At 66.6% G+C, this 115,343-nt stretch carries 97 protein-coding genes (2 of these 97 only partly in view); 42 read left to right on the top strand and 55 right to left on the bottom strand.

Annotated features, from left to right (window positions below; all coding sequences use genetic code 11):
- Positions 1-655 carry the final stretch of a pyridoxamine 5'-phosphate oxidase family protein gene (locus tag EV645_RS19100; RefSeq protein WP_130445236.1) on the top strand. Its footprint begins 1,265 nt before the window's first position, so only the last 655 of its 1,920 coding nucleotides appear in the window; its start codon lies off the left edge, out of view; it ends in the stop codon at positions 653-655.
- A 54-nt stretch (positions 656-709) separates the two neighbouring features.
- Here EV645_RS19100 and EV645_RS19095 read toward each other — a convergent pair whose 3' ends face one another.
- Both EV645_RS19095 and EV645_RS19090 read right to left on the bottom strand, forming a co-directional pair.
- Positions 710-1,915: an MFS transporter gene (locus EV645_RS19095; protein ID WP_130445235.1), complete on the bottom strand. Its 1,206-nt coding sequence runs from the start codon at positions 1,913-1,915 to the stop codon at positions 710-712.
- Between the two features lie 499 nt (positions 1,916-2,414).
- A complete protein-coding gene (locus EV645_RS19090) occupies positions 2,415-3,350 on the bottom strand; it encodes an NADH-quinone oxidoreductase subunit D-related protein (RefSeq protein ID WP_242000509.1) in 936 nt (311 codons plus the stop codon).
- 133 nt (positions 3,351-3,483) lie between these two features.
- On the opposite strand from EV645_RS19090, the gene EV645_RS19085 reads away from it, so the two are divergent.
- Both EV645_RS19085 and EV645_RS42265 read left to right on the top strand, forming a co-directional pair.
- On the top strand, positions 3,484-4,440 hold the full coding sequence (locus EV645_RS19085) for a hypothetical protein (RefSeq protein WP_130445233.1): 957 nt from the start codon (positions 3,484-3,486) through the stop codon (positions 4,438-4,440).
- A gap of 260 nt (positions 4,441-4,700) precedes the next feature.
- Complete coding sequence (locus EV645_RS42265; protein WP_198681701.1) at positions 4,701-4,859, top strand: hypothetical protein; 159 nt, start codon at positions 4,701-4,703, stop codon at positions 4,857-4,859.
- 84 nt (positions 4,860-4,943) lie between these two features.
- Here the strand turns inward: EV645_RS42265 and EV645_RS19080 are convergent, their stop codons facing one another.
- From EV645_RS19080 to EV645_RS19065, 4 genes are read right to left on the bottom strand one after another with little or no spacing between them, the layout of a single operon-like run.
- Complete coding sequence (locus tag EV645_RS19080; protein WP_242000508.1) at positions 4,944-5,861, bottom strand: YihY/virulence factor BrkB family protein; 918 nt, start codon at positions 5,859-5,861, stop codon at positions 4,944-4,946.
- 32 nt (positions 5,862-5,893) lie between these two features.
- On the bottom strand, positions 5,894-6,526 hold the full coding sequence (locus EV645_RS19075; RefSeq protein WP_130445231.1) for a DUF3618 domain-containing protein: 633 nt from the start codon (positions 6,524-6,526) through the stop codon (positions 5,894-5,896).
- Positions 6,502-6,927, bottom strand: coding sequence for a phage holin family protein (locus EV645_RS19070; RefSeq protein WP_130445230.1), 426 nt, complete (start codon positions 6,925-6,927; stop codon positions 6,502-6,504). The genes EV645_RS19075 and EV645_RS19070 overlap by 25 nt, the downstream gene beginning before the upstream one ends.
- 1 nt (position 6,928) lies before the next feature.
- Entirely contained in the window at positions 6,929-7,591 is a 663-nt protein-coding gene (locus tag EV645_RS19065) for a hypothetical protein (RefSeq protein ID WP_130445229.1), read from the bottom strand.
- Between the two features lie 319 nt (positions 7,592-7,910).
- On the opposite strand from EV645_RS19065, the gene EV645_RS19060 reads away from it, so the two are divergent.
- Complete coding sequence (locus EV645_RS19060; protein ID WP_130445228.1) at positions 7,911-8,468, top strand: hemerythrin domain-containing protein; 558 nt, start codon at positions 7,911-7,913, stop codon at positions 8,466-8,468.
- A 216-nt stretch (positions 8,469-8,684) separates the two neighbouring features.
- Here the strand turns inward: EV645_RS19060 and EV645_RS19055 are convergent, their stop codons facing one another.
- The 6 genes from EV645_RS19055 to EV645_RS19030 all read right to left on the bottom strand — a co-directional run bounded on the left by EV645_RS19055 (position 8,685) and on the right by EV645_RS19030 (position 18,252).
- Positions 8,685-9,524: a carboxylate-amine ligase gene (locus EV645_RS19055; protein ID WP_422386632.1), complete on the bottom strand. Its 840-nt coding sequence runs from the start codon at positions 9,522-9,524 to the stop codon at positions 8,685-8,687.
- Between the two features lie 35 nt (positions 9,525-9,559).
- Entirely contained in the window at positions 9,560-10,675 is a 1,116-nt protein-coding gene (locus EV645_RS19050; protein ID WP_130445226.1) for a LacI family DNA-binding transcriptional regulator, read from the bottom strand.
- A 39-nt stretch (positions 10,676-10,714) separates the two neighbouring features.
- Positions 10,715-11,536 (bottom strand): carbohydrate ABC transporter permease, encoded by an 822-nt coding sequence (locus EV645_RS19045; protein WP_130445225.1) that lies wholly within the window; start codon positions 11,534-11,536, stop codon positions 10,715-10,717.
- Between the two features lie 4 nt (positions 11,537-11,540).
- Positions 11,541-12,467, bottom strand: a complete 927-nt coding sequence (locus tag EV645_RS19040) for a carbohydrate ABC transporter permease (protein WP_130445224.1) — start codon at positions 12,465-12,467, stop codon at positions 11,541-11,543.
- Positions 12,464-13,798, bottom strand: a complete 1,335-nt coding sequence (locus EV645_RS19035) for an ABC transporter substrate-binding protein (protein ID WP_130445223.1) — start codon at positions 13,796-13,798, stop codon at positions 12,464-12,466. The genes EV645_RS19040 and EV645_RS19035 overlap by 4 nt, the downstream gene beginning before the upstream one ends.
- A gap of 2,027 nt (positions 13,799-15,825) precedes the next feature.
- Positions 15,826-18,252, bottom strand: coding sequence for a golvesin C-terminal-like domain-containing protein (locus EV645_RS19030; protein ID WP_130445222.1), 2,427 nt, complete (start codon positions 18,250-18,252; stop codon positions 15,826-15,828).
- A 253-nt stretch (positions 18,253-18,505) separates the two neighbouring features.
- Between EV645_RS19030 and EV645_RS42260 the strand changes: the two genes are divergently transcribed.
- The 3 genes from EV645_RS42260 to EV645_RS19015 all read left to right on the top strand — a co-directional run bounded on the left by EV645_RS42260 (position 18,506) and on the right by EV645_RS19015 (position 22,078).
- Positions 18,506-18,967, top strand: coding sequence for a hypothetical protein (locus tag EV645_RS42260; protein ID WP_198681700.1), 462 nt, complete (start codon positions 18,506-18,508; stop codon positions 18,965-18,967).
- A complete protein-coding gene (locus EV645_RS19020; protein ID WP_242000506.1) occupies positions 18,964-21,093 on the top strand; it encodes a bifunctional polysaccharide deacetylase/glycosyltransferase family 2 protein in 2,130 nt (709 codons plus the stop codon). Before EV645_RS42260 ends, EV645_RS19020 begins: the two co-directional genes overlap by 4 nt.
- A gap of 208 nt (positions 21,094-21,301) precedes the next feature.
- A complete protein-coding gene (locus tag EV645_RS19015; protein ID WP_130445219.1) occupies positions 21,302-22,078 on the top strand; it encodes a hypothetical protein in 777 nt (258 codons plus the stop codon).
- Positions 22,079-22,264: 186 nt separating this feature from the next.
- Here the strand turns inward: EV645_RS19015 and EV645_RS19010 are convergent, their stop codons facing one another.
- The 7 genes from EV645_RS19010 to EV645_RS18980 all read right to left on the bottom strand — a co-directional run bounded on the left by EV645_RS19010 (position 22,265) and on the right by EV645_RS18980 (position 27,906).
- Positions 22,265-22,756, bottom strand: coding sequence for a DUF2231 domain-containing protein (locus EV645_RS19010; RefSeq protein ID WP_130445218.1), 492 nt, complete (start codon positions 22,754-22,756; stop codon positions 22,265-22,267).
- Positions 22,757-22,844: 88 nt separating this feature from the next.
- The gene (locus EV645_RS19005) at positions 22,845-23,288 is read right to left on the bottom strand and encodes an FMN-binding protein (protein WP_130445217.1); all 444 of its coding nucleotides are present in this window, start codon (positions 23,286-23,288) and stop codon (positions 22,845-22,847) included.
- Positions 23,285-23,791 carry an FMN-binding protein gene (locus EV645_RS42795; protein WP_130445216.1) on the bottom strand — a complete coding sequence of 169 codons (507 nt, stop codon included), beginning with the start codon at positions 23,789-23,791 and terminating at the stop codon, positions 23,285-23,287. Before EV645_RS42795 ends, EV645_RS19005 begins: the two co-directional genes overlap by 4 nt.
- A 35-nt stretch (positions 23,792-23,826) precedes the next feature.
- Entirely contained in the window at positions 23,827-25,248 is a 1,422-nt protein-coding gene (locus EV645_RS18995; protein WP_198681699.1) for a ferredoxin reductase family protein, read from the bottom strand.
- A 23-nt stretch (positions 25,249-25,271) separates the two neighbouring features.
- On the bottom strand, positions 25,272-26,504 hold the full coding sequence (locus tag EV645_RS18990; RefSeq protein ID WP_130445215.1) for a sensor histidine kinase: 1,233 nt from the start codon (positions 26,502-26,504) through the stop codon (positions 25,272-25,274).
- Positions 26,501-27,160, bottom strand: coding sequence for a response regulator transcription factor (locus EV645_RS18985; protein WP_130445214.1), 660 nt, complete (start codon positions 27,158-27,160; stop codon positions 26,501-26,503). The genes EV645_RS18990 and EV645_RS18985 overlap by 4 nt, the downstream gene beginning before the upstream one ends.
- Positions 27,157-27,906 (bottom strand): FAD:protein FMN transferase, encoded by a 750-nt coding sequence (locus EV645_RS18980; RefSeq protein ID WP_130445213.1) that lies wholly within the window; start codon positions 27,904-27,906, stop codon positions 27,157-27,159. Before EV645_RS18980 ends, EV645_RS18985 begins: the two co-directional genes overlap by 4 nt.
- Before the next feature lie 295 nt (positions 27,907-28,201).
- Between EV645_RS18980 and EV645_RS18975 the strand changes: the two genes are divergently transcribed.
- Entirely contained in the window at positions 28,202-29,107 is a 906-nt protein-coding gene (locus tag EV645_RS18975) for an aminoglycoside phosphotransferase family protein (RefSeq protein WP_157997104.1), read from the top strand.
- An 85-nt stretch (positions 29,108-29,192) separates the two neighbouring features.
- Here the strand turns inward: EV645_RS18975 and EV645_RS18970 are convergent, their stop codons facing one another.
- Complete coding sequence (locus EV645_RS18970) at positions 29,193-30,194, bottom strand: LacI family DNA-binding transcriptional regulator (protein ID WP_130445211.1); 1,002 nt, start codon at positions 30,192-30,194, stop codon at positions 29,193-29,195.
- A 190-nt stretch (positions 30,195-30,384) separates the two neighbouring features.
- Between EV645_RS18970 and EV645_RS18965 the strand changes: the two genes are divergently transcribed.
- The 8 genes from EV645_RS18965 (at position 30,385) to EV645_RS18930 (ending at position 39,915) form a co-directional block, all read left to right on the top strand.
- Complete coding sequence (locus tag EV645_RS18965) at positions 30,385-31,977, top strand: alpha-L-fucosidase (protein ID WP_157997103.1); 1,593 nt, start codon at positions 30,385-30,387, stop codon at positions 31,975-31,977.
- A gap of 56 nt (positions 31,978-32,033) precedes the next feature.
- A complete protein-coding gene (locus EV645_RS18960) occupies positions 32,034-33,476 on the top strand; it encodes an ABC transporter substrate-binding protein (protein ID WP_130445209.1) in 1,443 nt (480 codons plus the stop codon).
- A 13-nt stretch (positions 33,477-33,489) separates the two neighbouring features.
- Entirely contained in the window at positions 33,490-34,419 is a 930-nt protein-coding gene (locus tag EV645_RS18955) for a carbohydrate ABC transporter permease (protein ID WP_130445208.1), read from the top strand.
- Positions 34,420-34,444: 25 nt separating this feature from the next.
- Positions 34,445-35,344 (top strand): carbohydrate ABC transporter permease, encoded by a 900-nt coding sequence (locus tag EV645_RS18950; protein WP_130445207.1) that lies wholly within the window; start codon positions 34,445-34,447, stop codon positions 35,342-35,344.
- Positions 35,341-37,476 (top strand): hypothetical protein, encoded by a 2,136-nt coding sequence (locus EV645_RS18945; RefSeq protein WP_130445206.1) that lies wholly within the window; start codon positions 35,341-35,343, stop codon positions 37,474-37,476. Before EV645_RS18950 ends, EV645_RS18945 begins: the two co-directional genes overlap by 4 nt.
- Positions 37,473-38,522 (top strand): aldo/keto reductase, encoded by a 1,050-nt coding sequence (locus EV645_RS18940; protein WP_130445205.1) that lies wholly within the window; start codon positions 37,473-37,475, stop codon positions 38,520-38,522. Before EV645_RS18945 ends, EV645_RS18940 begins: the two co-directional genes overlap by 4 nt.
- Before the next feature lie 18 nt (positions 38,523-38,540).
- Positions 38,541-38,969: an RbsD/FucU family protein gene (locus EV645_RS18935; protein WP_130445204.1), complete on the top strand. Its 429-nt coding sequence runs from the start codon at positions 38,541-38,543 to the stop codon at positions 38,967-38,969.
- A gap of 175 nt (positions 38,970-39,144) precedes the next feature.
- Positions 39,145-39,915 (top strand): DeoR/GlpR family DNA-binding transcription regulator, encoded by a 771-nt coding sequence (locus tag EV645_RS18930; RefSeq protein ID WP_422386631.1) that lies wholly within the window; start codon positions 39,145-39,147, stop codon positions 39,913-39,915.
- 4 nt (positions 39,916-39,919) lie between these two features.
- On the opposite strand, the gene EV645_RS18925 is transcribed toward EV645_RS18930, so the two are convergent.
- From EV645_RS18925 to EV645_RS18900, 6 genes are all read right to left on the bottom strand, one after another.
- Positions 39,920-40,777 carry a carbohydrate ABC transporter permease gene (locus EV645_RS18925; RefSeq protein ID WP_130445203.1) on the bottom strand — a complete coding sequence of 286 codons (858 nt, stop codon included), beginning with the start codon at positions 40,775-40,777 and terminating at the stop codon, positions 39,920-39,922.
- The gene (locus EV645_RS18920) at positions 40,770-41,738 is read right to left on the bottom strand and encodes a carbohydrate ABC transporter permease (RefSeq protein WP_242000504.1); all 969 of its coding nucleotides are present in this window, start codon (positions 41,736-41,738) and stop codon (positions 40,770-40,772) included. Before EV645_RS18920 ends, EV645_RS18925 begins: the two co-directional genes overlap by 8 nt.
- Positions 41,735-43,009: an ABC transporter substrate-binding protein gene (locus tag EV645_RS18915; RefSeq protein ID WP_130445201.1), complete on the bottom strand. Its 1,275-nt coding sequence runs from the start codon at positions 43,007-43,009 to the stop codon at positions 41,735-41,737. Before EV645_RS18915 ends, EV645_RS18920 begins: the two co-directional genes overlap by 4 nt.
- The gene (locus EV645_RS18910) at positions 43,006-44,181 is read right to left on the bottom strand and encodes an NAD(P)/FAD-dependent oxidoreductase (protein ID WP_130445200.1); all 1,176 of its coding nucleotides are present in this window, start codon (positions 44,179-44,181) and stop codon (positions 43,006-43,008) included. The genes EV645_RS18915 and EV645_RS18910 overlap by 4 nt, the downstream gene beginning before the upstream one ends.
- Positions 44,168-45,175, bottom strand: coding sequence for an amidohydrolase family protein (locus tag EV645_RS18905; RefSeq protein WP_198681697.1), 1,008 nt, complete (start codon positions 45,173-45,175; stop codon positions 44,168-44,170). The genes EV645_RS18910 and EV645_RS18905 overlap by 14 nt, the downstream gene beginning before the upstream one ends.
- Positions 45,176-45,336: 161 nt before the next feature.
- On the bottom strand, positions 45,337-46,161 hold the full coding sequence (locus tag EV645_RS18900; protein WP_130445198.1) for a hydroxypyruvate isomerase family protein: 825 nt from the start codon (positions 46,159-46,161) through the stop codon (positions 45,337-45,339).
- Positions 46,162-46,297: 136 nt separating this feature from the next.
- Between EV645_RS18900 and EV645_RS18895 the strand changes: the two genes are divergently transcribed.
- The 6 genes from EV645_RS18895 (at position 46,298) to EV645_RS18870 (ending at position 52,723) form a co-directional block, all read left to right on the top strand.
- Entirely contained in the window at positions 46,298-47,641 is a 1,344-nt protein-coding gene (locus tag EV645_RS18895; protein WP_157997101.1) for an ABC transporter substrate-binding protein, read from the top strand.
- 27 nt (positions 47,642-47,668) lie between these two features.
- Entirely contained in the window at positions 47,669-48,991 is a 1,323-nt protein-coding gene (locus tag EV645_RS18890) for an alpha-amylase family protein (RefSeq protein ID WP_130445196.1), read from the top strand.
- 4 nt (positions 48,992-48,995) lie between these two features.
- Positions 48,996-49,913 (top strand): carbohydrate ABC transporter permease, encoded by a 918-nt coding sequence (locus EV645_RS18885; protein ID WP_130445195.1) that lies wholly within the window; start codon positions 48,996-48,998, stop codon positions 49,911-49,913.
- A gap of 6 nt (positions 49,914-49,919) precedes the next feature.
- On the top strand, positions 49,920-50,762 hold the full coding sequence (locus EV645_RS18880) for a carbohydrate ABC transporter permease (RefSeq protein WP_198681696.1): 843 nt from the start codon (positions 49,920-49,922) through the stop codon (positions 50,760-50,762).
- A 17-nt stretch (positions 50,763-50,779) separates the two neighbouring features.
- Positions 50,780-51,943 (top strand): enolase C-terminal domain-like protein, encoded by a 1,164-nt coding sequence (locus EV645_RS18875; protein WP_130445194.1) that lies wholly within the window; start codon positions 50,780-50,782, stop codon positions 51,941-51,943.
- A 99-nt stretch (positions 51,944-52,042) separates the two neighbouring features.
- On the top strand, positions 52,043-52,723 hold the full coding sequence (locus tag EV645_RS18870) for a GntR family transcriptional regulator (RefSeq protein WP_130445193.1): 681 nt from the start codon (positions 52,043-52,045) through the stop codon (positions 52,721-52,723).
- Between the two features lie 5 nt (positions 52,724-52,728).
- On the opposite strand, the gene EV645_RS18865 is transcribed toward EV645_RS18870, so the two are convergent.
- From EV645_RS18865 to EV645_RS18835, 7 genes are all read right to left on the bottom strand, one after another.
- Positions 52,729-53,703 (bottom strand): glycoside hydrolase family 43 protein, encoded by a 975-nt coding sequence (locus EV645_RS18865; RefSeq protein WP_157997100.1) that lies wholly within the window; start codon positions 53,701-53,703, stop codon positions 52,729-52,731.
- Positions 53,704-53,714: 11 nt separating this feature from the next.
- Complete coding sequence (gene larA, locus EV645_RS18860) at positions 53,715-54,992, bottom strand: nickel-dependent lactate racemase (protein ID WP_198681695.1); 1,278 nt, start codon at positions 54,990-54,992, stop codon at positions 53,715-53,717.
- 7 nt (positions 54,993-54,999) lie between these two features.
- A complete protein-coding gene (locus EV645_RS18855; protein WP_198681694.1) occupies positions 55,000-56,418 on the bottom strand; it encodes an alpha-L-fucosidase in 1,419 nt (472 codons plus the stop codon).
- A 66-nt stretch (positions 56,419-56,484) separates the two neighbouring features.
- Complete coding sequence (locus tag EV645_RS18850; protein ID WP_242000503.1) at positions 56,485-58,134, bottom strand: type 2 periplasmic-binding domain-containing protein; 1,650 nt, start codon at positions 58,132-58,134, stop codon at positions 56,485-56,487.
- Positions 58,135-58,222: 88 nt separating this feature from the next.
- Entirely contained in the window at positions 58,223-59,173 is a 951-nt protein-coding gene (locus EV645_RS18845) for a carbohydrate ABC transporter permease (RefSeq protein ID WP_130445189.1), read from the bottom strand.
- Positions 59,170-60,162: an ABC transporter permease gene (locus EV645_RS18840; RefSeq protein ID WP_130445188.1), complete on the bottom strand. Its 993-nt coding sequence runs from the start codon at positions 60,160-60,162 to the stop codon at positions 59,170-59,172. Before EV645_RS18840 ends, EV645_RS18845 begins: the two co-directional genes overlap by 4 nt.
- Positions 60,150-62,564, bottom strand: a complete 2,415-nt coding sequence (locus EV645_RS18835; RefSeq protein ID WP_130445187.1) for a glycoside hydrolase family 95 protein — start codon at positions 62,562-62,564, stop codon at positions 60,150-60,152. The genes EV645_RS18840 and EV645_RS18835 overlap by 13 nt, the downstream gene beginning before the upstream one ends.
- Before the next feature lie 140 nt (positions 62,565-62,704).
- Here EV645_RS18835 and EV645_RS18830 point away from each other — a divergent pair, with 140 nt between their 5' ends.
- The 3 genes from EV645_RS18830 to EV645_RS18820 are packed head-to-tail and all read left to right on the top strand — an operon-like array spanning position 62,705 to position 66,807.
- Positions 62,705-64,024 carry an L-fuconate dehydratase gene (locus EV645_RS18830; protein ID WP_130445186.1) on the top strand — a complete coding sequence of 440 codons (1,320 nt, stop codon included), beginning with the start codon at positions 62,705-62,707 and terminating at the stop codon, positions 64,022-64,024.
- Positions 64,021-64,770, top strand: coding sequence for a FadR/GntR family transcriptional regulator (locus EV645_RS18825; RefSeq protein ID WP_130445185.1), 750 nt, complete (start codon positions 64,021-64,023; stop codon positions 64,768-64,770). The genes EV645_RS18830 and EV645_RS18825 overlap by 4 nt, the downstream gene beginning before the upstream one ends.
- A 6-nt stretch (positions 64,771-64,776) precedes the next feature.
- Positions 64,777-66,807, top strand: a complete 2,031-nt coding sequence (locus tag EV645_RS18820) for a glycoside hydrolase family 36 protein (protein ID WP_130445184.1) — start codon at positions 64,777-64,779, stop codon at positions 66,805-66,807.
- Between the two features lie 5 nt (positions 66,808-66,812).
- Here EV645_RS18820 and EV645_RS18815 read toward each other — a convergent pair whose 3' ends face one another.
- Positions 66,813-67,820 carry a LacI family DNA-binding transcriptional regulator gene (locus EV645_RS18815; protein ID WP_130445183.1) on the bottom strand — a complete coding sequence of 336 codons (1,008 nt, stop codon included), beginning with the start codon at positions 67,818-67,820 and terminating at the stop codon, positions 66,813-66,815.
- Between the two features lie 301 nt (positions 67,821-68,121).
- On the opposite strand from EV645_RS18815, the gene EV645_RS18810 reads away from it, so the two are divergent.
- From EV645_RS18810 to EV645_RS18785, 6 genes are all read left to right on the top strand, one after another.
- Positions 68,122-69,432, top strand: a complete 1,311-nt coding sequence (locus tag EV645_RS18810) for an extracellular solute-binding protein (RefSeq protein WP_130445182.1) — start codon at positions 68,122-68,124, stop codon at positions 69,430-69,432.
- 4 nt (positions 69,433-69,436) lie between these two features.
- Positions 69,437-70,339 carry a carbohydrate ABC transporter permease gene (locus tag EV645_RS18805; protein WP_130445181.1) on the top strand — a complete coding sequence of 301 codons (903 nt, stop codon included), beginning with the start codon at positions 69,437-69,439 and terminating at the stop codon, positions 70,337-70,339.
- A complete protein-coding gene (locus EV645_RS18800) occupies positions 70,339-71,229 on the top strand; it encodes a carbohydrate ABC transporter permease (protein ID WP_130445180.1) in 891 nt (296 codons plus the stop codon). The genes EV645_RS18805 and EV645_RS18800 overlap by 1 nt, the downstream gene beginning before the upstream one ends.
- Complete coding sequence (locus EV645_RS18795; protein ID WP_242000502.1) at positions 71,226-72,674, top strand: glycoside hydrolase family 5 protein; 1,449 nt, start codon at positions 71,226-71,228, stop codon at positions 72,672-72,674. Before EV645_RS18800 ends, EV645_RS18795 begins: the two co-directional genes overlap by 4 nt.
- 7 nt (positions 72,675-72,681) lie before the next feature.
- Complete coding sequence (locus EV645_RS18790) at positions 72,682-74,793, top strand: alpha-L-arabinofuranosidase (RefSeq protein ID WP_130445179.1); 2,112 nt, start codon at positions 72,682-72,684, stop codon at positions 74,791-74,793.
- 83 nt (positions 74,794-74,876) lie between these two features.
- Positions 74,877-75,659, top strand: a complete 783-nt coding sequence (locus tag EV645_RS18785; protein ID WP_130445178.1) for a FadR/GntR family transcriptional regulator — start codon at positions 74,877-74,879, stop codon at positions 75,657-75,659.
- Here EV645_RS18785 and EV645_RS18780 read toward each other — a convergent pair.
- The 8 genes from EV645_RS18780 to EV645_RS18745 form a co-directional block, all read right to left on the bottom strand.
- Positions 75,644-76,480 carry an amidohydrolase family protein gene (locus tag EV645_RS18780; RefSeq protein WP_198681693.1) on the bottom strand — a complete coding sequence of 279 codons (837 nt, stop codon included), beginning with the start codon at positions 76,478-76,480 and terminating at the stop codon, positions 75,644-75,646. The two genes, EV645_RS18785 and EV645_RS18780, sit on opposite strands and share 16 nt — an antisense overlap.
- Positions 76,477-76,815, bottom strand: coding sequence for an L-rhamnose mutarotase (locus EV645_RS18775; RefSeq protein WP_130445176.1), 339 nt, complete (start codon positions 76,813-76,815; stop codon positions 76,477-76,479). Before EV645_RS18775 ends, EV645_RS18780 begins: the two co-directional genes overlap by 4 nt.
- Positions 76,812-77,993: a mandelate racemase/muconate lactonizing enzyme family protein gene (locus EV645_RS18770; protein WP_130445175.1), complete on the bottom strand. Its 1,182-nt coding sequence runs from the start codon at positions 77,991-77,993 to the stop codon at positions 76,812-76,814. The genes EV645_RS18775 and EV645_RS18770 overlap by 4 nt, the downstream gene beginning before the upstream one ends.
- A 22-nt stretch (positions 77,994-78,015) precedes the next feature.
- Positions 78,016-78,918 (bottom strand): carbohydrate ABC transporter permease, encoded by a 903-nt coding sequence (locus EV645_RS18765; protein ID WP_198681692.1) that lies wholly within the window; start codon positions 78,916-78,918, stop codon positions 78,016-78,018.
- Between the two features lie 2 nt (positions 78,919-78,920).
- Positions 78,921-79,862, bottom strand: coding sequence for a carbohydrate ABC transporter permease (locus EV645_RS18760; RefSeq protein ID WP_130445173.1), 942 nt, complete (start codon positions 79,860-79,862; stop codon positions 78,921-78,923).
- Between the two features lies 1 nt (position 79,863).
- Positions 79,864-81,240, bottom strand: coding sequence for an ABC transporter substrate-binding protein (locus EV645_RS18755; RefSeq protein ID WP_130445172.1), 1,377 nt, complete (start codon positions 81,238-81,240; stop codon positions 79,864-79,866).
- A 99-nt stretch (positions 81,241-81,339) separates the two neighbouring features.
- Positions 81,340-82,095 carry an SDR family oxidoreductase gene (locus EV645_RS18750; RefSeq protein ID WP_130445171.1) on the bottom strand — a complete coding sequence of 252 codons (756 nt, stop codon included), beginning with the start codon at positions 82,093-82,095 and terminating at the stop codon, positions 81,340-81,342.
- Complete coding sequence (locus EV645_RS18745) at positions 82,092-83,111, bottom strand: zinc-dependent alcohol dehydrogenase (protein WP_130445170.1); 1,020 nt, start codon at positions 83,109-83,111, stop codon at positions 82,092-82,094. The genes EV645_RS18750 and EV645_RS18745 overlap by 4 nt, the downstream gene beginning before the upstream one ends.
- A gap of 55 nt (positions 83,112-83,166) precedes the next feature.
- Here EV645_RS18745 and EV645_RS18740 point away from each other — a divergent pair, with 55 nt between their 5' ends.
- The 8 genes from EV645_RS18740 to EV645_RS18705 all read left to right on the top strand — a co-directional run bounded on the left by EV645_RS18740 (position 83,167) and on the right by EV645_RS18705 (position 95,133).
- Entirely contained in the window at positions 83,167-84,159 is a 993-nt protein-coding gene (locus tag EV645_RS18740; protein WP_130445169.1) for an aldo/keto reductase, read from the top strand.
- A 117-nt stretch (positions 84,160-84,276) separates the two neighbouring features.
- Positions 84,277-86,895 (top strand): right-handed parallel beta-helix repeat-containing protein, encoded by a 2,619-nt coding sequence (locus EV645_RS18735; RefSeq protein WP_198681691.1) that lies wholly within the window; start codon positions 84,277-84,279, stop codon positions 86,893-86,895.
- Positions 86,896-86,982: 87 nt separating this feature from the next.
- On the top strand, positions 86,983-89,691 hold the full coding sequence (locus tag EV645_RS42790) for a glycosyl hydrolase family 95 catalytic domain-containing protein (protein WP_130445168.1): 2,709 nt from the start codon (positions 86,983-86,985) through the stop codon (positions 89,689-89,691).
- Positions 89,692-89,792: 101 nt separating this feature from the next.
- On the top strand, positions 89,793-90,263 hold the full coding sequence (locus EV645_RS42785; protein WP_130445167.1) for a YdeI/OmpD-associated family protein: 471 nt from the start codon (positions 89,793-89,795) through the stop codon (positions 90,261-90,263).
- A 204-nt stretch (positions 90,264-90,467) separates the two neighbouring features.
- Entirely contained in the window at positions 90,468-91,913 is a 1,446-nt protein-coding gene (locus EV645_RS18720) for a PASTA domain-containing protein (RefSeq protein ID WP_198681689.1), read from the top strand.
- A complete protein-coding gene (locus tag EV645_RS18715; RefSeq protein ID WP_130445165.1) occupies positions 91,900-92,529 on the top strand; it encodes a hypothetical protein in 630 nt (209 codons plus the stop codon). The genes EV645_RS18720 and EV645_RS18715 overlap by 14 nt, the downstream gene beginning before the upstream one ends.
- Before the next feature lie 112 nt (positions 92,530-92,641).
- Positions 92,642-94,708 (top strand): GNAT family N-acetyltransferase, encoded by a 2,067-nt coding sequence (locus EV645_RS18710; RefSeq protein ID WP_130445164.1) that lies wholly within the window; start codon positions 92,642-92,644, stop codon positions 94,706-94,708.
- Complete coding sequence (locus EV645_RS18705; protein ID WP_130445163.1) at positions 94,705-95,133, top strand: ASCH domain-containing protein; 429 nt, start codon at positions 94,705-94,707, stop codon at positions 95,131-95,133. Before EV645_RS18710 ends, EV645_RS18705 begins: the two co-directional genes overlap by 4 nt.
- A 176-nt stretch (positions 95,134-95,309) precedes the next feature.
- On the opposite strand, the gene EV645_RS18700 is transcribed toward EV645_RS18705, so the two are convergent.
- From EV645_RS18700 to EV645_RS18665, 8 genes are all read right to left on the bottom strand, one after another.
- A complete protein-coding gene (locus tag EV645_RS18700; RefSeq protein WP_130445162.1) occupies positions 95,310-96,221 on the bottom strand; it encodes a hypothetical protein in 912 nt (303 codons plus the stop codon).
- Positions 96,222-96,609: 388 nt separating this feature from the next.
- Positions 96,610-97,230 carry a hypothetical protein gene (locus EV645_RS18695; RefSeq protein WP_130445161.1) on the bottom strand — a complete coding sequence of 207 codons (621 nt, stop codon included), beginning with the start codon at positions 97,228-97,230 and terminating at the stop codon, positions 96,610-96,612.
- A 427-nt stretch (positions 97,231-97,657) separates the two neighbouring features.
- Positions 97,658-99,349 carry a hypothetical protein gene (locus EV645_RS18690; protein ID WP_130445160.1) on the bottom strand — a complete coding sequence of 564 codons (1,692 nt, stop codon included), beginning with the start codon at positions 99,347-99,349 and terminating at the stop codon, positions 97,658-97,660.
- 579 nt (positions 99,350-99,928) lie between these two features.
- The gene (locus EV645_RS18685) at positions 99,929-101,023 is read right to left on the bottom strand and encodes a pyridoxal-phosphate dependent enzyme (RefSeq protein WP_130445159.1); all 1,095 of its coding nucleotides are present in this window, start codon (positions 101,021-101,023) and stop codon (positions 99,929-99,931) included.
- Between the two features lie 144 nt (positions 101,024-101,167).
- Entirely contained in the window at positions 101,168-101,917 is a 750-nt protein-coding gene (locus EV645_RS18680; RefSeq protein WP_130445158.1) for a polysaccharide deacetylase family protein, read from the bottom strand.
- Positions 101,918-102,161: 244 nt separating this feature from the next.
- Positions 102,162-103,826: an alpha-L-rhamnosidase-related protein gene (locus EV645_RS18670; RefSeq protein WP_198681688.1), complete on the bottom strand. Its 1,665-nt coding sequence runs from the start codon at positions 103,824-103,826 to the stop codon at positions 102,162-102,164.
- Positions 103,771-104,541 (bottom strand): hypothetical protein, encoded by a 771-nt coding sequence (locus tag EV645_RS42245; protein WP_198681687.1) that lies wholly within the window; start codon positions 104,539-104,541, stop codon positions 103,771-103,773. Before EV645_RS42245 ends, EV645_RS18670 begins: the two co-directional genes overlap by 56 nt.
- Positions 104,538-105,293: an alpha/beta fold hydrolase gene (locus tag EV645_RS18665; RefSeq protein ID WP_157997099.1), complete on the bottom strand. Its 756-nt coding sequence runs from the start codon at positions 105,291-105,293 to the stop codon at positions 104,538-104,540. Before EV645_RS18665 ends, EV645_RS42245 begins: the two co-directional genes overlap by 4 nt.
- 84 nt (positions 105,294-105,377) lie before the next feature.
- Here EV645_RS18665 and EV645_RS18660 point away from each other — a divergent pair, with 84 nt between their 5' ends.
- Both EV645_RS18660 and EV645_RS18655 read left to right on the top strand, forming a co-directional pair.
- Positions 105,378-106,436: a LacI family DNA-binding transcriptional regulator gene (locus EV645_RS18660; protein WP_130445155.1), complete on the top strand. Its 1,059-nt coding sequence runs from the start codon at positions 105,378-105,380 to the stop codon at positions 106,434-106,436.
- Positions 106,437-106,521: 85 nt separating this feature from the next.
- On the top strand, positions 106,522-107,544 hold the full coding sequence (locus EV645_RS18655) for a LacI family DNA-binding transcriptional regulator (RefSeq protein WP_198681686.1): 1,023 nt from the start codon (positions 106,522-106,524) through the stop codon (positions 107,542-107,544).
- Here the strand turns inward: EV645_RS18655 and EV645_RS18650 are convergent.
- The 5 genes from EV645_RS18650 to EV645_RS18630 all read right to left on the bottom strand — a co-directional run bounded on the left by EV645_RS18650 (position 107,541) and on the right by EV645_RS18630 (position 112,602).
- Complete coding sequence (locus EV645_RS18650) at positions 107,541-108,050, bottom strand: LacI family DNA-binding transcriptional regulator (RefSeq protein ID WP_130445153.1); 510 nt, start codon at positions 108,048-108,050, stop codon at positions 107,541-107,543. The genes EV645_RS18655 and EV645_RS18650 overlap by 4 nt on opposite strands.
- 6 nt (positions 108,051-108,056) lie before the next feature.
- Complete coding sequence (locus EV645_RS18645; RefSeq protein WP_130445152.1) at positions 108,057-109,625, bottom strand: DUF3502 domain-containing protein; 1,569 nt, start codon at positions 109,623-109,625, stop codon at positions 108,057-108,059.
- 39 nt (positions 109,626-109,664) lie between these two features.
- Positions 109,665-110,585, bottom strand: coding sequence for a carbohydrate ABC transporter permease (locus EV645_RS18640; RefSeq protein WP_130445151.1), 921 nt, complete (start codon positions 110,583-110,585; stop codon positions 109,665-109,667).
- A complete protein-coding gene (locus EV645_RS18635) occupies positions 110,582-111,520 on the bottom strand; it encodes an ABC transporter permease (RefSeq protein ID WP_130445150.1) in 939 nt (312 codons plus the stop codon). The genes EV645_RS18640 and EV645_RS18635 overlap by 4 nt, the downstream gene beginning before the upstream one ends.
- Before the next feature lie 95 nt (positions 111,521-111,615).
- Positions 111,616-112,602 (bottom strand): hydroxyacid dehydrogenase, encoded by a 987-nt coding sequence (locus EV645_RS18630; RefSeq protein WP_130445149.1) that lies wholly within the window; start codon positions 112,600-112,602, stop codon positions 111,616-111,618.
- Between the two features lie 184 nt (positions 112,603-112,786).
- Between EV645_RS18630 and EV645_RS18625 the strand changes: the two genes are divergently transcribed.
- Positions 112,787-115,343, top strand: partial view of a discoidin domain-containing protein gene (locus tag EV645_RS18625; RefSeq protein ID WP_130445148.1) — the 5' portion only. It continues 857 nt past the right edge of the window; the window shows 2,557 of its 3,414 coding nt (coding positions 1-2,557); its start codon is at positions 112,787-112,789; its stop codon lies beyond the right edge, outside the window.

The raw sequence follows: 115,343 nt of genomic DNA, 5'->3' as shown, positions 1-115,343 counted from the left end.
CGACTTCTCGGCTCATCTCGATCAGGGGTGGTCGCACATGCGCGATCACGACCCGGCGTCGCTCAACGACGACTACATCCGGTCGTTCACGATCTCGAGTGCGCCCGTACGGCGATCAGCAGATGCGGACGACTCGCTGGACGGCGTCGAGTTCGACATCACGGTACGACGGCACGGGCCGGTGACACGCTTGCTGACGCGGTGGGTTCCTGGAGCAGAGCTGAAGGTTCCCGTCCTCGGATTCGAAGGAGAAGAGGATCTCGGGGCACTGGGTGAGGACCTCGTCGTGGTGGCCGGCGGCGTCGGGATCACACCGTTGATGGCGCAAGCCGAATCCGGACAACGCTTCTCGGTCCTGTGGAGCCTGCGATCCGATGATCTGCCGCTCGCTGTCGACGTCGTCGAACGAATCGGCGGGACGGGGATCATTCTGTTCGTGACCGGCGAGATCGACGCGAGCGGGCACAACGATCTGCAGTCGCTGGCTCGACTCGGCGCTGACATTCACACGAGAAGAATCCGAAGAGAGGACGTCGTCGGCGCCGGAGCCGAGGGACACAGACGATTCCACGTGTGCACCGGACCGGGCCTGAGAAGGTCCGTCCTGCAATGGCTGGATGGCGAACACGTAAGTCTGGTCAACTTCGACTATTAGCCTTTGCCGTTCCTGCACCACGCCGGCGACGGGGTGCAGGAACATCGGAGACAACTAGAGCCGTCGATCCCCAGGTCCAGGGAACGCATGGCCTCGGGCGGAGATCACGACGACGACAGTGGAGACGACGAGCAGGGCGACGGCGATCAGGAGCGATTCGGATCCGAGCCCTGCGAGGAGCAGGCCGCCGATCAGGCCGCCGAGTCCGATTCCTCCGTTCCACATCGTCACCTGAGGAGGCTGGGCAGCGTCGGCGTGCTCTCGAGACGCCGCCATCAGCGCGCCCTGGAACAGCGTGGCCGCCCCGCCGAACGCCAGGCCCCACACACCGGCAGCGAGGTAATCCACGATCGGATTCATCGACCAGAGCGCCAGGGCGACGGCGGCCGCAGCGAAGAACCCCGTACTGAGGATCACGAGGCGGCGGTGGTGCCGGTCGACGAAGAGCCCGGTGAGCCAGATGCTCACGATCGACGTGATCCCGAAGTCGAGAAGGATCCACTGGACCTGGTCCCCGAGGCCGACGCCGGCCAGGACCGGAGCGATGTAGGTGTAGAGGATGGTGTGCGCGAGAACGTACACACCCGTCACCAGCAGGATGGTGCGGAGACCCTTGATGCGCAGGAGATGCGGGAGCGGGAGTCGCTCGCCCGCCTGCTGTCCGGAAACGTCCGGCAGCTTCCACAGTGTCCAGACGATGAGTACGCCGGTGAGAACGGTCATCAGGCCGAAGGTCACCTGCCAGCCAACGCGCTGGCCGAGGATCGCTCCCACCGGAACGCCCAGGGAGAGTGCGACGGGGGTTCCCGCGAAGGCGAATGCCATCGCGCGCCCCTTCAGGGCATCGGGTGTGATGCGCTGCGCGTATCCACCGAGAAGACTCCAGGTCACACCGGATGCAGCACCGGCGATAAAGCGGGCGATCATGGTGATTGCGTAGTCGAGCGAGACCGCCGTCACCAGGTTGGCCACGAGGAATCCCGCCAGCGCGAACACGAGCAGGCGTCGTCGCGGCCAACTGGTCGTGGCGATCGAGACCGGGATTGCCGTGAGCATCGTCGCGAGCGCGTAGATCGTGACCGTCTGCCCGGCAACGGATTCGGATACTCCCAGCGCGTGGCTCATCTGCGGCAATACACCGGCAGGTAACGCCTCAGTCAGGGTCGTGATGAATCCCGCGGTGAACAGAGCGATCAAAGCCGATATGGGGAGGCGTTCTCTCTGGGAGACACGCGGCAGAGCGTCCTGCAACTTCGTCATGCGATTCTTCCTCTTCTGGGCGCAGTGCAGCCAAAGCTGCGTACATAGCCTCGAGTTGACGCCCCATGACTATGGGGACTGGAAGATCGTCCGACGTTGACATCAATGTGAACGCAAGCTCGATGCGCGCACGGGCGATGAGGCCCTCGTCACTCATGTGTCGCCGGTGGTGGTTTCGGCGGTCGACCAGGGCCTTGGCCGCGATCGCGCCGGGCGCGCAGTCCGAGACCTCTTCGCTAGCGGCATCCTGCCGACGCCCTTCGACATCACCAGCCGGCCCAAGGCTGAACGTCGACACCGCGACTCGATCGACCCCCCCACGCAGCTGATCGAGGCCCAGTCACCGAAGGCGGGCAGGCTCTTGCGGTCGACTCCCCGGAGACGTCCCCGGCCCGAGGTGGGCGAGTTGTTGCGGTCGGCCTTGTACTGGCGTCCCAAGAACGTCGCGACCTTCAAACTGCTCGCCACCCTGAGGCCACCTCGACCGGAGCAGTCAGCGTCACCTACAAGCCGTTCGTCTCCTCGGTGCTCGCGATCGCGTACCTCGGCTCGCCTGAGTTGATGGGCTCCAGGAGCGCGAGACGGTGCTGTCGGGGCCGAACTCGACCCGGTGCGCGATCGTTCCGCGCCAGCCTTCGACAAGGCCGACGCCGGATGTGCGGCCCGCGGCGAGCCAGGTGGGCTTGCCGGTTTCCGCGCCGAGCGGAGGATCGGTTTCGAGGTACTGGATGAGTAAGGCAACGGAGTTCTGGATCTCGTCGACGCGTGTGAGGAGCCGGCCCAGGACATCGCCTGTGGTGCGAGCTGCGGAGAAAACGCCGATGCTCAATGAGGTAAAGGGGTGGTCGCGGCGGGCGTCGTGATCGATGCCGCTCGCGCGGGCGACGTACCCCAGGGTGCCGATGTCGCGTGCTTGGTCGAGGTTGAGCACGGCGGTGCCGGTCATGCGGTCGAGTACGACGCTGTTGCCGAGCGCGATGTCGACGATCTGCTGGATGTCAGCGGCGATCGCGGTCAGGACGGCAGGCTCGGGAAGTGCACGGACGCGAGTTGCCCCCGGCGTGATGGCGCCGCGGAGCAATCGATGGCCGGTCACGTGCTTGTTGAGGCGGAGCAGCTGCTCGCGGATCCGTTGAGCGTGGGCGTTGGCGATTCCGTATCCCACGTCGTTGCACAGGGCACCGATATCGGTCACGTGGTTGTACAGCCGTTCGAGCTCGAGCAGGATCGCGCGCAGTACCTGGGCCGAGGCCGGAACCGACCAGTCCCGGGCTTCCTCGACGGCGAGACAGAACGCGAGGGTGTGCCCGACCGTGGTGTCACCCGAAACGCGTTCGGCCAAGGCAAGCGGTGATGCGGTCCAGGTCGTTGCCCGGTTCAAAGAACCGCGCGGTTGTTGCCTTCGGACGGCGTTGATGAACTTGACTGTTCCCATTACTGTCAAAGACCTATATGGTGACGGACAGTAGGCGGTATAGTCCGCTGCTGGTGTGCGGGGGAACGGGCCGGGTTCGACTCCTGGCGGCACCGCAGTTCCGCCCCGTTCGGGGTGGAAGCAAGGGGAAATCATGTCCAACTCGAAGAACCGCCTCGTGGCGGCAGGATCCGCACTCACGCTGGTTGTCACCGCAGTCGGTATTTCGGTGCTCGGTGGTGGTGCGGCTGACGCCGGCGTCACCGGCGTCACCAGCCAGTCCGCGACGGCGATCACTTATCCGCTGGTCCGCAACTCGGTGGCTGAGAGCCAGGTGGTCAACTACAGCCTCGGCGAGAGCGACCTGCAGAAGGCGTTCGTCGCGAAGTTGCTCGCGGTCCCGGCGAATGGGGTCGACACATCGGCCAAGCTGAAGGATGGCGTGGTGGCGGAGGTCGACCTGGCACCAGCAGTCCAAAGCAAGCTGAACAAGGCAGGCCCGGCGTACCTGAAACACTGGGGCACTGTGCACCGCAACGTGATCGGCGCGGCCGAAGCCGAACTCGCCACGACGTCCACCCAGTCGCCGCTCGGTGACGGCGCCCTCGATCTGCACACTGCATCCGCGACCGACAAGGTGGCTTTCGGCAACGAGGTCGACTTCGCCGGCCAGAACGTGAAGGACCTCGGCACGGTCGGCTTTTCGGTCTACACGACCGGCGAGAATAATGCCTTGGGCAACAACATGCCGAGTATCGCCTTCGAGATCGATCCGAACGTGGCGGCGGTGCCGTCCGACTACGCCTCACTTGTGTACGTACCGGCCAATGGCACTGCCAACGAGTGGACGACCTTCAACGCCACCACCGACACGGCCAAGCACTGGGGTCTGACTGGTACCGGGTTCAACGGAACGACGTGCTCGATCAATGGCGCCCGCTGTACCTGGACCGAGATGCTCAACTACCTGAACGACGGCGGCGACGACGCCAAGTTGCTCACGGCGACTGTCAGCAAGGGCCGCGACTACGCGTTCTCCGGCGCGGTTGACGCACTGAAGTTCGGCGGCAAGACCTACGACTTCGAAGCCGCCGGGGTCACAGCCAACTAGCAGCCGTTCTTCAACGATCACGGGCACCAACCACGCCGGCGACGACGCGACCAGGGGGCCAAGGACGGCCTGGTCACTACGTAGAACGTCGCCGGACCGCAATAGTCCTGGGCAGGAGACAGATCTTCTGCGTCCGCGACTGCTCGGTGGACATGGTGCCGCAGACGGTGGACTCTGGCGTTGTAGCGTCCGCTCTGGAGGTCGCCGATGGCCGCAGGCAGCCAGGTCGGTTCGATTCCGTCGAACAACAGAGGTGGGTCATGCTCGTATTCCTGATTGTTCTCCTCGTCCTTTGGCTCGTGCTGACGATCGTCGGCTTCGCCATCAAGGGCCTGATTTGGCTGGCGATCATCGGGATCGTGCTGTTCCTGGGCACCAGCGCCATCGGGTACGTCCGCCGCAAGGCAGCCAAAAGCTGACCGTTGATCGACGGTGTAGTCGCCGCCCATCCCGTCGCCGATCGCCGTACTATCTCGGGCGTGCAGAGGCGGGGCGGAAGGAGACTACTTCGGGATGGAGTCCGCCTTGACGGCGTTTCGCTGGCCCAGAGGACGAGGCTCTCCCTTCGTAGTGTCCCGCGCAGTCTGCTGCTCGGCCTCCGCGTTGATCTCGGCTCCGAGCAGTACGGCGTACGCGGTCAGCCACAGCCACAACATCAAGACCACCACTGCCGCCAGGCTGCCGTACGTCTTGGCGTAGTTGCCGAACGTCTCGACATAGACCGAGAAACCGATCGACGCGACCAGCCACAGGATGGTGGCGACGACGGCGCCGATGGAGACCCAACGGATGCGTGGCGCGTCGCGGTCCGGCCCGCGCCGGTAGGTGACGGCAAGCGCTACCGAAATCAGTACGACGGCGAGCACCAGCCGCACCACCACCAGCAGGATCCGGACCGGTGGTGCGACATGGTCCCCGATCGCGGCGCCCGCCGTGAACAACGCGATCGCGAGCAGGACGAAGATGATCGCGCCCAGCGTCATACCCAACGCCAGCAGCTTGCGGCGGACGAACCCGCGCGTCTCCTCCTCGTCGTACGCGAGGTTGACCGCGGTCAGGAGATACCCCACGCCGCCCGACGCGCTCCACAGGGCGGCGATCACGGCGATCGCGACGCCGATCCCCAAGCCTTGCCGCGGTGCCGAGGTCAGAGCGTCGAGCTGCTGGAGCAGCAGATCGCGCCCTGACGCCGGCATTGCAGCTGTCAGATCCTTGACCTGGTTGCGGATCTGATCCGGATCCGCAACCAGCCCATAGGCCAGCACCGCAGCAACGACGGCAGGGAAGAGTGAGAGGAAGCCGAAGAAGGCGACGCCGGCCGCAAGCAGCGGAACCTGGTCGGCCTTCGCTTCGGCCCAGGCTCGCCGGACCACCTGCCACCAGCCTGCCGCCGGGATCTGCGTCGGCTTCTCGGCATCCACTCCCGGAACGTCCGATCGTCGCGCGCCGCTCATCAGCTCGAGGAACCCGCCTGCCGGACGTTGTCGGCCGAGTCCTTCGCGTTGTCCGCAACCTCGTGAGCCGCGGACCGTCCCTCGTCCGCCACCTCGGTTGCTGCCTCGGACGCGGACTGCTTGACGTTCTCGACAGCCTGTTGCGCCGGCTCCTGGAGGTTGTCCTTCATCTCCTGGGCAATCTGTGCGGCTTGTTCCTTCACCGGACCAGCGGCCTCCATCGCCTTGTCCTTGGTGTCCTGGGCGAGCTCGCGCTCCTGCGCCGACGCAGGCAGCGCCGCGGCAACCACCCACCCTGCCGCGAACGCGATCAGGCCAGCGGCCAGCGGCGTACCGCGTGTCCGTGCCCGGGCCATGTCCGGTGCTGAACCAACAGCGTCACCGACCTTGCTGCCCGCGTCCTGCACGGTCGACACAGCCGAACCGGCCGTATCGCTCACGGATCCGCCCATCGACCCAGCCGAGCCCATCACGTGCTCCTTCAACCGATGGACGCCGCCGCGGGCCCGGTCGACCCGCCGGCCGACGACGCGACCCGGGCTGACCTTCTCTGTCAATGCGTCGACGTCGCGGCCGACATCGCGCCGCGTCTGCTCGATGTTGCGCTTCAGCTCTTCCGGGTCTTCAGCCATTTCGCGTCCTCCTTGAGTGATTCGACCGTCTGGTCGGGTTTCGGGTTGACCTCTTGCAGCTCCTTGCGTCCCGACATCGCGAGTACGACGGCCACGATCGCCCAGATGGCCGCGACGATCAGCGCTGCCCAGATCAGATCCATGGCCTCATCGAGAGCCCACATCACCGTCAAGGAGACGAACAGGGCGACCATCCAGCCCGCGAACGCCGCGCCGCCGAGCATGCCGGCGCCCTTTCCGGCCTTCTTCGCTTCCGTCTGGAGCTCCGCCTTCGCCAGCGCGAGCTCCTGGCGCGTCAGTTGACCCAGATCGGTGGTCAGCTGGGAGACCAGCTGACCGACCGACTCGTCCATCGACAACCGCTGCGGACTGCTGCCGGGTGGTGAGCCGTCGACAGTCATCTCACCACTCCGTTCCCGGCTCGCGCGGGGGCGTGACCGGCGTACCCATGGGCGCCGCGGGCGGTGGGACCAGGTAGTCGTCGGCGCCCGTCTCGGGCAAACCGTTGCCGCTGGGCAGACCGGTATTGATCGGCGTCACGGTCTTGTCGGAGGCATCGGTGCCGCCGGATGCCAGCGCACGCGTGAGGCGTCCGGCGACGACCCCCGCTGCGGCCGCGATCAGCAGGAACGTGCCTGGCTTGCGTCGCGCATACCCGCGGACCTCGTCCAGCAGGTCGGCAGGTTCGTGCTGCTGCAGGAAATCCGCAGCTTGATCGGTGAACTCGGCGCCGTGCCGTGCGAGTTGAGCACCCAGACCCGATTGGCCGTGTTCGGCCATACCCCGCAGCTCGTCGCTCACCGAGCGAAGGCCGGTGGCGGCACGGTCCTTCTGCTGACTCGCCTGCCCGACGAGCTCTTGCCGAGTCTGACTCGCCAGACGCCGCGTCTCCGCACGGACATCCGACGTCACGTCCGACACCTTCTCCTTGACCGTGCCCGCGACCTCGCGAGCGGCGTCGGCCGACGTTTCCTTCAGCTGCCCAGCTTGGTCCCGGGCGGTCCCGGCCACGCCTTCGGCCGGTGGGCTCTCCGCACTCATCCGATGATTTGTCGTTGGCGACATGTGACGGCTCCTTCCAGGAGCATTGACTGACGTCACGAGGCACCGCGCATCATCCGCCGTACGACAACGAATGCAACGAAGATGGCGGTGCGCGGCCTGATCAGGCCGGCAGGCGTAGCATTTCTGCCTCGCAACAAGGACTTACCGAAATGGCACACTGTCGTACCACCATCGAGATCAGCCGACCGGTACCCGCAGGCAAACACGACAATCTCTTGCTCTGCAGGGGAATCGGCCCTCGCACCGCGATGCTCTGGTACGGCGATGCATGCGAGCCGGGTACTGGCAGGGCACCACACAGTGCGAGAGGACGATCGAGATGCCCGGCGATGTTGTTGATCTGATCATGCAGGACCACCGTGAGGTCGAGCGGCTGTTCGACGAACTCAAGGAGAATCCGGAGAAGCGCCCGAACCTGCTCCCGGTCCTGACCACCTTGCTGACCGCGCACAGTCGTGCCGAGGAAGCAGAGGTGTATCCGGTCGCCGCAGCCGAAGCCGGAGAGAAAGAAGAGGTCTCGCACAGCCAGCAGGAGCACATCGAGGCCGACCAGCTGCTCGCGAAGCTCGCCAAGACCGATCCGTCCTCGGGCGAGTTCGACAAGGCCCTGCAGAACTTGATCGACGCGGTGTCCCATCACGTCGAAGAGGAAGAGACCAAGGTCCTGCCCGGAATGCGATCCAACCTGTCGGACGAACGCCGTACCCAACTCGGCGAAGCCTTTATTGCCAGCCGCACACAACACCTCGGCGAACAACCAGGCGACATCACCCGCGACCAGCTCGCCCAGCAGGCGAGCAACGCCGGCATCAAGGGGGCGTCCGGCCTGAGCAAGGACGAGCTGCAGCAGAAGGTGCAGGACGAGGCGGACCTCTGACAGCAGCCCGAGAGGGTCGGTCATGTCTGCCGGTCCGCACGGGCAACGACTGATAGACCAACTGCCCGCGAACGGGCAGTACAAAGCGCTTCGCGCCGGACGGCACACGGCCAGGCCGAGTGCAGCCAAGCTCGAAAGCCGGGTCTCGTCCTGGCACCCGGGGTTGGGTCCGGCGCGAAGCCCCGGAACGAAGCCGGCTGAACACGGTCAGAAACTTCATCCGGTGAAGACCTCTGCAAGCCACGGGACGACGCGATACGGGCCGAGGGCGCGGAGTTCGTCGACCGGAGGATGTTCGACCATGGCTCGTACGTCGTCCAGACCGCCCCGAGCGTTGGGCTCGGCGAGGTCGACAAGGTCGTGAAGTCGACTCCGGGTGGGGCTGGCGTCGCCGGTCCGCAGATCGAGGAGCTCTCCCCCGACGCCGTCGCGGAGTGCGGACCATCGGTTCTCCGCGATCCTCCAGGCAGGCGCCGGCGGCTGAAGGTCGCCGCAGTGATGCAGGTCGGCGAGTCCGGCGCCAAGCGCGTGCACGAACCGCGCGATCGCGCTGGTCTGATCCACGGTTGCCTGTACGTCGAGGACTCGCAGCTCGAGCGTGCCGTAACGGACGTGCGGTCGCAGCTCCCACCACCACTCCGACGCGTCCGCCATGGCACCTCCCCGGACAGCCCAGGCGAGGTCGTCGGCGTACTGCTCCCAGGATGAGATGATCGGCGGCACTCCTTGGCGGGGCAGCTGCGAGGCGATCACCGGTCGCACTGAGCAGAGCCCGGTATCTCGCCCCGCGGCGAATGGCGCGGCCGCAGCGAGTGCAGCCAGCTCCGGCAGTTGCGTCTGCAAGCCCTGCACACACATGAAGCACGACCCACACGCGATCTGAAACGGCACCACGACCCGATCGCCCGCCTGCAGTCCGCCCACCTCGGCCCCGGTCTCCTGTACGACTCCGATCACCTCATGACCGAGCACGTCACCGGTGTCCAGGAACGGGCCCATCACCTCGTACAAATGCAGGTCCGACCCACAGATCCCATTCGACGTGACCTTCACGATCGCGTCCGTCGGCTCCTGGATCCGCGGATCCGGGCTCAGGAGGGCTTCGATGCTGCCGTGCGCGACCGCCGCCTGCGTTGCGGTTTTGCGGTGCTGCGGCGGATCACCAATTCGTGGGGCACGATCACCGTTGACTCAGGCGACTCACCGCCGAGTTGAGCGATCAGGTGCGCCACGGCTGTTCGGCCGTGTTCGTAGCCGTCGACCCGCACGGTCGTGAGTGCAGGACGGAAGTAGTCGGACCCCGGCGCGTCGTCGTACCCGACGACGCTGACGTCCTCGGGGACGCGCAGTCCGCGTTCGGTGAGGGCGTACATCAGGCCGAGTGCGGTCTCGTCGTTCGACGCGAAGACCGCCGTGACCGACGGGTCATTGGCCAGCTCCAGGCCGGCAAGGTAGCCCGAACGTGCCGTCCAGTCGCCGGTGATCGGCGGTACGACGGCACATCCGGCCCGGCGTAACGCCTGCTCCCACCCCAACGCACGGAAACGGCTCGCGCTCCAGTCGGCGGGCCCGGCCACGTGGTGCACCGTTGTGTGCCCGAGCCCGAGGAGATGCTCGACCACCTCCTCGCTGGACCTGACCATGTCGGCGTGCACCGCGGGACCGTCGTACCCGGGCACCGTGCTGGTCGTCACCATCGGCATGGTTCGATCGATCGCCATGATCGTCTCGGCACCGGAGACCCAGGGCGCCATGAAGATCACGCCGTCGCATCGGGCCATCGCCAGCCGGTCGATCCCCTCCTGCACCGCGGCCGGTTCGAAGGTCGCGAAACTGGCGATGCTCACGCTGTATCCGAGCTCGGTCGCCGCCTGCTCGACGCCGGAGATGATCGACATCGCACCGATGCTCGTCGGCCGGTTGGTCAGTTGGTGGGTCAGCAGACCGAGCACCCTGCCCCGGCCCGTCGACAGCGCCCGGGCGATCGGATCCGGCCGGTAGCCAAGCGTGTTGATCGCCCGCCTGACCCGGGCCGCCGTACGCGGGTTGACCTGATCGCCTCCGCGCGCGACGCGGGACGCGGTCTGCCGGGAGACACGCGCCAGCCGCGCGACATCGGTCAAGGTCGGACGCGGCGATGGCACAGCGGCGTGGCCGGCAGGCGTGGCGTCAGCCGGGTCCGCGTCAGCGGGCGAACGATCGCTCAACAGAGCACTCCTCGACTCGTATTGCTCGAAGGTTACTAGTCACTTGAGGGCTCCACTGCTCATCCCTTGGACGACCTGACGCTGAGCCAGGACGTAGAACACGATCACCGGCAACGCCGAGATGGCCGTGGCGGCCAGCAGGATGTTCTGGAGTGGGGTCTCGGAAGACACGAAGTTCATCAGGCCCCGCTGCACCGGCATCAGGTCGTCGTCGTCGAACAGGACGAGCGCCAGGAGGTACTCGTTCCACACGTTGAGGCCCTGGATCACCGCGACCGCGATCAGGCCCGGCCGCGCCAGCGGCAGAATCACCCGCGCGAACGCGCTGAACGGCGTACATCCGTCGATGGCAGCTGCTTCCTCGAGATCCTTGGGCAGGTTCGCGAAGAACCCACGCATGATCAACGTCGCCATCGGGATACCCGCGGTGATCAGCACCAGGACATAGCCGAGCCGGCTGTTGGTGAGGCCGAAGGAGAGCATCAGCTTGTACTGCGCGATGAACGAGGCCGGCGCCGGGATGATCAGCACCGCGAGGATCACGAACATCACACCGGATCGTCCGCGGAACTCGATCCGGGCCAACGCGTACCCGGCCATGCTCGACACCAGGAGAATCCCGACCACCGCGCAGACCGTGTACAGCAGACTGTTGGGCAGATAGACACCCAGCCGGCCGTCGACCCACGCCTGCACGTAGTTCGACCATTGCGGCTTCCGAGGGATCAGCTCGCTGCCCTTGTACAGCTTCTGAGTCGTCTGCAAGGACCCGGCGAGCAGCCAGAAGATCGGGAACAGCGCGGCCAGCGCGGCCAGAACCAGCGGTACGTACAGCACCGCCGCCCCACGTCGTCGATCCATCGGGTCACCGCTTCCTGCGCGACAGCCGGAGCTGAAGACCCGCCAAGAGCACGAGCGCGCCGCCGAAGATGACCGACATCGCCGCGGCCGCACCGAAGCGGTGGTTCGTGAATGCCTCTTCGTAGATGCGCAGCGTCGGCACAATCGTGTGGTACGCCGGTCCGCCGTTGGTCAGCACCTGGACCGTGCCGAAGATCTGCAGCGCCGCCAACAGCGTGAGCAGCGACACGATCGTGGTGACCGGCGCAAGCTCCGGCCAGGTGATGTAGCGGAACTTCGCCCAGGCCCGCGCACCGTCGAGGCTCGCCGCCTCGTAGAGCTCGGCAGGCATGTCCTGTAAACCGGCGAGGAACAGGATGAAACCGAATCCCCAGTGGAACCAGATGAAGACAGCTGCTACCGCCGGCAACGCTGTGGCCGGATCGTTCAGCCAGTTGTGCTGCAGCGCCGACAGGCCGACCACATCCAGGAGGCGGTTGAGGATGCCGACCTTCGGCGCCAGCAGCCACGAGAACATCATTCCGACGACTACCACCGAGAACACGCCGGGCAGGTAGAACGCCGTACGGAACAACGCCTTACCGCGGCGAATCCGGTGGACGGCCAGCGCCATGCACAGTGAGATCCCGTTGCCGACGAAGAACCCGGCCAGGCCGAAGACGACCACGATCTTCATGGACTCCCAGAAGATCGAGTCGTGCAGGACTCGCGCGTAGTTCGCGAGTCCGACGAACGGCGTACTCGGGCTGACGCCGTCCCACTCCTGGAAACTCAGCAGGATCGCCTGGCCGAAGGGGACGAAAGTGAACACGGCGAGCAGTGCCAGCGCCGGCAGCAGGAACGCATAGGCCATCGCATGCTTGCGCCAGGCGCCAGGCCGCCGTCGAGTCCGAGCGCCGGCCAGGCGCCTGCTGAGGGTCGTCGTGGTCACTTGCTCTTCTTCTGTGCGGTTTGGACCTCGGCCAGGATCTGGTCGACGGTCTTCTCCTTCAGCGCCAGGGCCTGTACGCCGCTACCGATCACTGCACGCGTGTCGGAACTGAAGGGCGTCCGGATGACCTGAATGTTGTTCAACTGCGCGGCGAGGCCACTGGACTGTGGAGCGAGGTCGTCCGACTTCAGCGCCGGGTTGGCAGGTACCAGACCGACCATGTCTGCGAACACCTTCGCCTGGTCGGGCTCGGTCAGCCACTTCACGAACGCGACCGCGGCGTCGACGTTCTTCCCCTTCGGGTTGATGCACGCACCCTTGCCGATGTTGCCGACCGCCCGCGGCTTCTGGGTCGCGTCCGGCGTCGCGGGGACGGCGGCCGAGGTGTAGTCGGTGAAGTCCGGCGCCGTCGCCCGCCCGACACCGACCGCGACCGACGCGTCGAAGATCGACGCGGCGTCCTGCACGTTGAAGAACGACTTCTCGACGTTCGGGTTGTCGTCGTTGCCACCCGGGATCGCCTTGTTGACGATCACACCGGCCTCGACCAGGTCGCCGATCGCCTGCAATGCCTTGCGCCAGCCGTCCGCGGTCCACGGCGCCGTCCCCGCGAAGGTCGCCGTGATCTCGGCATCGGTCAGCCAGTTCGCGGCGAACGTCTGCAGCAGGTACGGCGTCAGCGAGGCGGCCACCAGGAAGGCCCCGTTTCCGCTGTGCTTGGAGATCGCCGTGAGTTGGTCGACCCAGTCCTTGGTCGTCGCGAGGTCCTTGCCCGGATCGACTCCGGCGTCCTTGTACGCCGTCGTGTTGCGGAGCAGGCCCCACAGCTGAATCTCCCAGTGCGCGGAGTAGATACCGGGCTTGACACCGCTCGCGTTGCCCTCCGGGATCGTGGCCAACTCCAGGGCGGTCGAAGCGAAGTTCTTCTTCCAGTCGCCCTTCAGCTCCGACGACAGATCGAGGGCCCAGCCGGCCTTGTAGTACGGAATCATGTCGGCGACCAGCAGCGCCGAGTAGATGTCCGGCATGTCACCCGACTGCGACTTCGACTGCAGCTTCGTCGGGAAGTCGACCGGGCCGACGTTGTCGACCGTGACTCGTACACCGGTCTGCTCTTGGTAGCTCTTCACCAGCTTGGCCAGCGCGTCCTTCTGGCCGCGTGACTGGTTCATGAACGTCAACTCGGTCGACGCCGACCCGGTCTTGCTGCTGTCAGGACCACAGCCGGCCAGCAGCGACGTGGCCGAGACCGCGGCGGCGCTGTAGCCGAGGAACCGGCGCCTGGTCAGGGAGTGGGGACGGCCGAGCGTCCCCCGGGTCGATTGCGACATGACAAGAACCTCTCTTCGGGAATGACGCGATCCCGGCGATCGAGACCGCGGGCTGTCCCCCGTCGAGCCCGCGGCCCCTGGCCAAACGGACTGTTACCGGTAACAATTGATACCGGTAACAGCATGCCGTGTCAACGGGTTGACGCTGCTTCGCAGCGCTGGCTACCGTGCGGCGGAACCCCACGAAGGCAGCTGATGAGCATCGATCGACGCACCCTGATCACGCGCCACAATCCGGTCTTCACCCGACCGCATCCGGCCGACACCCTGACCGTTGGCAACGGCGACATCGCGATGACGGTCGACCTGTCCGGACTGCAGACCTTCCCGGAATTTCACGAACTCCGGCCGGACCCACGGCGAGTGGTCAGCGACGGTGCCGACGGCCTGCCGCCACAGGAACAGCGGCCATTCGCGAAGGACGACTACCAGATCCCGCTGCGAATCCAGTCCAGCTGGGGGTGGTACCGCACGCGCGGCCGCCGTACGTACCAACTGGACGAGACATTCACCTGGTACTCCACAGACCGCGGCAAGGCGCCGTACCCAGATCGCATGGGACTCCAGCGCGCCGGCGACGACATCCCACCAGAGCTCGAGGCCGGCGCCTGGCTGCACTTCAACCCGCGGCGGCTCCACCTCGGCCGGCTCGCACTCGTCGGCGTCTCCGATCCGTCCCAACTGCGCGATGCTCGGACGGAACTCGATCTCTGGACGGGCACCGTCCGGGCCGAGTACGAACTGCACGGCCGGCGGGTCGTCGTACACACGACAGCAGATCCCACCGCCGATCGCTTCGCCGTCCGCCTCGAATCCGAACTGCTGCGAGACGGCCTGGCCGTCGCGTGGCACTTCGATGACCAACCCGACGATCTCGCGTCCTTCGAGCACCCGCTCGAACAGTCCGCCCAGTGGCGACAGGTCGACGGTCAGTGGCAATGCGAGCGCCGCGTCGAGTCCACGACGTACGCCGTATCGGTCGCCAGCAGCGGCCAGGTGGCCCGGGCTGACGGCTCGCTCGTGTGCACCAGCTCAACGTCCGAGCTCGAGCTCGTCGTTGCCCTTGGCCCCAACTCCGCCGGCCCCTGCTCCGCTGATGAGGTCTTCGAACGTGCGAGTTCCTGGTGGGCAACGTTCTGGAACGACGGAGTGGCCGTCAGCTTCGAAGGCAGCACCGACGACCGGGCGCTGGAACTCGAGCGCAGGACAGTGCTCTCCCAATACCTCACCGCCGTCAACTGCGCCGGCTCGACGCCGCCCCAAGAGACCGGCCTCACCTACAACAGCTGGTCGGGCAAGTTCCACCTCGAGATGCATTGGTGGCATGCGGCGCACTTCCCGCTGTGGCGACGCGGCCATCTGCTGGAGCGCAGCCTCGGCTGGTACCACGACACCCTCGACGCCGCCAAGGCAACCGCCCGCCAGCAGGGCTACCGCGGGGCGCGTTGGCCCAAGCAGACCGACCCGTCGGGACGTGAGTCACCGAGCAACATCGGCGCCTTCATCGTCTGGCAGCAGCCCCACATCATCTACCTCCTCGAACTGCTGTACGCCGAAGGCCGACCGCACCGCTTTCTCACCGAGCACTATTCGCTGGTGGAGGCGACCGCCGACTTCATGGCCGACTTCGTTGCCGAACACAACGGCCTCTTCGAACTGCCACCACCGCTCGTTCCCGCACAGGAGAGCTACCTAGCCACCCGGGCCACCACCGCCAACCCAACCTTCGAACTGACCTACTGGAGCTGGGCCCTCGGAGTCGCGAACGAATGGCGCCGACGCCTGAAGCTCCCGGAGTCCGATCGCTGGGCCCGAGTCAGCTCTCGCATGCGCCCTCCCCTTGTCATGCCCGACACGACGTACGCCGCCGTTACGACACCGCCGTACCTGATCCGCGAGGACCACCCATCGATGCTGATGGCCTACGGCTGGATTCCGCGATCGCCCCAGATCCAGCCCACCGCAATGGCCGCCACCCTCGACGCAGTCTGGGACACCTGGGACCTGCAATCCACCTGGGGCTGGGACTACCCGGTGATGTCGATGACCGCAACCCGACTGTCGGACCTGCGCCGCGCGGTCGACGCCCTGCTCATCCCTTCACCCAAAAACACCTTCCTCCCCAACGGACACGCACCCCAGCGACCAGGGTTCCTATCCCTGTACCTCCCGGCCAACGGTGGCCTACTCGCAGCCGTCGCCCACCTCTCCGCGGCAGTACGCGTCGGCACGCCAATGCCCGACAACTGGCACCTGACCACCGACAACATGCCGTCCAACCTCACCACCTGAGCGCTGCACTTCGGACCGCAGATCTCCAGAGACGCGGCGATCACACCACCTCCACCGCTGGAATCGGTGGCGTTCAGATGGCCGTTAAGCTCGACCCGGCTGATGGGGTTGCCGCCGCCGAACACGTAGCGGTTCGCGTTCCACGGATCCGATCCCAGTCCGAGGCCGGATAAGGCGCCGTTGAACATGTCGCGGGTGAGGAACCGGTTCAGGCCGAGGTTGTACTCGCGGAAGCCCATGTCGTAGGTGCTGGTGGCGCCGTTGAAGCGGGCGGAGTTGAAGCGGTAGGGGTTGACGATGTCGGCGTCCTGGGCGGCGTCGTCCTTGATGGCGTCGTCGCCGGTGGTGCCTTTCTTGTCGGGTTGACCGTAGGCGGTGTAGCGGTACGTCGACGTCGTCGTACCCGTCGACGCATCGGTCAACGTTTCGACATCGCCGTGCGGGTTCGTGCCGTAGAACGACTTCTTCGACGTCGTGCCACTCACCGGCGAGTCCACCAGCGACAGATTCTCGCCGCCGGCGCCGTAGGCGTAGGACTTAGAGGTCTTCCAAGTGCCGCTGGTGTCCTTCTCCGCCTCGGCCGCGACCTGGTTGGCCAGACCATGAACGTGTACCGCGTGGAGACCGAGGCCGCGGTGCCGACTTTCTCGGACTGGGAACTGACGCGGTCGAACGGGTCGTAGCGCTGGTTCAGCGTCGTCCCGCCGGGGACCGCCTTGGTCAGGCGGTTGCGGTCGTAGGTCATCGTCGACACCGTCGCGCCGACGGTTTGTTGTGGTGTTGCGGGCCGCGTCGTACTCGTACGCCTCGCTGTCGCCCTTGTCCACACCGGTCTTGACCACCGCAGCCAGCTGCCGCGACGGCGTGTAGCTGTAGCTGGATGCCAGGTCCAGGTACGCGGACGAGTTCGCCTGCAGGACCTTCTCGACATCCAGCGAACGATCCCCGTCAGGGTTGTAGTCCAGCGAATGCGACGAAACGATCTGGCCGCCGCTGGTCTTCTTGGACAGGATCCGCTGCAGACCGTCCTCGTGATACGTGTACGTTGCCAGGTTGCCGTTCGGCTCCGTGACCGTCGACTGCAGACCACGTCCGTCGTAGGTGTAGCTCCAGGTATCCGTGCTCGTCGGTGTGGAGCCGGCCTTCACCGTATCGACCAGGTTGCGGACATCCCACGTGTAGCCGGTGTAACGAGTCACGCCGACCGTGTTCGCATCCGCTGCCCGTTGCGCGTTGGTCGAGAGCACGTTGGAGTCGAGGTCGTAGGTGTAGTCGGTCGTCGCCTTGCTCGTGGTGCCCTTGAGCTCCTCGACCTTCGTGGTACGGGCCAGGCCGTCGGCCGTGACCTTGAAGGTGTCGGTGGCGGCGTTGGGGTTGTTGTCCTTGACCTCGGTCTGCTGACCGTTGGCGTCGTAGTTGTAGGTGAACGAGCGGTTGTCGACCGGGTTGGTCGAGACCAGCTTGATCGCGTCCGCCGACACCACACCCGTTGCCGACGGCGCCAAGGTGATGGTCTTCGCGACGCCGTTCGGGAACGAGTAGTTGCCGAGGCTCACCCACGGACTCGCTGCGGTACAGGCCTTCTGATCGACGGTCTTGGTCGCCGATCCCGCGGAGTGGTTGATCGTGTACGTCGCAGCCGTGGTCGCATCGGTCCGAACCGGGCAGGAGGCGTAGACATCGAACGAGCCCGCCACATCGGGCAGCACACGCCAACTGAACGTGTCAGATGAGCCGGTCGCCGCGGCGTGCATGCGGTAGTCGGTACCCTGGGTGTTGGTGCCACCCGGGACAGTCGTCCACGTGCCCGCTGAGGAGGATTGCCAGGTGTCGGCGTTGTCGATGACGTCAACCGGCTGCTGTGCTGCTGTGTCGGAGCGGGAGGCCAGCGCACCATCGGGGTAGTAGCCCCACGCCTGCGTGCGTTTGGCGTCGTCGCCGGGCACCGTCAGCGTACGGTCGGTCTGCTGGCCCAGCTGGTTGTACCCGTAGGTCGCGGTGATCTGCCACGGGTCCGTCGAGGTCTTGATGTCACCCGAGCCGTAGTAGGTGAAGTTCGTCCACTGCGTACCAGAACTGCCGAACGTCGGTTCGGACTGCGCCGGCGGATCCGGCGCACCCCGAGCGACACCGGCGAAAGGCAGGAGATTTCTATCGTTCAAATACTCTCCGGCGCAAGCCCATTGCAGCTTGTTGCAAACTTAGGAAGCCCTTAGCAACAAAGGGAAAGGCGAAACTGAGAGCGAGCTCAGCGACAGTCTCACCTGACCGGCGAGTAGCGTGTACGATCCACGGATTGTGAAGCCGCCCTCTTCCCGGCCGCCCGTCTTTGTGGACGCGTCCGGGCGCCGCCGTCGCCTGATTCGCCGTACCGGCGTCGCATTAGCCGTTCCCGCGGTCGGCTATCTGATTCTGATGAGCAGCAGTCTGCTGGGCGGGCCGCGCCTGGACACGCCGCTGATCCCACTTCCCGAGGCGGTCACGAAGCCGCTGCAGCGGCCGACGGCGCCACCGGCCGAAGTCGCGGCCGAGACGGCGCAGCCGACCGGAGGCTCTTCGGCGACGCCCGGTGACGGATCGACCGGTGGACCGACCAACGGTTCCTCGACGGAGCCGACATCGACCACCGGCACGACGGCTCCCACCGGCGGGCCGACGTCCGCGCCGACCATGGTTCCGACGACCGGTGGGTCCACGACGATCGTCCCGCCGGTGACTCCGGTGCCGCCGCCGCTCACCGTCGTACCCACAACCACCACGACGACGACCGTTCCGACCACGACGACTACCACGACAACCGTGCCGACCACGACCACGACGCACGGCAACAAGCCGACCACCCCGCCCGGTCGGACGAAGACGCCGACCAAACCGTGAGCAGACCGGCGGCTCGTCGCGCCAAGCAGGTCCCACTCCGGACGCACTGGATCGTCATGACGATGCTGCTGGTCTGCCTGTCCAGCATGTTGCTGCTGAACGGCTACACGCACCACATGTTCGGCGCGGAGCCTGACGGTGCGGTCCAGCCGTCCGGCGGGTCCGCGTCGGTGCCACGACAGATCGTCACCGGCGGGCCGGTCATCGACGCCGGCTCCGGCGCACCACGGTCGGTGTCACCGAAAGCCCGGACGATCGCGCTCACGTTCGACGACGGGCCGGACCCGGTCTGGACGCCGAAGGTGCTGGACCTGTTGAAGGCGCAGCACGTGCACGCGACCTTCTTCGTCGTCGGCACCGCGGTCGCCGCGCACCCCGAGCTGGCCCGCCGGATAGTCGCCGAAGGCCACCAGATCGCGGTGCACACCTTCACCCACGCCAACCTGTCAACTGCGCCCGGCTGGCGCCGGTCCCTCGAGCTCCGGCAGAGCCAGCTCATCCTCGCAGGGGCCACCGGAGTCAGTACGACGTTGCTCCGCCCGCCGTACTCGTCCGAGCCGAGAGCACTGACCGATCGCGACTGGGCCGCCCTCCAGCAGGTCCGGGAGGCGGGGTACCTGGCCGTCCTGACCACCCAGGACAGCCAGGACTGGCGCCGCCCCGGCACCAACCAGGTGATCGCCAACTCCATGCCGCGCAACACCGCCGGGCAGGTGCTACTGATGCACGACGCCGGCGGCGACCGCAGCCAGACCGTCGAGGCACTCAGCAGGCTGATTCCGCGGCTCAAGGCCCGCGGGTTCCGGTTCGCCACCGTCAGCGACGCAGTCGGCCTCCCGGACCCAGCTCGCCATGCGAACCTGTTGGACCGCGGCCGCGGGCTCGCCGTCATCTGGGCGATGCGGATCAGCGACAGCGTCCTCACCGTGCTCACCTGGCTGCTGTACGCCGCCGGCGCGCTCAGCGTGCTGCGCGCGATCACAACGCTGATCGCCGCGCGACGCCATGCCCGCCGAATGCGCGGCCGCGTCTGGGGAGCATCCGTGACCGAACCGGTCAGCGTGATCGTCCCGGCATACAACGAAAGCGCAGGTATCGAGGCCGCGATCCGGTCGCTCGTCGCCTCGGACCACCCGCTCGAGGTGATCGTGGTCGACGACGGTTCGACCGACGGTACGGCGGACCTGGTCGAATCCCTGCGGATCCCCGGCGTACGGGTGATCCGGCAGCCGAACTCCGGCAAACCGATCGCCCTCAACACCGGACTGCAGGCCGCACGGTTCGACCTGATCGTGATGGTCGACGGCGACACCGTGTTCGAGACCGATGCGGTCCGGATGCTCGTGCAGCCGTTCGCCGACCCGGCCGTCGGCGCGGTGTCGGGCAATGCCAAGGTCCTCAACCGGGGCGGCCTGCTGGGCCGCTGGCAGCACATCGAGTACGTCATCGGGTTCAACCTCGACCGGCGGCTGTTCGACCTGGCCGAGTGCATGCCGACCGTTCCCGGTGCGGTCGGCGGATTCCGGCGTACGGCGCTGGAGCGAATCGGCGGACTCAGCGACGTGACTCTTGCCGAGGACACCGATCTGACGATGGCGTTGTGCCGCGACGGATGGCTGGTCGTGTACGAGGAGCGCGCGGTCGCGTGGACGGAGGCGCCGGCATCGCTGGGCGCGCTGTGGCGGCAGCGGTACCGCTGGTGCTACGGGACCCTGCAGGCGATGTGGAAACACCGCGGCGCTCTGGTGCAGCGCTGGCAGGCCGGCAAGCTCGGCCGACGGGGCCTGACCTACCTCATGCTCTTCCAGGTCCTCCTGCCACTGCTCGCACCAGTGGTCGACGTGTTCGCGATCTACGGCCTTGTCTTCCTCGACCCACTACGCGTCGGACTCGTCTGGCTCGGCTTCCTGGCCCTGCAGTTCGCGATGGGCCTGTACGCCTTCCGACTCGACGGCGAAAAGCCCGGCCCGCTGTGGACCCTCCCCCTCCAGCAGTTCGTCTACCGCCAGCTCATGTACCTCGTCGTCATCCAGTCCGTCTTCACCGCCCTCGCCGGCTCACGGCTGCGCTGGCAACGAATGGAACGCTACGGAAGCCTCCACATGCCCGCCAACACCCAGTCCTGAGCTGGCATCGGACCGAGTACCGGCAGGCGCCGCCGGACGACGTCGAACTCAATGACAGCAGCGCTGTAACGCCCCGCGCACTGGTACCGATGTAGTCCATGCGGGCGATCGCCGTACCTCGACGTCGCCTGCGAGAGTTCGGTTTTCTGGTGTGCCGGGAAGTCTGGTCGGCAGCGCCCGACCCATGCCCGCATACCAGGAGACTCCCATGGCCAAGCCCTTTCGTACTGTCGCCTCCGCCGCCGTCGTGCTGCTCGCGCTCGCCGCCTGCTCCACCGGCACCAAGGCCGGCGCGCCCACGCCCTCGAGCGCGCCGTCGTCGACACCCAGCCCGACCATGACCACATCGGCGGTCACCACGCCGACCGCCGTACCGCCGTCGACTCCAACTGCCCAGACCGCACGTACGGCGGCCACCTTGACCAAAGCACTGCTCGCACTCGCAGATCTCCCGGCCGGGTTCTCCCTCGAGAAGGACGACAACAGCGACGGCCCCGATGTCGCGGTCTCGTCGAAAGACTCCCGCTGCGCCAGGCTCGTCGCCTACACGAACGCCGACAACCCGCCCGGCTCGAAGGCGTCCGCGAGCCAGTCGTACTCCGGCGGCGCACAGGGACCGTTCATCGACGAGAGCATCGACGCGATGGCGTCTCCCGCGGCGGTCCGGGCCCTGCAGAAGTCGTTCAAGCAGGCCGTCGCGGCCTGCCGCACGATGACCTTGAAGGTCCCCGGCGAAGGCAGTTCGCCGATCAGCGTCCGTCCGGTCTCCGCACCTCAAGCCGGCACCGACCCCGTCGCCGTACGCTTCACCGCGACCTCCGGGCCCCTCGAAGGATTCGAGGTCACCATGGTCACCACCGGCGTCGACGATGTCGTCCTGGCCGTCACCGTGATCAACGGCCTCCCCGAAGACCTCGACGGCGCCACCAGCACCGCCGTCGAGAAGGCACAAGACGTCCTCGGCGCAACCCAGTCCGGCACCTGATCAGCCGTGACAATCCACAAGACCAAGGCGAAAGTACTGCCCGGCTGGATCGTCTTCGGCGGCTGGTGAGGCGAGTTGTCGATCGACGGCGACCTGATCCGCATCGCCGGCACGCTCGCCGTCACCGCTACCAGTGGATCACTGACCCACCAGACGAAGGCAACCTTGATCGTGCGCTGACCGTTGTCACGGGCGGGCGGCCCAGTTGCTCCAGCTCGCTTTCGCGCCGGAGTCGCCGATACGGACGACGTCGTACACCGAGACACCGCCGACGAGGACCGCCACCACCGTCAGCGCGGTGGTGAAAACGGTGGAGTTGGGAGCGAGGTAGTGCCGCTTCGCCGGAGTCCGGCCGGAGACCTCGCGCTGGCGCCACCACACGACGACACAAACGATTGCCACCGCGACAGCTACATAGATGGCGGTGTCGCCGAGCTCGGCGTGCCGGTCGATCAACGGAGTCGGAGTCAGGCGGTGTTCGAGCCACTCCCCCGCGCTGGTGGTGATCGGCACGAGGACAACGACGAGCAGCGACAAGACCGCGTTCGGTCCCGCGAGCCGGCGCCTGGCCGCAGGCCACAGCGCAGTCAGCACCAGGAGCACGGCCGACAGCGGCAGCAGGACGACAATGGCGTGCACCAGCAGCACGTGGGCGGGAAGACCGTTGACTGTCTGCATCGGGTTCCTTCGGATAGCTCGGGACCGCATTGGATCGGTGGTCAGGAACCCCAGGCTCGCAGCGCTATCTTGGTGTTTTCTTGGACTCTCAGCTGAAGTGCGCGGCGTCCAGTGCAGACTGCAACGACTGCCGGTATCCGTCCGAGGTGAACGTTGCCCCCGACACGGTGTCGATCCGGGCACCCTGGGCCGCGACCGCTTCCTGCTCCAACTGCGGCAGAGCATACGAGTTGATCTCCCGGTCCCGGCCGCTCGACGACGGGTAGACAAGCGACGTCACCGCGACCAGCCGGTGCGCCCGGATCGTGACCCGGACCTGGACAGGGCCGTACCGCGTGTCCACCGAGCTCCCGTTGACGACCACATCGCTGCTCCCCGGTGAGGTGCTCACGACTCCCGGTACTGCCGCAGCGACCGATGGGGTGTCGACGTGATTGCGGCTGGTCGGGTACAGGAAGAGGAGCACAAGCAGTACGCCGCTGGCTCCGCCGACCACCGCGTTGCGTCGCAATCGCTCCGCGTGCGCACTCATCGCGCGCCGGCCCGGTGCGCCGCGTCGATTGCCGACTGCAACGACTTGGCATAGCCGTCCGACGTGAACGTTGCTCCCGACACCGTGTCGACCTGTGCGCTCTGTGCGGCTACCGCCTCCTGGTCGAGCTGTGGGATCGCGGAACTGTTGATCTCGTCGGTCTGCCCGTCGCCACTCGGACGCTCGAGGGCCCGTGACGTGGTGATGCGGCCGCCCCGCATCGTGATCTCGACCTGCACCGGTCCGTACTGGGTGTCGACGACATCACCGGCCACAGTGAGCGCCGCGGACGAGCTCGGCTTCGTACGAGTCGACTGCCGCGGCGTTGCCGACGGCGTAGCCGACGGTGTCTTCGCAGGAGATTTCGACTGTGGTTCAGATGATGGCGCTCGCGGTGCAGCTGTCGGCGTCGTCGTCCGCGAGGTGTTTGCCTCGGAGACCGTCCGCGGCTGTGTTCCGGTCCGATAGGCAACCGCCACCACCGCCGTTGTCGCGATGGTCATCACTACCCTCGTCCCGCGCCTCATCCGCACTCTCCTCACCACGAGAACCGCTCCTGGTGCAGCTGGCCGTCCGGCAGTCCGTCGGCCCGCGCCGCCGCACACACCGCGTCCATCCACCGGTCCGGCCCGCAAACGTAGACGTCGTACTGCTCGATCTCCGGGACCAGCTGACGCATGGCGTCCGCGTCGGACCAGTTCCACGCACTCTCCGGCAACCAAGAGTTCCGCTTCGGGGTCCGCCGGCCGAGCAGGTAGTGCACGGTGATGCCGCGCCGCCGAGCCAGCTGCTCGAGCTCGTCCCGGAAAACCAGGTCCACAGCCTCATGCGCCCGGTACACCAGGACCGCATTGCCCGGCCGGTACGCGAGCTCCTCAAGCAGCGCCCGCAGCGGGGTGATGCCGATTCCGCAGGCGAACATCGCGACCCGATCCGTCACCCGTCGCTCCGCGGTCAGCCGCCCGTACGGCCCTTCGATCGCGACCTTCGTCCCCGGACGCAGCCGGGCGAGGCGGCCGCTGCCGTCACCCGCCGTCTTGGCCGTCACGCGCAACTGATCGGGCGCCGGCGACGCCGACAGCGAGTACGGGTTGCCCCGCGACCACCCCGGGCCGTCGAGGAATCGGAACACGAAGTACTGCCCGGCCCGGACCGGCATCCGATGCAGTCCACGCCCGCCCAGCTGCACCGTCACCACACCGGGCGCTTCGTGGATCACGTCGCGCACGGTCAACCCGTGGCGCACCGTCCGCCATACCGGCAGGACGAGGCGGTACAACACGATCGCGGCTGCAGCCACGCCGTACGCCGACCACCAGTAAAGCCGGGCGAGCGGTGACGTCGTGAAGTCCGCACCGGTCCAGATCTCGTGCGGCACCGACAATCCGACCCCGACGTACGCGTACAGGTGGAGCAGGTGCCACGACTCGTACCGCAACGCCCGCCGCGCCGCCCGCACCGACGTGACCACGACCAAGGTCAACGCGACGGTCGCCGCCGCGGCGAGCAGCATGCCGCCGTACGTCGTGACCACAGACCAGGTCTCACGCACGAGATCGCTGTGATCGCGCAGGGTGTATCCGACCAGGATCGCGGCGATGTGCACCAGCAGCAGGTTGAACGACCAGAAGCCGACCAACCGGTGCCGCCTCGCCAACTCGTCCTGGCCGTAGCTGCGCTCGATCGCCGGCACGCGAGCCATCAGGAACACCTGCACCAGCAGCAGATCGGCGGCGACCAGACCCGACAGCCGGCCCAGTGAGGTCAGCAGGTCCGCGGGTCCGGTCGCCAGATTCTGAACGCCGCGCCCCGACACCCAGAGGGCGACCACCACGAGGGCGCTTCCCCAGCAGCTGATGCCTACGGCGTCGCGCCACCAGGCAGGAGTTCGGCGTGGGCGGCGCCGGGCATGAGCGATCCGCGGGCGGCGCATCGCCTGCAGGGAACCGCTGAACGTCATACTCCGACGATGACGGCGGATTCTTAGTCGTTCCTTGGACCTCTGTCGGCGATCGCCGGGAGCACCAGCTCGAACGTCGCTCCGACTTCGCTCGGGGCGAGCCGCAAGTGCCCGCCGAGCCGGTTCGCGACGTCATGTGCAAGCGCCAGTCCCAGACCGTAGTGAGCCCGTCCGGACCGATGGCCACCCGAGTCGAACCGGCGCAGGACCCGTTGCGCGGCCTCCGGACCGATCCCCGGACCGGTGTCGCTGACCGCCAGAATCACGTCACCGCGGTGCCGCCGTACGCCGAGGCGCACCTCACCGCCTCGGGGCGTGTGATCGATCGCGTTGTCCACCAGGGCGATCGTCGCTCGCCGGATCGCACTCGTCGCACCTAGGGCGAGCGCCTTGTCACCGTCCGCGACCCACCGCAGCCGTACGCCGGCCTCCCCGGCATGCGCCGCCGCACTGGCGGCAACATCCTCGGCGACCTTGACCAGGTCGACCGGCTCATGGTTCTCGGAACCTCGCGGATCAGCCGCGGCAAGCAGATCGTCGACGACCTCCGCGAGCCGGCGGGTGTCGTCGACCACACCGTCCGCGTCACCGAGGATGTCGGGGCCCGCACCGCTGCGACGCAACGCCCGCTCGAGCACTTGTGCCCGGGTACTCAGCAACGTCAGCGGTGTCCGCAGCTCATGCCCGGCGTCGGCCACGAACGCCCGCTGCAGCGTGAGGGCCTCAGCAAGCGGACGGACTGCGCGCCGCCCGATCAGAACTCCCAGCAAACCGGCCAGCACGAGCCCCAAGGCCGCCGCGAACCCCATGGCCTGCAGCAAACGGGCCCGCTCCCGGTGCGCGGCCGCCAAATCCAGCACAGCCTGCACCGGCCGGCCCTTCGACAACCCGCTGGCGACGCGGAACTCGCCTTCGTCATTCTCGACGGTCAGCAACTGAACCTGGTCGGTCGCCCGGCCCCGCAGAGCCGCGAGCTCCGGGAGCAGGTCGTCCGGAAGACCCGCTGTCGTGGTCGTCCCGGATGAACCCGCCATCACCAACCAGGTGCCTGCGGGCGGATCGCCGACGTCATCGGCCGTAGCCACCGCTGACCGCAGTAAGTCATCAGCAGCACCTGCCTGGCCGCGCACCACGACCAGCGTGACCAAGGCGATCAGCACGAGCATTGCCGCGGCGACCAGACCGGCGGCCTGTACGGCGACGCCGCGGGCGGCTCGGCGAACCAGCACCTCGTCACCGATCGGTCGCCCGCTCATGAACTCCCCAGCCGGTAGCCGAGCCCACGCACCGTACTGATCACACCCCGGCCCAGTTTCCGCCGGCAGTAGTGCACGTAGGTGTCGACGACAGTTTCCGACTCTGCCTCGCCGAAGACCCGGTCAAGCAGGTCAGCCCGGCTGAACACGACGCCGGGCCGCGCCGCGAGCAGCGCGAGCAGCGCCGCTTCCCGCTCCGACAACTCCACCGACTCCCCGTCCGTACGCCGTACTCTCCGGCCTGCGATGTGCAGCCAACCACCCGGCACCGCGAGCTCGACAGCACGATCGAGGTGCCGGCGGAGCAGCGCCCGCAGACGGGCCAGCAACTCGGTGAGCTCGAACGGCTTGGTCAAATAGTCCTCGGCGCCGGCGTCGAGGCCCTCGACACGGTCCTGCGTGCTCTTCCGTGCCGACAGCACCAGGATGGGTGTCCGGACACCGCGACTGCGCAACCGTGCGATCAGGTCGAGGCCCTCGACGGCCGGCAGGCCGCGATCGACGATCATCGCGTCCACCGGGTGAGTCAGCGCGAGGTGCAGGCCGGTGTGCCCGTCTGACGCCCGCGTGACCATGTACCCCTCATCGGTCAGCACCCGGTCGAGGAGACCGGCCAGGTCGTCGTCGTCCTCGACCAGCAGCAGCTGTGTCGTCATCCACCCCACCCGGCGGTCGTGAACAAGTTGCCATCAGCAAGAATGCCGAGCCCCTCGTAGCCCGGCAGCACGGCGACCACCTCCGGCCAGTCGTCACCCGCGACGAAGGCTGCCGTGGCGAGTACATCGGCGTACTCCAGGGACGGCCCGGTCACCGACACCGACAACCAGCGCGTCTGCGCGGGGCGGCCGTTTCGAGGGTCGTAGAGGTGCGCGCCGCGGGCCGCGGTTCCGCTGGTAGCCACGGCTCCCGCGCTCCGCGCCACGCTCGCGACAACGCGGCCGGGATCGCGCGGGTCCTGGATGCCGACCGTGAACGGCTCGCCGCTCGGACACACCACAAGCACGTCACCTCCCGCATTGAGGCACCAGTCCACGCCGTCGACCTTCCGCAACCACGCACCGGCCCTCTCGACCGCCCACCCCTTCACCAGTCCCGAAGGATCCCAGCCGCCGCCAGGCACCGCTGCGTCGAACAAGCCTCCGGTCAGCTCGCGCGCCGCGACGCACCGCTCGGCCACATCCCGCACCACCACCTCGACACCGTCCCAGCTCACCTCGCCACGGCCCAGCCGACTCACCGCGCTGTCCGGCTTGTACGGCGAGAACACCCGATCGACCTCGGCCAGCTCTGCGACGACGTTCCGCACCGCCGCCTCCGCCTGCTCCGAGCCGGCGTCGCGCCCGCGGGCGAGCACACTGATCGGCAGCCCCATGATCTGCTCGACCCAGCTCCGCCTCGCCATACCGCCACCGTACGACGGCTCAACGAGCCACGCCGCTCGGCTCGGCTACCCGCGACTCCGGCGGCGCGTCGGCAACCTGTGCCCGACGCTGCCGTCGGATCAAACCGACTCCGACCGCCAAGGACAGCAGAGCGATCAGTACGGCACCTACGTTCACCCATGGCCCCAGCGGCTCGCGCTGCTCAAATCACAGGGCCTCGGCGGACGCCAATTGGATGGCGGTGCTCGCAGTTTGGTTTGTAGGGTGTTCGACCCGGTGGGCGGTCCACACCCACATAACTCGGAAGGCGTCGACGTGAGCGACGGCAGGCTTGGGGACCTCGGGAGCATCGTGCCGGCGTCGCTGGCGGATCGGATTCGGTCGTATCACTCCGGCGGCGCGGCCTGGCTGAAGGAACTGCCTGGGCTGATCGCGAAGTGTGTAACCCAGTGGGATCTGACGTTGATGCCCGCGTTCGAACCGGGTGGCGATTCGAGCTGGACGGCGCCGGTGAAACGGAGTAGCGGTGAGGTTGCTGTACTTCAGATCACTGTTCCGCTGCCGGTTCACCACGATCACGTCACCGCTCTGCGGGCATGGGCAGGCCGCGGTGCTGTAAGGCTGTTCGCCCACGACCCGACGATCCGGGCCACCTTGATGGAGTGCTGCGTCCCAGGGGTCGACGCGGCGGATCTGCCTCCGGAGGAGGCGGACGACATCGCGGTCGAGGTACTTTCGAACTTGTGGGCGGCCAGGGTTCCAGCTTCCGGTGGTCAGCCGCTGGCCGAGGCCGCCAGCCAGCGCGCGCAGGTCCTGGAAGCCCGGGCCGACCAGTTTGGTGATGTCGTTGATCCAGGGCCGCTCCGCGAAGCAGCCGAGCTGTTCACCTCATTGCCGACATCGGCGACTCGTAAGGTCATGCTCCACGGCGACTTCCATCGGCGAAACGTTCTCCTGTCGGAAAGAGGCTGGCTCGCCATCGATCCGTCATCGACGATCGGCGACCCGTCCTTCGACGTCGCGATGTTCCTTCAGCACGATATGCACTCGCTCGCCACGACCAGACGGGTCGACCCGTTGGCGGATCGGCTCGGGCTCGAACGACAGCGGACGCGAGCTTGGCTGTTTGCTCTAGCAACCCAGACGGCATCCTGGCACCTATCCATCGGAGGCAGGCCGATGCACGACGCCTACAGCCGCGCCGCATCCACGCTGCTCTGATGCCCAGGACCGCTGCAGCTCCGGCGAGCTGCAGCTGGGAGCGCATCTGGGGCAGTTGTCACTCTGGCGAGGTGTGGCACTGTGGTCAGTCGTTCAGGCGTTCGACTGAGCCGCCTGGGACCAGTTGGGCGGGGAGGAACTGGACTACGGGCGACCGTGGCAGCGCGGGCCCGGAGGTGTCGAGGCGGCGGCGTAGGAGGTCGGCGGCTCTTGTTGCGATGTCTTGTGTGGGCTGGGCGATGACGGTGAGGCGGGGCACCGTTGCCTGAGCCAGTTCGGCGCCGTCGAAGCCGACCAGGGAGATGTCGCGGCCGAGGCGGAGGCCTGACTCGTTGATTGCGATGAGAGCGCCCAGCGTGAGTTCGTAGTTGGCGCAGAAGATTGCGGTGGGGCGGTCGCGCAGTGCCAGGAAGCCAGTGATCGAGTCGTGTCCGGTGCGGACGATCAGTGGCCCGCGGGCCTCGTGCTCCGGGGAGATGGCGACGCCGGCCTCTGCGAGCCGCTCGGTGAAGCCCGAGGCTCGCAGGCGCATGGTGGATACCGACGGTGGTCCGGCCACAATGGCGATGCGCCGATGCCCGTGGTCCAGCAGCAGGCGTGCGGCCGTCGCGCCCGCACCGGCGTTGTCGAGGAAGACCCCATCGGTATGGAGTTCGTCCGCCGCCCAGTCGATGAGGACCACCGGCACCCGCCGCATCGCCGCGCGGAGGGGTTCGATGTCGTGCCCTGACGGTACGGCAATGATGCCGTCGACCATCTGGCTCAACAGCAGTCCCACCGTGTCCTCCTCGCCGGAAGGGCTGGCGGCGACGATGACGCTGACGCCCACGGATCTCAGGGCAGCCTCGACCCCGGCGATGATCGTCAGATGGAAATCGTTGTTGAGGGCGGGCAGTACGACACCGACGGTTCCGGATCGCCTCGACCGTAGGCCCCGAGCCATCGCGTTGGGGCGGAAATCGAGCGCGGCAGCAGCAGCCTCGATCGCAGCACGGTTCGACTCGAGCACGGTTCGGCCGTTGAAGTACTTCGAGATCGTGGCCAGCGACAGCCCCGTCTCCCGCTGGATGTCCTTATAGGTAGCCATCACCCTCCTTCCACGAATCGTATCGTTTCGGCTGCCTTCAAGCGCTCCAACACACAGGCGGAAGCCACCCCCACAGGTCTGCAAATCTCATCGTAGACAGGGCGAAACGTTACGTGCTAACTTGCCTGACAAGTTGACTGGTGTGCCGATATGCAGTCGCCCACTGCCTGTTTTCGACGAGGAGCTTCTGGTGCTGGTCGAGTCCAATCCCGTGGCGCATGCCACTGCCGATGGCAACGCAGCTGATCGCGTCGAGTGGTTCCGCGACCTCGGGCTGGGGTTGTTCATCCACTGGAGCATCGATACGCAACTCGGCTCCGACGTGAGCCATCCGCTGGTCGGTGCTTCGCAGGACTTTGTGGAGAGGTACTACGAGGAACTCCCGCGCCGATTCCGTCCCCGGCGCTTCGACCCGACAGAGTGGGCCGAGCTCGCCGATCTCGTCGGGATGCGGTACGTCGTGTTCACCACCAAGCATCACAACGGGTTCTGCATGTTCCGCACGGCGACGACCGAGCGCCATGTCGGCAATACGCCGTTCGGCCGGGACACGACCGCAGAGATCCTCGAGGCGTTCCGGGAGCACGGCATCGCCGCCGGCGTCTACTTCTCACCGGACGACTTCGCCTGGCTGTGGGAGCAGGGCATCCCGATCCAGCGGTCGATTCCAAGCGTGCAACCGGCCGCGAATCCCGGGCTGATGGAGTTGGCGAAATCCCAGATGACCGAACTGCTCACGGAGTTCGGTCCGGTCGAGATCGTCTTCTTCGACGGCGAGGCCGAAGGGCTTCGCGAACATACGTGGCAGACGGACCCCAACGTCGTGGTTACTCGCGGCGCGCTGCCGACCCCCGAGCAGTACATTCCGGGCCAGCCGATCGACGGCGCCTGGGAGTCCAACCTCACCATGGGCTCGCAGTGGACCTACAAGCCGACGAACGAGACCTACAAGTCGGGAACCCGCTTGATCGAGATCCTGATCGAGACCCGGGCCAAGGGCGGAAACCTGCTGCTCAACATCGGCCCGAAACCGGATGGGACCATCCCGGTCGAGCAGGAGGCACGGCTTCAGGAGCTCGGACTGTGGATGTTCGTCAACGGGGAGGCGATCTACGCCACCCGCCCGTGGGTCGTAACGAATGAAGGCGAGCTGTGGTTCACCGCGTCGAAGGACGCCAAGAGCGTCTACGTCATCGTCACCGGTGAGCGGTGGAAGTGGGGTGAACGGCGGGAGTTCGTGCTGCGGTCGATCAAGGCGACCGAACTCACCGAGGTCTCTGTCCTCGGGCAGAGCGGACAGCTGATGGAGTACCGGCCGGAGCTCGACGCGACGCCGCGTTGGGAGCAGACCGACGCCGGTCTCGTGGTCTCAGCTCTCAACGCACAGCGGCTGTACAACGACAAGAAGTGGCCCAACCCGGTGGTCATCAAGCTGACCAACGTCGAGGCGGCGGCCGAACCGACTCGGATCTCCACAGTGGACGCGTCCTGGGACGAAGCCACCTCGACCGTCTCGGTCGGCGTGACGGTCCTGGCCCGCGGATCCTCGGAATCCGTGCGGCTGGGCGCGGAGTACCAGGACATCACCGGCATGGACACGATGGAACGCCCGGACGAGTGGAAACCTACTGAGCTCGTCGCCGATGAGGGTGCCGTCGTGCACGCTCCGTTCCACGCGGAGCCCGGCCGGCTTTACGCCGTACGTGCACTCGGCCGGACCGCGCTTCTCGACGTGCGCGGCCCCGAGCTGAAGTTCCGCACACCAGGCATTGCGAGCGGCTGACGCCCACTCCGGCTCGTCAAGAAACGCGGGTTCGAAATTCTCATGGAGGAGGAACGATGCAAGTACCAAGAACCCCCGCAGAAAAGGGATTCAGCCGGCGCACCTTCTTGCGTACGGCGGGTGCCACCGCGATCGCGGCCACCGGCGCGAATGCCCTGGCGTCGTGTTCGTCGTCGAGCCCTACGACGACCTCGCTGATCGCGTCCAAGCTCTACCCGTCCGCGGACGCCCAGAAGCTCAACGACAGCTTCGACTGGGGGAAGTCGTCCGTCGCCGATCCGAAGTCCTCGGTGACCATCACGGTGGCGCACTCGTGGTCGCCGGCGGATTTCGTCCGCCAGCAGCAGTTCGACTACTTCTTCCAGAAGCGTCATCCGAACATCAAGATCGTCGCCGAGAACGCGGGCGACAGCTCGGCGGACTACCTGAAGAAGTACTCGAGCCAGGCCGCGGGCGGCAGCCTGCCGGACGTTATGTACAACGGGTTCGGCTTCGCCCAGAACTTCATCGGTTCGGGCGCGTTCCTTGCACTCAACGACTACATCTCCGGTGAGCCCAACTTCAATCCCTCGGACTTCGCCGAGGTCTCGACCGGGTACTACAAGCGCGACGGCAAGCAGTATTCGGTGCCGTACGACTGCGGACCCGTGATGATCTACTACAACAAAGACATCTTCGCGAAGGCAGGCGTCGCCCTGCCGACTGCGGGATGGAAGTTCGACGACCTGCGCAACGCGGTCTTGGCGACGACGAGCGGCCAGGGCGCGGGCAAGGTCTTCGGTCTCTCCCTGCCGGTGACCCCCGTCGACACGTTCTGGGACCCGGTGCGCCTGTCTCCCCTTGGTGGCCACTACCTGAGCGACGACGAGTCACAGGTGCTCCTGGACAAGCCGGAGTCGATCGCCGCGGTGGAGTGGTGGATGGACATGTACCTGCAGAAGGGCGTGTTCCCGTCCCCGTCAGAGCTGCAGGGGATGTCGCAGGCCGACGCTTTCGCCCTCGGCCGGGCCGCCATCAAGGTGGACGGGTCCTGGGGTGCGCCGTCGCTGCGCGACCAAGCGGCCTTCAAATGGGGCATCGCGGACTGGCCGGCCGGCCCGAAGGGGCACTCCACAGCCGCGGTCGGCAGCGCGTACTCGATCACCTCGAAGAGCAAGCAGCAGGACGCCGCCTGGATCTACCTCAACGAGTACCTTTCGACCTCTGGCCAGGTGTTCATGTTCGCCAGCACGGGCAAGGGCAACATGACCAGGAAGTCAGCATGGCCGGCCTATCTCAAGTCGGACGCCGCGCCGGAGGGCGCCAACGCCATCTACAACGCGCTCAACACCTACGCCACCAGCACCGGCGTCGTGTTCGGTCCGGCGACGCCGCAGATCACCAACGCGGTGACTCCGATCTGGGACCAGGTGATGGGAAAGTCGCTGGGTGTCTCCGACGCGTGCAAGAAGATCGCGTCGACGATCCAGCCGCTCCTGAAGAAGAACGTCGCGGGCTGAGACGAGAATCGGCATGGCACAGGCTGCACCCACGCTCGAACTGCCGGGCCGGCGGACCCGACGTACCAGCCCGCTCGCGCGTCGCGAGGCACGTGCGTTCTACGGCTTCGCGTCTCCGTGGATCCTCGGCTTCATCCTGTTCGGTGGCGGCCCGGTCGTCGCCGCACTCCTGCTGAGCTTCGCCCACTGGTCACTGCTGTCCACACCCAGCTGGGCGGGCTTGGCGAACTACCGGAAGATGTTCGCCGATCCCCTTTTCTACAAGTCGATCGGCAACACCGTCTACTTCGGCGCCGGCTCGGTCGTTCTCGGCGTGGTCACGAGCTTCCTGCTCGCGATCCTGCTCAACCAGAAGGTCCGCGGCCTCGGATTCTTCCGTACCGTCTTCTATCTGCCTTCGGTCGTGGCCGGCGTCGCCACCGCGATCCTGTGGATCAACATCCTGCAACCCGACTCCGGCCTCATCAACAGCTTCCTACGATTCTTCGGCATCAAGGGCCCAGGCTGGCTGGTTGACGAGCACTGGGCCATCCCCGGCCTCATCCTGATGTCGGTGTGGGGCGCGGGCAACACCATCGTGATCTATCTGGCCGGTCTCCAAGGCATCTCCCCCACGCTCTACGAGGCTGCCCTCCTCGACGGCGCAGGATGGTGGGACCGGTTCTGGCACGTCACCGTGCCGATGATGTCGCCGGTCATCTTCTTCAACGTCGTCACCAGTCTCATCGCCAGCTTGCAGGCCTACACGCTCGTACTGGTGATGACCGAGGGCGGACCGAACAACGCGACCCTCATGTTGGGCCTCTACATCTACCGCCAGGCGTTCGAGTACTTCGACATGGGCTACGCGGCCGCCCTGTCGTGGGCGATGTTCGCTCTCATCGGCGTCGTCACGGCTCTGCAGTTCGTACTCGCGCGCCGCTGGGTGCACTACGACGCCTGACCCGACCATCAATCGGAGCTCCACCATGACCTTGACAGCGACCCCGCCCCAGCAGGCCCCGCCGACGCAACGCCGGCCCATCGGCTCCAGCCAGACCTCCGTCGAGCGTTTCCGGAAGACCATCACCTACGTCCTGTTGATCGCGGGCACCGCGGTGTTCGTCATCCCGTTCCTCTGGATGGTGACAACGTCCCTCAAGACCTCGCAGGAGGTGCTGGCCTACCCACCCAAGGTGCTGCCCGCGACGCCACGGTTCGACAACTATCCGGCCGCCTGGACTTCGTTGCCGTTCACAACGTTCCTGATCAACTCGATCATCATCACCGGCCTGTCGGTGATCGGGAACCTGGTCTCGTGCGTGCTCCCTGCGTACGCCTTCGCTCGCCTGCGAGCGCGCTCACGGGGGGCGCTGTTCGCCCTGATGGTCGCAACCATGGCGATCCCGGCCGAGGTCACGCTGGTCCCGACGTTCATCATGTTCAGCAAGCTGAACCTGGTGAACACGTACTGGCCGCTGTTCCTGCCGGCCTGGTTCGGCTACGCCTTCTTCATCTTCCTGCTCCGGCAGTTCTTCCTGACCATCCCGCAAGAGCTCACCGACGCGGCCAGCATCGACGGCGCCGGACACCTTCGCACGCTCTGGTCGATCTTCCTGCCGATGTCGAAACCCGCGATCGCGGCCGTCGCCATCTTCAGCTTCGTCGGTAACTGGAACAACTTCCTCACACCGCTGATCTACCTGCGGACGCAGAACAACTTCACGCTCGCCCTCGGCCTGAGCCTGTTCAAGGGACAGTACGAGACGCAGTACAACCAGATGATGGCGGTCGGGATCATCTCCCTGCTCCCGATCCTCATCGTCTTCTTCCTCGCGCAACGGACCTTCGTCGAAGGCGTGCGCCTGAGCGGACTGGGGGGCCGATGAGTACCGTCTACATCGTCAGCGAGGTGCGATCGCCCCTTGTGGACTTCGGCCTCGCAGAGATCCGCACAGCTCTCCAGGCAGACGGCTTCGAGGTCGTCGGTCCGTGGCCGGAGCTCCGCGACGACCCGCGCCCCGAGCCGGTGATCGTCGTACGTCGAGTCAGCTCGTCCGACGAGGTCGCGGCGTTCGTCGCCGGCGCCGACGGCCTGTCCGGCCCGACGTACCCCGACGAGTCCTTCACGGTGTCCGGCGCCGGAGGCCGGGTCGTCGTCGAAGCCGCCCATCCGCGTGGCCTGCTGTACGGCTGCCTCGAGGTCGCCGACCTCGTCCGGGCGCAGACCTGGACAGAGGACGGACTCGACGTCGCGAAATCGCCGTCGCTCTCCGTCCGCGGCGTCAAGTTCAATCTGCCCTACGAGCCCTACTCCAACGGCGATCCGTTCCGGCAGAACCTCGAAACCTGCTTCGATCTGGAGTTCTGGCGCGACTACCTCGACGAACTTGCCCGTAATCGCTACAACTGCCTGAGCCTGTGGTCGCTCCACCCCTTCCATCTGATGGTGAGCTCTCCCGAATTCCGGGACGCCAACCCTTTCACCGACGAGGAGATCGCCGACCACGAGAGGTTCTTCCACGCGCTGTTCGGCCATGCCCGGGATCGCGGGATCGACGTCTATCTGTTCACCTGGAACATCTACCTGCCCGAGCCGGTGGCTCGTGGCCTCGGCCTGCCCGCCGCCTTGGCGAACAGCAGTGAAGGCACCGAGACCATCAATCGCTGGGATGCTGCTCGCGCCAGGCAACGCGCCCCGCAAGTGTCCGCGTACTACGAGGAGATGATCTACCGCCTGCTCGTCACCTATCCCGAGCTGGACGGCATCGGCACGAGCGGCAGCGAAGCGATGAGCGGTACGGGCAGCGAGAAGGAGCAGTGGGTGGTCGACACCTACCTGCGAGGCATCGAACGGTCGGGGCGGCGGGTGAAGTTCCTGCACCGCACCAACATGCAGAGCACCGCCGACATCATCGCCATGGCCAAGCCCATGATCGATCCGACTCGCTTCTACATCAGCTGGAAGTACTCGATCGCGCACTGCTATTCACACCCCCGTCCTGCTTTCGAGGACTTGCTCCACGTGTGGGACGGAGTGGATCTCGAGCAGACGCAGTTCCTCTTCACCGTGCGGAACGACGACGTCCACACGCACCGCTGGGGTGATGTGGACTACGTGCGGGAGTACGTCCGCGGGATAGTCGAGAAGAACTACGCCCACGGCTTCTACTGGGGTGCGGACGGATATCTCTGGGCCCGTGACTTCCAGCATGTCGACCACGGCCACAAAACTTGGCGCTGGGATTTCGAACGACAACGACTGCAGTTCCAGTTGTGGGGCCGTCTCGCCTACGATCCCGACACCGCTTCGGATGTCTTCGAACGCCTGGCACGCATCGATTACGGGGACGACGCTCCGACCCTGTACGAAGGGCTCCGCCACGCCTCGAAAATCATCCCGGCGGTCAATCGGCTGTGCTGGCTCGACCTCGACTTCCAGTGGCATCCGGAAGGATGCCTGACCCGCGACCACGGGCTCCGCACCGTGCTCGACTTCCTCGACAGCTCTCCCATGCCCGGTGCCGGCACGATCGGCATCCGGGAGTTCGCCAGAACCGAACTACGCGGCGGAGCAGACGCCTCTGCCGAGACCCCGCTGGACGTGATCGCGGTGCTGACCGAGGAGTCACACGCGGCCGACGAACTCGCGACGGAGGCAGAGGACCGTACGCCGTCATGGCGCGAACCACTCGCCACCTGCGCGATCCTCGACCTGCGAGCAACAGCCGCACTGGGCAGGTACTACGCGGCGAAGATCGAGGCAGCACTCGAGCTCGCCCGTGCCGAGGAGCGCGAAGAGCCGGAACGCGCCGTACGGTCAGCCGAGTTGCTCGACCAGGCAGTCGAACACTGGAAGGCCCTCGGCTTCTTCTGGGGCCAGCACTATCAGCCATACCAGATGGCCCGTGTCGACCGCATCTTCGGCTACCCCTTCTACCTCGACGATGTACGCCGCGATGTGCGCCTCGCGCAGGACCTCGGCGACCGCCTCTCTCGACAAGGAGAAGTCACGCAATGACGTCCCAGATCGATGCCCGTCTGCTGCCTTCACGGGTGCTCGCATCCGGAGCAACCATCCCCGTGATCGGGATGGGCACCTTCGGCTCCGACCGCTACTCCGCGGATGATGTCGCAACCGCCGTCGCGGGGGCAATCCGCAGCGGCTATCGCCTCGTCGACTGCGCTGCCGTCTACGGCAACGAGTCCCAGATCGGCGCCGTACTGGAGAGTGCCATCGCGGACGTCGCGCCTCGCGAGGACCTCTTCGTCATGTCGAAGGTCTGGAACGATGCGCACGCCCCCGAAGACGCTGTGGCTTCTGTCCACCGGTCTTTGCAACACCTTCGACTGGATTACCTCGACGCGGTGTTCGTGCACTGGCCGTTCCCCAACCACCATCCGCCGCACGCGGAGGCCGGGATGCGCGACCCGCACGCCCGACCGTACGTGCATGAGCGGTACATGGAGACGTGGCACGCTCTCGAGAACCTCGTGGACGCCGGTCTGGTGCGCCACCTGGGCACGTCGAACGTAACGATCCCGAAGCTGACGCTGATCCTCGAGGACGCCCGGATCGCTCCCGCTCTCATCGAGATGGAGCTCCACCCGTGCTTCCAGCAGCCGGAACTGTTCCGGTACGCCGTGGACCACGACGTACAGCCGATCGGCTACTCGCCCCTGGGCTCGCCGTCACGTCCCGAGCGCGACCGAAGCGACGATGACCTGGTTGACGTGGATCACCCCATCGTCCAGCGCATCGCACGCAACCACGGCGTACATCCGGCCCTGGTCTGCCTGAAGTGGGCTGTTGCCCGCGGCCAGATCCCCATCCCCTTCTCTGTCAAGCAGGAGCAGTACGCCGCGAACCTCGCCGCCGTCCTCTCCGACCCGCTGACGCCGACCGAACTCGAGGACATGCGCGGAGTAGAACGCAACAACCGTCTCATCAAGGGACAGGTGTTCCTCTGGGACGGATCCGAGTCGTGGCTGGACCTCTGGGACGTCGACGGCACAATCCCAGGCTGGAACGGGTACGGATCCCCCCGCGCCCAAGGCGACCGCTGACAGAGGAGAGATTTCATCATGCTCAACCACGAACTCATCCACCCGCCGCTGCTCGAGGCACTGGCTACGGCCGGGCACGGCTCACGGATCCTCCTCGCGGACGGGAACTATCCGTACCTGACGATGGTGAACCCGGCGGCCCGCCTCGTGCATCTCAATCTCGCACCCGGCCTGCTGACGGTGACCGACGTACTCCCGCTGATCCAGACCGCGGTGAACTTCGAGAGCGCCGCCGTGATGCGCCCCGCCGAAGGAGTGGACGCGTCCGTGCAGGAGGAGTACCGCCGGCAGCTCGGGGACGACGTGCCGATGGAGCTGGTCGATCGATTCGACTTCTACGACCTCGTGCGCTCCCCCGAGGTCGGTCTCGTGGTCGCGACCGGTGAAGTGCGTCTGTACGCGAACCTCCTGCTGACCATCGGGCTCAGCTCCCACCGCGGCGGCTAGCCCGGAACGCTCAATTCGATTGCGCGGAAGCATCGACGGCGCGGCCCGGTTCCCTAGACTGAGGCGATTCACTCGTCACGCAGGTCGGAACGAGGTGATCGTCATCAGTTCGCCAGCCCTCCCAGCGGTGCGCTGTGGGCAACCGTCGGCACCGTCACCCCGGCGAGCTCAGCGCCTGGTCGAAATCCTCGACCTGCTGACCACGCGCGGAGCCCTGTCGGTCGAGACCATGTGTCACGAACTCGAGGTGTCTCCGGCGACGCTGCGCCGGGACATGACACACCTCGAGGAACAGGGACTGGTCTCGCGCACCCGCGGCGGCGCCCGGGCGAATACGGGGCCGGAACTGCCGGTCCACCTCCGGGACACCAGATCCCCACTGGCCAAGCACGCGATCGCGGTAACGGCCGCTGCGCTGCTGCCCGCCGACCGCCCGCTCGCCGTGGCGATCGGCGGCGGATCGACCACTGCCGAGGTCGCTCGCCAACTCGGTCAGCGTCGACGACTGACAATCGTCACGAATGCCCTCACCACCGCTGCAGCGGTAGCGGCCCAGCCCAATCTGCAGATCATCATGACCGGTGGGGTGATTCGGTCGAGCTCGTTCGAGCTGGTCGGCAGCTTGGCCGAGAGTGCCTTCAACGGTATGAGCGTCAACCTGGCCATCCTCGGCGCCGACGGTGTCAGCGCTGCCCACGGGGTCACCACCCACGACCACACCGAGGCTCGCACCAACCACGCCATGGTGTCGCACGCGCACCGGCTGATGGTCGTTGCCGACGGCTCCAAGATCGGTGCGGCGACCGTGGCGAAGGTCGCCGACGCGTCGGCCGTCGACCTACTGGTGACAGACGCGTCGGCGGACCCACAGGAACTCGCCCGCCTCACCGAGCTTGGCGTAACAGTGCATGTTGCCGGCGCTTCCCGGAAGTCCCGGGCCAGCTGACGCGTCAGCCCTTCACGCCGGAGAAGGCGATACCACTCATCAGGTGCCGCTGGAACACGATGAAGACAACGATCACCGGCAGGCTCGCCAGCAGCGAACCGGCCATCAGGACGGGGAAGTTCGTCGTGTACTGCCCCTGCAGGCTGGCCAACCCGGCGGACACCGGCATCTGCCGAGGATCCGAGTTCACCACCAGCGGCCAGAGCAGATCGTTCCAGGACCAGATGATGACGAGTACGCCGAGCGCGATCATGCCGGGCGCAGCCATCGGCAGCATGATCCGCCAGAAGATCTGCAGGATGTTCGCCCCGTCGATCCGGGCGGCCTCCTCGATCTCCATCGGTAGTTGCCTGAAGAACTGACGCATCAGGAAGGTGCCGAACGCGCTGAACATGCCGGGTAGGAACAGTGCCACCAGGGTGTTCAGCAGGCCGAGCCGCTGCATGATCTGGTACTGCGGGAGCAGGAACACCTGATACGGAACCATCGTCACCGACAGAAAGATGCCGAACAGCACCGCGCTGCCGCGGAATTGCATCCGGGCGAAGGCGAAGCCGGCCAGACAGCTGAACAGGACCTGGCCGACCGTTCGGGCGATCGTCATCAACGTCGTGTTCAGCAACTGCTGGCCGAACGGCAACGCAGCGAAGACGGCTGTCACGTTCGACCATTGGAGTGAGCGCGGTACGAAGGTCGGAGGCACACTCACGGACTCGCCGAAAGTCTGCAGCGAAGTCGTGAGCTGCCAAAGGAACGGCCCGACCATGACAACGGCGCCGAGACACAGCAACAGATGAGCGACCGGATGCCGGGGCAAATAGCGGCGTCGGCGACCGACGGGCGGTTGGGCGGAGTCAGCCATAGTGCACCCACCTCCTCTGCAAGCGGAACTGGGCCGCGGTCAGGATCAGAGTCGCGAGGAGCAGTACGACGCCAATTGCTGCCGCATAGCCTCCGTCGTGCTCGGCGAAGCCACGCTGGTAGAACAGGTAGACGAGAGTTTCGGTCCTCGCGATCGCGGGACTTTGCTGGCCGACCATCAGGTAGATCAGGTCGAACGCCTGCAGCGAGTTGATCACCGTGATCACCGTGACGAAGAAGATCGACGGCGTCAGCAGCGGCACCGTGACGTGGAAGAACTGCGACACCCGGCCGGCCCCGTCCAGCTCGGCTGCCTCGTAGTAGTCGACAGGTATGCCCCGAATGCCCGAGAGAAAGATGACCATGTTGTAGCCGATCGACCCCCACACGGCGACGATGCTGATGGCGAAGATCGCCGTGGCGGGATCGGAAAGCCAATGCGGGCCGTCGATGCCGAACTTGGACAGCAGCCAGTTGATCAGACCGTAGTCGCCGTTGAAGAGAAACTTCCAGGTCAGGGCGACTGCGGCGGGCAATGTGACTACAGGCAGGAAGTACAGCGTGCGGTACACGGTGACCCCACGCATGCCCGGCAGACTGAGCAGCGCCGCCACGATCGCCGACAAGGGCACGGCGAGCAACGAGATGGCACTGATGATCGCCGTGTTGACCACCGCGTGCAGGACGTCGGAGTCGGCGATCAGCGTCCGGTAGTTCTCGAGTCCCGACCAGACATGCCCGCCGAACGCTCCCCAACTGGTGAAGGAATAGTAGATCGTCTGGAAGGTCGGCCAGATCTCGAAGACCAGTAGCCCTGCAGCGGCCGGCAGCAAGAACATCGCGGCCCACCAACCGCTGTCCCGGGTGGGTGGCCGCGGCCGACGCCTGTCCGGCTGTTGTCGGCCAGGCGTACCGTCCGCTCGCGATTCGGCCGGCACCGTAGCGGTGCCAGAGCTACTCACTTCTTCTCCTTCGCCAATGCCGCGTTCATCGCCTCCGCAACGCGTTGCGAGACGTCTGCGACCGGGGCTTTGCCTGTCCATGCGTCCGCGAACTGCTTCGTCGCGGTGTCACGCCAGGCAGCGGTGTCGGTCGACGCAGGGAACGGCTCGGCGTACTTGAGGTGATCGACGAAGACCTGGAGATTGAACTCAGGCATTGCCTTGGCGTAGGCATCCGCGTGCCCCTGGTACGCCGGGATCACGGTTCCGGTCTTCGCCTGGATCTCGGCCGCGCGTTCGGATCCGAGGAACTGCGCGAACTCCCATGCCTGCTGGGGATGCTTGCTTTTCGCCGAGATGCTGTTCGCCAACCCGTTGCTGTAGTACTTCCGGTTCCCGTCCGGGCCGGCGGGCAGCGGCGCGATGTCGATGTTGGCCTTGCCGTACGGGACAGCCGCGATCTCTTCGGGCTCCCACGAACCGCAATACCTCATCGCGACCTTGCCCGAGGTGAGCATCGCCAGCGGGTCGGTGTCGGTGGTCTGCTGCAGCGTGGGCGAGACGTGGTACTTCGTGATCATGTCGGTCCAGAACTGAATGCCCTGAATCGTCGCCGGCTTGTCGTAGCCTGAGCTCTTCTCATCGTCGGAGATGACCTGGCCGCCGACCTGCGGCACCGTCAGATACCAGCTCAGCTCGTCGGCCTCGGGCGCGACGAATCCGAAGACGCCCTTCTGGGGATTGGTCAGCTTCTGAGCCGCAGCGATGACATCGCTCCACGTCCACGAGTCGTCCGGGTACTTCACCTTGGCCGCGTCGAAGAGCTTCTTGTTGTAGCAGAGCCCGAATCCGTTGACATCCTTGGGAATGCCGTAGACCTTCCCGTCGACCGTGTAGGCCTTGGTGACGGCGGGCACGTAGGCGCCCATGTCCAGCTTCGAGTCCTTGATCTTGTCGTCGAGCGGAGCGATGCCGCCGCCGACCGCGTAGTACTTCGCGTACACCATCGTCATCCACAACACGTCCGGGCCACTGCCCGCGGTGATGCTGGTCTGCAGTTTGGTCCAGTAGCTCTCCCACGGCGTGACCTGCACCTGCACGTCGATGTTCGGGTGCTGGGCGTGGAATTCCTCGATGATCTGTTTCATCGCAGCCGACTGAGCTTGATCCCAGATCGCGTAGGTGAGAGTTACGTGCTCGTTGTCAGCGGACTCCGAAGACCCGGAGCAAGCGGCCGCCGCGAGGAGAAGCGGGGTGAGGCAGAGGCTCAACAGACGTCGTGCTGTGTTCATGCGGACTCCTTCAGGAGGGGGCGGCCCGGGCGGAGGAAGTCGAGGCGGGTCGGCAGGGGGTCGCCGAGTGCATGCCGAGCCGCCAGCTCGCCGAGCAACGGCCCGAGGGTCAGACCCCACGCCCCCAGGCCGGTGGCGACGTGAATTGCCGGCGCCACCGCTCCGATCAGCGGCAGGCCGTCGGTGGTAGCCGGTCGCAAGCCCACCCTGGTCTCCAGCACCGTCGCGGCCGACAGTCCCGGTGCAAGGTCCAGGGCGGCACTCAGTACTGCGTGTTGCCCGGCAGCCGTGACGCGGGCGTCGAAACCGACGTCCTCGTGTGTCGCGCCGACGACGATGCGGTCGTCGAAGCCAAGTAGGTAGCCGCCACCGGGGGTGTTGACGATCGGCCGCATGCCGGTCTGCTGGCCGTCGAGACGCAGGTGCACGAGCTGCCCGCGAATCGGCCGGATGTCTACATAGACTCCGAATCCGGCGAGGTCTGCGCCGGCCCAGGCTCCGGTGGCCAGTAGCACGGCCCCGGCGTCGAGCACCCGGTGACCGACGCGGACGCGAGGTGACGAGTCCAGCGGGTCCAGCATCCCGGCACCGGGGATCAGCTCGAACGCGGCGCCGTCACGAGCACCCTGTGCACGTCGGCGCGTCGCAGTCATCAACCGATCGTGTAACCGCGACCCGACGACGCGACCGACCTCGGCGATGTACAGACCACGCAAGTCACCACGGAGTTCTGGCCAGTACCGGCGTAGATCGGCGCCGTCGATGGTCTGCACGGGCTTGGTGATGCCATGAGCACGTCGGCCCTCTGGCCGCGACAACCGCTCGGCGACCGCATCGAGTGCTGCCTGCTCCTGCGGATCGTCCCCCGCTACTACGAGTTCACCGACCTGCTCGAAGGTCGCCGAACCCGCACCAGCCGGATCGATGGCATCGAGCTCGGCCAGCAGGCTGCGGTAGTAGCCGACGCATTCGGTGATCACCGATGTCCACTCCGGCCGCAGCTCACCACGATCGAGAGCGACCGGCGACACGATACCCGCCCCCGCATCGGTGGCCCGCCCGGCCAGACCGGCATCGACGACTGCGACCCGCGCACCCTTCCGAACGCCGGCCAGCGCGGCACTTGCGCCGACGATGCCGCCGCCGATGATGACCAGATCAAACTCCGGCATCGGTCCTCCTCGCCGGAGTGGCGAGCGCTGGAATGAAGGCGCGGGCGTTGTCCCCCTCGACCGCGGCCGCGAGATCGTGCGGAAGACCCAGACCCGAGATCGTCCAGCGTCCGGTCGGGGGCGGCTGGATCGACGAGTACTCGAAGGCCTCGTCCGTACTGGCAAGGAAACGCTGATACATCTGGTAGTCGGCCGCTTCGGGCGGCGCGCAGTCGGTACCGAGCAGCACCCGGTCGGGATGGCGCTCGATCAGCGCCCGGGTCCGCCGCGGCTGCCGACCGAGCTCTGCGAGCCGGGCGGCGATGTCGATGCGATAGTTCGGGCAGCGGTCGAGCATCTGCTCCACCCAGTCGAGATTCTCCGCGAGACAACCGACGTGGGCGCCGATGAAACGCACGTCCGGATGCCCTGCGACGACGGCCTCGAGCGCGTCCAGCAGGCGCTGCAGCGGCGGGAACTCCGCGCCGTGGAAATGCCAGTCGGGATGCCGCAGCAGTTCCTCGAGTCGTTCGTTGCGAGCGTCCAACGGCTGGAAGAATGCTGCCGGATCGGCGGTGTGGATCAGGACCGGCACATCCGCCTCGGCCAGCGCTGCCCAGAGCGGTTCCAGCTGCGGATCATCGAGGAAGATCAACTGGTCGTGCTCGTCGCGGATCCGGAGTCCGATGTCCTTCCAGAGCTTGAGGCCCGCGGCGCCCCGACGTACCGAATCAGTCAGAGACGCAGCCAGCCGGTCACCCCATCCGGAGGTCCCGGTATCGGCCCAGTCGAGGCGTGCGAAGGTCACGAAACGCCCTGGATAGCTGCGGTCATAGCGATCGAGGTTCGCCTCGAGTTCGTCGTCCCACTCGCCGTCGAGATTCACGATCGTGGCCACGCCGGCCTTGTCCATCAACCCGATCAACGCTGCTGGGTCCGGTGCCCGCCACACTCCGGTCAAGCGGCGACCCAGATGGTTGTGCACATCGACGATCGGCGCCGCCGGCTCATTCACGTCGGACACCGTCGTGGTCAGCATCGAAACTGGAGCGAAATCGCGCAGCCGGATATCGGCAAGTGGCTGAGGCATTCCATCCCTCGATCCGCAGTTCGGTTGGAGAACGCGAGGTTCGGGATGACGGTAAGAGCGGCAACCGCAAGAGGAACAGGAACTGATCACCCGGACTGATCGATGACATCCAACCGATCGACCCAGTCGAGCGACTGTTCCGTCGGCCCGGTCGGCTGGTACTCCGCAGCGATCACGCCGCGATAGCCCGCCGCAACGAGGGTCGCGACCGTCTCCTCGATCGGCAGATCACCGCTGCCAGGCTCGCCGCGACCGGGGCAGTCGGCGACCTGGACGTGACCGATCCACGGTGCCAGCCTCTCCGCTGCAGCGACCAGGTCGACGCCGTTGCTGCCGAGATGAAACAGGTCGAACAGCAGCCGGACATTCGGTGCCGAGCGCAATGGGCCCTCCAGCAACTCGACCACGTCGTCGCCGTCGACCAACGGATATGCCCCGTTCAGGCCAAGCGCCAACGGCTCCAGCAGAACGATTCCGTCAATCTCGGCCAGGACGGTCGCCGCGGTCCGTACGGCGCGGATCGCGGTGTCCCGCTGCTCGGCGTCGGACCATCGATCGTCCAGCTGGCCGTACAACAGATTGAACGAGCGGCACCCGGTCCGCCGGGCGATCTCCACGAGTTGCTCGGTGTTGGAACCGAGCTCGTCCTGGCGGTCTGGCCGGCAGGCAATACCTCGATCGCCGGACGGCATGTCACCGGCGAAGAAGTTGAGCCCCGAGAGTTCGACGTGGGCTCGCTCCAGTGCGCCGATCAACGCGTTCACCTGCTCCGCCGACGCAATCGGTCCGGGAAACGGCCACCAGCTCTCGACGTACTCGAACCCCACGGCGCGGGCGGCGGCCGGACGATCCAGGTACGGCAGCTCCGTGAACAGGATCGAGATGTTTGCGCTGAGCGGGAGCGTCGGCATAGCAATACTCTCCTGAAAACTCGTCTAGTCTGTCATCTTGACAGACAAGTTTGCCGAATTGAAGATAATTCGCAGGCACATCCCCACAGCGCATCGGAGCCCCGCGTCCGATCGCGCCGAGTGAAAGGTGATGGCTATGTCCGTCCCGCTCTCTCGTCTGTCGCGCCGCTCCGTTCTCCGCCTGGCGGGTGGACTCGGCGCCGCAGCAGTCGCCGGCCCGGCCCTCGTGGCCTGCGGCGACTCGTCCGGCTCCGGCTCCGGCCCGTCGAAGTCGGCCTCTCTCCGGTTCATGTTCTGGGGTTCCGACGACCGGGTGAAACGTTTCCAGAAGGCATCCACGGCGTTCACCGACAAGAACCCCACGATCAAGGTCAGCCCCGAGTTCGGCGACATCGACGCGATCGAAACCAAGATCACCGTCGCGATGTCGGGCAAGAATCTTCCGGACGTGTTCTGGGTGACCAGTGACCTGCTGCCCCAACTCGTTGCCGGCGGCCACGTTATGGACCTGACCTCGCACCTCGGCGCGGGAAAGGGCATCGCCGACGCCGGCTTCAGTGACGCGATCAAGGCTCCGGGCCGGCTCGACGGCAAGCAGTACGCGATGACCCACGGTTTGCAGTCGATCGGGCTGTTCGCCAAGAAGAACGTCCTGGACGAGGTCGGCATACCGGTGAAGAACTATCCGGACTCCTACACCTGGGACGAGTACGCCCAGATCAGCGCGAAGATCCACTCCGCCAAGGGGGACAAGTTCTTCGGCACCGACGATCCGAACACCGGCGGCGCGGCCGACTGGTTCGGGGCGTACGCCCGTCAGCACGATCAGGACATGTGGGCGGAGAACGGCGATCTCGGCTTCACCAAGGACCTGATGACCGAGTGGCTGAATTACTGGAAGAACCTGCGCGACACCAAGGCGTCCGTTCCGACAGCCTTGGCGCTGGAGCAGAACCCGTACTTCGAGGGCGCGCCGATGATCCGTGGCCTGGCCGCGTATCACATGCGCAACTCCAACCAGATGCTCGAACTGCAAGGCCTGACCAAGGATGCGCTGGTGCTCATGCCGTGTCCGGGCAACGGCGGGGCGGGCACCAAGGCGATCGCGCTCTCGCCCAACATGCTGTGCGTCGCCGCCAACACGAAGAATCCGGACGCGGCGCTGAAGTTCGCCGACTATCTGCTCAACGACGTCGACCGCGCCAAGATCATCGGCACGACGATCGGCGCTCCGCCGACCCAGACGGTGCGCGACGCCATCGCCACCTCGGTGACGCCCGCCGAGAAGCAGTTCCTCACCTACATCGGTTTCGAGGCCGGTGCCAAGACCAGGCCGGTACGCGGCGGGTTGGCCACGTCCGGAGCCTTCTCCAGCGACATGGTCAAGGCATGGAAGAACCTCGCCTACGACAAGGCCTCGATCCAGCAGACCGTTGATCTGATCTTCGGCGACCTGCGCACCAAGCTCCTGAAGAAGTAACTACCCCGAACGCGCGGAAGGACCGCTATGCCTTTGAACGAGATCGCCGCCAGCCTCTACCCATGGGACCTGGCCGACGAGGGCATCGAGCACATCCTCGACGTCCTGAGCAGCCGGGCGGAGGTGAACTCGGCGTACCTGGTCGGCCTGATGCACAAGGAGAAACGGCCGCTGCACGCGCGGCACTACCCGCACAACCCGGTCCGTCGCTACTACGTTCCAGAGGACAGCCGGGTGTACTGGGCCCCGGACCCCGGCAAGTACCAGCGGATCAAGCCGCTGACCACCGAGCGCGAATTCCTGATCGGCCGCGACTGGCTCGACGAGTTGACCACCGCGGCCCGCCGGCGCGGTATGCGCACCGGTTGCGAGATCTCGCACACGATCATCGACGCGCAGTACGCGCGAGAGAACTTGTCCGACGTACTGCAGCGCGATGTGTACGGCAACATCGTCGGTGCGTTCGAAGCGGTCGAGGCTCAGCGGGCACTCCCCTGCCTCAACCACCCCGACGTACAGGACTATCTGTACGGCTTGTTCGCCGACGTCGCGGCCAACCACGATGTCGACTACGTGCAGACGTGCTTGGTCCTGTTCGGCGCCGGACGCGACGACGGCGGGACGCACAGCTTCGGCCCGACCTCCTGGCAGCAGCTGCTTGCGGTGGCGACCGGCGGCTGTTTCTGCGCGGCCTGCAAGGCGAAGGCGACCGAGGAAGGGCTCGACTGGGACGCCGTCGTCCACCAAGTCACTCACCTGGCCAACCTGTCCCGCCGAATCGGGCTGGAGGAGTTGCACGAACGCCAGCTCCTCGACGAGTCCAACTACACCGAATCGGCCCTGCTGGTCGAGAACGAGGCGTTCACCGCGTGGCTGCAGTTCCGCAAGCGCTCGGTCAACCGGCTGTTCGCGCTGGTCCGGGAGGCGCTTGCCGCTTCCGGACGTCAGGTCGAGTTCCGGTACAACACGTATATGGCCTCGCCGGAGCGCGCCGGCCTCGACTTCGCCTCGGCATTCACGTACGTCGATTCGGTCCGCGAATCCGACTATTCCGACCAGCTCGGCACGGCCGAGGGGGTAGCGACCAAACGGGCGAAGCTGATGAAGTGCCGCCGCGCGCTGCGCGAGGACCAGCAGTTGATCGCCGCGCTCGGCGTACGGCCGAACGCCACCACCCAGACACTGACGGACAGCGTGAGGGCAGCTGTGGAGGCCGGCGCCGACGGCCTGTCGCTGGGCCACTACGACGGCGCCACCATGGAGCGGCTCGACGCGGTCAAGCTGGGTCTGCACCGGTGGGAGGGGCAGCAGCGCGACTGGCAGCCGCTGACCGAGTCGCCGGCGGAATAGCGCGATGGCCCTGATCAACGAGGTTCAGCAGGCAGCCCGGGGCCGTGCCCGCGGCCGGCGATCGCGGATTGCCTACCTGTTCCTGCTGCCGTGGATCGCGGGCGTGCTGCTGATCACGCTCGTGCCGATGGTGACCTCGCTGTATCTGTCCTTCACCGACTACCGGCTCGGGACCTCTCCTCGGTTCACCGGACTCGAGAACTACCGGCGGATGTTCAGCGACCCGGACTTCCTCGCGGCCGCCGGCGTGACGGCGAAGTACGTGTTCATCTCGGTCCCGCTGCAACTCACCTTCGCGCTGGCGATCGCGGTCCTGCTCAACCAAGGCGTTCGAGGGCTGGCGATCTATCGATCGGTGTACTACCTGCCCTCGCTCCTCGGCGGCAGCGTCGCGGTGGCGGTGCTCTGGCGGCAACTGTTCTCCAGCACCGGTCTGGTGCCGGAGCTGGCCGGAAAACTCGGCATTCAGATGGGTTCCTGGATCTCCGAGCCTGCGCATGCGTTGGACACGCTGATCATCCTGCATGTGTGGACCTTCGGCTCGCCCATGATCATCTTCCTGGCCGGGCTGCGACAGATCCCCGAGGAGCTGGTGGAAGCGGCCAAGGTCGACGGAGCCGGCGCGTGGCGGCGGTTCACCTCGGTGATCCTGCCGCTGCTCAGCCCGGTCGTGTTCTTCAACCTGATCCTGCAGCTCATCGGTTCGTTCCAGGCGTTCACGCAGGCCTACATCATCTCCGCGGGAACCGGTGGCCCGGCGAACTCGACGCTGTTCTACACGCTCTACCTGTTCGTGACCGGCTTCAAGAACTTCGAGATGGGCTACGCCAGTGCGCTGGCGTGGATCCTGTTCGTCGTGATCGGCATGCTGACCGCCATCAACTTCGTCGCCGCCCGCTACTGGGTTCATTACGAGGACTGATCTGAGATGAGGACAGGCATTCTGGAATGGATCACGCGTCGCGGCTGGCGACACCTGCTCTTGGTTGCTTTTGGCATCATCATGATCTACCCGCTGATCTGGATGCTGACGCGATCGTTCATGAACAACAGCGACATCTTCGGCGACGGGGCCGGCGGCGGCGGGTTGACGCTGGACAACTACCTGCACGGCTGGAACTCGCTCGGCATCTCGTTCGGGCGGTTCATGCTCAACTCGATGCTCGTCGCCATCGCCTGCATCGTCGGCAACCTTATCTCGTGCACACTCGCCGCGTACGCGTTCGCCCGGCTGCGCTTCGGCTTGCGGGGACCGATGTTCGCGACCATGCTGGCGACGATCATGCTGCCGTTCCACGTGACCGTCGTTCCGCAGTACGTGATCTTCTCGAGGCTCGGCCTGACCGACACCTACGTACCCCTGATCCTGCCGAAGTTCCTGGGGGTCGAGTCGTTCTTCATCTTCTTGATGGTGCAGTTCATGCGCACCCTGCCGACCACGCTGGACGACGCCGCGGCGATCGACGGCTGCGGGCCACTCCGTACGTTCTGGAGCGTCATCCTGCCGCTCTGCATGCCCGCGATCGGCGTCACCGCGGTGTTCACCTTCATCTGGACCTGGAACGACTTCTTCACCCCACTGCTCTACCTGAACCGGCCTGACCTCTACACGGTCCCCCTGGGGCTGAGCACCTTCTCCGACTCCGCGGGACTCAGCGACTACGGCGCGCTGTTCGCGATGTCCGTCGTCACGCTGATCCCTGTCTTCGCCGTGTTCTTGTTCGCCCAGAAGGCCCTGACCCAGGGCATCGCGACCACCGGCCTCAAATAGGTCCGGGCGGGAGGTTCATGTCCATCATCTCCGAAGTCGAGTTGATCGAGTTCGACCACACTGTGGTACGCCGTTTCGACCGCAAGGGCGAGCCGCTGAACGCCGCGACGCCGCCGAGCCGGACGACACGCCGGTTCGGGATCCGGATCCGCACCGACGACGGCGCGGAAGGCGGGTACGTCGTGATGTGGAGCGCGCCGCCGTACGCGATCGCCCAGGTCAAAGCGATGGCGGGAAGTCTCGTCGGTCGTGATCTGCACGACCGGGAGGCCATCTGGGACGATTTGAACGGCGGCTTCGCCAAGACCGACCGGATCGGCGCGGGCGCGATCGACATCGCGCTGTGGGACGCCGCCGGCAAGCTGGCCGGACTCGGGATATCCCAACTACTCGGCCGGTACCGGGACCGGCTGCCCGCTTACGTGAGCACGGTCGGGGGCGGGCACGGGCAGGGTTCCCTCGCTACTGCTGACAGCTACCGGGACTTCGCCGACGAATGCGCCCGCCGGGGCATCCCCGGCTTCAAGATCCACGGCCGGTCCGCCGGCACTGCCAAGGACGAGATCGAGATCTTCGGCGCCACCGCGGAAGGGTCGGCCGGGCGCAGCGACATCATGACAGACCCGGGCAAAAGCCTCCCCACCCTTGCGGAGGCGCTCAAGCTCGGCCGGTTCTGCGACGAGGTCGGCGCCTACTGGTGGGAGGATCCGATGCGCGGCGACGCCCCGCTGGCACACCGGATCTTGCGTGACCGCGTGCGTACGCCGCTGCTCATCACCGAATTCGTCCGCGGACTCGAGCTGCGAACCGCGCTCGCCCTCGACGGTGCGACGGACCTTCTCCGCGCGGATCCGGAGCTCGACCTCGGCATCACCGGGGTGATGAAGACCGCGCACGCAGCCGAGGCGCTCGGGCTGGACCTCGAAGTACACGCGGCCGGTCCGGCACAGCGGCACTGCATGGCGGCGATCCGGAACACGAACTACTACGAGCTCGGGCTCCTGGATCCCAGCACCGGTAACCCGTCGCTGCCGGAAGTCTTTGCCGACGACTACACCGAAGACCTGTCCGCGGTCGGCGAGGACGGTTGCGTCGGCGTACCGACCGGACCGGGCCTCGGCGTGACGTACGACTGGGACCGGATCGCCAAACTGAACGCGGATCGGACGACCTTCCAATGATCAGCACACCTGTCAGGCAGGTTGGCTAGCGATCAATTAGTATGCGCACAGGCCGACCGAGACCCGAGTCGGGTGCAGAACCTTAAGGAGGCGGTGGGAGTGAGCGTCGAACTCGAGAGCACTTCGCTGACCGACTCGCTGACCACAGCGCTACGCAAGCAGATCGTTGCCAGCGAGATCCCACCGGGCGAAAAGCTCTCGGAGATCTGGGTCGCGAACCGATTCACCGTCGCCCGCCCCACCGCCAAGGCTGCGCTGGACCGACTCACGAATGAAGGACTCCTGCGCCGCGGACCGCGCCGTACCGCCGTGGTGCCGCAACTGTCTGCCGACGATGTGAGTGACCTCTACTTCGCCAGGGAGCCGATCGAGTCCCGCGCCGTGATGACGCTCGCGAACCGCCGCGAGGTGCCCGGCGACGCAGATCGGTCGCTGGCGCTGATGCGGATGGCGGCCGAGCGCGACCAGCACGCCGAGCACACCGAGTCCGATATCGCCCTCCACCGCGCCTTGGTCGCCGCCACCGGCAGCAAGCGCCTACGCCGGATGCACGAGACCGTCATGGGCGAGACCCAGTTGTGCATCGCCCAGGTGCGAGCCCACGCCGGCCTCGACCTGATCGCTCTAACCGACCGCCACGCCGCCATCCTGGAGGCCATCCGCAGCGGCGACCCCGACCAGGCCGTTGCCGCGCTACTGACCGACCTCAACAACTGCCGCGACACCTTGCTCGCCGACCTCAAGGCCGCACAGGAGCAGGACAGCAAGCTCCACGCCTGACGGCCCTAGGCGTCTCTCCAGGCGGTCGCGAGTCGTTCGTACTCTTCGGCGGTGACCGGCAGTACGACGCCGTGGCAGGGGTCCTCGGGCAGGCGGTAGTTGTCGCAGGGGATCCAGGCGCCGCCGGCCAGGTCGGACGTCTCGAAGGGGACGTAGCGGCGTTCGCGGGTGAACTCGTCGATCCAGAGGTACCACTTGTCCGCGGTGTTCGACTTGTACACCAGCGGGCCTTCGCCCTGGACGACGGCGCCGAGGCCGATGCCTTCGGCCAGCGGCTTCCACTCGGCGCCGGTCAGCGAGGTCGAGGTCTCGGAGAAGATCGACTTGCCGTACGGCGCGGTACCGTCGCGGCCGCGCTCGTCCTTCAGGAAGCGGTAGTAGACCCCGTCGTGCTCGATCACGGTGGCGTCGATTGTCTGCCATCCCCGGTCGATCCAGACCTGCGGCTCCGAGAACTCGCGGAAGTCGCGGGTGGTCGCGCACATGATCCGGTTGTAGCTCTCACCGTCGTGGGCCGCATTGTCGTACAGCGTTGAGGACCAATGCACGAGGTAGACGCCCTGCTCGGGATCCCACACCGCCTCAGGCGCCCAGGTGTTACCAGCTGCGGGCGGTGCGATCTCGACCAGCCGGCCCTCGCCCCAGTTCACGAGATCCGTCGACTCCCAGATCATGATCGAGCGGCTGCCCCGCCGCTGGTGCCGGTCCCAGTCCAGGCTCGCGTACAGACGCAAGTCGGTCGCCACCAGGAAGAACCGGTCACCTTCCGGCGAACGGACGATGTGCGGGTCGCGTACACCGCATTCTCCCATGGCGGAGTACAGCACCGGCTTGCCGCTGTTGAGGTCGTGGAAGCGCAGCGGGTCGTTGCCGTCGCTCAAGGCGAAGTAGATCTGCTCACCGTCGACCGACTCGCGCTTGAAGTGCACATAGAGATAACCCGCGTACTCGGGCTGCGGTAGATGTCTGCTGGGTTCCATCGGCTGTCCGATCATCCGCCGGTCAAGTACGGGATTGTCTGTGGTCCTTCCGGCAGGATGCACAGGCGGGCGTCCGGGCCTGCTGCGGCGAGGGATTCCGCGACGGATGCTGTGACGTCGGCCGTTTGTTCCAGGTGCACCGCGTGCAGTTCGGAGTCGGTGAGGAAGCCGGTGTGCATGACGACCCGGCTCGTCGCCTGGATTCGGGCCTGGATCTGCACCTGCCATTGATCGGGCGTCGTCTCGGCGCTGCGCGCGATCTGATCGAGCAGCCCTTGGGGCGAGGCAGCCGAGACGAGGACCGAGCGGTAGTCCCCGTGATCCGGGAATCCGTCACGGCACTCGGCCGCGCAGATGATGGTGCCGCCCGGGCGCACGATCTGGTGTGCGGCCGACATTCCCTTGACGGATTGATACAGGTTCTGGTCGAGGGGAAAGCCCGAGTTGGTGGTGACGACGACGTCGAACGGCGCCTCGACCGGCTGCATGGCGATCCGCTTGGCCGTGGCACAGGCGGCGGCATGCATCGGCAGCAGGTCACCCCCGAACGCCGCGACAATGTCCTTGTCACGATTGAGTACGACGTCCAGCGCGAAGGTGACACCGGTGGCGTCGGCGATCGCGCGCACATCGTCGTGCACCGGGTTTCCGTCGATCACTCCCCACGTCGCCCTCGGGTCGCCGATCCGGGCGGCGTCGTGCAGCACGAGAACGGTGTCGAGACCCGCGAGACCCGGTGCGACGAGCTTGGGTCCGCCGGAGAATCCGGCAAAGAAGTGCGGCTCGACGAAGCCGGTGGTGATCTTGACGTCGGCATCCACCCACTGGCGGTTCAACCAGACCGGGACGCCGTCGCCGTGCACCCCCAGCCAGGCCAACTGGTCCCGATCGCGTCCGTCGTGATTGACGATCCGCACGGAGTCGACAACCTCGTCACCGAACATCTGGCGCAGTTCCGCGTCGCTGTTGCCGCGATGCGTACCGGTCGCGACGAGCACCACCACGTCGTCGAGGTCGATCACGCCGTCGAGCTCGGCCAGCACAGCAGGAATCATCAACTCCCGCGGCTGCGGCCGGGTCCCGTCACACGCGGAGATCGCCACGGTCTGGCCCCGCCGGACGCGCTCACGCAACGGCGGCCCGGCCACCGGCTCCCGCAGCGCGCGCCGCAGTACCGCGACCGGATCGCCTGCGGCCTCGTGATGCACCGGCTCCACCACGGTCGTACGCGCGGGATCCGCCTCGATGACCAGCCCGGACTCGCCGTACGCCAAACGCACCTTCATCATCCCGCCATCATGCCGTCCCCAGGTCGATGGCAAGACAGTTGGCTACGTCGAGCGGTGGGGCGTCAGGGAGGCGGACGACCAAGATGCCGTGGGCTTGTTCGAACGAGACGGGACCGTGGCCGAGGAGGCGGACGCCGCTGACAGTCTCGTGGTCGGCGAGGCTGCGGATGACGGCGCGCCGGTCGTCCGGCCACGCCAGCTGGAAGGCGTACAGGGTGTTGTCCCGGCGGGTGAAGCGGTAGTCGGAGCTCGTCCAGCCCACCCGGTCCTCGGTGAAGCCCTTGATGACAACGGCGGAAGGCCCTTCACCGAACACGCGGAACGGTCTTGTGCCGTAGATGCCTTCGCCGCAGACCTGGGTCCAGGCGCCGAGGTCCCTCAGGAGCTGCGTGCACTCGAGGTCGATCGTGCCGTCCGGCAGTTGCGGCACGTTGAGCAGCAGATTGCCGTTCTTCGAGACGATGTCGACGAGCAGTTCGATCACGTGGCCGGCGGTCTTGTAGACGTCGCGGACGTTGTAGAACCAGTCGCCGACCGAGGTGTCGGTCTGCCAGGGCGCCGGATTGATCTCCGGCGTCTGGCTGCGCTCGATGTCCATGATCCCGACGGCGCTGACCTCGGGGTTGCGGTCCTTCTGCTGGTACACCGCGCGGGGATTGGTGTTGTAGAGATGGGCGACCGCGCGGAGGCCAGGCGTGTAGTCCACCTCGCCGAACGGCAGCGGTCCGTCGGAGTACAGCACGTCAGGCTGGTACTTGTCGATCATCTCGGTGACCGCGTCGAGCCAGTGCCGGTGCCAGGCCGGTTCGGTGGCGTACCACGGATCCTGCACCACGACCTCCGGCCCGGTCAGGTAGGCGCTGTTGTCGAGATACAGCTCCCGGTACGCCGGATCGCCGCCGTCGTACTGCACACCGGCGTACGGCCCTTGCCTGTCGTGCCCCTTGGCCGCCGCGAACCAACTGAACGCCGCGCCGAGATGCTCAGTGAGCCCGAACGGCAGCTCCCGCTCGGCCGCGGCAGCCTTCCACAGGCCGACGATGTCCTTGCCGGGGCCGACCTTCACCGAGTTCCACGCGTGCAGGGCCGAGTCGTAGTTGAAGAAGTTGTCGTGGTGCACAGCCTGGGCCACGAAGTACCGGGCGCCGGCCGCGACGAACTGATCCATCAACGCACCGGCGTCGAACCGTTCCGCCTTCCAGCGCTCGGCGATGTCCTTGTAGCCGAACTCCGAGGGGTGGCCGTAGGTCCGCAGGTGGTACCGGTACTGGTCGCTGCCCTCGCGGTACATGTGGCGCGCGTACCAGTCGCCGTACCGCGGCACCGACTGCGGCCCCCAGTGCGACCAGATGCCGAGCTTCGCGTCCCGGAACCACTCCGGACACTCGAACGTGGACAGGGACTCGAACGTCGCGTCGAACGGCACTCTTTGCTCCTCGTCGCTGATACAGGGTGAGGGCCGGCCGGATCACTCCGGCCGGCCCGGGTCGGCCTACTTGTTGGGCACCTTGTCGTACGCGGTCTGCTGGATCTCCAGGTAGCGCTTCAGACCGAGACTGTCGAGCCCCTTGACGTAGCTGTCCCAGTCGGTGTCGATGCTCTTCGAGCCGGTGACGAACTGCAGGGAGTTCTGCTGGATGTAGTTCTCGAGGTTGGTCTGCAGAGTCGCGGTCTCGTTGGCGAGCGACGGGTCGATCCACACCTTCCAGAACGGGTAGATCTGCGCCTTGTCCTCGTGGCCGGCGTACAGCTTGGTGGCCTCGAACAGCTTGCGTTCGTAGCCCGCCTGCGAGTGGGTGTTGGTGTCGATAACCTCGGAGTTGCGGTACTTCGCGGTGTTGTTGTACTGGGCCAGCGCACCCCAGCCGCTGTTCCGCGGTTTCGCCCCGGGCTTCAGGGGAATCTGCTTGAAGCTCGGCTTCAGCGACTTGTCGAGCGCCACATCGCCGGGACCGGGCTTGGTCCAGGCCTTGCCCTCCATGCCGAACTGTCCATTGTTCTGTCCCTCATCGGTGAAGATGTAGTCGAGCATCTTGATCGCCTGGATCTGCTTCTCCGGTGTGGCCTTCGACGTCAGGACGAACGTGGCGCCGGGAATGCTCGGGAACACGTAGCTGGCGTAGTTCGCGCCATTCGGACCGGTCAGCGGCGGTACCGCGTCGTACTGCTGGTCCCGGCCGTCCGCCGAACCGACGGTGACGAAGATGCCCGAGTGCATGACGGTGCCCGCGCCGAGGATGACCGAGCCGCCGTGGTTGCCCTGCTGCTGCATCGCGTCCGGGTTCTGCGTGAAGGCGCCTTTGTCGATCAAGCCTTCTTTGTAGAGCGAGTTGATGTACCGCAGGCCTTCGCGCCAGCCGTCCTTGTTCGCCTGGACGTCGACCTTGCCGTTGTTGAGAACCAGTGTGGTGTTGTTGCCGCCGCTGTTGTTCTGCCCTTGCGGGTCGTAGATGAAGGCGTTCATGAAGTACGGGATGAGGTTGTCGCGGACGTTCGCGCTGATCGGGATCTCGTCGGCCTTGCCGTTGCCGTTCGGGTCCTGGGTCTTGAACGCCTGGAGCACCTTCCGCATGTCCTCGGTGGTCTTCGGCTGCTCGAGGCCCAGCTTCTTGAGCCACGCCGAGTTCATCCACAGCTTGTCCGGGTACGAACAGTGGAAGCAGTCGACCCACTGCGGGATGCCGTAGATCTTGCCGTCCGGCGCGGTCGCCATCGCCTTCCACTCCGGCGTGGAGTCCAGCGCCTTCTTGATGTTCGGCGCATACTGGTCGATCAGCTGGTTCAGCGGTACGACGACACCCTGATTTCCCAGCTTCAGCAGGTCCGCCGTCGTGAACTGGTCGACCCAGGGGATCAGCAGGTACAGATCGGGATAGTCGCCGCTGGCCAGCGAGATCTGCCGCTTCTCCTTGGCCGGCCCACCGTCGTACGTGGTCGTCTGCCACTTGATGGTGAGGTTGAACTTCTGCTGGATCAGCTTGGTGAAGTCGTTCGTGGCCAGGTTCGTGTCGGCCGCCTGCGGCGAGAAGACGTTCAGGGTGACGGCGGGGTTCCCGGTGATTGTCGGCAACGGCTTGCCCTGCTGGTCGTCCGAGCCGCTGCCACCGGAACACGCTGCAAGCGCGAGTGCCAGGAGACTCAAGCCGGCGACTGCGGCACGCCTCCGCTTCGTGAACTGTACAAACATTGGTCCCTCACAGGGTCGAGGTGATACAGAGTGCTGCGGAGGATCAGCCCTTCACGGCGCCGATCAGGATTCCCTTGGTGAAGTAGCGGGCGACGAACGGGTAGATGAGCAGCACCGGCACGCTCGCGACCACGATCAGCGAGTACTTGAGCAGGTCGGCGAGCTGCTGGCGCTGGATGACGACGGAAGCATCGACGGCCCCGCCGCCCGTTGTGTTGAGGATGAGGATGTTTCGCAGGACCAGTTGGAGCGGGAACAGGTCCGGGTTCTTGAGATAGATCAGCGCGTCGAAGTACGAGTTCCACTGCATGATCGCGTACATCAGCGCGACCACCGCGATCATTGGTTTGGCCAACGGGATCACCACCGACCAAAGGAACCGCAGGTCGCCGCAGCCGTCCAGCTCGGCGGCCTCGACCAGCTCGTCGGGGATCGCCGTCCGGAAGTACGTCCGGGCGATGATGACCTGCCAGACCCCGATCGCCTGCGGGATGATCAGCGCCCACCGAGTGTCCAGCAGACCGGTCGCCTGGACCACCAGGTACGTCGGAATGAGGCCGCCGGTGAACAGCATCGTGAACAGGATCGCCGTCATCACCACGTTGCGGCCGACCAGCGTACGGCGCGACATCGGATACGCGATCGCGATCGTCATCGTGACACTGACGATCGTTCCGACCACGGTGTAGAACAACGAGTTCAGATAGCCCTGGACGATCTGGGGGTTCTCGAAGACCGCGTGGTACCCGCGCAGCGAGAAGTCCACCGGCCAGAACAGCACCCGTCCGGCCGAGACCGCTTCCGGGCTGCTGAACGAGCTCGCCACGATGTACAGCAACGGCAGCAGGACGACCAGGAGGAACACGCCGAGCAGCAGGTACACACAGAACAGGAAGATCCGGTCCGTCCGCGGCTCGCGGATCCGCCGGGCGCGCTCGGCCCGGCGCTCGAGCCGCTTGTTCGGCGACGGCCGTGTTTCGGTTTGCACGCTCATGACCACAGTCCGTTCCCGGTGATCCGCTTGGCGATCGTGTTGACCATCAGCAGCAGGGCGAGGTTGATCACCGAGTTGAACAGCCCGACCGCGGTGGCGCCGCTGAAGTCCGCGTTCAGCAGACCCGTCTTGTACACATACGTCGCGATGATTTCCGACTGGCTGAGGTTCAGCGGGTTCTGCAGCAGGAAGGCCTTCTCGAACCCGATCGCCATGATGTTGCCGACGGCAAGAACCAGGATGATCACCGCGGTCGGCATGATCCCGGGCAGGTCCACGTGCCGGATCCGCTGCAGCCGGCTGGCGCCGTCGATCTTGGCCGACTCGTGCAGCGCCGGATCGATCCCGGACAGCGCGGCCAGGTAGATGACCGCGGAGTACCCGGTCGTCTGCCAGACGTCGGACCACACATAGATGTGGCGGAAGTAGTTCGGGTTCCCGAGGAAGTCGATCGCCGGCACACCGAAGAAGCCGAGTCCTTCGTTGACGATGCCGAGCCGCGGTGACAGCACCAGGATCGTCATCGACACGACGACCACGGTCGAGATGAAGTACGGCGCGTACGTCACCAGCTGCACGCTCCGCTTGAACAAGCCGTTGCGGACCTCGTTCACCGCCAGCGCCAGAATGATCGCGATCGGGAAGCTCGCCGCCACGGTGTACACCGACAACACGAAGGTGTTCTTCACCAGGGTCCAGAACACCGGGTTGTGGAAGAACAGGTCGAAGTTCTGCCAGCCGACCCACGGGCTGCCCCAGATGCCCTTGGTGACGTTGAAGCTCTTGAACGCCAGCACTGCGTTCGACATCGGGATGTACTTGAAGACCACGAACCAGATCAGCGGCACGACCATCAACAGGTACAGCGTCCAGTGCCGCCGGAAACTGCGGCGCAGCCCCTTGATCCCGGGGCGCTCGCGCTTGCGTCGTCGCTTGGACCGGCCCGGTAGCTCACCGGCCGGTGGCCGGACGGTTGTCAGCGTTGCCATGAGACCTCCTCGTCCTGGCCGGCGGTGAGGGCCGAGCTCACGCGCTGACCGAGTCCGGCCGTCAACCTCACGAGCACCCGATCGTCGCCGTGGCGGACGACCCGCTCGGTGTCCCGATCGGCGGTGAGGACTGCTTCGATGCCCTGCGGCGTCCATGCGATGTCGACGGTGATGCCATTGCGCGCCCTGAGACCGGTCACTCGCCCACTCGGCCATTCGGCCGGCAGCGCGGGGAGGAGTTCGATCTCGCCGGTGTGACTCTGCAGGAGCATCTCGGCGATCCCGGCCGTCGCACCGAAGTTGCCGTCGATCTGGAACGGCGGATGCGCGCAGAACAGGTTCGGGTAGACGCCTGCCCCGCTGCCGGGTCGGCCCCTGGCGGAATCGTCCGCAGGACTGAGGAAAGCCTGGATCAGCCGGTGGGCGGCTGCGGCGTCGCGCAGGCGGGCCCGTAGGCAGATCTTCCATGCCAGCGACCATCCGGTCGCCTCGTCACCGCGCAGGTCGAGCGTCCGCAAGGCCGCCGCGGCGAGGCTGGGAGTGCTGTCCGGCGTGATCGCATCGCCAGGATGTACGCCGACCAGATGCGACATGTGCCGGTGATGCGGGTCTTCCTCCGGCAGGTCGGCCGCCCACTCCTGCAACTGACCCTGTGCGCCGATCGACGGATCGGGCAGTCGCTTCCGTGCCATGGACAGCTCGCCGACGAGCGGGTCGACGACGTCCAGCACCTCCGCCGCCTGCTCGACCCTACGGAAGAGATCCGAGATCAGCGCGATGTCCATCGTCGACGACTCGGTGACGGACGCCGGTTGCCCGTCGGCCGCGATGTAGTCGTTCTCGGGCGACGTCGACGGCGCCGTACCCAGGCTGCCGTCCGGCATCTCCACCAACCAGTCGAGGCAGAACTCCGCCGCGCCGCGCAACACCCGCCAGGATCGGCCGAGGAACTCGGCATCACCGGTGAACTCGTAGTGGTCCCACAGATGCCGGACCAGCCATGCTCCCGCCATCGGCCAGTTCGACCACCGCGGATCGCCCTCGACCGGATTCGTCCAGCACCAGGCGTCGGCATTGTGGTGCGCGGTCCAGCCGCCGCATCCGTACCGCTCACGAGCCGTCCGGCGGCCCGCCTCGGCAAGTTGCTCGATATACCCGAGCAGCGGCTCGTGGCACTCGGACAAGTTGGTGGTCTCGGCCGGCCAGTAGTTCATCTCGGTATTGATGTTGATGGTGAAGTTCGAGCTCCACGGCGGCCGCAGGATGTCGTTCCAGATCCCCTGCAGGTTGGTCGGCAGTCCTCCCGGTCGCGAGCTCGCGATCATCAGGTACCGGCCGTAGTTGAAGATCAGCGCGGCCAGTGCCGGATCGTCGCCGTCCGCCGACCGAACCACCCGGACGTCGGTCGGCAACTCGGAGCGCTCCGCCGAGCAGGACAGCTCGAGGGACGCGCGCCGGAACAGCCGCCGGTGATCTACCTGATGATCGGCCAGCAGATCGCCGTACTCGCGTTCGAGCGCAGCCCGCACAGTACGGTCGGCGGCAGCCAAGCACTCGGCGCCGGTCCGGGTCGGAGCGGTGAACGGACCGTCGTATCCCGTGGCGGTCGCAAGGACTAGGGTGACCTCCGTCGCGCCGTCGACCACCAGCCCGGACTCTCCCGCCCGGATCTCGCCATCGGTGCGGGCTCGCAACGCGATGGCCGCCTCCATGCCGCGATCATCGCCGTCGGAGTACCTGATCGGTTCCGGCACGTCGCGATGCGGCGGGGCGACCTCAGCCGGAGCCTGCAGAGTCAGGCCCAACCCATCCTCGATTGCCTGCGACCGCGATGGCAACTGCGACGTCAACCGGCAGGTCAGCGCCAGCACCGGCTCGGATGCGGTCAATCGCTGGACCAGTACGCCGTCCGGTGCGCTGACGAAGACCTCCTGCCGCACCGCCACTCCACCGATCTCGTACGCCGTCGTGGCCACCGCACTGTCGAGATCGAGCTCGCGACGGTACTGCGTTACCTCGCCGGCCGTCGGCGTACTACCCGCGACGCGAATCTCCAGCAGGAGATCGCCCGCCGGCAGGTACGCCTGGCAATAACCGGAATGAAAGCCGCCGGCCAGCTCGTGTGCGCGCCGGACGTCACCCGCCCGGAGCGCGTCGCGCACAGCCTGGACCGCGTCCGCACCGGTCGCGCCGAGCGGGGTCGACAACAATCGTGCGGTCTCCGGACCTCCCGACCACAGGGTCTCGTCGTTCAGCCCGATCCGGTCATTGCCGATGCCACCGTGGCACATCGCGCCGATCCGGCCGTTGCCGAGTGGCAGCGCCTCCAGCCACGAGGCCGCAGGCCGGTCGTAGTACAGCCGCTGCGGCCCGAAGCGGTCCGAGCTCACCAGGTTGCTCATGCCACGCGTCCTCCGTCGAGAGGGCCAGGTATTAATCCTATGAATTTCCGGGATCGTAGCGCTGGGGATCGTCCTGGTCCATACTGAACGGCATCAAAGGTGGAGAAAGATCCCACCTATCGCGCTTTGAGAGGCCCGCCATGCGATGCATCACCTCGGTCGAGGTCGTCGATGTCCGCTTTCCGACCTCGCTCAACCGCGACGGATCCGACGCGATGAACAAGGACGGCGATCACTCGGCTGCGTACGTCGTCCTGCACACCGACGACCCCGACCTGGCCGGGTACGGCCTGACGTTCACCATCGGACGCGGTACCGACCTGTGCGCTGCCGCCGCGCGTCAGCGTGCCGAGCCGCTGATCGGCCGTGACGTCGACGAGCTGTGCGCCGACCTGGGCGGGATCTACCGGGAACTGCAGTCGGACAGTCAGTTGCGGTGGCTCGGTCCGGACAAGGGCGTCATCCATCTGGCCCTGGCCGCGGTCATGAACGCGGTCTGGGACCTGGCTGCCCGGCGCGCCGGCGTACCGCTGTGGCGACTGTTGTCCGAGATGTCGCCCGAGGAACTCGTCGAGGCTGCCGACCTGCGGTACCTGTCCGACGTACTGACACCCGACCAGGCGATCAGCCTGCTCGCCCGCCTGGAACCGGGCCGCAAGCAACGAATCGAGGAGCTCGAGACCACCGGCTACCCGTGCTACACCACGTCGGCCGGCTGGCTCGGGTACTCCGATGCCAAGCTGCGCAGGCTCTGCGAGGAAGCCGTTGCCTCCGGCTACAAACACGTCAAGCTCAAGGTCGGCGCGAACCTGGCCGACGACATCCGGCGCTGTGGGATCGCCCGCGAGGTCCTCGGACCGGACGGTCATCTGATGATCGACGCGAACCAGGTGTGGGACGTGCCGGAGGCGATCGAATGGGTCAAGGCGCTGGCCGAGTTCGACCCGCTGTGGATCGAGGAACCCACCAGCCCCGACGACATCCTGGGGCACGCCGCGATCCGGAAGGCCGTTGCTCCCATCGGCGTGGCCAGCGGCGAGCACGGCATGAACCGGGTGCTGTTCAAGCAGATGTTCCAGGCCGGCGCCCTCGACTACTGCCAGCTCGACGCGGCTCGTCTGGGCAGCGTCAACGAGGTACTCGCGGTCTACCTGCTCGCCGCCTCTTTCGACGTACCAGTGTGCCCGCACGCGGGCGGTGTCGGTCTGTGCGAACTCGTTCAGCACCTCGCGATCTTCGACTACGTCGCGGTTTCGGGCAGCCTCGACGGTCGGGTCACGGAGTACATCGACCACCTGCACGAACACTTCGTCGAGCCCTGTGTGGTCCGGGACGGCTCGTACGTGCTGCCCTTCGCGCCCGGTTACAGTGCCGAGATGCACACGGAATCACTCGACACGTATCGCTTCCCGGACGGCGCCTACTGGGCCGAACGCGCGGCTGCGGAAGCACTGCCGTGACCCCGGGCAAGGTCGCCGAACAGCCACGTACTCCCGGCGTCTCCCAGACCGATGTCGTGGTCGAGGGCATCCGGAAACTGATCGTCGACGGCCGGCTCCGGCCCGGCGACCGGCTCCCGGTCGAGAAGGATCTCGCGGCGGCCCTCGGCGTCTCCCGGAACCCGCTGCGCGAGGGGGTCCGCGCGCTGTCGATGATGGGCGTTCTCGAGACCCGGCAGGGCGACGGGACCTACGTCACCAAGCTCGACCCGTCGATGCTGCTGGCCCCTATCGGCTTCGTGGTCGACCTGCAGGACGGTAGCGGAACCACCCACTTGCATTCGGTACGGCGAATTCTCGAGACGGAGGCCGCCGGTGTGGCGGCACTGCGGGTCGGCGTGCCGGAACTCGACGCCGCCGCCGAGCTGCTCCGGCACAACGAGGCCGAACTGTCGCTCGACGAGCCCAACCACGAGACGGTGATCGAGAACGACATCGCCTTCCACCGCATCATCGCGGAGGCAGCAGGCAACCCGGTGCTGACCGCGCTGATCGACGCCCTGGGCGGCCGCACGATGCGGGACCGGCTCCGCCGATCGATCACCCAGCCCGGTGCCGACGAGACCGCCCATCGCGAGCACCTCTCGATTCTCGCCGCCCTGACCGCGCATGACGCGAACCGGGCACGCACCTGGATGTCCGCCCATTTGTTCACGGTCGAGGACTACCTCCTCGAACGAGGTGTCGTGAGCCCGACAACGGAATGAGGCCGTGTGAAGCTGCTGCACTGGAGTACACCTGACCTGGCATTGACCTTCGCCCTCGACGGCGGGCCGGTGCGGCTGATCGCCGTCCGCGAAACAAGCCAACCCGAGCGTCCGGTGCAGGAGACGAGCCAGCCGCTGGTCGAGGTGTCAGCGATCGGGTCCGGGCGGTCGCCGAGCAGCAACAGGCACGTGGAAACCGTGCTCGGCCAAGGGTTGCGGTACATCCGGCACGAGGAGAGCGACCGCGAGCTGCGCATCCTGCAGGAGGACCCTGACTCCGGGCTGCGCGTCACCAGCGTGTTCGAAGCCGGAGCCGGCGTCCGCGCTTGGTCCGAGGCATCGATCGCCGGCCACGGGTCCCTCGAGCTGACGTTCCTGTCGTCGCTCGCCGTCGGCCTGGAGGCAGTCGATGCCGAGCTGTACTCGGCGGACAACAGCTGGATGACCGAGAGCAGATGGTCGGTGACGTCGCTCCGGGCCGGGGCGCTCGCCGACATCGTGAGCGAAGGCCATCGTCACGTCGCCAGGACCCGGCACGCGGTGACCAACTTCGGGTCGTGGTCGAGCGGTGAGCGGCTGCCGATCGGTGTGCTGGTCGACCGAAGTACGCCGTACGCCCTCGGCTGGCAGATCGAGCACAACGGACCCTGGCACTACGAGATCGGCGAAGCCCGGAACGGCGGCTATTTGCTGCTGAGCGGCCCGACCGACCAGGAACACCAGTGGAGCGTGCAGCTCACCGAGGACACGCCGTTCACGTCGGTGCCGGTATCACTCGTCGCCGGGAATGATCGCGACACCACGTTCGCCGCCCTCACCCGCCAACGGCGCGCCGTACGCCGACGGCGCCCTGTCGACGCGCGGATGCCGGTGGTCTTCAACGACTACATGAACACACTGCTGGGCGATCCGACCACGGAGAAACTCTTACCGCTGATCGACGCGGCCGCCGAGGCAGGTGCGGACTACTTCTGTATCGACGCCGGCTGGTACGCCGACGGCGACTGGTGGAACACCGTCGGCGCCTGGCAACCGTCAACGACCCGCTTCCCGAACGGGCTCGCCGAAGTCATCGACCGGATCCACTCACACTCCATGGTTCCCGGCCTCTGGCTCGAACCCGAGGTCATCGGCGTCCGCTCACCGATCGCCACCGAGCTGCCCGACGAAGCGTTCCTCAGCCGCCGCGGCATCCGGATCGCCGAATCCGGACGCTACCTACTCGACCTCCGCAACCCGGCCGCCCGCAAGCACCTGGACACGACCGTCGACCGGCTGGTCGACGAGTTCGGCGTCGGCTTCTTCAAGTTCGACAACAACACCATGACCGGCCCAGGCACCGACACGGGCGGCACGTCCGTCGGCCACGGTCTCCTCGAACACAATCGGGCATTACTGGACTGGCTCGACGGACTCCAGACTCGTCATCCGGACCTGCTGATCGAGAACTGCGCCTCGGGCGCGATGCGGATGGACTACGCGATGCTGTCCCGCCTCCACCTGCAGTCGACTTCGGACCAGGAAGATCCGTTGCTCTACGCACCGATCACCGCGGCCGCCCCGGCCGCCGTGCTGCCCGAACAGGCCGGCCACTGGGCCTATCCGATCACGGGAACCACCCGCGAACAGTTCACGTTCGCCCTCGTCAACGGCATCCCCGGTCGCCTGTACCTCTCCGGGCACCTCAATCGCATGACACCGGACGAGCTCGACCTGGTCCGCTCGGCCCTCGCCGCCCATCGGGACATCCTCAAGAACCTCGACACACTCGAACCCAGCTGGCCTCTCGGCCTGCCCGGGTGGACCGACGAGTGGATCGCGCTCGCCCTCAACGGCCCCGACACCACCTACCTGACCCTGTGGCACCGCTCTCCCGGCCCCGCCACCATCAGCCTCCCCATCCCCCGATCCACGATCACGCCCCACTTCCCCACCGACGACGCCGGCTGGAGCTACACCTGGACCGACGACGACGTACTGACCGTCACCACCGACACCCCTGAACCATCCGCCCGCGTCCTCCGCCTGACCACCTAGCCGTCCTACGCAGGTGGTGCTGTGCTCTCGCGGATCGTGAGCTCGGTCGCCAACTCCAGGCGGCTGGGCTCGCCTCCGTCGGCGCGCCCCTCCACGATCACCTCGACGGCCATCCGGGCCATGTCCACGAGCCGCTGGTGGACAGTCGTCAGCGGCGGAGTCACCCAGTCGCAGGCGGCGAGATCGTCGAACCCCACCACACTGATGTCGTCGGGAACGCGCACACCGCGCGCCTGCAGTGCCTTGTAGGCGCCGAAGGCCTGGAGGTCGGTGCCGGCAAAGATCGCTGTCGGTGGTTCGGCCAGATCCAGCAACTCGAGCGCAGCCGATTCCCCGCTGGGCGGGAAGTGGTCGCCGAAGCGCAGCAGCTCCGGGTCGGGTGTGATTCCTGCGCGTTCCAGCGCCGCGCGGTACCCGCCGAGCCGTGCCTGTGTGCAGAGGAGATTCGGCAACCCGGCGATCATCGCGATCCGACGGTGCCCGAGGCGGACAAGATGTTCGGTAGCGGCCAGCCCGCCGGCCCAGTTGGTCGATCCGATCGAAGGGATCCCCGGCTCGGGATCGCCCATCGGATCGATCAGCACCAGGGGCACACCGAGCGCGTCGAGCCGCTCGCGCTCGGCCGGCCCGAGGTTCGAGACTGCCAGCAGTACGCCGTCGGAGTGCCGTCCGGCGAGGTTGTCGAGCCACCGCTGGGCGTCCGTCTGCGCGCTGTGCACTGCCGACACCACGAGACCGATACCGGCGGCACGGCAGGCCTCCTCCGCTCCGCGGATGATCTCGACGGACCAGGGCGTCGCAATCTCCTTGATCACGAGGTCGACCAGCCCGGCCCTGGGCTGCTTGCCACTCGGACGGCGCTGGTAATTGTGCGCCCGGAGCGCCTCCTGGACACGTTCCCGGGTCTCCGGCGAGACCTCCGCGCGTCCGTTCAGAACCTTGGACACCGTCGGCGATGACACCCCGGCGGTGCGAGCGACGTCGCTGATCTTCACCCGGCTTGATCTGGTCATATCAGCCTCGCAGAAATTTCGGCGCAGTTTCCGACAGCTTACACACCACCTAGGTCAGCCTGAATCGCAGGTAAACACCGCCTCGATTGCGTCGAAGTATTGACGACCAATGGAGTTGGACTTAGCGTTCGAGTCGAAAGATTCGGAAACTTTCACAGCCATTCGAGCAGCAATCTCCGGACCCCATCCGCCGTCCGGTCCCCTGCCGCGCAGGCGCCTCACCGGGCTTTCGCCTGCTCACGTTCAAGCGTCCGTCGCCGGCCACGTCGCAGACGTGGTACGCCGTCGAAAAGGTTCCGTCATGCAACGTTCATTGCGCTACTGGTCCGTCCTGACATCGATCGCCACCGCTACGGCGCTGCTCGCGGCGTGTGGCACCTCCGGCCCCGGCGGAAGCAAGAGCAGCGGCGAGGCCGCGACCGCCTGGATCCTGACCGGACCGACCGAGGCCACCTTCAGAGCCTCGTTCGACACCTGGAACAAGGCCCATCCGGACGAGCAGATCAAGGTGCAGTCGTTCGAGAACGACGCCTACAAGCAGAAGGTCCGCAGCGCCGTCGGCGCCGGTCAAGCGCCGACGCTCATCTTCGGCTGGGCCGGCGGGGTGCTGAAGTCGTACGTCGATGCCGGCGCGGTCGACGACCTGACCAGCGACATCGACGCCAGTACGACCAGCCACTTCCTGCCGTCGGTGACGAAGGTCGGCCAGATCCAGGACAAGCTCTACGCAGTACCCAACAACGGCGTGAAGCCGGCGGTCATCTACTACAACAAGGACCTCTTCCAGAAGATCGGAGCGCAACCACCGGCGACCTGGGAGCAGCTCGTCGGTCTCGTACCGCGGTTCAAGGCCGCCGGGATCGCGCCGATCACGGTCAGCGGACAGGACAAGTGGCCACTCCTGATGTGGGAGGAGTACCTCGTCGACCGCATCGGCGGCCCGGACGTGATGAAACGGGTCCTGGCCAACGCTCCGAACGCCTGGTCGGACCCGGCGTTCATCCAGGCCAACACGATGATCCAGCAACTGGTCGATGCCGGTGGTTTCGTGAACGGCTTCGCGTCGATCTCCACCAAGACCGGCGCGGACGTGGCGCTGCTGTACACGGGCAAGGCGGCGATGAACCTGAACCTGCCCAGCGCCTACCAGACGATCCAGACCGGCGACCCGTCGTTCCTGTCCGGCGGCAAGCTCGGCTACCTGCCCTTCCCCGCGGTTGCCGGAGGCAAGGGAAATCCGAAGAACGTCGTCGGGAACCCCAGCAACTACTGGTCGGTCTCGTCGAAGGCTTCGGACCAGCAGAAGAAGACGGCTCTCGACTACCTGCGCACCGGCCTCGAGACCGACGACTATTCCGAGGCGCTCCTGAAGATCGGCCTCGTCCCACCGACGACCGGCGCCCAGGCCAAGCTCGCATCGTCGTCGAACGGCCCTTACCTGCAGACGATCTACGACGCCGCCCAGCAGGCACCGAACTTCCAGCTCTCGTGGGACCAGGCGCTCGCGCCGGCACAGGGCGACGCGCTGCTGACCAACCTGCAGCAGGTCTTCCTCAAGCAGATCACGCCCGCTCAGTTCTCCGCCAACATGAACAAGACCCTGGGGTCGTGACGGCATGGTGAGCGGCAACTCCACGACGGCGCGCGGCTATCGAGCCGGACCGAGCGTCTGGTGGACCCTTCCCGCGCTCGCGTTCTTCGTGGTGTTCGCCCTCGTCCCCCTGGTCGGCGTGGGGGTGCTCAGCCTGATGAAGTGGGACGGCCTGAGCGCCCCGCGCTGGACCGGGCTGCGCAACTGGACGCACATCCTCTCCGACCCCGTCACCGGCAAGGCGGCGGTTCTCAGTGTGAAGATCATCGTCTTGTCGTGGCTCGTCCAGACGCCGCTCAGCCTCCTTCTCGGCATCTTCACCGCAGGCCGGCAGCGCTACCGCAATGTCCTTGCTGTGCTGTACTTCGTACCGCTGCTGTTCTCGTCCGCGGCCGTGGCGATCGCCTTCAAGGCCATCCTCGATCCGAACTTCGGCATCAGCCGTGCGGTGGGATGGAGTTTCCTGTCCCGCGACTGGCTCGGCGACCCGCAGCTCGTGCTAGCGACGGTGGTGTTCGTCATCGCCTGGCAGTTCGTCCCGTTCCATACGCTGCTCTACCAGGCCGGCGTCCGGCAGATCCCGGCCGTCCTCTACGAGGCCGCCACGATCGACGGCGCCGGTCCGCTGCAGCAGTTCCGGTGGATCACGCTCCCGCAACTGCGCTACACCGTCGTCACGTCGTCGACGCTCATGGTGGTCGGCTCACTGACCTACTTCGACGTCGTGTTCGTCCTGACCGGCGGCGGCCCCGGTTACTCCACCCGGCTCCTGCCTCTCGACATGTACCTCACAGGGTTCACCGCCAACGACATGGGCGGCGCGAGTGTGCTCGCGGCGATCCTCGTCGTCACCGGCTTACTGCTCGCGCTCGGTTTCACCAGATTGTCCGGGTTCAACCGCATGCAGAGTCAGCAGGAAGGAATCTGATGCTGGATCTCGAAACGCCCCTCTCGACATCCGTCCGGAAAGCGCCGGCGCCGCCCCGGCCGGCGCGGTCGCGGCCACACCGCACCAACGTGCCCGGCGCGATCGGCGGCTTCGCGTGGTTGCTGGTCGTGATGGTGCCCGTCTACTTCATCGTCGTCACCACGTTCCGCGGCCAGGCCGGCTTCTTCGCCGGCAACCCGTTCGCGCTACCGACCGCGCCGACGCTCGCCAACTACGCCGAGGTGATCCAGCACGACTTCGTCCGCTACGTCCTCAACAGCGTCATCGTGACCACCGGAGCGGTGGTCGTGACTCTCGCGGTCTCGTTGATCGCGGCCTATGCGGTCGTGCGTGGCCGCGGTCGCGGCATCCGGTTCGTGTTCTCCGTGTTCCTGCTCGGGCTCGCGATCCCCCTGCACGCCACCATCATTCCGCTGTACTACCTCATCACGCGGCTGCGGCTGTACGACAGTCTGCTCGGGCTGATCCTGCCGTCGGTCGCCTTCGCCATCCCGGTCACAGTACTGATCCTGTCGAACTTCCTCCGCGACATACCGCAGGAACTGTTCGAGTCGATGCGGATGGACGGCGCCTCCGAATGGCAGACGCTGATCCGCCTGGCACTCCCCCTGGTCCGGCCGGCCCTGGTAACAGTCGCGATCTACGACGGACTCAACGCGTGGAACGGTTTCCTGTTTCCCCTGATCCTGACCCAGAGCGAGGAACGACGGGTGCTACCCCTGTCGCTCTGGGCATTCCAGGGCGAGTTCACCGTCGCGATCCCCGGCATGCTCGCCGCCGTGGTCCTCTCGACGCTGCCGATGGTCGTCCTGTACGTGCTCGGCAGGCGGTACCTCGTGTCCGGGCTCACCGCCGGGTTCGGCCGATGACCACCGGAACGGGCAACTCCGAGGCGGTACTGCGGGACCAGGTCGCGCTGCGGATGGCAGGCTCCGGGTTCGAGACCCGCAGCGGCCGGCGCGTCCGGCTGCGTGGTGTCGGACTCGGCGGTTGGCTGAGCATGGAGAACTTCATCACCGGCTATCCCGCGACGGAGGACCTGCAGCGCCAGGCGCTCCGCGAGGTGCTCGGCGACAAGGTCTACGACGCGTTCTTCGACCGCTTCTACGAAACGTTCTTCGCCGACGAGGACGCGGCGTACCTGGCCTCGCTCGGTCTCAACTGCGTCCGGATAGCAGTCAACTACCGCCACTTCGAGGACGACGAGCGGCCGAAGGTCCTGAAGGACGAGGGTTTGCGGTTGCTGGACCGTGCGATCGAGACCTGCGCCCGGCACGGCCTCTACACGATCATCGACCTGCACGCCGCTCCCGGCTTCCAGAACCAGCGCTGGCACAGCGACAACCCGACCCACGTCTCGCTGTTCTGGCGGCACCGCGACTTCCAGGATCGCGTAGTGCACCTGTGGGAGGCGCTGGCCGACAGGTACCGCGCCAACGCCTGGGTGGCGGGCTACAACCTGCTCAACGAACCGGCCGCCCCGACCGGCCGCAGTCTCGCCACGTTCTACTCCCGGCTGCACGACGCCGTCCGTGCGGTCGACCCGGACACCGTGATCTTCCTCGACGGAAACCGGCACGCAACCGACTTCGCTCTGTTCGGCGAGCCGCGGCCGAACACCGTCTACAGCGTTCACGACTACGCCCTGGCCGGCTTCGCGGACTCCGGCAAATACCCCGGCGTATCCCGCGGGCGCTACGTCGACCGGGAAACTGTCGAGGCGACGTTCCTGGAGCGCACGCAGTACATGCTTGAGACCGGCACACCGATCTGGGTCGGCGAGTTCGGGCCGGTGTACTCCGGCGATCCCGAGCAGGACGAGTCCCGGTACGCCGTACTCCGCGACCAGCTCGAGATCTACGACCTGTACGGCGCCGGCTGGAGCCTGTGGACGTACAAGGACATCGGGCTCCAGGGACTCGTGCACGCGGCACCCGATTCGCCGTACCTGCGGCAGATCGCGCCGGTGCTGGCCAAGAAGGCACGCCTCGGCGTCGACGCGTGGGGCTCGGTCGACACCGGCGTCCGGCAACTGCTCGATCCGATCGAGCAGACCTTCGACACGGAGTTCCCGGACTTCGACCCGCTGCCGTTCGGCCGACGGCAGTGGATCGCGACCTTGGTCCGGCACATCATGCTCGCCGAACCCCTGGTCGAGGATTTCGCCCGCTCGTTCGCCGGTCTCGGCGTCGAGCAGGTCCAGGAGCTGGCCGACTCGTTTCGGCTCGATCGCTGCCTGACCCGCGATCGGCTCGCCACCGCGGTGCGAGCACCAGAGATTGACCCGTCCACATCAGCGTTGAGGGAAGGTTGAGGACCAGATGGACAGCACGTCTACCGAAAGCAGCGGCATCTCCCGCCGCACCGTGATCCAGGCGACCGTTGCGGCCGGGCTGGCGACCGGTCTGTCGGGCGCCGCCATCGGCACCACCACCGCGTATGCGGCAGATCCGTCGATCAGTGCAGGTATCGACGCCACCCAGAAGTCGGCGCCGATCCTCCCGTACGTCTACGGCGCGTTCATCGAGCACATCGGCACGCTCGTCTACGACAGCCTCTGGTCGGAGGTGCTGGCCGACCGGAAGTTCTACCTCGCGGTCGACCTGCTGAGCCCGAACAGCAGGAAGTGGCGACCGGTCGGCCCGGCCGCGGACGTCACCATGGACAAGCAGGATCCGTACGTCGGCGAGCAGTCGCCGCGCGTCACGCTCAGCAGGTCCGAGACCCGGGGCATCAAGCAGACCGGACTGGGACTTGCCGCCAAGGCGTACGTCGGCCGCGTCGTCATCGCCGGCGACCCCGGCGCGCGCGTCGTCGCGACGCTGACCTGGGGCGACGGTGCGGGGCAGAGCCAGAGCGTCGCGCTCACGGTCAAGAAGGGCTGGCAAACGATCCCGCTGCGGTTCAAGTGCCAGGCCGCGACGACGACCGGCTCGCTGGAGATCTCCGGCACCGGAACGGGAACGTTCCGGGTCGGGGCCGTGTCGCTCATGCCCGGCGACAACGTCAAGGGCTTCCGGAAGGACACCATCGACCTGCTCCGCGGTCTCGGCGGCTTCTGGCGCTTCCCTGGCGGCAACTTCGTCTCCGGCCACGACTGGCAGAACGCGATCGGCGATCCCGACCTGCGCCCGACCACCTTCGACCCCGATCGCAACAACCCGCAGTCCAACGACGTGGGCACCGACGAGTTCCTGGCGATGTGCGACCTGCTCGGCACCGAGCCGTACCCGTGCGTCAACACCGGTCTCGGGTCCGCCCGCGAGGCGGCCCTGCTGGTGGAGTACGTCAACGGCAAACCGGATACCCCGATGGGTCAGCGCCGCGCCGCCAACGGCCACCAGAAGCCGTACGGCGTCAAGTACTGGGCCGTCGGCAACGAGATGTTCGGCTTCTGGCAGCTGGGCTACATGACGCCGGCCCACTACATGATCAAGCACAACCTGTTCGCGGACGCGATGCGGAAGGTGGACCCCTCGATCGCGATCGTCGCGGTCGGCGCCTTCCCGGCCAGCATGACCGTCCACCGGCTGCCGTACTACATCGACCCGAGCAGCCGTCAGATCGTGCAGCCCACGCCGGTGAAGGTCGAGTACGGCTCGCTGACCGACTGGAACCACCGGCTGCTGACGAGCAGCGCCGGCAAGTTCGACATCATCTCCGAGCACTGCTACGGGACCACCCAGCGCTTCGACCTTGACCAGGGCAAGTACATCAATGTGACACCGGCCGAGTCGATGGTGGACTCGTGCCGCCGGGGCGCCAACTACATCAAGTCGGTGCGCGAGAACTGGGAGCTGTACACGAAGGACTTCCCGGAGCTGGTGCAGAACCAGATCAAGGTCAGCATCGACGAGTGGGGCTTCCAGAACGCCAGCGGGATGAAGCAGGTGTTCGGCCTGGCGATGATGCTGCACGAGATGTTCCGGGCCAGTGACTTCCTCACGATGGCGGCCTACACCATGGGTACGTCGTGGCTGTCCTACAACAAGACCGACTCGACATACAGCGCAGCGGGTGTGCTGTTCAAGCTCTACCGGGAGCAGTTCGGCGTCACACCGGTGGCCCTCACCGGCAGCTCGCCCCAGCCGGCACCGACGTACCCGCCCGGTGGCGACCAGCCGAGCGTCAACGCGGGGAGCCCGACGTACCCCGTCGACGCGATGGCCGCGCTGTCGGCCGACGGTAAGACGTTGACCGTGGCAACCGTCAATGCCACCGCCGACGCCCAGGACCTCACCCTGTCGTTCAACGGGTTCAACGCGCGCCCGAACGGCAAGCTGTGGCGGCTCACCGGCACCACCCTCGACGCCGCCAACAGGGTCGGCCAGGCGCCGCAGGTCACGGTCGCCGAGCTGGCCCTCGACACCCGCACAGGGGTGCTGTCCGCGGCGCCGTACAGCGTCGAGATCCGCGCCTTCACCCGCGTCTGACCCCACCCCCAGCCGCCCCCACGGCACCGGCCCCTCCGCTCGGTGCCGTGGGGCCGGCGCCTGCGCGCCGTAAGATCACACGTATGGCGAAAGACCCGGTTCCTTCGGTGCACTTGATTCCGCGACGGCTGCCGGCGGGGCGGCTCGGGGTTTCGGTGGTCGCGGAGCTCGTCGACCTCATCGTCACGGGACGGTTCCAGGAAGGCGATCTGCTGCCTCCGGAGGCACCGCTGAGCGAACATTTCGGCGTGAGCCGGACGGTACTGCGTGAGTCGGTGAAGCGGCTCGAGGAGAAGGGCCTGGTCACGGTCTCGCAGGGTCGCGGCACCCAGGTGCGGGCGCCGGGGTACTGGAACATGCTCGACCCGGTGGTGCTGTCGGCCCTGATCGACAACGACGAGAGCCTCGGCGTCCTCGACGAGCTGACCGTCGTACGTGCGAGCCTCGAGTCGGCGATGGCCGGGGCGGTGGCCGGGTCCCACAACGCCGACGAGCTCCGGCGGCTGGAGAACGCGCTGACCGCCATGCGGGAGAGCGAGTCCGAGACGGACTCCTTCCGGCAGGCCGATGTGATCTTCCACTACGCCGTGATGGAGATCTCCGGCAACCAGCTCGCCGAGAACATCGCCAAGCACATCTACAAACGAGCCGTCGAGTCCAGCCGGTACCAGGGCATCAACCCGCCGGACGCCGTGGCGGTCACCCTCAAGGAGCACGAGGCGATCGTCAAGGCCATCGCGCGCAACGACCGCGCCGGCGCCGAGAAGGCGATGCACGATCACATCCACGGGTCCTGGGAGCGTCGCCGGCTGTCCGACCACGCTCCCCGCCCACGCAGTCGCAAACGAGGTCAGCGGCAGCAGTAGAGGTCGGCAGCGTTGCTGCCGAACACGCGCGCACGCTCCGCCGCGGACAGCTCGCCCAGCAGGCTGTCCACTGCTGCTTTCCACGCCACCGCGCCTCCGCCGAGCTCCACCAGCGGCCAGTCGGAACCGTAGAGAAGGCGTTCCGGTCCGAACGCCTCGAGGGCGATCCGCACCCGGTCGGCGAGATCCTCGGCGCGCCAGGACCCCGGAGTCAAACCGGACACGAGGCCCGAGACCTTGGCGGCGACGTTCGGACGGCGAGCGAGCTCCCGCAGCCCGGCGGCCCAGGCGCGCGTGTCCGCTCCGGGCACCGGCGGGCCGCCCAGATGGTCGAGCACAAAGGACATTCCCTCGTGCCGGCCACTCACGACCGCCGCCTGCGGCAGCTGCCAGTCGCGGACGACGAAGTCGAAACAAAGACCCTCTCGATCCAGCACGCCGAGGCCGAGCGCGACGTCCTCCCGCACGAGCCAATCTGGATCGGGGTCGATGTGTGCAAGATGCCGCACCCCCACCAGCGGAACGGTCGCGTCCCGACGGATCAGGTCGAGCTGCGCTCCGACGTCCGTCGTGAGGTCGACCCAGCCGACCAGACCTGCGACCACGGACGGATCCAGGTGAGCGAGCCGGACGCTCTCCGCCACGCTGTTGCTCGACTGAACGACGACCGCACGATCCAGCCCCGTCGAGGCGAGCATGGCCTTCAGGTCCGACGATCCGAAGTCACGGGCGATCGGCGCCATCGTCTCCGGGTCGATCCAGTCCTGCGGGTCCAGCGCCCGATCCCACAGATGGACGTGCGCATCGATCCGCACGCTCATCCGAGGTGCCACACTTCCTCGATCGGCTGCCACAAGGCGCCCGGGATCCGCTCCTCGGCGATCCGCACCTGGCACGGATCGGTGTGCGTCCACCACTCCTGCGACAACGGGTCGTCCGCGATCCGCTGCATATCCGCGTCGTGGTCCTCGCCGACGTACTCGTAGTACGCGAACAGGATGTCGCCGACGACGAAGATGCTGTAGTTGCGAATGTTGCACTCGGCAAGCTTCTGCTCGACACCCGGCCAGACCTCGCGGTGCAGTGCCAGGTACTCCTCGCGTTTCTCGGGACGTACGCCGACGACCAACGCCCGGCGCTCCGGTGCGCGGGTCACGAGACCGGCCTCAGCGGCACCGCGGGTACGTCGATCACGTCCGGCTCGGCCACCAGCCGCAGAGCAGCGCGCATCGGCCGCACGTGGGGTCCGGTCGAAGCAGGAAGAGTCGGCGCGGAGCCGAGCGGTGACAGCTTCGACTCGTCGACCACGATGCCGATCCCCGGACGGTCGCCCAGGATGATCCCGCCGTCGTCGAACTCCTGGTCGACGTCCAGGCCGACCGGGAAGTGCAGGTCCTGGACCTCGTAGGTCAACAGGTTCGGTACGGCGGCGGCCGCGTGCGCGATCGGATTCGCGTTGTAGGCAACGGGGCTCACCGGCAGGTCGTGGCCGTGGGCCAATGTCGCCACCCGGAGGAAATGGGTGATCCCCCAGACGTTGCCTACCTGGACGACGTCGAGCGCCCCGGCGTCCAGCAACGGGCGGTACTGCTCGAGTCCGGTCAGGTTCTCGCCGCTGGCGATCGCTGCGCGGACCTTGCCGCGGAGCGCAGCCATACCGGCAGCGTCCCATCGGCGGAGCGGCTCTTCCACCCAGGTAAGGTCGATCCGCTCCTCGATGGCGGCGACGTACCGGGCTGCCTGGGCCTGGTTCCACGACTCGTTCGCGTCGAACATCAGCGCGGGCCGGCGGGAGTTGCGGCTGAGCACCTCGCGGGCGATCTCCAGTCGCGGCAGATCCCGGTCGAGGTCACGGCCGCCCTTGAGCTTGCCCGCCTTGAAACCGCGGTCCGCGAACCGGCCGTAGAGCTCACCGAGCTCCTCGTCGGTCAGCCCGTACTCCAGCCCGGACGCGTAGCCGGGAACGAACCGTTCGCGCGCGCCGAGGAGTCGCCACAGCGGCTCCCCGGCCGCCTTGGCCTTGAGGTCCCACAACGCCATGTCGATCGCCCCGATGGTGCCGAACACGGGACCGGAGTGACCGGTCTTGAAGACCCAGTCGAGCATCCGGTCGTACAGCGCGATCACCGACCGCGGGTCCTCTCCCTCGACAGCGGGGAAGACGCGCGCGACATCGTCGTGCGGACCTACAGCCACTCCTTCGATACCGGCGTCGGTCTCGATGATCAGCACGGGGACCGGGGTGGTGTCCCCGCTCTGTACGCCGTTGACGTCGCCGGTGACTCTCCCCCAGTCGTGAACTGTGCTCAGACTGCGGTAACCGGTGATCTTCATAGGTGGTTCTCCTTCAGGGCGGTCATTCCTTGGTGCCTCCCGCGGTCATCCCCGCAACGAGGAACCGCTGGGAGAAGAGGAACACGAACAGCACGGGCAGGATCGAGACGATCGTCGCCAGCGCCAGCGTGGGCAGCTGCACGGAGTCGGATCCTGCCGAGCTGGGGTTGAACGCGGGGGTGGCAGCCAGCAGCGAGGTGAGCCCGACCTGGACCGGGTAGCCGTCGCTGGAGGGCAGCATCACGAACGGCAGGAAGAAGTTGTTCCAGTTCTGCACGAAGCTGAAGAAGGCGACCAACGCGACGATCGGCGCGGCCAGCGGCAGCGCGATCCGCGAGAAGACCTGGAACTCCGTGCAGCCGTCGATGCGGGCAGCCGCCAGCAGGTCGCGCGGGATGCTCGTCGAGAAGTAGATGTAGGTCAGGTAGACGCCGAACGGGAAGAACGACATCGGCAGGATCACCGACAGTGGACTCCCGATCAGGCCGATGCTGTTCAGCTCGAGGAAGATCGGCAGTACCAGCGCGGTGCTGGGGATCAGCATCACGACCAGCGTCAGCACGAGGAGCGCCCGGCGTCCCTTGAACTCCGTGAGCGCCAGCGCGTATCCGGCGGGTACGCCGACGACGAGCGTGATCACGAGGGCGCCGAGCGCGTAGACGGCCGAGTTGCCGATCCAGGTGGTGACCGCGCCGTCCTGGAAGCCGAACAACTGGTGCCAGTTGGCGACGAGGTCGCTCCACGACCCGGCCGAGAACGGGTTCGAGACGATCAGGGCCTTGGCGGACTTGGTCACCGCGAGCAGCAGCCACACGATCGGGATCACGAAGAACAGGACGAACAGAGCCATCACGATTCCCGCGACGGATCGCGTGCTCCACCCGCGGAGGTTCGCGCGGCGGGACTCACTCGAGAGTGCCGACATACTCATTCCTTCTCGAACAGGCCGCCGCGGGTCACGAACACCCACGACAACAGGAGCGCGACCACCAGCAGGAGCAGCGAGATCGCCGCCGCGCCGTTGAAGTCGTTCTGCTGGAACGCGTACTGGTAGGCGAGCTGGTTCAGCGAGTAGTCGTTCGGGACCACCGCGTTGCTGGCCTGACTGAGCAGTTGCGGCTCGACGAACAGTTGCGTGCCCGCCGCCAACGACATCACGCCCATGTACGCGATCCACTTGCGGAGCATCGGCAGCTGGATATAGAGCGCGGTCTGTACGGCGTTCGCGCCGTCGACCCGGGCCGCCTCGATCACCTCGGTGCTGATGTTGTTCAGCGCGCCGTACATGATCACGATCCATCCGCCGGCCCCGGTCCAGAACGCGATGATCGCGAAGATCGCGGGCAGATGCCCGGGCTGGATGACCGCGACGAAGCTGTCGAACCCGAAGGCCTTGAGCAAGCCGCTGACCGGGCTGGCGGTCGGGTCGAGGACGAAGAGCCAGAGCAGCACACTGGACGCCCCGGCCAGCGCGCCGGGCAGGTAGTAGACGAACCGCAGCGCCGTACTCACCCAGCGGACCCGTACGGCGTGTACGAGCAGGGCAAGCCCCACGACGAAGACGACCAACGCGATCAGCCAGATCACCAGGTAGACGGTCACGTGCAGCACGGCCGGCCAGAACCGGAAGTCGCCGAGGACCTTCGTGAAGTTGCCGATGCCGGCGAATCCGCCATCGCCGTTGGTGAAGGCCAGCACCACGGCGTACAGCGCGGGAACGACGCCGAAGGCCAGGGCCAGCAGTGCGTAGAGCGAGACGAAGACGTAGCCGATCCGCGTGCGGCCGGCCGACCGGCCGTTCCGCCGGGCCGGCCGCCGGCGCTCGGAAGCGCCGGCGGTCAGCTGGTCGCTCGGAGGAGCGATGGTCATGTCAGTTCACCGAGTACCCGTCGACCTTGGCCTGGTTCTCGATCGCCTGCTGCCAGGTCGGCAGCAGTTCCACGATCGACTTGCCGCCGGTTACCGCGGTGGTCATCGTCTTCGCCCAGATCGCTTCCTGGCTGAAGATGCCGTAACCCCAGCCGTCCCACACCTGCGAGGCGGCGGTGACGATCGGCTCGAGCGAGGTCGCGAAGTACTTGCTGGACTCCTGCTTGGCGACCCACTTCTCAGCGGCCGGCGCGTAGGCGGGGTAACCCGGTGCGACCTTCACCTGGTAGTCGTCCGCGGTGGTGACGAACTGGACGAACTTCTCCGCCGCCGCGAGGTTCTTCGAGTGGCTGGAGACGAACCATGTCCCGCCACCCACGTTGCCGGTGGCCGGCTTGTCGTCGCCCTTCCACGGCAGCGGCGCGGCGATGCCGAGCTGGCCGGCAGGTACGTTCAGCGACTGCGGGTTGTTGAAGATCGCGCCGGCGTACCAGGCCGGACCGGGCATCATCAGCACCTTGCCGGAGTACTTCTTCACGAACTCCGGGGTGAAGACGCTGACGACCGGGACGGTTGCGTTGCCGCGGAGCGTGTCCAGCATGGACGCGGCCCGCTTGCATTCGGTCGAGTCGGTGTTGACGGTGACCGCCTTGGGCCCGGTGATGCCGTTCGCCTGGCACTTGCTGGCCCAGAGGAAGACCTCCGGCGTCCACGCGTCCCCGGCGGTGCCGATGATGTAGCCGGGGTGCTGCTTCGCCACCTTCTCGCCCAGCGCCTGGTACTCCTCCCACGTGGTGGGAACGGCGTACCCGAACTGGTCCATCAGCTTCTTGTTGTACCAGAGCACGGCCTGCGCGAGGTCGTTGCGGAGGCAGTACACCTGCCCGTCCACGGTGCACGGGTTCAGCGAACCCTCCGTGAACTTCGAGAGCGTGTCGTTCGGCACCAGGCCCTTGTTCAGCACGGCCGCGAAGGCCTGCTTGCCGCCGCTCTTCTGGCTCGCCCACGCGGCGTCGTTGTTCTGGCTGGAGAACACGACGTCCGGCCAGCCGCTGCCGGCCCGGTCGAAGAGCTGCATCTTGGTACGGAACGAGTTCGACCCGTTGGCCGATCCGTCGTACGAGACAACCTGGATCTTGGTGTCCGGGTTGGCCTGCTGGAACGCCTTCGCGGCGGCCTGCCGGTCCGCGTCCACCCAGACCGTGATGGTCGACGAGGTGTCCTGCTTGGCTTCGGGGAAGCCGTTCGACCCGCTCGCCGTGGTGTTACCGCCACCGCACCCGGCGAGGGCCAGGAACGCGGTGGCGGCCGCGCAGATCCCGGCGACGGTCACCGCCGGCCGGCGGCGGAGCTGAACCCCAGTGTGGATTCCGACCATGAGCTGTCCTTGTCTTGTCGACTCCGTTGACGAGTCGGGTTGGATCGGTGATGCCAGATGATAGGGCATACGTATGATGTTTTACCACGGGTCGGCGGGTCAGCGCGCGAGCCAGCCTCCGTCGACCGGAAGGACGGTGCCGGTGACGTACCGGGCGGCGTCCGACGCCAGATACACGGCCGCGCCGGCGATGTCTTCCGCCGTACCCCAGCGACCTGCCGGGATCCGTTCGAGGATGGCCCGCGCACGGTCCGGGTCATCCCGCAAAGCTTGGGTGTTGTCGGTCGCGATGTAGCCGGGAGCGATACCGTTCACCGTCACGCCGCGCCCTGCCCATTCGTTGGACAGCGCTCGAACCAGGCCTAGCGCGCCGGACTTGGCGGCCGCGTAGCCCGGCACGTTGATCCCGCCCTGGAACGAGAGCAGCGAGGCGGTGAAGACGATCCGGCCGTACTCCGCCTGCAGCATCCGCCGCCCGAGAATCTGGCTGAGCACGAACGCACTGGTGAGATCTACCTCGAGCACCTCATCGAACCAGTCGAGGGGATGCTCGGCCGCGGGCGCGCGGCGGATGGTCCCGGCGTTGTTGACCAGGATGTCCACCTGACGGCCGTCAAGCGCTTCGGCGAAGTCGGTCACCTGGTCGCGGTCGGCGAAGTCCACCCGGTGCCCGGAGAAGTCGCGGCCGAGCTCGCGCACGCGGTCGCCGATCGCGGACGAGGCAGGGTCCAGCGTGGCTGACACACCGATGATGTCGGCGCCGGCGGCGGCGAGCGCCTCCGCGACAGCAAAGCCGATCCCGCGCTTCGCGCCCGTCACGACAGCGAGCCGCCCGGTCAGGTCGAAGGGATTCATGAGGCGTTCAGCTCCACCAGCAGCTTCATCGCCTGTCCTGCCTCAAGCACCCCGAAGGCCGACTCCACCTCAGCCAGCGGTACGACGCCTGTCACGAGCTTCGCCACCGGAATGGTGCCGTCGGCAACAAGTTCCGCGGCGCGCTCGAAGTCAGCCCGCTGGTACACCCGCGCACCGAGGATCCTCAGCTCTCGCCAGAACACCCGATGGAGATCGAGCGGCTGCGGTTGCGGGTGGATCGCCACGACGACAAGGGTTCCGCGTACCTTGACCAGATCGGTGGCGGCCCGAACGGCAGCGGCAGCGCCAGACACTTCGAACACCACGTCGGCGCCGGCACCGCCGGTCCACTCCTCCACCCATGCGGCCTGATCGACCGACGAGGGGTCGATCGTCCTGAGTCCGAGCTCGGCGGCAGCGGTCCGGCGTGCCGGATCGATCTCCGCGACCACAACCTCGGCACCGAGCGCGGCCGCGACGGTAGCGATCAGCACACCGATCGGGCCGGCGCCGATGACGACTGCCTTGTCGCCGGCCGCGAGCTCCGACCGCCGTACGTCGTGAACCGCGACGGCGACCGGTTCGACGAGGGCGGCGTCTCGCAGCGACACCCCGGACGGCAGCCTCACCAGCGTTGACGCCGGGACGTTCCAAAACTGCTGCAAGGCACCAGGGCTGTCGATACCGATGAAGTCCAGGTGCTGGCAGATGTGCTGGTTCCCCGCCCGGCAGGCCGGACACGTCCCGTCCCAGACGAGCGGCATGACGGTCACCGGGTCACCGATCGACCACCCCTCGACGCCGGGTCCGAGCGCCGCGACCGTGCCCGACATCTCGTGCCCGATGGTCGCCGGCATGCTGACGCGAGCGTCCATGTCGCCGTGGAACACGTGCAGGTCGGTGCCGCACAGACCGACGTACGCGACGGCGATCCGGACCTCTCCCGCGCGGAGGTCGGCCGGCTCGCGCTCCTCGAGCGCCATCGTCCGGCTCCCCACGTAGTTGACCGCGAACATCGCTGTTTCCCTCCTCGATTCAGAACGCGGCAAACATAATACGTATGCTGAAAATATGTCCAGATGTCCGATCGTCACCAGGCCGCTACGCACCGGTCACCAGCTCACCGAGCTCGGCCTCGGCGCCGCCCAGTTCGGCAACCTGTTCGAGGAAACCACCGACCAGCAGGCGACGGGCGCCGTCACGGCCGCGCTCGAGGAGGGCATCCGCTACTTCGACACGGCTCCGCATTACGGTCTGGGTCTGTCCGAGCGTCGGCTCGGCCAGGCGCTGGACGGCGCTGCCGGCGTCCTCGTCTCGTCGAAGGTGGGGCGCCTGCTGGTCGCCAGTCCGGAGACGGCGGATCGGCTCGACGACGACGGGTTCGTCGTACCCGCAACCACGAAGCGGGTCTGGGACTTCAGTCGCGACGGAATCCTTCGTTCCGTCGAGCAGTCGCTTGTACGCCTCGGGACGGACCGGCTCGACATCGCCTATCTGCACGATCCGGACGACCATTGGGAGACGGCCGCAACGAGCGGAATCGCTGCCCTGGTTGAGCTTCGGGAGCAGGGTGTCGTCGGTGCGATCGGCGCCGGCATGAACCAGGCGGCGATGCTGGCGGAGTTCGTCCGGCGTACGGATGTCGACGTCGTAATGGTTGCCGGGCGGCTCACATTGCTCGACCATTCGGCTCTTGACGAACTGCTGCCCATCGCCCACGAGCGCGGTGTCGGCGTGGTCGCGGCGGCGGTCTACAACTCCGGCCTGCTCAGCACCGCGACCGTCGACAGCACGGCGTACTACGATTATGGGCGAGCGCCGCAGGCCGTCATCGACAGGGCGTCACGCGTCGCCGAGATCTGCGATCGCCACGGCGTAAGCCTTCCCGCGGCGGCGATCCAGTATCCGTTGCGCCACCCCGCCGTCGTCTCGGTCGTCACCGGCATGCGCACCGCGGAGCATGTCCGGAGTACCGCGAACCGGTACCGGCAGGACATCCCCGACTCCTTGTGGGACGAACTGCACTCGACCGGCCTAGCTCCGGATCCGGCCCGAAACCAATAGCCGAGCGACCTCTTGTCGCAAACATCATACGTATGCTAACTCTGTTCCGGGGGTATCGACGCCCCCTAGAACAGGAAGCGATCCAACATGACATTGAGGTCTGAATCGCGACGCTCGATGACCGTGCCCAGGGGGCGCCGACCGGCCCTGCTGGCGCTGCTCGGCGCCGGCGCCGTCATCGCCTCGGCGCTCACCCCGCTGGGTGCGCAGGCCGCCCCCGCGACGACGTACTACGTTGCGCCGGACGGCAAGGACGCCGGGAACTGCAGCCAGGCGAAGCCCTGCACGTTGGAGCGGGCGCAGAAGACGCTCCGTAAGTCCGTGAAGCACGGCGACGTAACGGTACAACTTGCCGATGGCAACTACCGCCTGACCGCGCCGCTCCGGTTCGACGCCGACGACAGCGGCGGCGACAATACCGTCCACTGGACTGCCGCCCCCGGCGCCCACCCCGTCATCACCGGCGCCTCCGCGGTCACCGGCTGGACCAAGTCCGCCGCAGGCCCGGGGATCTGGGAAGCCAGCACTCCCAGCGGCCTCGACAGCCGCCAGCTGTACGTGAACGGCGTGATCGCTCCGCGCGCCGCGCTCCGTCTCGCCAACTCCGACGTCACTCCGACCGCGACCGGTCTGACCATCAAGAACCCCGCACTGAGCTATCTCGCCACGCTTCCCGACCAGGGCCGGATCGAGTTCGAGTCACTCGGCGACTTCACCAACCGGTACTCGCCGGTGCAGAGCATCAGCCCGACCGAGATCACGATGGCGCAGCCGGCCTGGGACAACAACACCTGGGGCTGGGACACTGTCCAGCGATCCTTCCTGGCGGGGCCGAGCTGGTACCTCGACAACTCGCTGAGCTTCCTCACCCAGGTCGGTCAGTGGTACATCGACCCGACCGGCGGCAAGCTCTACTACAAGCCCGCCGACGGCGTGGACCCGAACCAGCTGGACGTCGAGCTGCCCAGGCTGCAGTCGCTGATCAGCATCGGCGGGACCTACGACAACCCGGTCACCGGGCTCGCCTTCGAGGGCATCCAGTTCTCCGGAACGTCCTGGCTCGGCCCGTCGACCGACGGGTACGCCGACCAGCAGAACGGGCTGTTCATCAAGGGCGCCTACGACTACCGGCCGGCCGATGCGTTCACCAGCTGCTCGCGCGGCTGTGAGATGTTCGAGCGGGCACGCACCTCGTGGTACCAGGAACCGGCCGCCGTGCAGGTCTCGGCTGCTTCACGGGTCTCCTTCACCGGAAACACCTTCACGAACCTCGGCCAGTCGGCGCTGGGCATCGGCAACGACGCGAACGCGACCGCGACCGGAGTCGGCCTGGGCGCGAGCGATATTGATGTCGTCGGCAACCAGTTCGTCGAGAACAGCGGCCACGGCGTCGCGGTCGGCGGCGTACTGCCCGACGCTCACCACCCGAGCGACCCGCGGATGACCAACAGCGACGTACTGATCGAGAACAACACGATCAACCGGGTCGGCGTGGACTACAAGGACAACAGCGGCATCCTCAGCACCTACGTGACCGGCGCCCGCATCCTCCACAACGAGGTCTCCAACGTCCCGTACGACGGGATCGACACCGGCTACGGCTGGGGCATCAACGACGCCGGCGGGTCGAACGACTACGTCGACCGCGGCTACTACAACTGGAACACCAAGTACACGACACCGACCACGCTCAAGGACACCCAGGTCGAAGGCAACCTCGTGCACAACACGAAGGCACGCTTCGCCGACGGCGGGTCCGTCTACAACCTCTCGGCGAACCCGGGAGCGGTGGTCAGCAACAACTACCTGTTCAACATCTCGGGTGTCGGGCTTTACCTCGACGAGGGCTCGCGGTCGATGACGTACCAGAACAACGTCGTCCAGGGCGGCTCGTTCCTGTTCACGAACGCCTCCAGCCTCCGCAACAACACCAGTGACAACCTGATCCAGAACAACTGGTACAACTCCGGCGGCGCATCCACCCCGAACGCTGCCGCGCACAACAACCAGCTGATCAACAACATCAAGATCAGCGGCGCCAACTGGCCGGCGGGGGCACGCGACGTGATCTGTGCGGCGGGTGTCGCACCGCAGTACCGCACGTCACTCAACGCCAACGAGTTCGGCTTCAGCGGCTGCCCGACCGCGGCTCCCGTCGCGCCTGGATTCGCCGTCGCGAACACCTCTCCCGTCAGCTCCTACACCGGTCAGCACGGCGGTACCTTCGGGATCGCGGCCGCGGGTGCCGACGTGTGGGGCGGAGGCGGTCAGCACGACGACCAGTTCGCCGCGATCTACCGCCCCGGCGCGGTCCAGGCGAACACGGCCGTCTCCGCCCGGGTCGTGGCGGTCAACGACGCCAACACCAACGCCAAGTCCGGCGTCATGATCCGCAACGACATCACCAAGCCCGGCTCGTCACCTGGCTACGCGGTCGTCGCTGTCACCGCCCGCAACGGTGTCGTCTTCGAGTACGACGCCAACGCCGACGGCTACCTGGACACCGAGGTCCGCGCGAGCGTCGACATCTACCGCCCGATCTGGGTCAAGCTGACCCGGTCCGGCACGTCGTACAGCGCGTCGTACTCCTACGACGGCCGCAACTACACCGCCATCGGCACCCCGGTCACCCTGGCCTCGGCCACGCCGACCCAGGACGGCGGGATCTTCTCCACCTCGCACGACGTGAACCAGTCCGCCATCAACCAGTTCGACTCACTCACCTTCACCGACTAACTCCCGACCCAACCCGCAGGCCTTCCACCTCAAGTGGAAGGCCTGCGGTGCCATCACGGACAACTTCTCGGTACGGAGGATCACGACATGGCAGCAGAAGACACCTCGTCAGCAAGTGGGTTCTCGCGGCGTCGGTTCGTCGGCGGAACCCTCAGTATCGGGTTGTCGGCGGCAGCGACTGGGCCGCTGTCCGCGATGGCCTCCCCAGCGGGTCCGGCCCCGGCTCTCCCGAACGACAAGAAGGCACCGCTCTTCGACCCGGACTACGGCCAGCTGATCGGTCGGTCCGACCTCACCTACACGGGGAGAATCACCACCGGGACCCAGGGCATGTCCGTGGCCAACGGACGGTTCGGCGGTCCTGTCTGGCAGAGCAACGGCAGCACCCTGGTGATGCAGCTGAACCACACCGACATGTTCATGTTCAACGATGCCTCGGCGGCGTCGAAGGACCATCAGAACTCCGGTGGCGGCGCCCTCGGGCGGATCCACATCGGCTTCGGAACTGGGACCGTCTTCGACGCCACAACGCAACAGCAGCTGTCGTTGTACGACGGCAAACTGAGTATCGGCGGCGTCGGCGTGAGCGCAGACGTGATTGCCGACGTGGACTCAGATGTCATCTCGATCCAGGTCACCGACAGCCGGGCCACACCCCAACCGATCACTGTCGATCTGGCCATGGTGCGGGATGCCAACCAGATCTGGGGCGCCCACAGCGCGATGTCCACCCTGACTACCTTGGCCGGCAAAGGACACCCGGGATCCCGGAACGAAACCATCGTGCTGGAGCAGCTCGTTCAGGAACCCGCTGACACTGGCATCAAGGTCAACGATCACTACGTCAACACAGCTGTAGCGGCGACAGTGCGGGGTCGGGAGATCTCGGACATCGTCAGCAGCACGATCGGCAGCCGGACGACGCTGCGGATGAATCTGCCCGCGCGCCAGGGAATCTTCACGGTCGTCCTCGGCGGAAACGCCGATACGCGGAAGGCAGTTCGTAAGGCTGCGGCCGCAGCTGTTACGAACGCGACGAAGGCTCCCGACCACGCCCGGATCTACGCCCGCGGCCAGGCCTGGTGGCGCGACTTCTGGCACCGGTCGTACGTCTACTTCCCCACGCAGTTCAATTTCGAGCAGCGCCGCAACTACTACATGTACCTGGCCGCGATCTCGAACCGTGGCTCGTATCCCAGCAAATACAACGGCGGTATCTGGATCGGAGAAGAGGACCGGCGGGACTGGGGCAGCTTCTTCTGGAACTGGAACCAGGACTGCCTGTATCAGCCCCTGCTGTCTGCCAATCACCTGGATCTGCTGGAACCGCTGTTCACGATGCGGCAGTCCGGTTTCGAGCAGTACAAGGTTGCAGCGCAGCAGATGTGGGGCAGTGAGGGCATCTTCATCGGCGAGACCGACGGCATCCTGGGCTGGGAAACCCTGCCGGCCGACATCGCGGCCTCGATGCAGCAGTACTACACGTTCAAGACCAGCACCCGCACCCAGGAATTCACCGACATCACCATGCGGAGGAACAGGTTCCTGTCGCCGTGGAACTGGAACGTCTTCGGCGGCAACAGCCAGGCGAGCTACGTCACGCATACGATGATGGCCACCCAGGAGACCGCCGAGTACTACTGGCAGGTCTACTGCTACACCAAGGATGTCCATTGGCTTCGGGACGTCGCCTATCCCTTCATCAAGGGCGCCGCCGAGCTGTACCGGTCCTACGACGGTCTCCGGAAGGAGAGCGACGGCAAGTATCACTTCTACAACACGAACCTGCACGAGCACATCTGGGCCGGCAAGGACGTCATCGACGATCTGTCCATGGCCAGGGGCGTCTTCGCGGCAGTGGTCAAGGCCTCCGAACTGCTCGGGGTCGACCAGGCGAATCGCCCACAGTGGAAGGACATCCGCGACAATCTCGCCGCGTACCCGCTGCGGTCGGACCCCGACGCCCTGTGGGCCGCGAGTACGAATCCGTCGCTGGCATCGCAGTTGGCGACGGATCAGCCCGCCTGGGCGCAGGGTCTGCGGCCGGCGTATCTCATCAGGGATCTGCACGGCACCGAGAGCCCGATCTTCAAGATGCTCGAGAAGTACGACGTACTGAACCTGGAGACGCGGGACCAGGGTCTCGACAACGGCGATTGGGAGATCGCGCTCAACACCTATCTCCACTCACCGGGCTATCTGAACCAGGTGAAGGGCCAGGTCATCGACAGGAACGGCTCCAGCCGCTTCCATGTGGACGCCGCCAAGCTCGGGCGAGCGGATGACATGGTGCAGATCCTGAACACGCAGTACGGCGTGTTCAGCACCTACGGCGTCTTCCCGAACCTGCTCTTCAACCAGCTCGACTACTACTCGGCCGAAGGCTACGGCACCTTTGCCGCAGCGCTGCAGGAGGCACTGAGCCAAAGCCTGAGCCCGACACCTGTCGGCGATCCGGTGATCCGCGTGTTCCCGGCATGGCCGACGGCGTGGGACGCGAAGTACAAACTGCTGGCCAAGGACGGTTTCCTGGTGTCGTCGTCGATGGTGGCGGGCGACATCCAGTACGTCGAGATCGAGTCGCAACTCGGCGAACGCGCTCGCCTCAGAAACCCGTGGAATTCCGATGTGGTGCTGTACCGCGAGGGGCGAAAGGCCGAGACACTCGTCGCCCCGGAGAATGGCCTGTTGGAGTTCAAGACCCACAAGGGCGAGAACATCGTCCTGGTCCGGGCAGGCACCACGCCGGACGAGTACCGGACCTCCGAGCTGATCGGAAGCACCAGCGCCGGCTAGGGCCCGACACCGATCGCGCTACGGCTGAGCGGTCCTCGACCGCTCAGCCGCACGCGGTGGCGGGCTTCCGCGGCCGCCGCAACGATGCGAAGCTCAGGGACGTGAGTCGACAGGACTTTCATGCCGTCGTTGCCGCCGGTCCGGGTGACCGGGCGATCATCGTCGTGCCGTTCGATCCGGATGAGACGTGGGGCGCCAAGGCCGACCATCCCGTCGGCGGCACGATCGACGGCAGGCGGGTCCGCGGAAGACTGTCGTCGACCGGGGCGGGATGGGCGCTGACCATCACCCCCATGTGGCTGCGAGACACCGGCGTAGCCATCGGCGCCGAGGTGACGGTCGAACTGGCCCCCGAAGGCCCACAACGCCAAGACCTCGCCGACGACATCGCCGCCGCACTGGAAGCCAACCCAGCTGCGGCCGCCTTCTTCGACACCCTGGCCCAGTTCTATCGCAAGGCCTATCTCCGCTGGATCAACGCAACCACCCGCCGCCCGGACCTCCGCGCGGCGCGTATCGCCGAGGTGGTCGACCTCCTCGCAGCCCAGATCAAACAACGCCCACGCCCGTAACTCCTCTGCAACTGCACACCACCACCTCGCCAGTGCGCCGACGCGTCCACCAAGTGCACGAGCGATCTATACCGCAGCGCCACGCACGAGGGGCCCGAGCGCCGAGGTCAACGACCAGGTGTGCGGATGCACGGGCCGTGCTACGGGATTGCGGCGACACCCGACGCCGGGTATCAGCCGCGGCGACGGCTCGGTCAGAGAGGTGTGAGTATTTATCGCATCAAGTACTTGATCGCCGTGGCAGGCATTTCGATCGCGATGCTGGTGGCGGGTGGAAACACCGCCGCAGCCGTTTCGGAGGAGGCCTGCACCGGCGGCTGGGCGCTGTCGCCGTCGGGGCCTGCTCCCGACGTTCGTGGCCAGTCGGTGGAGGAGGCAGCAAAGAGCCTCGGCGCCGAGGGCTACAACTGCACGCTGACGAACTCCAAGCCCAGCAGCGTCGATGAGCGGGCCGTTGTCGTTGCCGCGCAGCAGACACGTACCGAGAACGATCCCGACGGCGGAATATCGCTCGTTGCCCTCTCGCTCGGCGTGGTGATGCCCGACCTCATCGGGAAGACCGTGCGTGTCGCCGGGGACAGCGCGACGCAACTCGGCCTCGTCGTACGAACGTCGCCGTCCGACGGAGCTGCCGACTGGACAGTCCGGTTGCAGCGACCCGGCGCCGGCGCCTACGTGGTGTTCGGACGAGCAGTCACGTTGATCCTCCAAGAGCCGGTCCAACCGGTGCTTGTGCCAGTGCCAGATCTGATCAACAGCACCGAGACCGAGGCCGCGACCATGGTCAAAGAGGCCGGGCTCGTCTACGTGCAACGGATCCTCAAGGACGGCAAGCGCCCTGGGCACGTCGTCAGCCAGCAACCGCAACCAGGCGAGCTGGTCGAACGCGCCACCACCGTGACCGCCGACATCCGCCGGGTGCCTGCACCGCCACCGCCACCCCCGCCGACCACCATCGTCCCGACGACTCCTCCCACACCGCCCGCCGTGGTCCACACGGTTGTGCCAGATGTCGTCGGCAGTCTCGAGTCCACTGCACGGCAGGCGGTCGGGGTGGCTCGGCTGAAGTTCCAATCGCGAGTCGTGCGTCCGGGGAACGCCCCTGGGATCGTGCTGAATCAGCGGCCGCGGGCAGGCACCGAGGTCGACGTCGGCACCATCGTCACCGTCGACGTCACCCGCGCACCCAAGCCGAAGCTGGTGCCGGTCCCTGAACTGCTCGACCGCAGCGAGGCCGAGGCCCGTGGCGCAGTCGAGGGCGCCGAGCTGATCTTCGATCTGATCGCTCGAAAGGATGCTTCGGGCCGTGAACGTCATGTCATCAGCCAGCAGCCGCGCGCCGGGGAACTCGTCCCGACAGGAACGACAGTCACGGTCGACCTCGCCGCCGGCGAGTCGAGCTGGCCTCCGTGGTTGGTGCCGCTGCTGCTCGGGACGGCCATCCTGGCCGTCGGGGCGGCAGGCCGCCTCCAGCACCGGCGCCAACCGAAACCGCGCCCCGATCCGGTGCCTCAGGTTCATGCGACCGGGCGGCTGACTCCGGGGACTCCGCGGATCCAGGAATCCGGCTCGGCGCACCGAATTCGCATCAACGCTCGCCTTGATCGAGGGCGCCAATACCTGCAGGAGAAGACCGATGAACACCAGTAGCCACCGAGTCACCATCGCCTCGCACTTCAACCAGACCACCCCGGACACCTCCGCCGAGCTGAACCACCTGATCACCAGCAGCAGGGTGCTCGAATCGGTGCCGCACCTCGGTCCGGTCGGCCGACTGGTGCCGGCTCCGGTGACCCGCGCACTCGCAGCGACCTTCGATCGCGACCTGGGTGATCCGATCCTGTGGGCCTGGCGGACGCATCGTGACCTCAAAGAGGCCGCGAGCGCCACCCTCGCGGGCAACGGGCCGCCCGAGTACGTCACGTTGGCCGAACACGAGATCTCGTCGATCCATCACCCAGAGGTGGACATCACCGTCGACCGGTGGCCTCCAGCCACGATCACCTTCGATCTCACACTGCGCTTCACGCTCGAAGCTCTCCTGCTGACCGTCCAAGGCGGCCTGCTCATCGGGCTGAGCCCAGGCGTTTGCTCAGCCGACGTGGCCCTCAGCGCGCACGGTTTCGACTTCTCCCGCTCCGCGAAGTACGCACTCCAGGAACTGCTGACCCTACACACCGGCCTCCGCCTCCTACCTGCATCGGCCTACGCAGTATCGCGCAGGCTCGAGCCGCCCGGTGAGCCGATCAACGTTGCCTCGCGATAGGCGACGTGGTGCTCGTGGACGTCTAGCTCTGCCTTGCCATCGGCGCGTTTAGTCGGTTGATCGACACGCAGCAGGCCAGGCGTCGCCCGCCTACGGAGCGTAGCCTCGGGGCATGGCGGAGGGGCCACAGGTGGGCTGGGAGCTGGTTGTCGAGCCGCTCGACGTCTCGGACCGGGGTTTGATGGACGAGGTCATCGAACTTGGAAATGTGGCCCGTCCGACCCTGGGGCACCTCCCGTACGCCGCCTACGACGCGGCCGCGGACAACCGCACACTGCTCGTGGCGAGGGCCAACGGTGTCGTGGTGGGCTATGCCCTGTACGGCCTGGTCCGACGGCGGATCCGGCTGACGCATCTCTGCGTTGCCCCAGGCGCTCGGGGGCAAGGAGTTGCGCGAAGCCTGATGGACGGAATCCGTGAGAGGCACGCCGACTACCTCGGTGTCCGGGCACGTTGCCGCCGTGACTACGACCTGGCTCCGATGTGGCTCCGGCTCGGTTTCGAACAGCAAGGCGAGCGTCCAGGACGAGGAAAGGACAGGGCAGACCTCACCGACTGGTGGCTGGACTACGGCCACTCAGACCTGTACACCGGTGACACCGGCTCGGTACTCGTCAGGGCAGCCATCGACATGAACATCCTCCGCAACTGGATCGAGACCGGCCGGCCTGGGCACGAGGAGTCGCTGTCGCTCCTGGCCGACCATCTGGAAGATCGCCTCCAACTCTTCCGGACACCCGGCCTGGACGCTGAGATCGAGATGCTCAACGGTCCGCTCCGCGGTCAGTGCCTCCGTAAAGTGCAATCACTCGCTCGCGCCCCTCGCGACCCTGACCGTGCGCTGGAGATCAGCGCACAACTCCTGGCCGACGCGGTCACCAGATTCCCGAAGTACCCAGAGACTCGGCAAGACGAGTTCGACCTCCAACACGTGTCGACCGCACTCGCCGGCGGCCTGAACGTATTCGTGACCATGGACTCCAACCTGTCGAAAGCTCTCGGCCCAGCAGCAGAACGGCAAGGCATGCGGGTACTCCGACCTGCCGATGTCGTCGTGCGGATCGACGAGCTCGAGCGGGCCGAGGCCTATCGACCGATCGACCTGCAGAACTCCCGCTACTCCCGGCGTCTGCTCGCAAGCGGCGAAGATCAAGTCGTCTCGTCCCTCGCCAACACCACCGCAGGAGAGCGGCCGAAGAACCTGATCACTGCGGCGCGACGCCTCGCGGTCGAAGGTGGTGAACGAACCGTCGTCTTCGGTCCGCGCAACGACTTGGTCGCCTACTACGGCCTCCGGCAGAAGGGGGCCGTCCTTGAGGTCGAGACTTTGCGCCTCACGGACGGCCACATCCGCGAGACACTGACCCGGCAGCTGCTCTTCGACCTTCGCCTCATCGCGCGGGAGCGGGCTGCGAACGTCCTACTCCTCAACTCGACACACCTTCAGACGAGCGTGCGCAACGCCGCGATCGAGGACGGCTTCCTCGCACACGAGGAGTTCCTGGCCGCGTTCGTCATCGATGCGATCGGCGACGCAGCGAGCATCGAGCACGCGGTAGTGAGAGCAGCCCACGCCGCGGGCCTTGCGCGGCCACGATCTCTCCGGCCCTCGATGATCGCGACCTCGGCCGCCGAGCTCGAACAATTCTGGTGGCCGGCCAAGGTCACCGACGCCGAACTGACCACCTACCTCGTACCGATCCGGCAGGCGTTCTCCTCAGAGCTCCTCGGAATCCCCGTCGGCCTTTGGCGGAGAGACGACGACCTAGGGCTGAGCCGAGAGCACGTCTACTACAGAAGGCCCGGCAAGCAGAAGCTCGAGAGCCCGGCCCGGATCTTGTGGTACATCAGTCAAGGCGGCAACTCGGTAGCGCAGTCAGCGGCCATCGTCGCCTGCTCGCAGCTCGACGCCGTCCACATCGGTCCGCCAGACGAGCTGCACAGCCGATTCCAGCATCTCGGGGTATGGAATCTCGCCACTGTCACCGAAGCAGCCACGCACGGACAGGTCCAGGCCCTGCGCTTCACGAACACAGAAATCTTCGGGCGCGACATCTCACTTCCTCGATATCGCAAACTGGCGGAGGCACTCGGACTGTCAGGTGCACCACCACAGAGCCCGAAACGTATAGTGTCCGACTTGTTCGCTGCGATCTACCACGAAGGAATGGCCCGATGAGCGATCGCTCCTTGTTGCTCTCGCTGCGCCCACGGTTCGCAGAAGCAATCCTCAACGGCACCAAAACGGTCGAGCTTCGCCGACGGCCGATCAAAGCACCACATGGCACGCTGGTGGTCCTCTATGCCAGCGCCCCCACCATGGCAGTCGTTGGAACAGCAAGACTCGTCGACGTCGTCGCCCTAAGCCCCCACACGGCATGGCGCCGCTACCGAACCACTCTCTCCCTGTCCTGGTCCGAGTTCACCACGTACCTCACCGGCACCGACCAGGCCCACCTCCTCCGACTCGACGACGTCAAGGAACTCAGCCGCCCACACACCCTCCAAGCCCTCCGCAGGTCGGCTCCCTTCCACCCTCCGCAGAGCTTCCGTTACCTCCACCCAACAGACCCACCCCAGCTCCACCGCCTCGCCCACCGCTGACACCATCGTCAACCCTGCGGATCGAGGCCGATGAATGAAGCCGGAACCACCGCCAACGGCATGACAGTGGCAGTTGCAGAGCGCTGATGTCCGAGGCTTCGCCCGCTCCATCAGATACGTCATCTAGCCAACCGACGCGTGCATCGCACCTCGAACAGCAGTCGACCGCTGCCGAGCTATTCGAGCATCTCGTCGATGTCCACCGCGGCAAGCAGCGCTTCAAGTTGGGGTTCATCCCCGATCGGCACAGGCTGAAGCGCACTGGTGGCACCCTTCTGTACGGCCAAACGCTCCGTCAGGCAGTCATTGAAGATGCGCGCCGAGTTGGCTTCGGACCATCGCACCTCGTCGAGCGCGTCACGTCGGCACCGACCGGTCATCAGTACTTCTGGCCGGCGCTTGCCGTACGCGTCGGGGTCTGATGCGCGTAGGGCGACGATGCGAGCGCTCGACAGACCTGGCGCGACGGCGAACGCTTCGCGGAGGGTCACGAGCAGATGCCCGCACACCAGCATCTTGTAGAAGTCTGCGATCTCGGTCTTGGTCAACTTCTTCAAGCTGAGATTCCCGGCCTGTGTCGTCGTCGGCTTGCGCTCAGGTATGGCCGAAACCGACGGCACGACGACAAGCAGGGACACCTCAGTACCATCGAGTCCGACCGCCGCGGCCGCTGCCTCGTTGTCTTCGAACGCATCGGTCAGCGCTCCAAGCACTGTGTCCGAATCGCACTTCTCCAGTGAACTCCACCATGCGTCGAGCTCGGATTGATGAGCAGCTCGGAGTCGGGCGCCGTCAGCTTCGGCGGCAGCGACCTCTTGCCGAGCATCGAGGGCAGATTGCGCGAGGGCGCTCTTGCGGGCGCGGCGGGCGAACAGACTGGTCGCGGTCTTCGCCGACTTGCGATGACGTCGTTGGATCTCGACGACGTTCACCGGAGGTGCCTCGGGTGCCAGCGGGCGAGTTGCTGGCGGGAACTCTTGGCGGTGAATCTCGGTGATCGCAATGAGCGCATCCGCGAGCGCCCTTGCTTCCGCGGCCTTGTCGGCAGCGGCCTGCTGACGGGCGGCGGCTGCCAACTGTCGGTTCACCGACCCGGTACTCGTCGAGCGGGAACGCGATCGCCCGCCTCCGGCGCTGGTGTAGTAGCCAATGGGGCCTACGCCGGTGGAAAAGCCAGTCCGACCACCGCCGACATGCACTCGGGCGACACGAGGCCCGAAGCTCGTACGAACACCCCGACTCGACGCACGAACCCGAACCCCCGGCGCAAGCTTCACCGAAAAACCCATCAGGACCCCCTCGACAACCGACATTTACCCCAACATATCGATGCCGTCGACACGCAGCACAGCAGACTCAGCGCGCCGACCTCGACTATGGCTTTAGTTGTCAGCCGGCCCGACCAAGCCGGAGCAGCTCGGGTCGCGGTGGAACGTTCCACCCGACGGACCCACGGGCCTGCCGCAGGCCGAGGACTCACTGAAGTCTTGGACAGTTGAATTGTTCTTCCAGTGGAACAGTCACGCAGTACTCGCCTGTCATGCGACCATCGAGGACATCAGAGTCAACCTCAAACTCGGCTGCTCGTGCGGCGGTCATCCGCACCGATCCGAGACGTACGACGAGCTGAGCCGACTCGTCCTCGTTTGCTCGGTACAAACCGACAGGCACTTGTTGCCCCACCTTGAACCCCATAATGAGAAGGCGTGTTCGCCCCTCGGGGAGTCCATCGATGCCGACCCGCTCAGGCACCGTTGGTGTCGCAACCTCTTGCTCGGCCTGCGCCCGTTTGCCTGCCTGCACAGCGGTCAGCGAGAGCTTCTCCCCACGCGCAAACTGTTCCCTCGCCGCTGAAGTCGTCGCCAACATCCACATCTGACTCATCAAGAGGTCGACCCCGACGGGATAGACCGGCAACTCGTGACCATCGAACAAGGTTCGGGGACCCAGATACTGTTCGACGTTCGGCTCACCAGCAATGGGCACGACAGTCGTGCTCGCTGTCACGCTGCCCGCCCGGACCCGCACGGTAATCGCCTCGCGCTGATCGAAACCATGCAGGCAGATCGCTGAGTGGACGAAATACTCGAGCGGCATGTCCGCGTCGTAGGCCCTGCTGATCCAGACAGACGGAGATTCGGCAAATTTGGCCGGGAAATTCTCCAGATCTGCGGCGCAGTCACTCGCAGCGCCATTCCCTGCGGCGAGGAGGTCGATCTGCTCGGCGAGAGCCAGGTCCTCAGCTCCTCCGGAACCCGTCGTAGCGCCGGCGCTTGGATTGCGCGAGGTCGGAGGCGCTGTTGTTGACAGCGTCGGGACTGTCGTCGTTTGGTGACCTGACTCACCCGGAACCGTACTTGTCCCGGTGGTTGGGGTGCTCGCGCTGGGCGGCGAAGTTCCTGCGGTCAGACTTGGATTCGACTGCTCGCGCGAGCGATCTCCATGACATGATCCAGAGAGCAAGGCTAGGCAGCACCAGACGGCCACCAGGCCGAATTCCGAAGTCCTCCTGAACATTTCACTCCTAACGAGTGCTCACCGTGGTACGACTACATTCCTTCTGCGCATTGGATCGATCCCGCTCAAAAGCGCGCTCCCATTGCTCCAATTCCGTCTGCGGAGTCCGCCCGAGGCGCACCGACTCGCGCCGTTGGGACTGGGACTTCGCCTGGGTGTCGATGGCCTGCTCGACTCGGCATCTGGAGAACTGCCATGCACTCTTCAAGCCAAGCCAGAGCGCTTGCCTCTCGAAACGAGGATCGAGCGTAAGTGCCTGATCCAGCCGCTCGATCGCTTCGTCGACCAACTCGGCTCTGTTCTGACGGATGGCAAGAGTTCTGAGCCGAAGAGCCTCGTCGGACAGCGCGAGCGCTTTGATCTGCTTGCGCAACTCCCGCTCCGGTCCAGCGGCAGGTACTGCCTCAGCCAGCAGGACCGCCCGTGCCTCGTCTGCAGACGAGTCCGGTGCCGAGCCGGCGAGCTGACTGCACCGGTCGACTTGGACAAGATTCACCCGCGCCTTCAACCGCAGGAGATCCGAAGACGAAGGCTCTCGAATCAACTCGTTGAGCGTCCCGGCAGCCTGCCGAAGCCCATCGAGATCCACCATTCCGGCTCGGCAGCCCTGACGTGACGCTCTGTAGAAATCGTTGCCGGCGAGACTGAGCCTCGCGCGTTCCCCGAGCGTCGCGGAAGGTCGCAGCTCCAGGTACCGGGCTCTGGCAGCGGTCAGCAGCTGAGCGCTCTTCTGCCGATCAGAGGTCTGTACGGCGGCGGCCTCGTCGACGTGACCGCTGAACAGTAGCGCGAGTTCGTACAAGCGGGATCCGCTGCTCGATGAAAGGTGCATGACCAACCCGGAGAACCCTGTGGCCGCCTTCTCGAGCAGACCTGACTGCCAGGCATCGAGAGCGTTGACGAAGCCAGAGACGTCGCCGATCTGAGCCGCGACGCGATCGAGGACATCGGATTGCGTCGAAGCGGACCGGAGATCCCGGTCGAAACGCACCTCGTCGAGTCCGTACCAGCCGGCCAACTCGGAGGCGTCGGTAATCAGCGCCGGCGAGATGAAGATAGCCAGAGCGAGGGTGACTTGACCCGATGGCTCGCGCCGGGCTTGACCCGCAATCAGGATCTCGGCCCCTACCTGACCGACGAATTCCGTGGCCCATTTGTCGAACCGCCGCAGTGACGACGGATCCGCGGGATCCGGCCACCGCAGGTCGTCTGCGTCTGAATAGGATTGCGCAGTCTGCCCGTCGGTCGTGCTGAGGCGCCGAGCGAGGTTGGACGCAAGATCGTCGTACATGTTCTGTTCTGCTTTGGTCGGCGCCGCCAGTCCAACGATCGCAACATCACCCGGTCCCGGCAGCCGCTCGACCGGCGCGATGCTCCGGGTCGCCACCCCGACGACCACAAGGACGACGACGGCAGCTGCCGCTCCGCCGACGTACAGGCGCCGGGCCCGCTTCGATGCGCGGTGGAGTTGCTCTTTCAGCAGCGTCCGGATGGACGAGCCGAATGCGCCCACGAGGAGCGCGACGGTCACCAGATTGAACGCCAGCCCGCTGCCAGCGCCGACCACATTCAGCAAGCCAATGGCTAATGTCCCGGCCACAGACAGCGCGACGCCAATTGCAGCTAATTGATTTCCCCGCGTCCGCCTTGCTGAGTTACTGCCCTGCCCAGCAGAACCATCGGGTATCTTGGCGTCCACGCTGGCATCCAACCCCCGCTTGCCACATTGCGCCCCTGCCCTACTCAAGTCAAGGGCAAGTGCACTCCGATGGAATCTCCAAAGTTCAAGCGAACGTTGCATGCAATTCAGGAAGAACGTCAATGAATATCGCCGCCTTCCGCTCATGAAATCATGTCGAAATAAAGTTTCGGTCGGAATGTTTCAGTCCCCACCGCCCGCACAACAAGCCGCTGTGCCGGACCGCGCGGATCGCGACATCGGGGTCGGAGACGGTGGGCTCGCACATGGTTCCGGGTGCGATCCAGACCGGCAGGTGCTCGCGCGAGGGCTGCCGAGCTACGCGAGGGCGGCGATACACGCTAGGACGAGAGGGGCCCTGGTCCGCTCGGCGTGCTGCGCCTCGCCACGTCGTCGCGCGATGGACGCACGGCGGACGCAGGGTCGAATCGCGCGACCAGTCGCGGATCGACTGCGCAGCCCGTCAGTTGAGAATCTTGGCACCGGCCACGAGGGCAAACCGAGCGCGACGGCCGCCAGGCGGTGCTCGAGACGGCGCCTTAGCAGGCGGTGGGTCGTCTGGCGCAGGCGCTGGGTGGGTCAGAGGTGGTTGGGGAGGGGGTTGGCGGTGCGGGATTCGGTGCTTAGGAGGAGGACGGTGGCGGTTGGGGGGAGGGCCAGCTTGGGGAGGGCGGTTCTGGTGGCTGCGAGGGTTGCTGCGCCGCAGGGGCCGGCGTCGATGGCTGCGGATTCTAGGTCGTGGACTGCGGTTGCCGCCTGTTGGTCGGTGACGGTTGTTGCAGCGTCCAGGCCGGACAGTAAATCGGGCCAGGCGCCGTGGGAGGGGGTGCCGCAGTTTAGGCCGGCCATGATTGTGGGGTGCGTGGGTACTGAGGTGAGTCGGCCGGCTTGGAGAGAGGTGATGATGGCCGGGGCATGGGTCGGTTCGACGCCTAGCAGGACTGGGCCGACGCGGTCTGCCGACTTGGCTCTGTAGTGGCGTACGGCGGCTTGGGCTAGGGAGCCGACGCCGATGGGTACGGCGATGAGGTCGGGGGCGGGCGCTCCGGCAGCGGCTAGTTGGGTGTCGGCTTCGCTGAACAAGGTGCTGTAGCCGTCGACGATCCATTGCGGGATCTGTGTGTACCCGGGCCAGGCGGTGTCCTGGATCAGTAGCGCACCCGCCGCGGACGCATCTTCCTTGGCTGCCAGCACGACGTCGTCGTACTCGAGCGCCAACTCGACTATTTGCGCGCCCTCGGATTCGATGCCGTACTTCGCCGCCGCGGTGAGCGAGTCGGGGACGAAGATGCGAGCTGGCAGACCGATCAACCGGGCCAGGTGGGCGACCGCGCGGCCGTGGTTGCCGTCCGTGGCCGCGATGAGGGTGACGGGAAGGTTGCCGTCCGCAAGCACCTGCAGGGGAAGCGCCTGATCGCCTTCGCCAAGGAGCGCGGACAGCGCACGGGAGACGGCGTACGCCGCGCCGAGAACCTTGAACGCCGGCAGGCCGAAACGACTCGACTCCTCCTTGACGAAGACCCGACGGACACCGAGCTCGTCGGCCAGCGCAGGTACTTCGACCAGCCGGGTCGGCGCGTAGCCGGGCAACGATTCGTGGAACTCCGTCACCCCCGTGACGGGCGTGGTCGTCCACAGTCGCGCGGCTGGATTCACGTACCACGTCGGGCTCATTGTGAGGCCAGCCTCAAGACCCATGTGTCGGGTAGGGCGTCAACGAACGCGGCGGGATCAGCCTCGGCGGCAACCATAGGTACATCGTCGGGGGTTGCGCAGGTCAACGGATAGAGCCCTGAGTCCAAATTCTCCCGGCTTTCGTCAGCAGGACAAGGTGGCGAAGGTGTAGCCGCGGGCAGACAAAGTCGTTAGGACTTGGTCGAGGGCAGCGACGGTTTGGGCGCGGTTGCCGCCGCCGTCGTGCATGAGGATGATCGCGCCGGGTCGCGCGCCGGCCAGTACACGCTGGACGATCGTCGCCGTGCCGGGGCGCGCCCAGTCCTCGGGGTCGACGTCCCAGAGGACCTGTTGCATTCCGTCGCGGTGGATCTCGGCGCGGACGCGGGCGTTGGTCGCGCCGTACGGCGGGCGGAAGCACTTCGACTGCACTCCGTCGGCGACCTGGTGGTGCAGTTGCGCCGGTGAGAGCTTGGGCAACTGCGGGTGGGACACCGAGTGGTTGCCGATACTGTTGCCTGCGGCACGGACTTGGTCGACCAGGTCGGGGTGCGGATCCGCGTTCTGCGCCAGCATGAAGAACGTGCCGTGGGCGTCGTGTTTCGCCAGCACTGCAAGCACTTCCGGCGTCCAGTGCGGGTCGGGACCGTCGTCGGAGGTGAGGTACACCACCTTCCCCTGCGCCTGCTTCACAGGGCCCGCCGGCTTGGTCGTCTGCGCGCTCGACGGCGCAGGCGTGGTCGGCCGAGCGGGCGTTGTGGAGACGACGGCACGGGGCGCGCTCTCGGCGGCGTTCGCCGTACCGGCCTCGACCGAGGACGCGGCATGCAGACACCCGATCGCCACCGCCGCCCCCAACGCCAACCCGATCGGCAACCCGAACCTGTGCCTCATCAACCCACTCCCCCGCTCATCCATCCCGGTCAGCACGATTGACGCCCCGGCCACGAAGAAAGTTCACGCTGAGGATCTCGTACTCCTCTGCCCTCATCCCGAGGGACAGCGCCATCAGGACGTGGGCCTCAGTACCGCCGATGCCATGGGCAACCAGTGCGACATTGCGGCCGTCGCTCGCGGCACTCCCGCAGGTGGCCTCCCACCCTTGCCAAGAACAAGCCGACCCGGATCCGGCATGCAGTCACCGTGCCGGTGCGATCGTTACTGTGATTTCTGGTGGGCCGGTGACTTGTGGTGGTTTGCCGGAATGTGCGCGGACGGTGAGCGGGCCGTGTGGGGTTGGGACTGAGGCTTGCGCCCAGTCGAGGCCGCCGAGCTGGGGTGTGACGGTGACCGTTGCCATTCCGGGTGTTGTTGGCCGGACGCCGAGCAGCGTCGCGACGTAGTGGTACAAGGGATGCGCGCCCCAGGCGTGGCAGTCGCTGCGGGTTGGCTCGGGGTGTTCGATCACTGTGCGGAGGCCCTGGTCGAGGAGGCCGTACCAGAGGTCGAGTCGATCCAGCAGTACGTCGGTTCGTCCGATGCGGTGTAGCGCCTCGAACAGGTAGTGGTCGAAGTACACCGTGGTGCGTGCCAGGCCTGGTTCCTGGAGCATCCTCCGAACCGCCGTCTCGCCGTACTTCGCTCCCGCGAGCAGTGCGAGCGACTGGGCGTGTTCGCTGAAGGCCGTGTGCTCGAGGTTGTCGGCATACAGCTTGCGGTCGGCGTCGTAGAAGGCTTCGTCGGCGGCTTCGAGCAATCGGTCGGCCAGCTGCGAGTTCCGGTCGGCGTTGTCGCCGACCCAAGACTCCAGGTCGGCTGCCTGCCGGGCCACCAGCGACAACTGCAGCTGCAGTACCGCAGACACACCGGTTCCGGGCCCGGGCCAGTCGGGGTGCTGTTCTCCGTCCTGGACGATCCCGGGCGGGCAGCCCGCCTCCCAGCCCGGCACCCAGTCGGTGAAGTTCCAGCCGTGCAGGGCCTGGAAGATCCCGCGATCGTCGACCGCACGGCGATGTACGTCGAGGGCCGCGCGGACCGCCGGCATGAGCTCGGCGACGAAGGCCAGATCGCCGCGCCACAAAGCGAAGTCGTGCACCATCGCCACCCACCACAGCGTGAACGGCGGGATGGGCGACGAGTGCCGGGACGGCGTGCGCGAGAGGGTCAGCCCGTTTCCTCCCTGGCTACGGGCGAAGGCGCGTAGGGCCTGGCGGGCGAGTGCGTCGTCGCCGGTCGTGGCGTAGGCGACCAGGCACTGCAGACGGGTGTCCCCGGCGTACTGCAACTGCTCGTAGTACGGGCAGTCCATCGTCGTCTCATGGCTACACGCCTGCAGCGTCCGGAAGGCGAGTACGCCGACCTGCGCGAGCCGCGGGTCGCTGGCGGTGAAGCCGCTGCGGTCCTCGTACGGATAGTGCGTCTCAGAGAACCGCAACCCGGTGATCGCCAGCGGTTCGGTCGCTGTGGTGACGAGGACCTCGACGTACCGGCCGGACTGCCACCACAGTGTGCTGTGTCGCTCGCGGCCTCCGCCGGCGATGAACAGGTCACCGAGGCCGTCTTCCTCGAGCCCGGCCCGACCGAACAGCTTGCCCTCGACAACGTCGCGATGTCCCTTACCTGCTTGGGGTTCCGTCTCATACAGGGACTCCTGCCAATGCACGCGTACTTCGGCGTCGCGGCCGCCCTCGAGCTCCAGGACCGGGTACGCGCAGACGTACTGGTCGAGGTCGATCAGCACCCGACGGCAGGTCCCGGGCGGCAACACCAGCGCGGTACCGCCGAGCAGCCGTTGCCAGTCCCCGGCCTCACCGCCGAAGTGGTCCACCGGATCCACGACCCGGTCGCGCGTCGGCGCGCCCACCGGATGCTCCGCGACATGCCGGACGCGCGCACCCCTCGACCCACCGCCGCACCGGCGCAGGCAACCGACCCGGAACCAGCAACCGCGACTCGTCACCCGAACAAGCACGACCGCGGCCGGGATCGCGAGCACCAGCGCTCTCGCGGCTGCGCGCGGGGTCGCCGGCCGCGGCGGCCGGCCAGGCGAGGCTGTCGGCGCCGGTCTGCCAACCCCATGGAAAGCTGCGGCCGTCGCTGATGTGCCTGGCGCCGCAGCCGTAGCCGTCGCCTCTCGGTCGTAGGCCATGCCCGGGCAGCGTGGCCGCGCGCCAATCCGCCGTACCGGTGTCGAGTCCCAGCTCCGAGCCAGCCTCGGCTGCGAGCAGGAAGGTCGGACCGTCCCCCAGGCTCAGCTGCGCCAGCGGCGCGTCGTCTCCGAGGCTCCACACTCGGGCGGCAAGCCAATGCTCACCAGCCGGGAACCGCAGCCGGTAGCTCTCGAACGACCAGTGGCCAACCTCGCCCCGCGACGGACCACGACCGACGAGTTCGCCGTCGAGCCACAGCTCATACCGCTCGTCAGCCGACACATGTACGACGACCTCAGCCGCCTCCGCGCACTCGACCCGCAGCCGGAAGCCGACCACCTCACCGCTCTCCGCCGCCCGGATCCACCGCGGCGGCCACTCAGACCGTCCCGCGAACGGGTCCGATTGCTGGCTCTCAAGCAACGTCATAGTCCCTCCAGCGACCCCAACCAACTGTTGACGAGCCGTGTGAATGCCTGCGGTCGTTCGCGATGGAGAAAGTGTCCAGCATCGCGCCACAGGACAACGCGCGAGCCGGGGCGAACCGCACAGGTTAGATCCCAAGCTGCCATCGACGGAGTCGGCCGGATGCAGAGCAGCGGCCGCCCCAACGACGCCAAAGCCTTCGCCGCCGCAGGACGCGCCCCGATCGCGCCCGGATCTGTGTACATCCCGGCGTAGCTCTCGGCGAGAACATGCCCCGGCGTACGCAACAGCTGCTCTCTCACCTCATCAGTCAGATCTCCCAACTGCCGTACGGCGGCAGCCGCCCCGTCTCGCCGGAGATCGCTCAGCCGCTGCTGGAACGACGCCGCCTCGACCTCGTCAGCGCCGTACGCCGGATCGATCGCCACAACCGCGCCGACCAGCTCCGGACGATCCAGAGCCAGCCGCACCACGATCTGACCACCCATCGAATGGCCGACCGCGACAACCGGTCCGAGGTCGAGCTCCTCGAGCAGCTCAGCGAGATCAAAGGCATAGTCCTGCGGCCGGTATCCGCCGGAAGGAACCGGCGAGCGCCCGTGACCTCGGAGGTCAACCGTCACGACCCGGCGGCCGGCGAACCCGACCGGATTCCAGGACCGGCCGTCCCCGCCCCAGCCATGCACGAGGAGGATCGGCTCGCCGGCTCCTCCGGCCGTGAAGCACAGCCGTACGGCTTCGACATCGGGCTGCATGAGTGGCAGCATAGTTAACGTTTTCTATGCAGCTCCAGCTCCAGCTCGACCAGCGAAATTTTCCGACCCTCGAGGAGATCCCGGGTGCCCAGACCGTCGTCCAACGGCCGGCCGACGGTCAAGGACGTCGCGGCCGCCGCGAACGTCAGCGCCACCACTGTCTCGCGAGTGCTCGGCGGCGACTATCCGGTCAGTGCCTCGACCCGGAAGCGAGTGCTCCGCGCGGTCCGCGACCTCGACTACGTCATCAACGCGCAGGCCCGGGCGCTCGTCGGCGGGTCGACCCGCACCGTCGCGTTCGTGGTCCGCGACCTGGTCGGGCCGTTGTTCGCCTGTATCGGCCAGGGCGTCGAGCTGCAGGCCACCGCCGAGGGCAGGGTGTGTCTTGTCTCGACGCATCACGGCGACCCCGACCGCGAGCTCGAGCTGATCGAGTTGATGCGCGAGCAGCAGGCCGAGGCCGTCGTACTCGTCGGCGGCGGGCTTCGGACCGAGTCCCACACCCGCCGGATGGCGGAGATCGCGCACTCGCTCGACCGGGTCGGCTCGCGGCTGGTGCTGTGCGGCCGTCCGCCGATCGGTCCGGACGTGCCTGCCACTGTGGTCGAGTACGACAACGAGGGCGGCGCGTTCGCGGTGACCGACTACCTGATCTCCCTCGGGCACCGGCGGATCGCGTTCGTCGGCGCCGGCGAGCCGGAGCACACCACGACGGGCGCACGGCTCGGCGGGTACACCGCGGCACACACCGCCCGCGGTGTCGAGATCGACCGCGAACTCATTGTCAGCGGCAACTACGATCGCGAGTCCGGTTACCGGCAGACGACCGCGCTGCTGGCCCGCGGTGCCGGGATGACGGCGGTCGTCGGCGTCACCGACATGGTCGCCAGCGGCGTACTCGCCGCCCTCCGGGACGCCGGCCTGCGGGTCCCCGAGGACGTCTCGGTCGTGGGGTACGACGACATCCCGCTGAGCGCCGACCTCAACCCCGCGCTGACCACCGTCCGCATCCCGCACGAGGAACTCGGGCGGGCCGCCGTACGGCTGGCGTTGCACCGCGACGAGCACGCTCTCGACCAGCACATGATGCTGGGGACGCACGTGGTGATCCGGTCGTCCACCGCTCCCCCCGGCCGGCACTAGACTCGCGATGCCACGAGAGGGGAACATGACAGACGAGGGAGCATCCGGTCGTCGGAGGGCGTCGACGGGTCCGACGCTTGCCGATGTGGCCGCCCATGCAGGGGTTTCACCGGCGACGGTGTCCCGGGTGCTGGCCGACAACTACCCGGTCTCCCGCTCCGCCCGGCAACGCGTCCAGCGGTCGATCCGCGAGCTGAACTACTCCGCCAACACGCACGCGCGGGCGCTCGCCGCGGGCGCTGGATCGAAGACGATGGCGTTCATCCTGGCGGATGTTCGCGGCCAGTCCTTCGCCGACGCGGCGCACGGCGTCGAGCAGGAAGCGGCGCAGCGCGGCTGGCTCACGCTGATCGGCACCACCCAGGGCGTCCCGCAGCGGGAGTTGGCGCTCGTGCAACTGATGCGCGAGCAGCGAGCCGGCGCGGTGATCCTGATCGGCGGCGTCACGGACGGGGCCGACGAGTACCGGCAGAAGATGACCGAGCTCGCGAACTCACTCCACGCGGCCGGTTCGCTCCTGGTGCTCTGCGGCCGGCCGCCGTTGGGCGACGGGGTTCCCGCCGCCGTGATCGAGCACGACAACGAGAACGGCGCCTACGCTCTGACGAGCCATCTGCTGTCGCAGGGCCATCGGCGCATCCTGTTCCTGGCCGGCGCGGAGCGGCACAGCACCAGCATCGAGCGGCTCGCGGGGCATCGCAGGGCGCTGACCGACTTCGGCGTACCGGATGCTCCGGAACTGGTCGAGCACGGCGAATTCACTCGCGCCTCCGGCTACCAGCTGACCCGGCGCAGGCTGACCGCAGGCCACGATTTCACCGCGGTCTTCGCGGGCACCGACGTGGTCGCGGCCGGGGTGTACGCCGCCGCGAACGAGCAGGGCCTGTCCGTGCCCGAGGACCTGTCCGTCGTCGGGTACGACGACGTCGAGCTCGCCCAGGACCTGCGCCCGCGACTGACCACCGTGCACGTGCCCTACGAGGACCTCGGACGTACGGCGGCCCAGATCGCGGTCGCCGACCAGCACCTGCAGCCGGGCTGGACCGGAGATCACCGGCTGTTCAAGACCCATGTGGTGATCCGGAGCTCGGTCAGCCGGGTGCGTTAGCCGGCGAGCTCCGCGGGCACCTCGAGGATCGCGCCCAACGCATGTGACACCGCGTCGTCGAGGCCGGAATCGACCAGCACACAAGGGATCTGATGTGCCGCGAGGTACATCCGCTGCACCTCGGTGAACTCCGCATCGAGCCCGATCACTCCACGGCTGCCCCGCGCGAACAACTGCTCCAGCCACAGCCTGGGGACCGCGCACCCGGGCGTGACCGTCGTGACCACGACAGCCAACCCGGGCTCGCGGACCCGGTCGGCCAGGCCCGCGAGAACCTCGCCGGCCCACGTCCTCTCAGTACTGCCGACCACGACGTCGACCAGCACAGACGGATCCCGCCGTACTGCGGTCTCCACCGGATAGCCGGCGCTGCGCAGTACAGCGCGCACCCGCTCGCGCGTCGCGGGCGCCACGTCCGGGTACGCCCGCAGTACCTTCGACACCGTGGATACCGAGACGCCGGCCTCCCGCGCGACGACGGCGAGCTTCCTCCGCGGCGTACTCATCGGCCCTCAGGCACCCTTGAGGTATGCGTTCGCCTGCTTCTCCATCTCGGCCTGCAGATCCGCGAGCCCGGCCTTGTCGACTGCCTTCTTCAGGCTGTCCAGGCCTTTGTCGACGTCGACCGCACCGATCCACAACGGATTCCCGTACTGCGTCATCGCCGCGCTCACCTGGGAGTCCTGCCGCTTCACCGGCGTCACGTCCGGCACGAAGGACGCGTACGGGTCGACGGTGAAGTTGTTGTAGTCCTGCGCCCAGTCGAACCACGCCTCCTCGGTCGGGGTGATGTCCTTGATCTTCTTCTCGAGCTTCTGCCGCCAGCACAGGGCGAACCCGGGGAAGCCGTACTGCGACAGCTGCTCGAACTTGTCCGCGCCGACCGGCTTCCAGTCCTTGCCTTCGACGCCGTAGCTGAGCAGATCGTGGTTCTCCTTGATCGAGACCCAGTCCTCCAGTTGCATGGCGCGTTCGTTGCTCTTGCCCTTGACGTTCAGCACAACGAAGTTGTCGGCCTGGAAGGTCTGGTTCGGCTTCGCGCCCTTGCCGCCGCCCAGCGGGATGACGTTGGCGATCTGGGCGCCCGGCACGGCCTTGCGCAGCGGCGCCAGTGACTGCGATGACAGTCCGTCGGTCATCGCCCAGCGGGTGGAGATCCGGCCGGACTCGAACTGGGTGCCGATCGTGGAAGAGTCGACGTTCAGCGCGTCCTTGTTGATGATGCCGTCGAGGTAGTACTTGCGGACCGTGCGGAGCGCGTCGAGAACGCCGGGCGCCTCCCAGAACGGGATCGGGTGGGCCGAGCCGGTCGTCTTGCCGTCCTGCGCCAGGTAGAACGGGAACGAGCCGCCGCTGAAGGTCTGCACGCTGACGTGCGGGTTCTCCCAGTCGTGCTGGTTGAGCCAGCCCACCGGGGCGAACGCGACGAGCAGGTCGGGCATGTTCGACGAGATGCCGACCGGAGTGATCTTCTCCTTCTGCTTGACGTCGTACCAGAACTTCTCCAGCTGGTCGAACGTGCTGAGGTCGCCGGCGCCGAGCTTGTCGGCCAGGTCCTGCCGGACGGTGAAGTGATGCAGGCGGGCGGCGGAGTTGACCTGCGGGATGCCGTACAGCTTGCCGGACCACTTGTTCTGCTCGAGCAGCTGGGAATCAAGGGTCTTGCTCAGGTTCGGGTACTTGGCGATCAGGTCACCGACCGGCACGAGGGACTTGCTCGCGACCAGCTGGATCATGTTCAGCCAGCGCGCCTGGAGCGCGGTGTCGAACTTCTCGCCGGCGGTGAACTTCAGCAGCGACTGCTGCTGGTAGTTCGACCAGGCGATGAACTGCGGGGAGATCGTGAAGCCGAGATCCTTCTTCAGCTTCTCGTTCACCTTCGCGAGTACGGCGTCCCAGCCCTTCGGCGCATCACCGGGGAGCAGCAACGCGAGGTTGTCGACGCTACCACCGGAGCCGGAACCGGAACCGGACGACGAATCGCCGCAACCGTTCAGGCCGAGAAGGGACGCGAGGGACAGGCCGCCGGTGGCGGCCAGAAAGCCGCGCCTGCTGAGACCGGCTGGAGATGTGGCGGGCACGATGCCTCCTGGAGTACTGAAAGTGGTGGGACGGAGCCGTCAGCCTTTGGTGGCTCCGAGAGTGATGCCTTTGACGAAGTAGCGCTGCGCGAAGGGATACGCGAGCAGGATCGGGCCGATGGTGACGACCGTCAGGGCGAGCCGGAGCTGGTAGACCGGCGTCGATTGCTCCGCGGCCGTCGGCAGCATCTGCGAGAACGAGACGTTCGAGATCAGGTTCTGCAGTAACAGCGGCAGCGGATACTTGTGCACGTCCGACATGAACAACAGCGCCGTGAACCATTCGTTCCAGTAGTGCACGGCGTAGAACAGGCCGATCACCGCGAGGATCGGCTTGGACAGCGGGAGCCCGATGCGGAAGAAGATCTGCATCTCCCCCGCGCCGTCGACCCGCGCCGAGTCGAGTATCTCCTCGGGCAGCTGGCGGAAGGCCGAGACCTGGATGAAGACCAGGAAAGGTGCCACGAGCAACGGCAGGATGACGGCGAAGTAGCTGTTCTGCAGCTTCAGGTACTGCGTGACGAGCAGGTACAGCGGAACCAGGCCGCCGGTGAACAGCATCGGGATGTAGGCGAACACCGCCAACGGCCTGCTGACGTAGGGCAGACGCCGCGCGATGACCCAGCTCAGCCCGGACGTGAAGGCCAGCGCCATCGCCGTACCGACGACGGTGATGAAGATGCTCGCGGTGTAGGCGCTCAGCACGGTCGGACCGGTGAAGATCAGCTCGTACGACGTGGTGGAGAACGGCCTCGGAATCAGGCTGTACCCGCTGGTGGCCAGCGTCTGCTCGTCGGTGAACGAACCGGACACGATCATCCAGAACGGCACCAGGCAGATCAGCATGAAGCAGGTGACGCCGATGACGCTGACGACGGTGAAGGCCTCCGGGCGGCGACGGCGTCGGGTCGCGGTCCGGGCCGTGGTCTTCGCCAGGCTCGAGGTAAGGGCAGTGGTCACAGCAGGCTCGTTTCCTTCGAGTACCGGCGCTGGATCAGCAGGGCCGTCGCAACCAGAACGAACCCGACGACGGACTGGAACAGGCCGATCGCGGCCGTGGTGCCGAAGTCGCCGATCTGGCGCAGGGAACGGAAGACGTAGGTGTCGATGACATCGGTCGTCGGGAAGAGCGTGCCGTTGTCGCCGATGATCGCGTAGATCGTGCCGAAGTCGCCGTAGAAGATCCGCCCGACGCCGAGGACGAGCAGCACCGCCGCGGTCGGCTTGAGCAACGGGAGCGTGATCCGCAACGCCATCTGCGCACGGCTCGCGCCGTCGATCTGGCCGGCCTCGTAGACGTCCTCGGGGATCGACGTGATCGCGGCCAGGAAGATGACGCTCATGTAGCCGCCCATCTGCCAGACCTTCACCACGGTGAGGATCCACGGCCACGGACCGGGCTCGGTGTACCAACTGACGGTCGGCAGACCGAAGCCCGACAGCGCGTCGTTGACCGCGCCCCCCGAGCCGGCCGGCCCGGACAGCAGCACCTGCAGCATGATCGCGATCACGACCGGCGAGACGAAGTACGGGAAGAAGATCGTCGACTGGGCGACCCGCTTGAAGTACCGGCCGCGGAGCTCGTTGAGCATGATCGCGAGGGTGACGCCGGCGGCCAGCGTCGCGGCCAGGAACAGCACGTTGAGCAGCAGCGTGTTCACCAGGATCCGCTGCGCGTCGCCGGAGCTGAAGAAGTACCGGAAGTTGTCCAGGCCGTTCCACGGGCTGCCGAAGATGCCGCGGCTGATGTCGAACTCCTTGAAGGCGACCACCAGCCCGGCCATCGGCGCATAGCTGAAGACCAGGAAGAACGCCACCGCGGGCAGTGCCAGCAGACTCAGCCACAGGCTCGTCCGCAGCATCGCGCGGCGCCGCCCGGCCGGCAGATCGGTCATGGCAGTCTCCTTCCGATTTCTATAGAAAGCGCTTTCCATCTGTCGGGAACCTAACTGCGCCGCCAAGGCGTGTCAAGGGCAGGGATCGTTGTCTTTCAGGCACCGCGATCGAGATCGGCGAGCGTGACCGGGAAGCGGAGCGGGTCCCCGGCCAGGAAGCGCTGGAGCTCATCCGCGACGCAGGCGCCGAGGCGGGTGAGCTCGTTGCCGTGCGATCCCGCGACGTGTGGTGTGAGGAACGCGTTCGGCAGGCTGAACAGCGGCGAGCCCGGCTGCAACGGCTCGGGATCGGTCACGTCGAGGATCGCCGCGAGCCGTCCCGACAGCAGTTCGGCGGTCAGCGCCTCCGTGTCGACGAGCTGTCCGCGCGCGGTGTTGATCAACGTCGCGCCGTCGGGCATCAGCGCCAACTGCTCCCGCCCGATCATGCGGTACGTCTCCGGCGTGGAGGGCGCATGCACGCTGACGATGTCGCTGGTCGAGAGCAGCGTCGCCAGGTCGACCACATCCACGTCCTCGGCGTACGGGTCGTAGACCTGGACGCGGAAGTCCAGCGGCCGCAGGAGATCGATCACCTGCCGGCCGATCCGGGATGCGCCGATGATGCCGACCGTGCGCCCGTAGTTCCCCACATCCGGATGGATGAACCCCAGCTCGAAGCCCCGCTCGCGGCGATAGCGCTCGCGCAATCCGAACGCGCCCTTGCCTGCCAGGAGGATCGCGCCGAGGGTGTACTCCGCGACCGGTACGGCGTTGGCCGACGCCGCTGACGAGACGGCAACGCCCCGCTCCCACACCTCCGGACACAGGTGCCCTTTCACACTGCCGGCGGCATGCAGCACCGCGCGGAGTTTCGGCATCGCATCCAGTAGCGGTACGTCGACCGCGGGACAGCCCCAGCCGGTGATCAGGATCTCGAGATCAGCGAGCCGCCCGTCGAGGCGCGGATCGTCGAACCGGTCGACGACCAACACCGGGTCGCAGGCGACGAGTTCGCCGATCCGCTGCAGGACGGCGGCCGGGAACAGCGACGGCCAGTGCTCCGCGGACAACACGAAGACGGCCGGCGGTCGATCGGGCACGGTACCTCCAAAGTCCAGAGAGCGCTTTCTGGATCAACCGCTCGATGTGCGCTCAAGCGTCGCACAGCAATCGTTAACTATGAGGGTTCCAAAAATTTCGGGAACGACTTCGTTCTTGGCCGCCGCTGACCGCGATGCGAGGCTCCCGCTGGTCCCGCCGACGATCTAGGGAGAGTGACCCACGATGAATCAGCTCCGGGCAGCCGTGGCGGTTGCGGTGGCTGCCGTCCTCACTGCGATAGGCGGGCTCGTGGGGGTCGCGCCACCCGCGGCCGCCGCCGGGTTTCCCGCGCCAACGATCAACCGCGTGACCTCAGCGGCCGGGTTCGTGCATCCCGGTCTGGCGGTCAGCGCGTCATCCCTCGAGACCGCGCGGACCCAGGTTCAGCAGCACGTGGAACCGTGGGCGTCGTACTACGCGGCGATGACCGCCACGTCGTACGCGTCGACGACCTTCAGTTCACGGAACCTTGGCCCCGGTGCGGACCAGCCCGCGAACAAGGCGTTCAACTCGCAGGGCGTCGAGTCGCAGTTCATCGACGACGCGTTCCGCGCGTACACGCAGGCGATCCAGTACGTCATCACCGGCGATCCGATGTACCGCGAGAACAGCCTGCGGCTGATCCGGATCTGGAGCCACATGGATCCGAACGGCTACGTGTACTACCCGGACGCCCACATCCACAGCGGCGCCCCGCTGATGCGGATGCTCGCGGCCGCGGAGATCCTGCGCTACACCAGCGTGAACCCGGGGACGAGCGGCTACGACCTCGCCTGGAACGACAGCGACACGGCGAACCTGACCGCCAACCTCGTCGTACCGCTGACCCAGACCTTCCTGTATCGCAACCACAACTTCATGGGTCAGCACAGCTACTCGCTGATCGGCGCGATCGCCGGCTACATCTTCACCGACAACCTCGCCCGCTATCGCGAGGCGGTCGAGTGGTTCTCGGTCAACTCGACCAACACCGACGTCGACACCAACGGCGCCCTCAGCAAGGTGATGCCGGTCATTGCCAAGAACGATCCGCGCAATCCGTACGGGCGCTCGTTCGTGCAGTTGCAGGAGATGGGACGGGACCAGGCGCACGCCTGGGACGACGTCACGATGCTGACCCAGCTCGCGCGGGTCATCGACGTCCAGGGCACCCGGCTCGACCCGGTCCTCGGCACGGTGTCGACGCGGCGCGACGCGGTCTCGCCGTACGCGTTCGGGGACTACCGGCTGCTGCGCGGATCGGAGCAGTTCTTCGCGTTCATGATGGGCAAGGACATCCCCTGGATCGACACCACCCAACGCGGCGGAGTCCTGTCGCAGGCGTATCGCGGCCGGCTCTTCGACCCCACCAACGAGCTCTACACGATCTACGAGGGCCTGCTCGGACCGGCTGTTTCCAAGATCGCGCCGAGCATCACCGAGCTCGCGACCAAGCAGGACGGCGGACCACAGTTCTTCTGGGGCACAGCGCCGTACAACTTCTGGAACAGCAACCCGGACTTCAATCCGGACGCCTGGCTGTCGTTCCCAGCATCGCTCGCCGGTACGACGACGCCGGTGCAGCAGAACGCACTGGTTCAAGCCGAGACGCGCACTGTGCCGATCACGCCGGGGACGTCGGTGCACGGGACGTACGTCCGGATGAAGGCCCACTCGACCTTGGCGGTGCGGACCCTGCTGTACGACGACCGGTCCGGGTACAGCCCGGTCGGCATTCTCATCCGGACGACCGGTACGGCGACCTTGCAGATCCGCAAGCAACGAACGCTCGCGCCGTACTACTCGTTGACGCTGCCTGACACGCACGGCAAGTGGCGGTACATCACGTACGACATGAGCACCAGCAAGCTTCGCGGCAGCGCCGGCGGCGAGTATCTCGCGTATTACACGGTCTTGGGATCCGATGTGGATCTCGATGCCGTCAACCTGAAGGCGAAGACCGAGCTGTCACCACCGCAGTTCCCGCAAGGCTCCGACCTACGCCTGCTCGGTGTCGCGGGTGAGCCGCTGTCAGCGACTCTCGTTGCTACGGACAACGATCCGCTGACCTACACAGCTGGAACAACACTGCCCGCGGGCGCAGCGATCGACGCGCAGACGGGAACGCTGACGTGGCGTCCGACCACGCGGCAGGTCGGCACGGTCAACACGTTCGTCGTTGCCTCCGACCCGACCACAGACGCCGTACTCCGGGTCCGGCTGACGGTCAGCCGGGACCGCTCGGCGGCGATCCGTGCGGCGCTGGACGGGTACGACGCTGTCGGTTACACCCGTGCGACCGCGAGTGCGGTCGAGACAGCCAAGGCCGTGGCCGAAGGTCACGTCCAGAGCGCGGACTCGGCGACCTTCGCCGCTGATCTCGTCACCCTCCAGAACGCGGTCGCGCACCTGGAGAAGCTGACGCCGACGATGTCCGACGACGGATCGTTCGACTACTTCGGCCGGGCCACCTCGGCGACGTTGTCCCCGGTTGCCCTGGGCAACCTGCTCGACGGTGACTTCAACACGTTCTCCGGCGACCTGACCGCGCCGGCGATCATCGACTTCGGGTCCGGCTTCCGGGTCACGGCTGACGCGTTCGGGTTGCAGGCCCGGTACAACTTCGCGAATCGGACCCAGGGCGCCAATGTCTACGGGTCCAACGACGGCCGGACCTGGACGTTGCTGACGTCGCGCGAAACGACCGATACCTCGGACAATGGGTTCGCTCTGGAGCGGATCCCGGTCCGTGACGAGGTCA

Source organism: Kribbella rubisoli, from assembly GCF_004217145.1.
Lineage (GTDB): Bacteria > Actinomycetota > Actinomycetes > Propionibacteriales > Kribbellaceae > Kribbella > Kribbella rubisoli.
The sequence above is the reverse complement of the archived record's forward strand: the minus strand, read 5'-3'. Positions and strand labels throughout refer to the sequence as shown.

Excerpts from the sequence above, each read along its gene's own strand:
- EV645_RS18815 (WP_130445183.1), bottom strand. The coding sequence starts at position 67,820 with ATGACCAGATCAAGCCGGGTGAAGATCAGCGACGTCGCTCGCACCGCC.
- EV645_RS19010 (WP_130445218.1), bottom strand. The coding sequence starts at position 22,756 with ATGCAGACAGTCAACGGTCTTCCCGCCCACGTGCTGCTGGTGCACGCC.
- EV645_RS42265 (WP_198681701.1), top strand. The coding sequence starts at position 4,701 with ATGCTCGTATTCCTGATTGTTCTCCTCGTCCTTTGGCTCGTGCTGACG.
- EV645_RS18865 (WP_157997100.1), bottom strand. The coding sequence starts at position 53,703 with ATGGAACCCAGCAGACATCTACCGCAGCCCGAGTACGCGGGTTATCTC.
- EV645_RS18895 (WP_157997101.1), top strand. The coding sequence starts at position 46,298 with ATGTCCGTCCCGCTCTCTCGTCTGTCGCGCCGCTCCGTTCTCCGCCTG.
- EV645_RS18755 (WP_130445172.1), bottom strand. The coding sequence starts at position 81,240 with ATGGTCGGAATCCACACTGGGGTTCAGCTCCGCCGCCGGCCGGCGGTG.
- EV645_RS18970 (WP_130445211.1), bottom strand. The coding sequence starts at position 30,194 with ATGGCTACCTATAAGGACATCCAGCGGGAGACGGGGCTGTCGCTGGCC.
- EV645_RS18695 (WP_130445161.1), bottom strand. The coding sequence starts at position 97,230 with ATGCCGCTCGAGTATTTCGTCCACTCAGCGATCTGCCTGCATGGTTTC.
- EV645_RS18885 (WP_130445195.1), top strand. The coding sequence starts at position 48,996 with ATGGCCCTGATCAACGAGGTTCAGCAGGCAGCCCGGGGCCGTGCCCGC.
- EV645_RS19070 (WP_130445230.1), bottom strand. The coding sequence starts at position 6,927 with ATGACTGTCGACGGCTCACCACCCGGCAGCAGTCCGCAGCGGTTGTCG.
- EV645_RS18835 (WP_130445187.1), bottom strand. The coding sequence starts at position 62,564 with ATGAGCAACCTGGTGAGCTCGGACCGCTTCGGGCCGCAGCGGCTGTAC.
- EV645_RS42245 (WP_198681687.1), bottom strand. The coding sequence starts at position 104,541 with ATGACGTTGCTTGAGAGCCAGCAATCGGACCCGTTCGCGGGACGGTCT.
- EV645_RS18685 (WP_130445159.1), bottom strand. The coding sequence starts at position 101,023 with ATGAGCCCGACGTGGTACGTGAATCCAGCCGCGCGACTGTGGACGACC.
- EV645_RS18900 (WP_130445198.1), bottom strand. The coding sequence starts at position 46,161 with ATGCCGACGCTCCCGCTCAGCGCAAACATCTCGATCCTGTTCACGGAG.
- EV645_RS19060 (WP_130445228.1), top strand. The coding sequence starts at position 7,911 with ATGCCCGGCGATGTTGTTGATCTGATCATGCAGGACCACCGTGAGGTC.
- EV645_RS18960 (WP_130445209.1), top strand. The coding sequence starts at position 32,034 with ATGCAAGTACCAAGAACCCCCGCAGAAAAGGGATTCAGCCGGCGCACC.
- EV645_RS18770 (WP_130445175.1), bottom strand. The coding sequence starts at position 77,993 with ATGAAGATCACCGGTTACCGCAGTCTGAGCACAGTTCACGACTGGGGG.
- EV645_RS18890 (WP_130445196.1), top strand. The coding sequence starts at position 47,669 with ATGCCTTTGAACGAGATCGCCGCCAGCCTCTACCCATGGGACCTGGCC.
- EV645_RS18745 (WP_130445170.1), bottom strand. The coding sequence starts at position 83,111 with ATGTTCGCGGTCAACTACGTGGGGAGCCGGACGATGGCGCTCGAGGAG.
- EV645_RS19005 (WP_130445217.1), bottom strand. The coding sequence starts at position 23,288 with ATGAGTGCGCACGCGGAGCGATTGCGACGCAACGCGGTGGTCGGCGGA.
- EV645_RS18875 (WP_130445194.1), top strand. The coding sequence starts at position 50,780 with ATGTCCATCATCTCCGAAGTCGAGTTGATCGAGTTCGACCACACTGTG.
- EV645_RS18810 (WP_130445182.1), top strand. The coding sequence starts at position 68,122 with ATGCAACGTTCATTGCGCTACTGGTCCGTCCTGACATCGATCGCCACC.
- EV645_RS18940 (WP_130445205.1), top strand. The coding sequence starts at position 37,473 with ATGACGTCCCAGATCGATGCCCGTCTGCTGCCTTCACGGGTGCTCGCA.
- EV645_RS18785 (WP_130445178.1), top strand. The coding sequence starts at position 74,877 with ATGGCGAAAGACCCGGTTCCTTCGGTGCACTTGATTCCGCGACGGCTG.
- larA (WP_198681695.1), bottom strand. The coding sequence starts at position 54,992 with ATGATGAAGGTGCGTTTGGCGTACGGCGAGTCCGGGCTGGTCATCGAG.
- EV645_RS19085 (WP_130445233.1), top strand. The coding sequence starts at position 3,484 with ATGTCCAACTCGAAGAACCGCCTCGTGGCGGCAGGATCCGCACTCACG.
- EV645_RS18635 (WP_130445150.1), bottom strand. The coding sequence starts at position 111,520 with ATGACCGATCTGCCGGCCGGGCGGCGCCGCGCGATGCTGCGGACGAGC.
- EV645_RS18845 (WP_130445189.1), bottom strand. The coding sequence starts at position 59,173 with ATGAGCGTGCAAACCGAAACACGGCCGTCGCCGAACAAGCGGCTCGAG.
- EV645_RS18830 (WP_130445186.1), top strand. The coding sequence starts at position 62,705 with ATGCGATGCATCACCTCGGTCGAGGTCGTCGATGTCCGCTTTCCGACC.
- EV645_RS19045 (WP_130445225.1), bottom strand. The coding sequence starts at position 11,536 with ATGGATCGACGACGTGGGGCGGCGGTGCTGTACGTACCGCTGGTTCTG.
- EV645_RS18790 (WP_130445179.1), top strand. The coding sequence starts at position 72,682 with ATGGACAGCACGTCTACCGAAAGCAGCGGCATCTCCCGCCGCACCGTG.
- EV645_RS19095 (WP_130445235.1), bottom strand. The coding sequence starts at position 1,915 with ATGACGAAGTTGCAGGACGCTCTGCCGCGTGTCTCCCAGAGAGAACGC.
- EV645_RS18915 (WP_130445201.1), bottom strand. The coding sequence starts at position 43,009 with ATGAACACAGCACGACGTCTGTTGAGCCTCTGCCTCACCCCGCTTCTC.
- EV645_RS18955 (WP_130445208.1), top strand. The coding sequence starts at position 33,490 with ATGGCACAGGCTGCACCCACGCTCGAACTGCCGGGCCGGCGGACCCGA.
- EV645_RS18765 (WP_198681692.1), bottom strand. The coding sequence starts at position 78,918 with ATGTCGGCACTCTCGAGTGAGTCCCGCCGCGCGAACCTCCGCGGGTGG.
- EV645_RS18990 (WP_130445215.1), bottom strand. The coding sequence starts at position 26,504 with ATGAGCGGGCGACCGATCGGTGACGAGGTGCTGGTTCGCCGAGCCGCC.
- EV645_RS18780 (WP_198681693.1), bottom strand. The coding sequence starts at position 76,480 with ATGAGCGTGCGGATCGATGCGCACGTCCATCTGTGGGATCGGGCGCTG.
- EV645_RS18795 (WP_242000502.1), top strand. The coding sequence starts at position 71,226 with ATGACCACCGGAACGGGCAACTCCGAGGCGGTACTGCGGGACCAGGTC.
- EV645_RS18740 (WP_130445169.1), top strand. The coding sequence starts at position 83,167 with ATGTCCAGATGTCCGATCGTCACCAGGCCGCTACGCACCGGTCACCAG.
- EV645_RS18980 (WP_130445213.1), bottom strand. The coding sequence starts at position 27,906 with ATGGCGAGGCGGAGCTGGGTCGAGCAGATCATGGGGCTGCCGATCAGT.
- EV645_RS19035 (WP_130445223.1), bottom strand. The coding sequence starts at position 13,798 with ATGTCGCAATCGACCCGGGGGACGCTCGGCCGTCCCCACTCCCTGACC.
- EV645_RS42790 (WP_130445168.1), top strand. The coding sequence starts at position 86,983 with ATGGCAGCAGAAGACACCTCGTCAGCAAGTGGGTTCTCGCGGCGTCGG.
- EV645_RS18735 (WP_198681691.1), top strand. The coding sequence starts at position 84,277 with ATGACCGTGCCCAGGGGGCGCCGACCGGCCCTGCTGGCGCTGCTCGGC.
- EV645_RS19065 (WP_130445229.1), bottom strand. The coding sequence starts at position 7,591 with ATGTCGCCAACGACAAATCATCGGATGAGTGCGGAGAGCCCACCGGCC.
- EV645_RS18805 (WP_130445181.1), top strand. The coding sequence starts at position 69,437 with ATGGTGAGCGGCAACTCCACGACGGCGCGCGGCTATCGAGCCGGACCG.
- EV645_RS18995 (WP_198681699.1), bottom strand. The coding sequence starts at position 25,248 with ATGACGTTCAGCGGTTCCCTGCAGGCGATGCGCCGCCCGCGGATCGCT.
- EV645_RS19075 (WP_130445231.1), bottom strand. The coding sequence starts at position 6,526 with ATGGCTGAAGACCCGGAAGAGCTGAAGCGCAACATCGAGCAGACGCGG.
- EV645_RS18800 (WP_130445180.1), top strand. The coding sequence starts at position 70,339 with ATGCTGGATCTCGAAACGCCCCTCTCGACATCCGTCCGGAAAGCGCCG.
- EV645_RS18710 (WP_130445164.1), top strand. The coding sequence starts at position 92,642 with ATGGCGGAGGGGCCACAGGTGGGCTGGGAGCTGGTTGTCGAGCCGCTC.
- EV645_RS19090 (WP_242000509.1), bottom strand. The coding sequence starts at position 3,350 with ATGGGAACAGTCAAGTTCATCAACGCCGTCCGAAGGCAACAACCGCGC.
- EV645_RS42795 (WP_130445216.1), bottom strand. The coding sequence starts at position 23,791 with ATGACCATCGCGACAACGGCGGTGGTGGCGGTTGCCTATCGGACCGGA.
- EV645_RS18680 (WP_130445158.1), bottom strand. The coding sequence starts at position 101,917 with ATGAGGCACAGGTTCGGGTTGCCGATCGGGTTGGCGTTGGGGGCGGCG.
- EV645_RS19015 (WP_130445219.1), top strand. The coding sequence starts at position 21,302 with ATGGCCAAGCCCTTTCGTACTGTCGCCTCCGCCGCCGTCGTGCTGCTC.
- EV645_RS18945 (WP_130445206.1), top strand. The coding sequence starts at position 35,341 with ATGAGTACCGTCTACATCGTCAGCGAGGTGCGATCGCCCCTTGTGGAC.
- EV645_RS18665 (WP_157997099.1), bottom strand. The coding sequence starts at position 105,293 with ATGCAGCCCGATGTCGAAGCCGTACGGCTGTGCTTCACGGCCGGAGGA.
- EV645_RS18715 (WP_130445165.1), top strand. The coding sequence starts at position 91,900 with ATGAACACCAGTAGCCACCGAGTCACCATCGCCTCGCACTTCAACCAG.
- EV645_RS18650 (WP_130445153.1), bottom strand. The coding sequence starts at position 108,050 with ATGAGTACGCCGCGGAGGAAGCTCGCCGTCGTCGCGCGGGAGGCCGGC.
- EV645_RS18840 (WP_130445188.1), bottom strand. The coding sequence starts at position 60,162 with ATGGCAACGCTGACAACCGTCCGGCCACCGGCCGGTGAGCTACCGGGC.
- EV645_RS18925 (WP_130445203.1), bottom strand. The coding sequence starts at position 40,777 with ATGGCTGACTCCGCCCAACCGCCCGTCGGTCGCCGACGCCGCTATTTG.
- EV645_RS18750 (WP_130445171.1), bottom strand. The coding sequence starts at position 82,095 with ATGAATCCCTTCGACCTGACCGGGCGGCTCGCTGTCGTGACGGGCGCG.
- EV645_RS18705 (WP_130445163.1), top strand. The coding sequence starts at position 94,705 with ATGAGCGATCGCTCCTTGTTGCTCTCGCTGCGCCCACGGTTCGCAGAA.
- EV645_RS18880 (WP_198681696.1), top strand. The coding sequence starts at position 49,920 with ATGAGGACAGGCATTCTGGAATGGATCACGCGTCGCGGCTGGCGACAC.
- EV645_RS18760 (WP_130445173.1), bottom strand. The coding sequence starts at position 79,862 with ATGACCATCGCTCCTCCGAGCGACCAGCTGACCGCCGGCGCTTCCGAG.
- EV645_RS18950 (WP_130445207.1), top strand. The coding sequence starts at position 34,445 with ATGACCTTGACAGCGACCCCGCCCCAGCAGGCCCCGCCGACGCAACGC.
- EV645_RS18985 (WP_130445214.1), bottom strand. The coding sequence starts at position 27,160 with ATGACGACACAGCTGCTGCTGGTCGAGGACGACGACGACCTGGCCGGT.
- EV645_RS42260 (WP_198681700.1), top strand. The coding sequence starts at position 18,506 with ATGAGCAGCAGTCTGCTGGGCGGGCCGCGCCTGGACACGCCGCTGATC.
- EV645_RS18910 (WP_130445200.1), bottom strand. The coding sequence starts at position 44,181 with ATGCCGGAGTTTGATCTGGTCATCATCGGCGGCGGCATCGTCGGCGCA.
- EV645_RS18935 (WP_130445204.1), top strand. The coding sequence starts at position 38,541 with ATGCTCAACCACGAACTCATCCACCCGCCGCTGCTCGAGGCACTGGCT.